Genomic DNA, 111,964 nt, shown 5'->3' with positions numbered 1-111,964 from the left:
ACCACTGGCGACCGGCGGATGATGAATGCCATGCCCTGTGGTCGGTACCTGACGGGTGAGTGCCTGCTCCGGGCAGCGGCGTCGGGTCCGGTGCTAGAGCGTGGGGGTGTCCGGGTCGGTGCCCGGTGCACGCGGCGCACTACCGGGCGCCGCCGGGCGTGGTCGGCTTGTCCGCGGGGGTCGTTCCTGGGCGTAGAGGCGACTGCCGATGGCGACGTCTGCCTGGTCCTTGAGGACGTCGCCGAGGTCGACGCTGAAGTCTCCGTCGATCGGGGCCACGGTCGTCAGGCCGGGTTCGATCGGGTCGGGTACGACGTTGCCCAGCATGGCCCAGGGCGCGATGGCATAGCAGTTGTTGACGAGCATGTCCGGGACACCGTGGACGTGCATAGGACTGCGGCCGACGAACTCCAGACCGTCGGGCGGGTGGCCGGGTTCGCGGCGGCGCAGCAGCAGCAGCAGGTCGACGGGGCTGTCCAGCAGAGGGGCTCTGCGCAGCGCGGAGGCCGGCAGGCGGGCAGCCGCGATGAGGTCGGCCTGCCGGGAGATGGAGCGGCGTGGCTGGGTGTCGCTACCTTCCAGCAGCTGGCGGTGCGCCAGGGCGACCAGGAGCCCGCTGGGTCGTAGCCAGCTCAGGGTGTCCTGGATGAGGCCGTGGTGCAGCAGGGCGATGTCGGTCTGGTTGTCCCGCTTCATTGTCCGGATATCGGCGAAGGGGAGGTTGGCGATCACGACGTCTACTTCGTTCAGGTCGGGCTTGTCCGCTGGGCGCAGGTTCAGATCGAGGTGGGGCCACTGGTTTGCCGGGGGAAGGTCGGCGGCCAGCAGGACACGGTCCTCGATGTCGTCGAGGTTTTCGACGGGGATGCCGTCCAGGGCGCTCGGCGTGCCCGGCGGGGCGCCAGCGAGAAGTTCGGCGTCCGCTCCGACGACAACGAGGCTTCCGTTCGTGTACTCGAGGGCCTTGAGGTGGCCCCACAGCTGGGTGGCGATCGCGTGGTGCGCGTCGCTGCCCGACGTGGCCTTATGGATGTGCTGGGCCATCGTGTCCAGGACCGTGGGTGTGTCGCCGATCAACATCTCCATGACGTTGTTCCTTTCCTGACGTCGTTCCTGATGTCGTGCTGTTCGTCGAGGCAGGTGTCGTGAGTCGAGCGGGCTCTGTGCTCACAGTCCGAGGTCGGGTGCTTCGTCCGGGCGCCGCGGTGTACTGCGTCGGGGAGTTAGCGAGGGCGGCGTCGAGCCCGCGCCTGGTGGGCTGGCGGTGCGAGGGCCGTGCTGGCGCGCGATCTCGGCGAACACGGCTTCCAGGCGTCCGGGCCAGGTGCGGTCGGGGTCGTGAACGGCCAGCTGCTTCATCCCCCAGTAGTCGGTGCCCACTTTTCGGGTGCCGAGCACCCGGTCTGGGTGGGTGGTGAAGTGAGTGGTTTCGTGCAGACCGTCCTGGGATGACCACTGCACGCCGGGGAACCGCAGCTCCGTATCCGGGTGCGGGCTCTGGCGGCGCCGCAGGACCAGGACGTCCACCGGCGCGTCGCAGGCTCGTGCTGCGCGCAGGGCGCTGGAGGGCAGCCGGACCGCACCGAGGAAGTCGGCTATCCCTGCCAGGGGCGCCCAACGCCCGGGGTCGGGGAAGTCCAGGACGGAGTGGTTGACCAGGAACACGGCATGTCCGCCAGGCGCCAGATCTTTCAGGGTCCCGGCGGCCTGAAGGTGAAAACGGTGGTGCCGTATCGCACGGGCTTCGGCGCTGCGTAGGCGGACGTCGTTGTTCGGCATCGATGCGATCGCGACGTCGAACGGGCGGGTGGTGGCGAGGTTGAGGGGGTAGCGCGTGACCGGGAACGTCTCCCAGGCGGCCTGCGGCCCACGGACGCCGAGGGTTCCCTGCCACCGGTCGTAAACGGGAAAGCCGTTGGCGTCTCGGGGTTCGGGGCGCAGCGGGTCGCCGGTCAGGAGGATCTGCGGGTCGGCCCCGAAGGCGAGAACACGGCCGCCGGCCCGGGCGCCCAGGCCCTGGAGCAGCCGCCAGATACTCTCGGCGAGCCGTGCGTGCGATCCGGTGGCGTCGGCGTACGCGTGTGCTTTCATCGCTGCGACGTCGGCCTGCTCCAAGGCCTTCTGCCGGTCAATTTCGCGGTTCATGAGGTGCCTTCCTGCTCCGTGGTGTCCGGCTCCTGCTGGTCGCCGTCCTGCCCGGTGTCGTCCGAGTGGGTTCCGGGGAGGTGCCAGGCTTCGCGCAGGCGTTCGATCCGGCGGGCGCGGGCCTGCTCGATCTCGGCCTGGGCCTGAACCTCGATCTGGCGGCGGCGGGCGACGTCGTCGGTGACGAACACGGCGAAGTCCGCGGCCCGGTCGGTCACCGCCACCGGGGCCGGGCTCTTCGAGGCCTCCTCGCCGGGCCAGGTCGTGCGGCGGGTGGGCCGGTCCTCGGTCAGGGTGGTGCCGCACCGCTGGACCCAGTCGCGCAGCCGGCGCCGGGAGTCACCCAGGTCGCGCAGCCACATCAGCGGGGAGCCGGGGTGGGCGTCCTCGGTGTGCGCTGCCAACCAGGCTGTGCGTAGCGCGGACAGCTCCCAGACCAGCTCGGTGTGCCGGTGCCACAGCGGCGGGAGCTCCTGCGGTGTGAGCCCGAAGTCGTCGCGCAGCCAGTACACGAACCCGTCCAGCTGCCACCACTCCTGCTCAGCCCGGTCCGCGTCCAGGGTGTTCCAGTTGACCGGCACCACCGGCTCCGCCTCAGCCTCCGGCAGCAAGCCCGGATCCGAGGCCCCGCCAGTCACGTCAGGCACTGCCTCCCGTGCCCAAGGATCGGGGGCCGGCTGTGCGGTGGAGAGGTCTGTCCCGTCCGGCTCGTCGTCCGCATCGCCTGCCGGTGGAACGTCGCCGTCGTCCGGGAGGGGGTCGCCGGGTCGCCAGCCCAGCAGCCGCAGCAGCGACTCCTGTGACGAGCTGCCCAGTGCTGCCTCCTGCACTGCCCGGAGCTCCTCGGAGTCACCTGCACCATCCGGCCGCGTCGGCGATCCGTTGGTGGGCGTCGTGCCGTCGATTTCGGGTTCGTCGCGGCCGGGCAGGTTGTCCGGGCCGGGATCGGCGTCGTTGGTGTCGGGCTCGGATGTCTGGTCCGGGCTGGTCATGACGCTTGCCCTGCGCCGGTCCGCGGAGCACGCGTACCTGATCCCGCCAGTGCGGCAGCGGGGCTCGTCGGGCGTAGCCGGCGGCGGGTGCGGGTGACCTTGTACCGGGTTCGTGCCGCGTCGTGCCCGATCCGGCGCGCGACGAACTCGTGACACTGCACCGTCTTCCCGTCACGCTGAGCGTCGTAGGTGTTGACGTGCCCGGACGCGACGAACGCGTCACCGGGACGAAACCGGGTCCGGGCTCGCTGGGTGCCTTCGTGGAAGACGACCAGGTCGCAGGTGACGGGCTCCTGGGCGGTGAACGTCTCGTCCTGCTCGTGGCGCCACCGCTGGACCCGCACCGTGGCACGCAGCACCGGGATACCAGTGCGTGTGGTGCCGGGCCGCAGCCCGGTCAGGAACACGCCTTCCAGGCTCTGTCGGATGGGGATCGTCATGATCGCTCCCTGCCCCCCTTTGAGGTTCCAGACACCCGGTGGGTGTCCGTGGTCAGCGACCAGGTGCACACCGAGCACCACCTCCACGAGCAGGTCCGTGCCGGCCGAAAACGGCGCGAGCGATGGTCACCTGCACGGTGCCCGCCCACCGCGTATCATCGAACGTATGTTCGAGTCCGACAGTGGTGTGTCACTGCTGGAGACGGCGCGCACCGCTCTGCGCTCGGCGGAGCGGCGTGTCGGGGTGCGCCACCGGTCCGAAGTTCTCGCACCGGTTCCGCAGCACCCGGAGCCCCTGACCGGCCTGCTGCCCGGCGGTGTGCTCCCGGTCGGCGCTGCCGCGGTCGTCCGTGACTCGGCGGGCCTGCTGGGCTGGCTGGTGGGTGCTACACAGCACGGCAAGTGGCTGGCGATCGTCGGGTGGCCCGCGCTCGGCATGGTCGCGTTGGCCGAGGCCGGCGTCGACCTGGAGCGCACGTTCCTGGTCCCGGACGCCGGCGGTCAGGCCGCCGCCGTCCTGGCCGCTCTCCTTGGCGGTATCGACGTCGTTGTCGTCGGTCCAGGCGCGCAGCTGACCGAGGCGGAGCAGCGCCGGCTGCTGACCCGCGCCCGCCAGCACGGCAGCACCATCCTCAGCCCGCAAGCCTGGCCGGGCGCGACCCTGCGACTGCACGTCGAGCACGCCACCCGGGCCGGTATGGACCAGGGGAACGGCTATCTGCGCGAGGCACAGCTGTCGGTCGTGCGCAGCTCGGCCGCGGACGGACCCGGCCGCCGGTTCACCATCGACCGCGACCGAGACCGTGTGATCGCTGTTCAGGCGCATACCTGGGCGTCGGCCGCGCGAACAGCGGTCGGGTAGCGCCTGCGGCGCCGAGAGCGCAGGCAGTCAGAGGTGCAGATCGTTGCCCGGGCCTGGACGCTCGACGCGGTCGATGGACCAGGGCGCGGCAGGGCTTCGAGGATGGTCAGGTGTCGGCGGGCGCAGGAAGCCGGGCGCAGTCAGCCCCCGCTGAGTAGCGGCACCGCCGATCCGCTTGAACGCTTCCTCCATCCGCTCACCCAGGCGGGTCCGGTCCGCGACCGGGACCAGCAGCGGCGAACTACCAGGGCCTGGCAGCACCCGGCTCAGGACATGTTCGGGGTGATTGGCGAAGTACTCGTTGATCGTCACGGATCGCTCGCCGAGCTGGATCATCGACAGGTCGGTGAACGGGTGGCCAGTGCTGCGGACCCCGGTGGGTCGGCGACGCAGCAGGACGACGTCGAACGGCGTGCCCGGTCCGTTGGGTGAGGGGCGTGGCGGTAGCCGGAGCGCGCCGACCAGGTCGGCCTGGCGGGCGAGCTTCTTGCGCCCGCTGGGGTCGGGACTATCCAGGACCTGCGGGTGCACGAGCGAGACGCTGATCCCACCTCGGGTCGACAAGATGACCCCCTCGGTGAGGAACTTGGCCCCGTACTCGGCCAGGGCTCGCTCCTGACCTGGTTTGTAGGACGACTGCCGGAACGGGATGTCCTGCAGCACGACACCGAGCTGTCCGCGGTACTCGGGGAGGCGGGGCAGGTCAGCTCCCAGGTGATGCAGCCGGACGCGGTCGTGCCCGGGCGCGTCAGGGATCATCGCGACGAACGCGAGGTACCCAGTGGTCGTGCCTGCACGCTGCAGGTGGGGTGCCCGGCCGGCCAGGGCGTCGCTGTTGGCTCCCCGCCCGCCCATATACCCACTCTCGTAGCCCAGTGCCCGCAGCACCGGCCACAGGTGCCGGCCCACCTGCCAGGCATCGGCGAGGGCGTCCGGATCGCCTGCGCCCGTGGCGCGGCGCAGCTCGGCTACTGCCGGGGTGGGGGCGGTATTCGTCGTGGTTTTCATCGGGCTCCTCCTACTCTCTTGACGGTGTCGATCACGTGGCCTCGACCAGCACGTCCTCGCAGGACCTGGGCGGTCAAGGCTGGCGGCTTCCGACCCGCCGGTCTCGCCTCGGCGAGGCAGGCTCACAGAGGCGGTACGGAGTCCGCGGCCCGCGATGACCGGTCGGCCTCGACACCGGTCCGCGGTATGACGCGGGAGGCCGCCCGGGGCGCGCGCTGAGCGTCGACGCTTGCTGTCGTTCCCGGCAGTGCGGGCGGCGTATGGGCACGGGTGATCTGGTCCAGGACTTGGGGAAGTCGGGTGAGCCAGGTCTGCTCGGTGTCCAGCACGGTGAGGTGGTCCATGTCCCACCGGTCAGTGCGGACCATCGGTAGACCGAGCACGTGACCGCGGTGGGACCGGTAGTACTCGCTGACCGGGATCTCGCCGCTCTGCATCAAGACCGTGCCCGGCACCACCAGCTCCGGGCCCTGCCCGGGTGCGTGGACGACGGCGTGGTGCCCATGCCTGCGGAAGATCAACAGGTCGAACGGGGCGTCGCACCTCGCGTCGGTGCGTAGCGCATGGGAGGGCAGCCGTGCCGCACCGAGGAAGTCCGCGACCTCACCGGCTTCTTCCCACCGGTCGCGGCGGGGCGTGTCCAGGATCGTGTGGCTGGCCAGCGCGACCACGAGCCCGTCCGGTGCAGCGCTGGTCAGTGCGCCAGCCAGATCCTCGTGGAACAGGCGCTGCTGGTTGCTCCATGCGGTCATGCTGCGCGCCCGCACGTCCAGACCGACCTGGGAGACGATCTGTACGGCGAAGAGGCCACGGGCCCGGGCTCCGGCTGGTTCGGGCGCGGGGTCGACGGTGAATGCGGGGTAGGGCCACCTCGGCGGGGTCATCGCCCGCCACGTGGCCGCTGCGTCCCACAGGCTCGTCGCCCGCCCATGTTCCTCGGGTGCGGTCGTGCCGACCAGGACCGCGGCGTCCAGCCCGGTGGCCAGGACGTGCGAACTGGTTGGTACGCCGAGGGCCTGGGCGGTGTGCCAGATCTGCTGCGCCAGGAACCGGTGCCCGGAGCTGGCATCTGCTTTGAGGTGAGCGGTGATCGCGCGCTGGTCGTCCATGACCAGCTGCTCTTCTTGCCTTTCGACCCAGCGGTTCATCGCGCACCACCAGCAAGGGCGGTTCCGGCGCAGACGCCGCCTGTGCACCGGGCGGGAGCGGCGAGGGGTCGTGGGCTGGCCGCGTGCGGGTCGTTCCTGGTCATGGTGTCCTCCCTGCTCTGATCCCGGGCCGCGTGTTCTGGCCGGCTCGGTAGCGGCTGGGTCTGGCTGCCGCAGGTCAGGTGGATTGCCGCCCCCAAGGGGGCTCAGGCGAGGCGTCTCACAGGCTCGGGGGCGGGCCGTCGGGCTGAGCGTTAAGACCCGGTCTGGGATCGTGCGAGCGTTCCGGTCCGGGACCTGGCTCCGGGCGCTTGTTCGGGGTGTCCTGGGGCCCGGGGCGTGGTCATGACCGCGATGAGGTCGGGGCGGGGTGGTCGGTGGGGCCCTGTGTTCACAGCTGCGGGCCCGGATGGTCAGGCCCAGGCATCTCGCGTGGGGATGGCGGCCTGGCTGGGGCCCGGCCCCGGTCACTGCCTGACCAGCTCGCCGGTGGGCCTGGCGTGCTGCCGGGTCCCCGCCCTCGTGCTTGAGTCGGGGACTGAGCGTCGCGACCGTCGCCTGGCATGTTGGGCCGAGCGGTCAGGCCCCAGCCGATGGCGTTGCGCACGATCTGGGAGAGCGTGGTGCGCAGGTCCTGGTCCAGCGGGACCATGTCGGGCTGGATCGTCAGGCGTGGGGGTCCCCAGGGCATCGGTTTGGTGACCGGGCGGCCGAGCATGTCACCGGGCCGGTCCTGGAAATACTCGCTGTGCCGGACCGGCACCGAGTCGAGCAGGAACTGGACGCTGGTCTCGAACCTGGCTCCACCCCGGGGCTGCCCGTCAGGGCGGCGGCGCAGCAGCAGGAGGTCGACCGGGCTGTCGCACCCGGCCACTTTCCGCAGGGAGCCGCCCGGAAGACGGGCGGCACCGAGCAGGTCGGCCAGTACCGCCATCGCCCGCCGAGGCCCGGGATCGGGGGCGTCCAGCACGTCGGCGCTGACCAGGGCAGCGGTCAGCCCTCCGGGGGCGGTGTAGGACAGGGAGCTGAGCACGGCCTGGTTGTGCTCCTGCCACCTGCTCTCCCGCAGTGTCCCGTCGTGATGGACGACGTCGGCGTAGGACGCGTTGAGGACCACGACGTCGAACTGCCCGGGCATGTAGTCAGGCACGAACGCGGCCAGGTCCACGCCGAGGTGCCGCTTCCCGCGGCGGGGGATGTCCGCCTGCAACTGGTCGCCTTGACCCGGTCGAGAGGCCCGCAGGGCCTCCGGCATCCCGGCCAGGGCCTCGGGGTCTGTCCCGCGCAGTAGCATCCGCCCACCGGTCATGCCCAGCGCACGTATCGCGGTCCAGATGTGCCCGGCCACCAGGGAGTGCGCCGTCGTCGCGCTGGTGTGACGGTGGTCGTGCATGGCCACCATGTCGGCCTCGATCGCCGGGTGGTCCATCGGGAACGACCTGTCGGGGAAAGCGGGGCTGGTCACCGGGGGCCTCCTTCCGCACGGTCGGCGGGGTAGGGCAGGTGCACGTCCGGTGCCACGCGCCGATCCAGGTGCGGGTCAGGCACGCCAAGGGCGCTGCGGTGGTTGACCTGTTCCCAGAGGGATCACAGGTCGATGCTGGGCCCCTGAGCCTCGGGACGGTCATGCCCGTGGGGGCTGAGCGGCAGTGGCTTCTGCTCGGTCGCCGTGCGGTGTCCGGGTCCGGCCATCAGTCCCCGTTGGCGTGCGGAACGCACGACCTGGTCGAGCGCGCTGGTCAGGTCGTCAGAAAGCGCACGCCCGCTGGGCTGCAACGAGAAGCGAGGGTTTCCCCAGGGCATGACGCGGGTGTCGATCGTGCCGAGCAGATGCCCCATCGGGGGGTGGAGGAAGGAGCTGTTGAGGTACTCCACGACCTCGGGGACCGGATCGTTGGTCATGCCCGCGGCGGTATGGATGAATGCGGACTGATCCGAGGCCGGCTCGTCATCCAGACGACGGCGGACCAGGAGCAGGTCCGTGGGGTTGTCACAGCCGGCGACATTACGGAGCGCACCGTCCGGCAGACGCACGACGCCGAGGACGTCGCCGAGCGCGGCGACCGCCTCGCGTATGGCCGACTGAGGGTCGTCCAAGACGTCTCGACTCATCAGCGCGGCCAGGAATCCGCCGGGGACCGTGCGGGCGAGGTGGATCAGCAGGTTCACGCCCTGGTCCTGCTGCAAGTCGGCCCGGCGATCCGGCCTGTGGAAGGTGACGTCGGAGAGCGCCGCGTTGTAGATCACGACGTCGAACAAGGAGACCACACCGTCTGACCTCGCACGCTCGCCTGCGAAGGTGTTCGCGTCCGTGGTTGTGTCGGGGTCGTCGGTAGGGGCGGACCTGATGCCTTCCTGGGGTATGTCGGCCCGCAGGATCCCGGAGTTTTCACTGTCCCAGGTCTGGACGCGGTCGCGGGGCAGCCGGGCAAAGACGTGGGGGTCGACACCCGTCACGGTCATCCGGCCGTGGCCCGCGCCCAGAGTGCGCAGTGCCCGCCAGATCTGCACGGCCAGCACGGCGTGAACACCGGAGGCATCAGCCCTGTGGTGGTCGCGTTCTGCAAGGGCGTCAGCCTGCAGCATGTGCACCAGGTCCTCGTAGTCGATGTCGTCGTGGTCCGTCATGAGCTCTCCTTCGAGAAGGCCTGGCCAGGGGTGCTCTGGTTTGCGTCGAGGCCGGCCGGATGCGTGGGGTCGCCCTGCAGCTCGGCCGGGTGCTCGGCCGGGTGGTCGTGACCTCTGCCGGCTGCAGCGCGCCCGGTCTGTCGTGCGGTGGTCTGCAGGAGGGCCTCGACCTCCGTGCGGTCCGTCGCGAGCTGGTCGGCGTCGGGCCGGGCGGTCCAGGTGCGCAGGTCGGCGATGATCGGTGGTGCGGCCCTCAGCAGGATCAAGCTGGTACCGAACGGGAGCATGCGGATGGCCTGGGGCGGCATGATCGCCACCCTGCGCACTGACCGCTGCACGGACCGGGAGCCTTGGTCGCCGCGGGTGTGGGTGTCGGTGAACTCGTCCCGCTCACCGATCAGACTGCTGAAGTCGGCCAGGTCCTTGGGGGAGGCGGACCCGCCCAGGAGGACCTTGACGATCGCGGCGTCCCAGATCGCGTTGGCGGCGTGGTCGCCCCATTTGTCCCGCGCCTGGGACAGGGACTGCAGCACTGGCATCGTGGTCAGTCCGGTGCCGCCGCCCTCGGCCATCAATGTCGGAAGTGACGGCAGGGGCGCGAGGTTCCCGATCTCGTCCAACGCGAGCAGCAGCGGCGGGTCCAGGCGGGCGCCGGGGGAGGCGGCGGCGAGGTGGCGGGCGGTCTCGACCAGGTCCTCGATGAACGCCGCGACCAGCGGCCCCGACGTGACCGACCCGGATCCGGTGGCCAGCAGGTACAGCGTGCCGTTGTCCCGTAGGAACGTCTCCGGGTCGAACGACTCGTCCGGGCCGGGGGAGACGGTGTCCAGGACGCGGGGGTCGGCTAGGCAGGACAGAGCCTGCTTGACGCCCATCCAGGCGCTGTCGCGGGTGCGGGGGTCGGCCTGGATGATCGACTCCAGCGACTGCCCCCACCCCGTGGCTGCCTCCGGGTGGGAGGCCAGGATCGCTGCGGCGTCCTCGGCGGCGGACGGCGAGTTGGACCAGGCGAACAGGTCCCGTGCGTTGCGCCCGTCCAGTGCGGCGGCGTGCAGCATGGCCTGCAGCGCGCTACGGGTCATGCCTTCCCAGAACCCGCCGTTTTCGGTCCCGCCTCCACCCAGTCCGGTCGCGGAGGCCAGTCCGGTGGCGCGGATCATCGCGGTGAGCGGGTCTTCGCAGCCGCGCACGATCGACCACCGCAGCCCGGCCGGTAGGCCCTTGGCCAGGTGCTGCGGGTCGAACACCGCCACCGGCCCTACCCGCTCGCGCTGCTTGAGGGTGACGGTCAGCGCGTCGGGCCGGGTCGAGGTGGTCACCACAGGGCCGGGGGCGTCGAGGATGGCGTTGACGACCAGGTGCAGGCCCTTGCCGGAGCGGGGTGGGCCCAGGACGAGCAGGGAGTCCTCGACCGAGGCCCACACCCCGTGTCCGTGCGCGGCCCCGAGCTGGTACCCGACCTCTGGTGCGGTCGGTTTGCGCAGCGACGGGCGCAGGGTGCGTGAGCGTTTGAGCAGGGTGCGGGCTGAGGCGGCGTGCGCGACGTCGCGACGGGTGGCGGTTCCCGGGGTGTGGTGTGGGGTGCGGGCCTGCCGGTGCGTCATCCCGGTCACGGCCTGGGCCACCAGCCAGACCACCACGCCCAGGACGCTCAGGAGCAGGACGGTGGTGGACCAGTAGGCGACGGGGTGCAGGTCGGGGGACCCGAGCGCGGTGCCGGGGTCGGCCGGGTCGGCTAGCGCACCCAGCCCTGTCAGCGCGCCCCCGGTCGGCGAGCTCGCCCTCGTGACCCAGGCTGCGAGGCTGCCCGCGGCACGCAGGACTGTGGACAGGCCGAGCAGGACACCCAGGCCGATCAGGGCGAGGTCGGTCAGGTCGTCACCCATCGCCCGCGCCGGCGCCCTCACAACGCCCCCCACCCGACATCCGGAACATCCGGAGCCGCTGGCGCAGGACGGATGGCGGGTGCCGGAGCGATCCGCCGGCCAGGCTTGCGACGCCCGTCGTGGTTACCGGATCGGACGGCCGGGCGTGCGAGGTCGGGCGCTCTGGAGCTGCCCGATGCCTGTGTGATGCCGACGGGAGCGGCGTGCCCGGACGGTTGGGCCAGGTCGTCGTAGGGGACGGTCGTGCCGGAGACCTGGCCTTGGACCAGCAGGGCACGTGTCCGGTCACCCAGAGCGGCAGGTAGCCGGAAGCGCACCGCGCCGTGCTCGTCGGCGACGGTGCGGCCCACCACCTGCACCAGCGTGACCGGCTCGCCCGGTGCGAACCCGCCCCCGCCACCAGGAGCGGCCCCGAGCCCAGGCTCCAGGACCGTCCCTGCGTCGCCGACCGGGGTACCGGTCGGGCTGTTGGGCTCGAGGGGCTGGTAGCTGTCCGGTACGACGAAGTAGGGCTCGTAGGTCTGCCCGCTGTCGACCAGGTGGACCAGCACCGGGGTGTCCAGCTCCTCGGCGATCCGCTCCTGAGCCCACTTGAGGTCGCTACGGCCCAGTGGCGGCACCCCATCCGCGTGGGGCGGAGCGGTAGCGCCCGTCGGCGCCGGATGTCGCCACGGCTGGCCGTCGATCGTGACGGCCAGGTGCCCGTCCTGATCGACCACGACGCGGGCGCGCGGCAACGTCATCGGCACGGGCCGAGGCATCACAGCCCCAGCTCCTCAGTCGGGGCCGTGCTCGGCCGGACCTGGGTCTGACGCGCGGACCCGTCCACAGGCGTCGGTGTTCGCCGCGATTTCGCCGTGCGGCTCGAAGCACGCAGCGCGTCACGATCCAGCCCGGGCGGGGTCCCGTCGGGAATCTGGTGGGTGTCGAGGCCGTCCAGGATCTTGATCGCCGCGTCGCGGACGCGTGTCGCGGTGGACTGCACGGTCTCGGCGATGCTCGTGCCGGGAACGGTGGAGGCCCAGTCGGCGATGTAGGGGATGGTCGAGGAGTCGGTGGTCAGGCCGTGGGAGGCGTTGACCATGTAGGCCACAGAGTCGGCCTCGACCTCGCGGATCCCTCGGTGCTGCGACACCGTTGCGGGTTCGCTGGTCAGGGTGCCGTCGCTGGGGGCTCGGTCGCGTCCGGGTGCGTGCAGGTCGATGTGCGCAAGCTCGTGGGTCAGGACGGCGGTCTTGGCGGCGTCATCGAGGCTGTCGCAGATCTCGACCAGCTTGGTGGGGTAGGTGGTGCGCCCGAGCGCTCCACCCAGCGCCGTCGGGTCGGGGACGATCTGCAGGTCGTAGCCGCGCTCGGCGACAAGTGCCGCCAGGCCGTCCCACAGACCGGCAGGTGCTTGCCCGGCGGGCATCTGGACCGAAGGCGGTGGTTCCGGCACAGGCTTCCCGTCGGTCTGGCTGACGTCCCAGACGTAGGCGGGCCGCAGACCGACGATGCGTGAGCGGACGATCTCACCGGGTTCCGGCTTCTCACCGCGTCCCAGGCGCCGCCACGGCCCGGATTCGGGGCTGAAGGTTGCCATGCGCGCGGTGACTGGCGCGTAGATCTGGTAGCCGGGTTGTCCCTTGCGGACGCTGCGGTCCAAGGCCTTCCACTGCTTGAATCCAGCAACGTAGGTCGGGTCCGCGCTCGGGACCAGGCCCTCGGCATGGGCGATGGCGTGCTGCATCGCGATCAGCAGCGTGTTGTTGAAGGAACGGGCGCGGAACCGAGCGGCGAAGGCGAGGGCTCGTAACCAGTCCTCGCCGGTGACGAGCTGTTCGACGGCGCCGGACAGCTTCTCGTGCAGAGCATCGAGCTTCGCGTTGCGGTCCGCGGTCTTCTCTTCGAGCGTGCGGGTGTCGTCGCGCATCGAGGCCTCCTATCGGTCTGGGAGACAGGTGCGCGGAACACGCCACCGGCGACGAACGACAGTCAGCCTGTTTGGGAATGGCCGGCGGGACCTGGTGGTGAGAATCCGGTGCTCGCCGGCCTGCTGCCAGAAGTACCCGGAGCTCCGAGGACGCCGAGCCCGTAGATCGCACCACCGGAGGCGTCCGCACCGGAGTCGGAGTCGCTCATGACACATCACGTTGCCCCGCGTGGCCAGTTCGTGAGGGGGAGGTCTCCAGCGCGCCGAGCCGCACGTCAACTTGGGTCCGTTGCCTCGAGACGGTCAGTCATGTCGAGGTGTCCGTCAGGTGCAGGGCCGCGGTCATAGGCCCAGGTCGTGTCCCGGTGCGTCGGTGCGTCGGATGGGACGGTGTGCCTCGCGTGCTGGTCGTGTCTCGATCGGTGACCACGTGGCGGAGACGGCTGTCAGGTTCCTGGCGCGGGCTTTGGCGACGATGTTCGACAGCGTGTGGTCCAGGGTCATGTCGAGGGCGACGTCGCCGTCGCCGACGGTGTAGCGCAGTCCGCTGGGCTTGTCGGGGTCGGCGACGACGCCGGTGGACCCGGCCACGTGCTCGGGGTAGAACATCGAGAAGTACTCGTTCACATAGGCGACGCCGCCCGGGACGGTGACGGGCGCGACGTCGAGGAAGAAGGCCGAGTGGACCGCGTCGCCGGGGATACGGCGGCGCAGGAGCAGCAGGTCGATGGGTGCGGCGTTGTCGTCGGACAGCTGCGGCCGCAGCGCGGTGGCGGGTAGGCGGACGGCGCCCAGGAGGTCGGCGTTGTCCAGGAGCAGCTCGCGGACGGCCGGGTCCGGGTTGTCCAGGACGCGGTGGGTGGTGACGGCGGCGAGGATCCCGCCGGGGAACGTGTTCGCGACGGCGTTGGTGAGGAACTTCTGGTGTATCTCGAGGGATCGGTCCCGGCCGTACTGACTACGGAAGTGCAGGTCGGTGTACGGCAGGGATGCGAGAACGAGGTCGTGCACCACGGGTTCGGCCTCTGAGTGGGCGCGTAGTTTCAGGCCGTCGTGCGGCCAGGCGAGGTGGGCGGCGTGGGTGGCCGGTGGGATGTCGGCTACCCACTCCTGGAAGTTGGTGCGGGTGTCGGGGTCGGGAGCACCGGTGAGGGTGGCGGCGTGGTCGCCGAACGCGTACATCCGCCCGCGCTCCACGCCGAGGTCGCGCAGAGATGTCCAGATCTTCTGGGCCAGCAGGGCGTACCCGGCGTCGGCGTCAAGCATGGAGTGCTGTTCCCCTACTGCTGTGTCGGCGTGGTCCAGCTCTTCTTCGTTCGCCGAGGCTGATGCTCCTGGTCCGAGGTCCCCGGGTGGGGCCGTCTGTGCGGGAGGTTCGCCCGTGCTGCTGGCCACCGGGCGGCCGTTACGCGTGACGGAGACGGTGTGCGGCCAGTCAGGGAACTGGTCGCCGCCGTCCGTGGCCGCCATGAACCAGGCCTCCGGGTCCGGGCCGTCCGGCAGCTGTGCGGGGTCAAGGGCTAGCAGTCGTGCCCGCGCAGCTTCGAGGTCTTGTGGCGTCGGCGCGGGCTCGCGTCCGCGGCTCCTGTCTTCCCGGCCTGGGCGCGAGGGACCGCCGGCCCTGCTCGTGGGCCGTCGCCCGGAGTCGCCGGGGGAGGTGGGTGTGTCGTTCATGCGCTTCAGGTGCGCGGCGAGTACCGGTGGTCTCGTAGTTGCGGTGTTGGTACTGGTGATCACAGGTCGGGGCCGGGCGACGCGTCGGTGCTCGCTCGGGTGGAGAACGGCCAGGGCTGCGAGGTTCCGACCGTCGGGGTGGGGTGTCCCGCGCCCTGCTGTGCCGGGGTGTTGGCCTGGTTGTAGATCCGCAGCGACTCGGTCAGCGACTGCTTGAGCAGTGTGATCGCCCGGTCGGCGCTGGCCGTCGGGACGTGGAGGAGATCGGCGACACCGCTGGTCGTCAGCGGTTGCCTGTCGCGTCCTTGCACGGTGTAGGTGGTGCCCTGGACCGCGAAACGCACGGTGTAAGGGACGCTGATCACTGGCTGGTAGGCGTGGATCACAGCCGTGTACATGGGGCCGCTTGGTGCTTCGCCGTGGAGGTGGAGCTCATCGAACCCGACATGGAGGGCTTCCAGGCCGTGCAAGAGCCTGATCGCGTCCAGCCCTCGCACCACCGGCAGGTCCCACGGCTTGGGCGGCTTGTGGTGATCGTTCATCGCTTGCTCCAGAGTCTCGGCGTGCGCGTCCGGGTTCGTCCTTGGGCGGAGGTCAGAGCGGGATCATGGCTGGTGAGATGGGCGGGCCGGGCTCGGGTGGCCGGGGCCTCGACGGGTCGCGCCGGGAGGAGACGTTTCCCGCTGCGACTGGTGGGGTGGCTGGGCGTGGGGCGGTGATCAGGTCCATCGCGTCGCTCGCGTGGGTGATCACCCGTGCCGTGTGCTGGCGCAGCAACTCGTTGCTACCGGCGCTGCTGGGGATGGTGATCTCGCCCGGAACCGCCCCGACGGGGCGACCCAAGCGGACCGCCTCGTGAGCGATCTTCAGCGCGGAGGTGTGGTGGCCGGCCTCGGTGACTACGACGGCATCGGACAGGGCGGCCACGAGCCGGCCACGCAGCACCTGCCGGGTACGGCCCGTCCGCTGCCCCGGAGGCTCGGCACTGACCAGCACCCCGCCGTCGCCGGTGATCCAGTGGAACAGGCCGGCGTTGCTGCTGGGGTACGGGCGGTCCAGGCCTCCGGGCAGTACCGCGATGCTGCGTCCGTCACCGGCTGCTGTCCCGATGGCGGCGGCGGTGTCGATGCCATGGCCGCCGGTGGTGACAACGGTGACACCGAGCTGGGCAAGACCAGCGGCCAGGTCGCGGGTGACTCTCTGGCCGTAGTCGGTCGCTACCCGTGCCCCGACCATTGCGACCCTCGGCTCACGGTCGACCAGCACCGAGGAGTCCCCGAGCGTCCACAGGACCAGCGGATGCGCCGTGGCGTCCCCGGCCAGAGCAGGCCAGCCGGGGTCCGACGGGATCAGGGTGCCCAGCCCGAGATCCCGCGTCTGCGACAGGACATCGTTCACACCGGCCAGGTCCAGGCGCTGGGCGATGCCGCCACGCCACTGGGCCATGCGCTGGTTGGGGCCGGTCGCGCCGGCGATCTGGTGCACGGTGCTGAGCGCGCCCTGCTCGGCGACCAGCCGGGCGGCGAGCCCGTCGCCCGGCTCGCAGCCCAGCGTCAGGATGATCCGCGCCGTGCGCTCATCGGTGGCCATGTCTGCGATCTCGTCGATGTCCTGGTTCATGCTGTGCCCCCGTCGGTGGTGCGTTCTGGTAGCAACCAGGTGCATCCGCAACGTCACGCCCTGATCTCCGTGGCCAGCTGGTGTGCGACGGGGGTGCGCGGGTCGACCGGATCGGCGGGTCAGAGCGTGGGCTCGGCGGGCCGGCCCGGTGGGCTGTTGTCTACGTGTCCGGGCCGTGACGGTGCGCGGCTGTGTGCGGGATGGGACGAGGCTGTGGTCCGGGTTCCGGCCGTGAGCAGCGCGATGGCGTCGCCGGAGTGGATGATCACGTGCGCGGCGCGTTCGCGTAGCAGGCTGTTGACTCCGTCGCTGGCAGCGCTGGTTATCTCTGGTGCCGTGGTGCTGTTCACGACTGTCAGGTGCGCTGGGTGCGTCTCCTGACATGGACAGTGCCGCCGGAGTGTCAGTGACAGATGCTCGTCAGGCTGATGTTCACTGCGAGGGTGTACGGATTCCGCCGTGTCCGTTCGGCGTCGGGTGGCGAGCTGCCCGTCGTGTTCGACCGCGCAAGCGGCCTCATCCATCCGGCGGCGTGTGACTGGCTGCGGTCGCTGGACGAGTCCGGGGCATCGCCGAACACGGTGCGCAGTGTGGTCTCGAGTCGTTCGGTGCCGAGGCCTACGGGCTCGGCACAGCGATCTACCTGAACCTCATTCTGCCCTGGGTGTACCGAAATACTGTTGACGAGAACTCGCATTTCGGTAGGTTATGCACCACTTGGATACCGGAGTCGACTGCGGGGGCGGCAAATGGGCGAGGAACGGGAAGGCGACGACCGATCGGCCGATGTGCCCATCCACCCTGGCGAACTCGACCTTGAGAATACCTCGGACCACGAGCTCGTGGAGACAGCCGCCACGATACTGAGCACTGCGGTCCTTGATCTACAAGCGGGCCGACTCGACGATGCTGCCAAGCGGGCACAGTTGAACAAGGAGCTCCTGGACGAGAAGGAGCGGCGAGGATTTTCGCCTGATGTCCTCTTCTGGGACCTCTTCCACCTTCAGTACCTCAGCGCGCAGATTCACGCCTCATTCGGCAACTTCCCAGCCGCACTTGATGCCGCCAGGAGCGCACGTGCGATCGCAGCAGATCCTGAGGTCCCGGAGGGCGCCAACCCCAGGGGTGAGCTCTACTTCATGTCGTCCCAGCTCGTCGAGAAGATCGAGCGCGCAATGCGACCTCCAACGGAGGAAGAGTGAGTAACGTCGCACAGAGCCCTGTGACCATCCAGATCTGGTCCTCCGACGAACAGATAACTGACAGGCTACGCGAAGAACTACGCTACGACGCCCGCATCGACGTACGGTCACACACACTGCCACCCGAGGAAGGCGCACTCGGCACCGCCGAGATCATCCAGATCTTGGGTGATCCAACCATCATCATCGCGATCATCGGGGCAATCCCAGCAACGCTCGCGGCGCTGCGCAAGCACGTGAAGGTGAAGGTTCAGAAGGGCGACCGGATCATCGAGGTCGACGCCTCAGGATTCAACCTCGACGAACTCAAGGATCTTCTGAACTCGAACGACTGCACAACTAAATGACCCGGTCGACATCACGGGCAGTCCTTGCTGGAACATGGAACTACGACGACGAGTTCCTTGCCAATCTGCCCGCCGCGGAAAACAGCCTCCAGAGGATGTACGACTTCTTATCCCACCCGCAAGGTGGCTCGTGGCCTGACAAACGTGTCACGCCGATTCTTGAAGAGAGAAATTTCGGGAACGCAGCCGAAAAGATCCAGAACGCACTCCAGGACGTCACCCACACAGCACTGTTCTACTACGTGGGGCACGGCCTCCTGGACGATCGCAAGCAGTTGTACCTTGGCCTACAAGGGTCCAAACTAGGAAATGTCAGGACGACGAGCCTTGAATGGGAAATGGTCCGGCACCTGATCGAGAACTGCAAAGCACGACGCAAGATCGTGATCCTGGACTGCTGTTTTGCCGGGGCCGCGGCGACTGCATCTAGCCGTGTCGCGTCGCGGGACGATATCTTGCACGGCAACGCGGTCATCTCGTTGATGGCTTCAGGCACGCGGTCCCTCGCGTGGTACGAAACCAACGTGACCAAGCCGCAGACGTACTTCACGAGAAGCTTGCTTGACGTGCTCTGGTCTGGGTCCCAAGGGTTCGGGCCGGAGCTCGGCTTTGCCTTCTCGCTGGCCGCCGACAAGATGCACGCGCAGGGGCTTCCGCGTCCGCTCGTCGAGAGCTACAACATGGGGACGTGGATCCGGCTGTCCGCTGATTCTTTCGATGAGTCTGACACGACGCGTATCCCGTAAGAGCAAATCGACCGCACAGAACGAGGACGGTTAATTGATGAGCGCTGAGCAAAAGTTCGAGAAGTTCCGACCGATACCGACTCCGGCGCTCCGCGTGCTGCTGGATTCCAATCGTGTGATCGGCGGCAAGCTTGGGATCTACGATCCGAGGGGGATGGACGCTCTTGAAGATGTGGCCGTCATCTCCGACATTCTGCGCGAGCGAGGCGTCGACCCTGACCTTCGGTAGGAGGCGCGGCCTTGCGTCTTTAGGCCCGGGCGTTCTCAACCTGCGTTCTGTTGACCAACTCCCAGGACTGTTACTGACGTCATTGACATCTCGAATCCGGTCGGAGACAGGCAGGCAATGCCGCGGACCGCAGATAACGCTGGTGACCGGGCCGGGCACGGCTCCCACAGGGCGGCCCATCCGGGTGGCGTGGCGGGCGACGCCCAGGACGAGCGAGTGCTGGCTCGCCTCGGTCGGTGACGACCACCGCCCCGGACAGGGCCGCGATGAGTCGGTTGCGCATCAAGAACCGGGTCCGTCCGGCGCGCAGGCCAGGTGGGTCGGCACTGACCAGGACCCCACCCTCGCGGGCGACCCGTTCGAACCTTGCGGCATTGCCGGCAGGGAAGAACTGGTCGAGGCCCCCGGCCAGGCCCACCACGACGCGCCCGCCATAGGCCGATGCCGCTCGAAGCGCTGCAGTGCCGATCGCGTGCGACCCGCCGCTGACGACGGTGACACCCTGCTGGGCGAGTCCGGCGACCAGGTCGTGGGTGACCTTGACCCCGTAGTCGGTCCCGGCCCGAGACCCGACGACCGCGCACCGCGACGTGTGCGGCCCGGCCAGGAGCGTGGCGTCCCCCTGCGTCCACAGCGCCAACGGCACAGGTGTTGTGTCGGTTCGCGGGATCGGCCAGCCTGGATCGGACGGGATCACCACCTCCAGCCCGAGCTCCTGCGCCTGCTCCAGGACCGTCTCCAGCTTGTCGGGATCCAGGCGGTGGGCAATCGCCTCGCGCCAGTCCCGGATAGGTAGCGTCTCGCCGGGCTTGGGCCCGGTGAGGACGTAGTGCAGCGTCTCGATCGCGCCGTGCTGTGCCACGGCCAGAGCGGCGAGATCGTCGCCCGCCTGGCAGCCCAGCGTCAGGGCGATCCGCGCGGTCCGGTCGTCGGCGGCGAGCTCGGCGATCCTGTCCAGCGTGTCCATGGTGGTCCTCCGATCGATACGGTGGGTGCGTGGTCAGACGGGGCCGCCCTCTGCCGGCGACCGCTACCGTCGGTATATGCCTAGAGGTCTGTCTCTATTGCCGTGAGTTCGATCCGGGCTCTGCTGTCGGTCACGGCCTGCGATGCAGGTGGGTGACACGTTCTAGGGTGTACGAGAATTCCGGCGTGTCGTCAGAAATTCTGAACAGTTGTCGGTAATGATGTCGATATGACTCGTTCGAGTGAACTGGCGGCGGAGTGAGCCTCGCCGTGGTGCGCAACATCGGCTCACCGCGCGCGCTGCGTGGTGAGCAGGACGTCGAGGACTTCGAGCAGGAGCTGGTCGACCAGTACGCCCTGGCGATGTGTGCTGCGGGGCTGACCGACGCGCACGTGGCGTCGTCGCGCGCGGTCGTCTTCGAGTTCCGGCAGTGCTTGACCGGCGCGTTGTGGTCGGCGACGACGGACGATGCTGACCGGTACCTGGTCGGCCAGCGACGTGCGGGCCGGGCAGCGAGCACGCGTGCGGGCAAGGCGGGGATGTTGGCGCAGTTCTACGACTTCGTGATCGCCCGCTACCAGGGTGACCTGCACGCGATCACGGGGTTCGTCGTCGGGCAGCCGATCGACGAGTTCAACCGGCAGTCAGGCTCGGCGCTGAGCCGGGTTCGGGTCCCGCCGTCGGACCTTGAGGTCGAGGAGCTGTTCACCGGGTGGCGGCTGTCGATTGCGCAGGCACGTAAGTACCTGCCAGCGGCGCGGGACTACTTCGCGGCTTCGCTGTGGCGGCGCCTGGGTTTGCGCATCGGTGAGACGGTCGGACTGGACATCCGGGACTGGCGTCCGGACCTCGGCGTGGCGGGCAAGCTGCACGTTCGGTTCGGCAAGGGCAGCCGTGGCCGGGGGCCGAAGCAGCGGCTGGTCCCGGCGATCAACGGCGCGGACAAGCTGATCGACTGGTGGCTCGCGGAGGTGCGTCACCAGTTCGGCGAGGATTGGTCGGACCCTGATGCACCGATGCTGCCCTCGGAGCGACGTGACCGGGCGACAGGGCGGTGCTGTCGGGCGAGCGACGACGTGTTGCGCCACGGGCTGAAGACGAGCACCGTGCAGTTCTTGCCAGCGTGGGCCGACCGGATGGGGCCGCACGTGCTGCGCCATTACTGTGCCTCGTCGCTGTACGGGGCGGGCATGGACCTCAAGGCGATCCAGGACGTGCTGGGTCATGAGTGGCTCTCGACCACGACGCGTTACATCCATGTCTCCAGCGATCACGTCGAGCAGGCGTGGGCCAGCGCGAACCGCCGGCTGGAGACTCGATTCGGAGGGACGGTGTGAGCCTGTGAAGTGGAACCTGAGGATGAAGGCCGCCGAGCGTGGCATCTGGAAGTCGAACGAGCTGCGGCGGCTGTTGGCCGAGGCGGGCCTGGAGATCAGCGCGGGCAAGATGTCAGGGCTGTGGACCGGAACCCCGACCACGGTGCGCTTGGACGATCTCGACGTGATCTGCCTGGTCCTGGACTGCGACCCGGCGGAGCTCCTCATCCCGGAGCCGGACAAGGCTGCTGCCCGACGGCGTCCCGAAGAAGTAGAGAAGGCCGTCGGTGGGTCGGCGTCGGTGGTCACGCCCCGGTTCGGCAGGCCACGTTCTGACCCGCCGTTGTGAGCCCGGCCGCCGGGCCGTCGGCCGCGCTGCGACCGCCGCCGACATGCATCGCGTGCGCGACCAACCGCGTCGCGTGGAGCAAGCCGCGGGTCGACTACTGCTACGACTGCCTGCCCGGCGGGCCGTTCGCTGCTCCACCGTGCCGCGGATGCGGCTCGGACCGGTATTTCAGTCAGGGCCTGTGCGACCGCTGCCATCCCGGGGCGCCGCTGTTCCTGTCCTCGTGCAAGGACTGCCTGGCCTGGGGCGTCTACCGCCACCACAACTGGCTGTGCTGGACCTGCCGCTGGTGGCGTCAGCACTTCCCCGAAGGCCGGTGCGACTACTGCGGGCGCACCTCCCGTCTGGGCGATTCCGGGGCGTGCCGGTTGTGCTACGAACAGGCCCGCATGCTCCAGGAGCCGGGACGTGCCCTGGACCTGGTCGGGGCGAACAAGCACGGCCAGCAGATGTTCTTCGCGAACATGCACTTCCATCGGCGTAAGACACCGCGGCTGCGCGCACCGTCCAGGCGTCGCCCCAGCCCGCCAACCAGCCCGTTCAGACCGGCGCCGGGGGAGCAGCTCGCACTGTTCGAGATGGCACCCGACCCGAAGGTCGTGCGGCGCCTGGCCGACTGGGAGAACAGCGAATTGACCCGGTACTGCCACCAGGTCGTGCTCGAGCACACGGAGAAGTTCGGCTGGAGAGCCAATCAGCGCAACGACGTCATCCGGTCCCTGAAGCTGCTGCAGACCCTGCGCGACACTCCCGAGGCGAAGATCCGCGCGAGCGACGTGCTCGTGCTGCCCGCCTACGACGGCAACATCGCCTCGACCCTGGACGTGCTGGCCGCCGCCGGCCTGCTCATCGACGACCGGCCCCGTCGGGTCGAGGTCTACTTCGCGTCCAAGACCGCCAGCCTGCCCGAACCGATGCGCACCGAGCTGGAGACCTGGCTGCTCGTTCTGCTAGACGGGTCGAAACGCGCTCCCCGGCAACGGCAGCGTGACCCGGCTACCGCCCGGGTCAGGATCCTGGCGATCACCCCGATCGTGACCGCCTGGGCGCAGGCCGGCGTCACGACGCTGGCCGAGATCACCAGCCAGGACGTCTACGATGCGCTGCCGACCGTCCCGACGAAGCGAGTACCGGCGCTGACAGGGCTGCGATCGCTGTTTACGGTCCTTCGGGGCCGCCGGCTGATATTCACCGACCCGACCCGCGGTGTGAAGACGGAGCCGGCACCGCGCAACATCCCGCTGCCGCTGGACACCGCCGCGATCCGCAATGCCCTGGCCTCACCCGATCCGGCTACCGCGTTGGCCGTGGCCCTGATCGCGTTCCATGCCCTGACCGCCCACCAGGCCCGGCACCTGCTGGTCACCGACATCGTCGACGGACGACTATCCCTGGATGGACGCAGCCTCCCGCTGGCCGCCCCGGTCAGGGTGCGGCTGACCGCGTGGCTCGACTACCGCGAGCGACGCTGGCCCCACACGATCAACCCGCACCTGTTCCTGACCCAGTTCACCGCGGGCCGCCTGACCGCGCCCAGCCACGTCTTCCCGTGGAAGAAGACCACACTGCGCCCTCAGGCTCTGCGCGAGGATCGCATCCTGGCCGAGGCCCACGCCAACGGCGGTGACATGCGGGCACTGTGCGACCTGTTCGGCATCAGTATCGAGACCGCCCTGCGCTACACAGCCACGGCCGCCCCACCACCGGCGCCCGCGCGGTCCCGCAGCCAGCCTTGACGCCCTCAGGCCTCACGGCAGCCTGCCTGAGGGGCCATGGACTAGAAAGTGTGTCGCGGCCTTCGGGTTCGGCCGTTCGGCAGGTGGTAGTTCAGCGGGCTCAGAAGAACGTCGGATCGCGGGGGGTGTACGGAGCCTCGAGCGCAGTCACCTCCTCGTCGCTCAGTGTGAGCTCGAGCGCTGCCACGGCGTCCGTGATGTGCTTCGCCTTCGTCGCTCCGATGATCGGGGAGTCGACCACGGGGTTCTTCAGGACCCACGCCAGTCCCACCGTCGCCATCGAGACACCGCGATCGGCGGCGATGCGCTCGACCGCGTCGACGATGGCCTTGTCGGAGTCGAGGAACATGGGCCGGCCGAACTGGTCCGTGCCGGGCGTCGAAGCGCCTCTCGTGGTGCTCTTGTCGCCCCACGGACGCGCGACGATGCCACCGTTGAGCGGGCTCCAGATCATGTTGCCGACACCCTGGTCGGTGAGCAGCCCCTGCATCTCGCGCTCTTCCTCGCGCTGGAGCAGGTTGTACTGGTCCTGCATCGAGATGAACTTCGTCCACCCGTTGCGCTCGGCGGCATGCTGCATCTTGGCGAACTGCCATGCCCACATCGATGAGGCGCCGATGTAGCGGACCTTGCCGGCCCTGATCACGTCGTGGAAGGCCTCCATGGTTTCTTCGACGGGAACTTCAGGGTCGAAACGGTGGATCTGCATGAGATCTATGTAGTCGGTGCCCAGCCGAGCGAGGGATCCGTCGACCTGCTCGAGGATCGCCTTACGGCTCAAACCCCCGCCGCCGGCGTTCTGGCTCATCGGCCAGTAGATCTTCGTCGCCAGGACGATCTCCTCACGGCTCGCGTATTCGCGGATGGCACGGCCGGTGATCTCCTCCGAGGTGCCGCCGCCATAGACGTTCGCGGTGTCCCAGAACGTGATGCCTAGTTCCACGGCCTGGCGAAACAGGGGGCCGGCCTTCTCGTCGCCGAGCGACCATGGCTGGAAGTCGTTGGGGGTGCCGAAGCTCATGCACCCCAGGGTCAGGCGGCTGACCTTGAGCCCGGACGTGCCCAGTCGGGTGTATTCCATGATGTGTGTCCTGTCAGTGGATCGGGTTGAGTGCGTCAGTCGTGCGGGAGCACGACAAGGGTGGAGCGCAGAACGTCGGCGCCGGTGATGGCTCCGACAGGGCCGGGGCCGAAGTGGTCGTACTTTGCGTGCAGGGCGGCATCCAGCTGCTCGCGAATCTCTGGCGGTGCGAGCTGGAAGGTGACCGTTCTGGTGACACCGCCCGCCTCGACGCGTCCCTGCCTGGCGTCCAGTGCTCGACGGAACCAGCCGTTCTCCGGGCCTCGCGCCGACCGGATGTAGAGCGCGTCGCCGACGACGGTGTGCCAGATGGTGACGGGCGCTCGAAGAGTCCCGTCAGGGCGTTGCGAGGCGATGCGCAGCTCCGTGGCGCTGTCTATTCGTCGCAGCTCCTCATCGGTCCAGGTGGACATGGTGTTTCCTTCTCTCACAGGGGTCTCACGGGGGTGGGGTTCTCTCGGTTTGATCGACTCAGAGCCCGATGCGACGGAGCCACGCTTCGACGTCGGGCCTGGCCTGTTGGGCTGTCTCGCCGAGGACGGCGAGACTCTCGCCGAACACGGTGTCGGGGCACAGCCGCGCGTAGTCGGACTCGACGCGCCCGATGCCGCTGACGGCGTAGGTGACGAACGGATGCAGGGTCTTGCCCTCCAGATCGACCGCCTCGACGAACGTACGCATGATCATCGGTGTCTGGACGTTCCAGACCGGGCAACCCAGCAGGACCACGTCGTACCGTGCTACGTCCGGGAGCGGGTGGGCGATCGCGGGTCGAGCGTCGTCGTTCTCTTCCTGCACGTTGCGGGCGACGGTCTTCTCGTAGTCCGCCGGGTAGGGATCGGCGGCTTCGATCTGGTACACGTCCACGCTGGTGGTCGCGGTGATCAGGTCGGCCACCCGCTGGGTGTTGCCGACCTCCAGAGTGATCCGGTCGCCGTAGTAGTAGTTCTCACCAGGGCGAGAGAAGTACGCCAGCAGCACCCGCCCTGGCGCCTGGTCCGTGGACCTTGGTGTCCCCGCCTGGTCTGGTTGGCCTGTTGGAGTCATCGAGTCCTCTGGTCTCGGTGCGCAAGAAGTCAGGGCGCCGCTCACCAGGCCGCAGCCCAACAAGGCGCTGGCTCGGAGTAGAGCGCGGCGGTCGAGCGAGATGCCTCGTGTCGTGGGGATCAGGCTTCGGGGATCGGGAACGCGTGGTCCTCAAGGGTGATGAAGCCGGGCTGGGGGCCGCCGCGGACACCGGTGTCGAGGGCGTCGATGGCAGCGAGCTGGTCGGCGGTGAGCTCGAAGTCGAAGACGTCGAAGTTCTCCGCGATCCGGGTGGCCTTGGTCGACTTCGGGATCGCCGAACGGCCCTCCTGGACGTGCCAGCGGAGCATCACCTGAGCCGGGGACTTGCCGTGCTCGCGGGCGATCTCCTGCAGGGTCTCGTTCTCGAGCACGCTCTTCTGTCCCGGCGTGTAGGTGGTGATCCCGCCGATCGGGGACCACGCCTGGGTCAGGATCCCGTGCTTCGCGTTCAGGGCCTGGACGTCCTTCTGCTGGAAGTAGGGGTGCAGCTCGATCTGGTTGACGGCCGGTACGACGGTCGTCGCGGCGAGCAGCTGCTCGAGGTTCTCAGGCGTGAAGTTGCTGACCCCGATCGCGCGGACCTTGCCGTCGGCAAGGAGCCGCTCCAGCGCGCGGTAGGCGTCGATCGTGAGGTTGAACGCGGAGGGCAGCGCCTGGTGCAGGAGGAGCAGGTCGATGCGGTCCACGCCGAGCTTCGCCGCGCTCTTCTCGAACCCGTGCAGGCTAGCGTCGGTGCCGTAGTCGCTGATCCACAGCTTCGTCTCGACGAAGACCTCATCGCGGGCAAGCCCGGAACTGCGGATGGCCTCACCGACCTGCGCCTCGTTGCCGTACGCGGCGGCGGTGTCGATGTGGCGGTAGCCGACGCGCAGCGCCTCTTCGACCGCCGCGGTGGTGTCCTCGGGCGACGCCTGGAAGACGCCGAGCCCGATGGCGGGAATTTCGATCCCGTTGTTCAGGGTGATGCGATTGGTTGTCATGCCGCCACGTTAAGCACGTATCAGTCCGGGATGAGAGTCACTGGCATTAGCCCCCAGGCGGCACATCTGCGGCATATCTGGGGGTGAATGCCAGTAGCTCCCACCACCTGCGGGGCCTCGGTTAGTGTCGTTGGTTATGAGCACCCCGAACGACGTGCAGCAGTTTCTCACTGCTCTGCGCGCACGCCTGACACCGGAGAAGGCCGGCCTCACCGTCTTCGGCGGGGAGCGCCGCGTTCCGGGCCTGCGCCGTGAAGAGGTTGCCCAGCTGGCCGGCGTGAGCACCGCGTACTACACCCGCATGGAACGCGGAGACCTGAGCGGAGTCTCGGAGAGCGTGCTTTTCGCTCTGGTGCGGGCTTTACAGCTCGACGAAGCGGAATCGGCGCATTTGTTCGACCTGTCCCGTGCGGCTACAGGGCCGCGGCGGGAGTTGCGGACCAAGCCGGAGCCCCGCCTTTCGCCGCTGGTGGCCCAGCTCCTGGACACCATGCGTGACGTGCCCGCACTCGCGATGAACCGCATCACCAACGTCGCCGGTTCGAACGCGCTCGGGCGCGCACTGTTCCCAGACCTGTTCCCGCCCCACGCTCCACCACTGAACAGCGCCCGCTACCTGTTCCTGGACGAACGCTCGCACAGCTTCTACCCGGACTGGGAGACGACCGCACGCGAAGCCGTCTCGGCGCTGCGCCTCCTGGCCGGTCAGGACCCCACCGACCGCGCGCTCATGGCCCTGGTCGGGGAGCTCGCCACCCGTAGTGCGGACTTCCGCACCTGGTGGGGCGGGCACGCTGTCCGCACCCACAACACCGGCAACAAGCGGATCAACCATCCCGTCGTCGGCGAGATGACCCTCGCCTACGAGACCCTCACCGTCCCGTCCAACAGCGGAATCGTCATCGCGACCTACCTCACGGAACCGAGCTCGCCCTCAGCGGACGCCCTGGACCTGCTCCGCAGCTGGACCGCTCCATCCCTTGGCGTCACCCGCGACACGACGCGTCAGTGACACCACATGTCCCCTCTATGGCGAGCCGGTCGACATCCAGAGCCCAGGCGGCCGCATCCTGTGCTTGTTGCTCGAACCCGCTGCACAATCGCACGCTCAGCCTGGCTACTACCGTGAGTTCGAGCCGTTGCCGCCCTCAGAATTCCTGAACTCCCGGGAGACCCCTCTGGCTCGGACGCCGGTCTCGAAGAGCCTGGCTTCGTCGTGGTGGAGCTGGGCCTGGACCAGGAACGACCTGTTACGGATGCGCCACAGGCCTTGGCCGAGGCCGAGGGTGGGCAGGAGTGTGGTCTCGGTGCCGGTCAGGCCGAGGGCGTGGGCGATGGTTCCGAGCTGGTCGGCTTCCTGCCGGTAGATGACCCGGGTCTCGGCGTTGGCCAGGAGCGCGGCGGCCAGGGAGCGTTGCGCGGAGCCGGCGTCGCCGACGTTGTCCAGGTCGGTCATGCGATGGAAGATGAGCATGTTCGCGATGCCGTAGTGCCTGGCCAGCCGCCAATGCGCGTCCATCCGGCGCAGCAGCGCCGGGTGGGCCATGAGCCGCCATGCTTCGTCGTAGATGACCCAGCGCTGCCCGCCGTCGGGGTCGGCCAGCGCGGCTTCCAGCCATGCGGAGGCGCAGGTCATCAGGACGCTCAAGGCGCTGTTGTTCTCCGCTACTCGGGACAGGTCCAGGGACAGCATCGGCAGTGACGGATCGAAGCGGACGGTGGACGGCCCGTCGAACAGGCCCGCGAGATCACCGCGCACCAGGCGCCGTAGCGCGTGCGCGACGTGGCGTCCGTCCTCGGTCAGTCGCCCGTCGAAGTCGTCGCCCCGGTCGGGGGCCAGGAGGTGGTCGACGACGCGGGGAAGGACTGGGACGTCGCTGGTGCGGACGGTGGTGTCCAGGGCGACGTCGAGCGCGGTGTGCTCCACGGGGTGCAGTGGCCGGTCGAGCATGGTCTCGGTCAGCGCGGCGACCAGGGTGCGCCGTCGTGCGGTGACCTCGGCGTGCCAGGTGGCGTCGTCGGTCCCGGCGGAGCGGTGGCCTTCGTCGAGCGGGTTGAGCCGGGCCGGCATGCCCGGCCCGAGGGCGATGGCCTTGCCGCCTACTGCTTCGGCGATCGGGGTGTGCTCGCCCTTGGGGTCGCATGCGATGTAGACGCGCCTGCCGAAGGCCATGGAGCGGGTATAGAGGGCCTTGGCCAGGGCGCTCTTTCCTGCCCCGACGATCCCGGCGACGACCATGTTGGGTGCGGTGACCAGTCCCCGCTGGTACAGCACCCACGGGTCGTACACGAAGCTGCTGCCCGAGTGCAGGTCCCGGCCGACGAACACGCCGTCGGCCCCGAGCCCTCCTTCGGCGAGGAACGGGTAGGCCGCTCCCCAGACCGCGGAGGTGTCCTGATGCTTCGGGACTCGGAACCGGATCGGCGTGCGCAGTGCCGCCGGGCCGGGCTCGCCCGAGCGGGGCAGGTACCGCACGGAGCGCGCCTGCGTGCGTTCGGTGGCCGTCCGCTGGCGGGCAGCGTCCATGCGGTCGTGTCGCGCCCGGGCCAGGACCGCGGCCGCGGCGCGGCGCCGAGTCCGGCGTACTGTCCAGGGTTCGCGCCCGGGGGTCAGGGTGGTGGCATGCACCCGGTCGCGGTCCGGGCTCATAGCGACGGACTGTCGTCCGGTCGGTCCACGGTCCCAGGATGAGCCGGTCCGGGGTCCGGGGTCCGGTCTCGGTTCGTGGGCGACGGCGTGGTCTGAGGCGAGCTGGAGGACAGGTCGGCCATCAGGGACGTGTCGTCCTGTGCCTGAGCCAGTGCGCTCGAGGCCTGGTAGAGCAGCTCGACGGCTTCGACGAACTTTCTGGTCGCGCTGGCCCCTGTCACCCGGGCTTGGGTGCGCAGATCGTTCTGGTCGGCCTCGATCCCGCCCGAGTCGAGGCTGTACCGCTGGCTGAACAGCTTCAGATCTTGGGCGACGTCGCCCAGCAGCAACGCAAGGGTCTGCACCTCCCGGGTGACTGTCGGGAGGCTGGCGGGCTCCAGCGGACCAGTGGTCGCGATATGCAGATCCAGGACGGCGGCCACTGCCTTACGGGCGACATCCTCGGGCGTGCCCTCGTCCTGCGAAGACGGCGACGGGGTGGGACGGACGTTGGAGGTCATCGCGGCTGCCCTCCAGCCTCGCCGGCGGGCCGGGAACCGTCGCCGACCTGCCGTGTCCGACCGCCGGGTCGCTCGACCGTCAGCGCGGTGCTGGCACCCGTGGCGGTCAGGGTGGTGGAGGTGGGGTCGTACCACGCGATGGCGCCGGAGTGGCTCAGGGCCAGGTCCAGGCTGACGTGCGCGAGACCGACCAGCTGGACGACCTTGCGCAGGTGCCCGGCCGCGGTCAGGGCCTGGACATGCCCGGCGGCGGCCTGGCCGTGGTGGTCGTGCGCGAGGTGGGCGTTGTCGCTGTGCGCGGCTGCGACCTGGGTCGTGACCTGCTCCAGGCGACGGACCATAGCCGCCAGGTCGTTCAGCACCCAGTAGGTGTCGGAGAGGTCAGCGAAGGTGCGGGTCGAGTGGCTCAGGCGACGCAGCGCTTCGGCGGCGTCCTCTGCGTCGTGCTGCGGGCTGGTCGTGGTCGACATGACGGGCTCCTGGGCGTCGGCGAACCGGGACGCACAGGAGGTGTGCAACAGGGCCCGTCACAGGGACACGCCGTCGTCGAACGATGCAGTCGCCCGGGCTGATGGTGCAGAGCGCTGGGGCATGGACCGGTCCGCCTCAGCGGTCGACGTGGGTGCGGTGGGGGTGCCTTGGCTTGTCGGGATGCCGGTGTACCGCTCGGGCCACGACGCCGGGCGCTCCAGGCTGGCGGGCAGCTCGCGTAGCAGGTGCACACTTCCCAGGCCGGGGTGGTACGTCAGGACGTACGGACCGCTCTCGACCACCCGGGTGCCCGGATACACCGGAACCTCGGAGTAGACCTCGGTGTTGAACAACGCCGCGTCCAGGGTATCGGACCCGAAGTCCCGCTGGGTCAGGTGCTTGATGACGGCGTCGGTGCCTTTCTGCTCCAGCAGATCCACGACCGCGTGTCCCTCCTCATCCTGGAGAAACACCACGGAGTAGTAGCGGCCGGGCGGCCACGCGGGTTCATCTCCGGCGGTGTGCTCCTGCGCGGTGGGCACGGTGGGCGCGGCGGCGGTCCTGTCCGTGGCGGGCGTCGTCGTCCCGGGTTCCTCGGGGGCTGAAGGGTTCTCGAGTTCGATCGCGAGCATCGTCAGCTCGTCAGAGTTCAGGTACGCGGCCTCGGGCACCCAGCCGGGGAACAGGCCCAGGTTCTCCGAGCCGCCCGGGTGGTCCATGTCGTACCGGTACGCCTCGCCCGCCGCCGACAGGAGGCTGACCAGGGTCCCCATCGACCTGGTGGTGTCGACGTCGTCGCCGACACCGGAGTGAATGTCCCGCCCGTCAACCGGCGGGATCCCGGGGCCGGCGGTGCTGGCGATCCGGTAGGCGTACCGGTGGCGGTACCCGCCGAGCGCGTCAGGTTCGGCGCCGTCGTGCCACAGGGCCAGACTCAGCGAACCCGCCTGCCGTGCGACCATCGCTCGCGTGCTGGGGGAGGTGTTGTTGTCCATGCCTGGTAGGTGTGACCCCCAGCGCCGTCGGCCGTGCGCTGTGCTTGTAGCTTGCGCACATGTCGGCCCTGCGGGGCGACTGCTCCGCAGGGCCGGCACAGGACCCCTTGCTATCCGGCTGCTGTGGCGCCGCGAGACTCTGCGTTCTTCTTCCAGCGCCAGGCTTCGAGCATCGCCTCGCCCAGAGCCTGGGTCAGGTCCTGTACCCGTGCCTGCAGGTGCTCCTCGTGGGCGGAGGCATGGGCGGCGCCGCCGGGCAGGAGCGCGGCGTTCCCGGCTTTGAGGAAGTCGGCCTTCCACCGGTAGATGGAGTTGTCGGCGATGTGCTCCTGGCGCGCTGCCGCTGCGATGCTCAGCTCGCCGGACAGCACGGCCAGCACGATCCTCTGCTTGGTCTCTGCGGGGATCACCGGTGGTCTGCTCATGGTCGTGCTCCTCACGGGGTCAGGCTCAATCGGATTCGTGTGGGGGCGGTTTCGGTCGTGGATGCCGCGTTGTCGCACTTGCCGCCGGCACCGGTCCGTGGCGCAGGCCGCCGCGGCACCAGTGGTCACAGCGCGTGCGTGTGCGCGGGCTCCGATGGGTGTGGGTGACCTGTGTGGTGCGGGTCCGGGCGGTGTGACCGGCCCGGACCGTTGCCCGCAGGGACGGAGGCAGCGTCGGTCGCTGCCGCCGTGATGTCGGGGGGTGTCTGGTCGAGCAAGCGGGTGGTCGCGTTCTTCGCGCTGGCCAGGGGCTGGCAAGCGAGGTAGATACGCGCGCTGGCGTCGTTGAAGCTGTTGACCGCTCGCGGCTTGTCCGACCGATCACCGAACACGTCCGGGTCGCTGTCGGCCGGCGGTGCGGGCATCGGGTGCTCGAACGTCAACTGGGACAGACGAGTGGTGACCTCCGCGACCTCGCGGAGCACGTCCAGGAGCTCCTTGGTGATCTGCGGTGCTTGGTCCAGGTCGGTCAGCTGGTTGGTCTCGGCGACGAGGCGCCGCATCGTTGTCGCGACGGCCGCTGCGGTCTCGACGGGATCCGCATCAGGGATTGTGGGTGACATCTGGGTGGTCTTCATCGTCGCTCCATCTCGCGTGCAGGTGCGGTTCGGATCAGTGAGGTGTTGTCCAGCGCTCGGTCAGGTCTCGGGGTCGTCCAAGTCGAACGTCAGATCGGTCGGTCCGCTGAGCAGCTCTTCGTGCATCTCCATGTGCGCCAGGAGGTCGTCGACGTGCGCGGCGGTCGTCTGCTGGAGCCATTCGGGGAGAAGGCCCATAGAGTTGTCGTCCGGGTCTGGTGTGTAGTCCTGGACGGTCCTGCCGATCGCGTACAGGTGCCCGATCAGGTAGCAGATGGCGGCGTCGGCATCGACGACACCCCGGTTGTGCAGGTCCCTCGCCTTGTATCGCTGGCTGGTGGACTGCTGGTTCATCACGAGGTACTCGTACCGGTGACGGGTGCTGCCGTCCGGGTCCTGGTCGTCGCCGACGTGCTGCACGGACAGGTAGAACGGGCCGGCCTGGCAGATGACCGACCCGGTAGTGATCTGTGGTGTGCGGGATGCGTTCATGCCCAGCAGGTGCACGACCCCGCCCGTGCTCGTCGTCGATGCTGCTCACCGAGCCCGTCGAGCACACGCTGTGACCACCTGCCGCGGCCCGGGACCCGTTCAGGTGGGCAGGACAGAGCGGGCGAACGCCTGGGCCTGCTGCCCCCAGAGCCGGCGGGTCTCCACGGACGCTTGGATCGCGGCCTGCTCGACGGCGGCGACGTCGTGCGCGAGCCGTGCGAGGTCGGGGGCGCTGATGGTGATCAGTCCCGTGGCGGTCAGGAGGCTGTGCCCGGCGGCGAGGTCGGCCTCTTGCTGCAGGACGTCGGACAGCTCGGCCCGGTCGGTCGCGTCCGTGGTCTGCCCCATGCGTGCCCGTTGGGCGGCGTCGGACAGGTGCCCGGTCCGACGGCGGCGCAGCTCACGCACGGCGACATCGGCACGCACCGGCCGGTACGTCAATGACACGGTGCGCTGCACCCCCGAGGACAGCAGCAGCGGTGCCAGGAACCCGGGGTAGGTCTGGGACTGGGGCCACTGGGAAATCCACAGCACGCAGTGGTAGCCAGCGTCGGCGCGCAGATTGCCCCAGGTCTCGGTGACCGCGATCGGCCCCGCTGCGGCCAGCTCCCGCCCGAGCGTCGGGTGGCGCTCCAAGGCAGGCCCGATTGCGGGGTCGTACGCGGTGCGCAGGTGCACCGCGAGCCGCCCTGCGTCGTACGGGTCGCCCGGGGTGAGGTCGGCGGCGCGCAGCGCGATCGTCAGGGTCTCGACCTCCTGCCGCAGCACAGCTGCCGCCCCGCGCAGCCCGCCACCGGCCGCCCGGGCGGACCGGGCTGCGGCGCTCATGTCCAGGGACAGGGCGATGGTGGTGGCGTGCTGCTCCCCGGCGGGCCCGGCCCGGTCAATCAGGTCCGCGTAAGTCCGGCTCGCGAAGGATCCGTCGTCGATCCCGTGCGCCTTCCACCAGTCCACGAGGGAGGCCCCGGAGCCGGGCAGGGTCCGTTCGGTGACCTGCAGGGCAGCGATGTGCCCCGACCGGGACACCGTCGCCAGCACCCGGCCCCACGCGGTGACCCGGCGTTGCTGCTCCCCGGGGTCGAGCAGCACGAACGCGGGGTGGGTCACGGGCAGGATGGCGGTGAGGGTGTTGGCGTGCGAGTCGTGCACGAGTACGGCACCGGTGACGGGGTCGGTGTACTGGCGTAGCGCTGCGGTGTCGCCGGGCAGGGCCAGGGTCCCGGCCGGGCGCGGGCGGGACCTCCGTCCGGTGAGGCGGGCGCGGTAGTGGAGCTGGCCGGTCGTGGTGCGCCAGGTCCACGAGGCGGCGATCGGGATCCAGTCGATCACGTGCCGCCCACCCAGCCGCACCACTGCGGCAGCCGTGGCCAGGACCAGGACTGGTATCGCGAGGAGGGTTCCGGAGCCCGAGTAGAGCGCGACGACCAGAGGCAGGGCGCCCAGGCCGATGGTGACCAGCTGGGTTGCGGTCAGGCCCAGGATCAGGGCCCGCTTGGACAGGCGGGAGAACTTCACCGAGCCGAGGCGCCCGGTGGCCGGGGCGCTCATGGCTGGTCCCCGTCGCGGAACAGGATCCCGGGCTGCTCCGGCGCCGCCGTCGACGGCGCGCCCGGGTCAGCGTCAGGCGAGCTCGCCTGACCCGCACCCGCACCCGCACCCGCACCCGCATGGGGCGGGGTGCCCGAGGCGCCCTGGGTTGTGCCGGGCTGGGTCGCGCCGTCGCCGGCCTTGGTGGCTTCGCCGCCGACGGCCTGGCCGGTGTGGTGACCGGCGTCGAAAGCGCCCTTGGCCAGAGCCACCCCAGCAAGGGCGGGCGCCGCCGCACCGGCCACCGCACCACCGCCCGCAGCACCGACCCCTGCCGTGCCGGATCCAGCCGTTGCCGCGCCGGTTCCAGTGCCGGTTCCGGTGCCGCTCACGGCACCGGCCTTGGCGGGGGCGTCACCGACGCTCGTGCCACCCGGGGTGGTCACCGTGCTGGCAGCGCTTGGTCCCTCACCCCCCGAGCCCGGCCCATCACCGGAGCCGGTGCTGTCCTCGGAGTCCACCACCTTGGGCACGGGCGGGCGGGACCAACCGCCGGGCAGGTAGGGCATGGGCCGGTTCAAGGATTCCTTGGCGTCGGACTCGGTCGTCATCGTCGCCCAGAGGTCGAGCCCGACGAAGCCGATCAGCTTGTACGTCAGGTACGGCGCGAAGGCGCCGACCAGGAGGAGCACGATCCCGGTCAGCGGCTCGGCCACTGAAGCGATGTCGGCCTCGATCGGTGCGGACATCTGCTCGGTCGCGATCAGGAAGATCACGATCATGACGAGCTTCGACAACACCAGAGCGACGACGAAGGTGGCCCATTTGCTCACCCAGCCGCGGGTGGCGTCCCAGGTCGCTCCGGCCAGGGCCAGCGGGCCGAGGGCGATCGCGACCAGGATCAGCGCGGACCGCACCAGCAGGCTGATCCACACCGCGAACGCGGCACTGAATGCGATGCCGGCCAGGAACAGGCCGAGCAACGGGCCGACGCCGATCACGTTGGTGGAGATCGTGATGCCGGTGACCATGAGGACCAGGCGGTGCCCGACCTGCTCCATGGTGGTCCCGGCGGCTTGTACGAGCCCGAGGCAGAGCTGGTCGGTGATCTCTAGCAGCAGCGCGGTCAGCATGACTACGACGAAGCTGCCCAGGACGGACTTGCCCAGCCCGAGCACACCCCGGCCCAGGGCGCCGGGGTCGCGGCGGATCATGCCGGTGATGACCTGCAGCAGGAAGAAGAGCAGCATGACCAGGACCGCGATCCCGAACACCAGGGCGTAGACCCGGGTGTACGAGTCGCTGGTGATGTCGACCATGGTGGTGGTCACCATCAGGGCCCACATGCCCTCCAGCACCCACGCGGCCATGCCTCCGACCCAGTCCGCCAGGCCCTGGATCGGGGAGGAGGACGCACCGGCAGTCACGTCACCGGATCCGGCGCAGATCTGCGCCACGATCGGCAGGGAGCAGACGTCCATCAGATCTGCTGCCCGAGGTCCCAGCCGAAGTTGACCAGGGCGACAGCGGCCCCGCACACGACGCCGGCGGCGGCGGCGACCAGGATCCCGGTCTTGCCCCGACCGGCCAGGTGCGGGTTGGAGCTGTTGGCGCCGAAGGCCCAGACGATCGCGGCGATGATCAGGGCGACCACGGCCAGGATCAGGCCGATGTTCATGATCGCGCCGACGATCACCTTGAGCTGGTCGATCCCGGGCAGCCCCTCGGTATTCGGGGTGATGTCGATGTCCGGGTCGCGCCGGGTCGCGAGGCCGGCTGCGACCATGGTGGCGCGTTCGGCGGCGTGGGTGGCGGCCACGGTGGTGGTCTGGAGGATGGGCAGCATGGCGGTTCTCCCTCAGCGCGGTGATGCTTGCGCTGGGGAGGTGTGCCGCCCGGACCATCGCTGAGGGCGCGGGCGTGCTGCGAGGTTTTAGAAGGTGTAGCCGAGGTCGATGAGCCAGTTGAGCCAGGCCAGTGCCCCGCCGGCCAGCACGGCACCCGCGACGGCGAGCAGCACCCCGATGCGGGCCTTGCTGGTGACCTGCCAGCTGCCGACGGCGGTGGCCACGGCCCAGACGAACGCGCAGATGGCGAGCATCGCGATGGCGATGACCAGGGTGATGGTCAGGAAGGCCCCGGCGATCGGGTACAGGCCGCTACCGGTCACCGCACCGAAGTCGGGCCCGACCCCCGCGAACAGAACTGCGACGGCGGCGATGGCTGATGTGCTGGTGGTCATGGCGTTGCCCCCGTCAGGCACGCACCGCCGCTGGTGGCGGGCAGGACGGCGTCGCCGTCCACCGTGGTGGGGGAGTGCGCTGTCAGCCACGGCTCGGGGTCGATGGCAGCGGCGTGCGGGCCGCCGGGCCTGACTTCCAGGTGAAGGTGTGGCCCGGTCGAGCGTCCGGTCGATCCAACCTGCGCGATCTGGGCCCCGGCCGTGACGGTGTCGCCCTCGGCCACGGTGGTGGAGCCGTCGCGCAGGTGCAGGTACGCGGAGCCTGCACGCCGCGCCCCGTCCGGGCCCGCGATGGTGTGGTCCAGGACGATCATGTTGCCGCCGGTCGGGCTGGTCTCCACGGAGGCGACCACGCCGTCGGCCAGCGCAAGTACCGGGGTGCCGGCCGGTGCGGCGTAGTCCACCCCGGCATGCAGCCGGTAGCCCCGCTGGCCGAATCCCGAGGTGCGGGTCCAGGAGTCGGCAGGCAGCGGGAACACGACCCGCGACGAGAGCGCGGGCCCGCTCGCCGGTCCGTCGCTCTGGCCTGCTGTCGGAGAGGTGGTGAGCTTCTCGAGGATGGCCCGAGCGACGGGTTCGTACTGGGCGTACCGATCGGGGTATGCGGAGACCTCGACGGCCTGCGCCGCGGCGCCCTTGGGCAGCTGCTGCCAGTCGGGGATGTCGAGCAGGCCACGGGGCGACCCGTGGTTAGGCCCGGTTGGCCCACCGAAGAACGCGCTCGCTTGGTAGGCCGGGTCCATGAGCTGGGCGACGGTTCCCCACCCGGCCGCCGGGCGCATCTGGAACATCCCGAGGCTGTCGTGGTCCTGCCCGGTCCCGTCGTGCGGGTGGGTGGTCGAGTCGGGGTACGCGCCGGGGTTGGCCAGCATCCGCAAGTGCGACTCGGTCAACGCCGCCATCAGCGCGATCAAGATCCCGTCTCTTCCGACGCCCTGCGTGCGGGACCCGGTGGAGATGATGGTCGCGGCGTGGCGCAGCTGGGTCCGGTCCAGGGACACCGGGGTCCCGCCGGTGGTGGTCGCAGTCAGCTCCACCGGCACCGCCCCGACCGGCCCGACGGCCGTGTCGCCGGGCTCGCACCCGGCGGCGTAGGCGGGGGCCAGGAGGGCGTACGCGGTCAGAGCGGTGGCCGGGCCGAACAGCATCACCAGGGTGGCGGCGATCATCAGGATGCGCATCGGGGGCACCAGGTCTCTCAGTGCAGGGCCCGGCCGGGCGTGGACAGCCGCAGCAGATAGCACTGGTCAGCGCTCGGAGAGCACACCAGGAACACCGTGAACTGCACCGGCTCCTGGACGCTGACTGGTTCGCCGTCCCAGACCCCGGCCCGGTGCCGCACCCCGGTCACTGTGCGCGCCGTCGTCCCCGCCGCGAGGGCGCCCTCGGGGGCCTGCTCGACCGCTTGGTCCCACGCGTCCGGTTCGACGACGTCGGTGATCTCGATCCACTGCCGCGTGCGGTACTGGACCAGGTGCGTCCAGGCCTGGTCGTTGGGCAGGTAGGTCCGCAGGTCGACCAGCAGTCCCGGGGTCTCCTCGCCGGTGGGGTCGGCCACCACCAGGAGCCGCTCAGACAGGTCCGGAAGGCTGGTGCTGCCTGTGTCCCAGGTGAATACAGTCTCGGCTACCGCTCGGGCGAAGGCGTCCGGGTCTGAGATCTGCGCGAGAAGTGCGTCGGGCGGCAGGATCGGGGTGGCTGCCACACTCGGGTGCGTGTCGGGGTCGGGCGCGGCGGCGGTCGGCGAGGGCGCCACGACCGGCGGCTGGCCTGCGGGGTCCGTCGTCAGAAGGCGCAGGGCCGCGATGAGCGCGACGACGCCCAGGAGCGCGATGACCAGGCTCAGCACCCGGTTCCGGGCGATCCAGTACCGCACAAGCATCAGTGCGCCCCGAGGGCCTCTACCCGACAGGTTCGATCCCATCGGTGTCGAGGTGTTGGTGGTGGGCATCTCAGGTCTCCGTCCGGTCGCGGCGTGCTGCCTCTGCTTGGTCGCGTGCGGCGCGCGCCGCGGCGGCGAATCGGGAGGTCTGGTCCAGGACCCTCTCGAACACCGCCCAGTCCGTGTCGTCGGCGCCGGCGCCGACATCGGCTGGGTCGTAGTGCTCCCACCACCCGTCCATGCCCTGCCACAGCAGGGCCCACGCGCGCAGCGAGTGCCGCCCCTTCACGGGGTGCCCGCCGCTCTCGTCGGTCCGGTTTGTCTCTGGCGCGGGCCGGGTCAGGCGCTCGACGGCGGCGGCCACGACCTCGGCGACCTCGTCCTGGCCTACCGGCTCGACCGCCTGTGCCCTCGGGTCGACGGCCGCCAGCTCGGCCCGGACGCGGTCGTACAGGGGAAACACCGACGCGCCCTGGCGGACCTGCTCCAGTGCGTCGGCGGCCATGATCCGGATCCGGTCGGGACGCGTGGTGTCGTCGGCGATGTCCGACAGGGCAGCGATCCGGTCCAGGCGCGTGTAGGACGCCTTCCCGGTGACCATCCGCGCTGCCTGGGCCCTGGTGCGTTCGCGCAGGTCACGCGGTGGTGCCAAATTGGCACCACCGTCGATGTCCACTTCGTCCCCCTGCCCCGGGGTGTTGTTCGTGGTGGTGCGGGCGTCGCCGTTGGCGCCGAAGCGGCCGGTGGCCTGGCGGCGGGCGGCGTCCTCGGCCAGGAGCTCTTTGATCTCCCGGTAGAGCTGCGCTGCTTCGACGTCATCCAGCGGCTTGCGCAGCTGCTCTTCGTCGCGTTCGGCCAGCACCTCCTGCAGTCGGCTGGAGATCCCGCGGCGTACCCAGGGGCGGGTGGTGGCCCATCCCAGGCGCTGGATCGCGATCAGGCGCCGGTACCCACACACCAGCAGCATGTCCGGGGTGACAGTGATCGGCTGCAGCAGCCCGAGCTGCTCGATCGAGGTGGCCAGGGCGTCGATGTCGCCCAGGTCCTGGCGGTGCCGGTCCCCGACGACGATCGAGTCGACCGCGACGTCCAGACGCAGCAGCCCCTCGGCGGAATCCTGCTTCTGGGTCTCAGGCATCGCACTCCACCTCCAGATCAGGCTGTGTCGAACCGGCCGAGCCCGCCGGGTGAGCCGGGCTAGCGGCCAGGACCGCGCGGACTAGGCGGTCGTCGGCCAGGAGCTCGGTCGTGCGCTGCCCTCGCATAAGCCGGGCCAGCAGTCCGTCGCGCACCGCGAGGGCGGGGTGGTGGGGGTGGCCGAGCACGACGGCGCACAGCGCGGTCCACTGCCGCAGCTCCAGGTCGAACCGGCCCAATGCGTTCTTGTCCCGGCGCAGGTACTCGAACGCGCGGGCCGTGTCCCCGGTGATGGTCAGCCGCTCGGTGATGTAGGCCAGGCATGCCCGCGCGTCGGTGGGTTCCCAGCCGAAACCGGCCAGGACCTTCGCCGCGATGTCAAGGGCGGTGCGGGCCTCGACCGGCGCGATCTGCGATGGTCGCGACGAGGTGACGTCGACGACGTCGAGATGGTCCAGCACGGCTGGGTCGAGCGAGACCGTGTCCACTGGGTCCGCGGTGGTCGGGAGGGTGTCGAGGCTGCGGGCGCCGTCCAGCTCGTAGTCCGTGAACCGGGTGGCCTCGTGCTGGTCGGAGGTCAGCAGCCGGCGGGCGCGGGACTGGTCGCACAGCAGGCCGTTGGCGCGGTCCTCGGCCATCAGCGAGAGCTGCACGGCGCGGGTCACCACACCCCACGGGTCCTGAGCCTCCAGGGTGGCCGGTGCCCGTAGGACCTCGAACGCCGCGACGGCGGCGTCCTGCTGGGTCTGCCGGTACCGGGCTGCCAGCGCCCCGTACTTGGCCATGCAGAATTCCAGGAGCTCTGTCGCGTCCGGGTCTTTGGCCCAGGCGTCGCGGCCGTCGATGTGCAGACGGATCAGCAGGACCCGCAGCCCCTCGCTGGTCGCGAACAACGGTCGCCCCGCGTCGGGAGTGCTCGTCTCGGGAGCGGTGGAGGTGGGGAGCGTGGTCGTGGTCATCAGATGCCCATCCCTTCGGTGCCTTGCTGCGGTCTCGACTCCCGGACACTTCCCCGGGCTCGCGCCGGGGCTGGTGTCTCGGAGGCGTTTGGTGTGCGGTCCGGGGTGACCAGACGCTTCGCCGCGCCAGCCGCTCTCTTGGCCGCGGCGGTGGGTCGGCGCAGGGCTCGACGCATGAGGGCGGCGTGCAGGTCCACGCCCCGTGCCAGGACCCGCCCAGTCAGCACGGTTGGCAGATCCCCGACACGGATCCACGTCACCTGCGGATCCTTCTTGGACCGGCCCGGGGTCTTGGCCTGCCGGGTCTTGGGGCGGGTCGGGTCGCCGAACGCGCCGGGGTTCGTGCTCGGCGACGACGCCGGGCTCTTGGGCTGGGCCGGTCCGGAGCGCGGGCCACGACCATGCTGCGGGCCATGCTGCGCGTAGGGGCTTTGCGGGTTCACAGGCTCACCACCTCGGGAGGCCGGCGGCCAGGGCTGCCGGGATCGGGACGAGACAGGGACCGCACACCAGGCGCGGCGGGACGTGAGGCCACCGCGGGTACAGGCACCTGGGCGGCCCGGGTGGCAGGTCCGGCCGCTCCAAGTACAGGCGCCGTGAGCTCCTCCGAGGAGGGGGTTAGGTAGCGGCGCAGGGCGACGGCATCGACTGGCCCCGTTAGGGGGTTGCTGGACCCGATCAGCTGGTATCGGCCCACCGTGCCGTCGGGTCGCTGGACCAGCGAGGGCGGCAGCACGACGTAGCCGCGATCGCCGTGGAACTCCACACCGGACCCCGGTGCGGTCCAGGACCGCTGGGTGGTCTCGGGCGAGCGGAGGAAGATGAGGTGCAGCCCACCGGACGGGGTGGCCACCGCCAGACCCGGCCGGGGCATCAGACCCGTATGTATGGCCCGCTGGATCCCGTCGAGGCCTGACCGGGCGTCGCGGTCGGGGTGGACCTCGACGACGTCTAGCCCTGAGGTGGTCCCCGTCGGGATCGCGAGGTTGGCTGACGGGTAGCGCGACCACCACCACGCCACCTGGTCCGGATCCGCCGACGCGGCACGAGGGCCACGTCCGGTCAGAGGACGGGTGCTGCTCTGGCTGCAGGGGAAGACTGGCACGCCCGCAACTGCGAGCATCTGTGCCGCCTCGGCGGTACCGGTGGCCGTGGCGGCGCGGCGCATCACCGCCAGCGGCGCCAGGTCGAGTCCGTGCGTGGTGTCCATGGGATCGACCATGACGACCCGACGCACCCTTTTGCGCTCACCTTTGCGGCCGCACACCACGGGTGTGCGCGGCGTTTGTGCAGGTCAGCATGTGCACACCAAGTCGTCCAGGATTGGTTTGGCAAGTGGGCGGACTTCTGGGCGCGACCACGACAGAGAGCCGTTGGCAACGTCGTCCGACGGGTGAACCTGCTCCGTCCTTCCGGCGTCGTGTCGTGATCGCTCATAGGCTCATTGCCATGGACGCCGTGCAACTGTGAGTCGAGTCTCCGCCTCTGCTCTCGGGGGCTGCGCTGAGAGTGCTTCCGGGAGCCCTCATCCGCACGTGCGCTCTTCTTGCGTCGGGGATGCTCGTCCTTGAGACATCGGAACTCGTCGAGGCTGACGATGCTGCTGAAGGGATGGTTCTTGTCGGGCCATCCCGCCTCACGCACGCATTGCGCGAATCGAGCCGGCGCCATGGTGTCGGTCAGGTCTGGCAACCTTGGCTCTACCCCTCTAGCCTGTTTCGCCCGGCGAGCGGGGCTCTTTACCAGGCGACGTACGAGCCGATCGCAATGTCCGCTTGGAGCTGCCACGCGAGGTCGAGTCCGAGATGGTCGCGGTTCGCAACCTGCGTTACGGCAGCCCGATGAAGGTCGTCGTCGAGATCATCGGCGTCTTGGGTCTGCCCGGCCAGGTTGCAACCGGCATGGGCGCGGCGGCGGTGTTCGTGAAGGCTCTCAAGACCGTGCTTGAAAGTGATGCTCTCCTGCACCCCTTCCTTGCCTATCGGGCAAGTGCTTCACGCCTGCGAGTCGATACGGCGCGAGACGAACGTGAGACCCATGAACTTGAGCAAGGCGGTGGGCAGGAGAGGCGCCAGGAGCTTGAGCGAGTGGCAAGCGTGCCGCTCCCCGAGCCCGAGGCATCCCAAGGTGCGACGGCCGCGCTCGACGCGGGCCTGAAGAGCATGTACCCAGGCCACGAACGCGCGGGGCAAGTCGCGCGGGTCCTCGTCGCGAGCTCACCGTAAAATGCTGGTGCGTTGGCGCGATCGGCCTGGATGGATGCCACGGTTGGTGTTGTTGCCAGCACGAATCTGGTCTACCCGGGCGACTAGGACCGTCATCCGTCAGCGCGGAGGGCAGGACCGTGTAGGCGGGTCGGCACGATGACGGCAGTGAAGCTTCACTCCTTGCGGGGGTCTGGACGCGGCGTGATGATCCCGTGGCGCGAGGCGATCTCACGGGTGCGGTCGGGCGGGTCGGGTGGTGGCCATCCGTCGTCGGTGCGGTCGTAGATCTCCTCGGCGAGCCGTTTGCGGGCCAGCTCGGCGTGCCCGGTGACGAACTGGATGGTGATGTCGTCCAGGCGTGAGGTCTCGTCGTCGGGGTTGGCTTGCCTGCCGACCTGCGCGGCCCACCGGGCTTGGTCGTAGTTGTTCTCGGCCATGGCTCGGGTGCAGACCAGGTGGGCGACGTCGCCGATGGCGGCAGTCATGGTGTGGTCGAGGCGGTCGCCTTCGAACAGCCACGTCCAGCCCCGGGTGCGGGTCTTGTCGAACGGTCGGCCGCGCACCAGCCTGAGCGCGGTGATCAGGTCGTCGATCCCGTCGGAACCCAGCGCCTGCCCTCGCGCGTACAGGCGCTGGAACAGGTCGACGTCGACCAGGAGCCCGTCGACCTGATAGGCAGGCCGGCCCGTGGCAGCGAACGCGGCGCTCTGGTTCGCGTCGGGCAGGTACAGGCGTCCGGTGCGGGGGTCGGTCCCGAGCCAGGCCCTCACCCCGGTGACCAGGGACCGGGCCCGGCCCGGTTTGACGGCGAAGTCCTCGGCGAACTGCGCGCCGCTGGTGCCGTTGGGGTGCAGCGCGAGATAGGCGAGCGCCTCGACGTGCAGTGCTTTGAGCCGGGCCACCTCGGTGAACTCGCCGTACGCGGTCGCGGTGACCGGTCCCAGCAGCATCAGCCGGGCCCGGTGGTACCGGTCCGGGTCGAACCACGCGGCCACATCGTCATCCAGACCGGGGTCCGCGTCTTGCACGGCTCGTGCCTCCTCCGGGGACATCACGGGTGCCAGGGCGTCGACGTCGGCGGCTGTCGTGGCGGCGTTCTCGACGTAGCGGGTGGTCGGTGCGGGCAGGAGCGACCAGGGGCCCGCAGGTGCCTGAGGATCAGCGGGGCGTGGCTCGGTCGGTTGGGCCGTGTCTTGGCCGGGGTCAGCCGGCGCAGACTCAGCAGCGCCCGGAGCGCTCGGGCCGGGCTCGCTGACGCCCGCTGTCGCATTGGGCGTCTCGCCGGGCGCCGTCTGGTCGGCTGGCTCAACCGTCGTTATTTGGGGAAGCGGGTTGGTTGTCTCGCGGGTTACCTCGACGATGGCGACGGAGGCGGCCAGCTCGTGTTCGGTGAGCCCGACGGCTGCCAGGTCCCAGCCGAGCTCTGGCACGCGCAGCCGCCCGTCGTCCCGGACCTCGAGGACGAGCCCTGTCGGTGTGGCCTGCGCGGCGTCCGCGGACGTGGTGGCGGTATCCGGGGCGAGGTCGACGACCACGGCCCCGGTGCGTTCGTCGGCGGCACGCAGCGCCGAGATCAGGTCGCTCAGGGCGGACCTGGTGGTCGGGCCGATGCCGGTGGTGGCGATGACGGCGTGGTTCCAGTCCCATTCCTGGGCCGGTATGTGCAGGGCGCTCTGGACGGCGTCGTCGACTTCCGTCACGCAAGCGAGGGTGTCGGAGTCGTCGGCGTGGTCGTGGTGGTGACCGGCCTCGGACAGCCCGGAGACCTGCCATCCGGTGGCCAGGGTGTGGAGGGTGGTGTTCTCCGCCCAGGGGTGCAGCAGAAGCTCGGCGGTGACGTACCTCCCGAACGCTGCCACCGCCTCCGGGTCGCCGGTCACGGTCACGGCCCGGGCCTGCTCGAGGTCGAGCAGCCAGGTGTGCCCGTGGGCGTCCATGCCGACGCTGACCAAGAGCGGGTACGGCGCCAGCAAGTCATCGGTCGCCGGCGGTGCTGCCGCCAAGGGCGCGGTCCAGCGGGTACCGGAACCGACCCACGGCAACGGCAGGTCTGCGGGCCGGGCCAGGTGTGCGACGGCGCCGGTGTTGGTGAGCTCGATGGCGACCAGCTCCGGCCGGGTCACGGCCGGGTCGTCCAGGCGCGGTCCGGCCAGGGCGCGCAGCAGCCGGTCGAGCGCGTCGATATCGCCGTCCCGGGTTGGCCCGGTCACGTGGACGGTCCGCTCGGTCGCCACGGTCTGCCGGGGTGCGGGTGTGATGGTGCGGCCGGGCCGCCGGTAACGCCACTGGGCAGCGCGGCGTCGGCGCACTGCCACCAGGAGCCCGGCGGCCAGCATCGCTCCGGCACCGGCCAGTCCCGGCAGCAGCCACGCCGGCCCTACGATGTCGACCTCGTCCTCCCGGTCCGCATCGCCCGGGGCAGGGCTGGTGGTCTGTGGCTCGGGTGTGCGCCGCGGGGCGGGTGAGGCTGGGGTGCCGGGAGCCCAGGGATTGGTGTGCGGCGTGGCCTGCTCGGTGTGCGATGCCTGCCCGGTCGGTCCCGGGGAGGGCACACCACCGTGCACACCCTGGTGTGCGCCAGACCCACCGAGGGCCGGCTCGGTCACGGGGTGCGGGGACTTCTCGGCATCTTCGGCAGGCGCCTGATCCGGTCTGCCGCTCCGGTTCGGCTGCGGGGCCGGGTCGTGCTCGGAGCTCGCGCGCTGCTCCTCGTCTGCCGCTGCCCCGCCACGGTCGGCGGCGTCGCGTCCCGAACTGTCGCGGTCGGACGGAACGGGCGTGCCGACCTCCGGTGCGGTGTCACCCTCCGGCGTCGCCTGCGGCAGGTCGCGATCACGGTCGGCGGATGGTGCCGACGAAGACGAAGGCTGTGCATTGTCCGCCTCGGGCAGGGTCTCTTTCCGGGGCGGCGCAGGTGTGACGGCCGGGATGGTCAGGCGCCAGCCGGGCTTGATGTGGTCGGGATCGGTGAGCCGGTTGCCGTCGGGTTGCACGGTGTGGGCCGAGGCGCGGGCGACGTCGGCGTAGCGGCCGGCGTCGCCGAGCTCGTCCAGGGCGATCTGGGACAGGGTGTCGCCCTCGTCGACCACAACGGTGGTGGCACCGGAGCTGCCGGCCGGTGACGCCTGGAGTGCGGCTGGCTCAGCGTTGTCCGCAGGAGCTGCCGCAGCGTCGGGTCCGTCGTCGTGGTCGGGTGCTGCGGGCAGGCGCAGGACGGTGCCGGGGATCAGGAAGTCGGGCCTGCCGGCCAGGACGTCCCGGTTGAGGTCCCGGATCTCGGTGAACCGCATCGCGTCACCGAGCTGCTCTTGCGCGATGCTCCAGAGACTCTCGTCCTCGACCACTGTGTGCGGCACGGTCCGCGGCCGGGCCGCCTCTCGCCCAGGCGCCGAGGGTCGCTCGCCCGGGCTGTCCGGTGCGGTGTGCGTAGGCGTGCGGGCTCCGCCAGCCCTCTGACTGGTGGTGTGCGGCACGACAGTGTCGGTGTGCGACGCTGCTGCGTCGGCAGCCGGCACGTCGGCCAGGGCCGGCGGAACGGACACGACGAACAGCAATGACGCCGTGGTCACCAGGCGCCGCGCGAGCCCCCGCGGCAGCCCGAACAGGCGCGGCCGGTGGACACGGCCGGTCACTGCGGCCACCTCCAGGGCAACGGTGAGCGTGAGGTAGGCCCAGGCGGCCCAGGTCACGCAGCCCAGGACGATCAAGGCCAGGGTGCCGCTGGCGGGGCTAGTCAGGATCAGCCCCAGGTCGTCCCAGCCGAACCCCGCCGGCAGCAGGCGGTGGCGTGCCAGCTCCAGGACGATCGGGAGCCCGAGCACGAGCAGCAGCAGCCCGGTCGTGGCTGCCAGGCCCCGCATCCGGTCGCCGGTGGCGGGTCGCGCACCGGGGTGTGCGGCCCGGGTGGTGGGTGGCGTCGTCATGGGCTTCCTCCCTACTCGGTCGGGTACTCGGTTCCTGCCACGGTGCGCACCAGGCGCGCGGTGGCGGTGCCGGACACCTGCATCGGCCCGGCGATCGATCCGACGATCGGCGACCGGTAGGTGTCGGCCACAGTCACGGTGATCTCGGCGTCGGCGACGGTGACCGTCCCCGACACCCCCGCAGAGGTCAGGTAAGCCTGCGCGGCGGCGCGCGCCGCATACGGATCGACCGTCAGGATCTGGGCGCCAGCCGTCGCACCGGGTGGGCTGATGGTGACTTGCTGCCCGCCGGTGCGCGCAGCCTGGGCGGCGAGGTCGTTGGCGCGTTGCTGGGCGTGCAGGGTCCCGCCGAACTCGACCAGGAACGCTGCGCACGCCAGCAGGGCCAGGACCATGACGACCAGGAACGGCAGCATCGAGCCCGCCTCAGCGTCCGCCGCCGGGGTGTCGCCGGGGGAGGAAGGGTGCGGGGTCACTGTGACCTCCAGGTGTCGACGGGCGAGGACATGGACGCGGTAATCGCCATCGGTCGACCGATCGGTGCGCCCAGCCGGCGCGGATCCAGGTGGCAGGTGACCGTGGCGGACACAGTGGCCGCCTGCCCAGGCGGGGCCTGTAGCCCGGTGGTCTCCACGGTGACGTCCGTGGCCGCGCAGCGCAGGTCCTGGCTGGTCAGGGTCATGCTCGCCGCCGCGTACGCGTCGGCCTGTGCCACGGGTGCGGTGCGCGCCAGGGAGGCGGTACGGGCGGCGTCGGCCGCCGCGGCCTGCACGGACTGCTGCGCCAGCGCGAACAGGGCACCGACGACAATGGCCCAACCCAGGAGCAGGATGGGCACGATCGTGATGGCGACCTCGATCGCCACGACCCCGGACTCGCCTCGGACGGTTGTGGCCCGCTTCGTGTCGCCCCGGTGAGAGCGGTCAGACCAGCGGCCCACTGGACGGAAAGCGTCCGGTGACAGCATTGCTCGCGTAGTCAGTGAGGTGGTCATGGCGTTCTCGTGCCGGTGGGTGCGGTCAGGCGCTCGACGGGCATGGACGCGCTCTGGGTGATGGTCCAGTCCCCACCGCCCACCAAGGACTGGGTGCTGCCGGTCAGGGTGACGGTCGCAGTGGTGTCGGTGAGGGTGACCGTTGCGCGCGGGAAGAGCAGGAAGCCGCGCCCGGTGGTGTTCGCGAACTCGACGGCGGCGGCCTGGCCGGACTGGGTGGTGCCGCCCTCGGCGCTGGCCACGCGGGCTCCTTCGCTGGCGGCAGCGATCGCGACCTGTCGCCCGGCGAACCACAACATCCCCTGGATGCAGCCGATGATCAGGGCGAGCACCACCGAGAACAGGATCGCGGTCTGGATCGCGGCCTGTCCGGCCTCCCGCCGCCCGGCTGAGCCACGTGCCCACCCGAGCGCCCTGGGTCGGTTCGGGGACGGGTGGGGGACCGGCGCGACGGCGCGACGGGGCCGGACCCGGGCAGCGGTCCGGTCCTGGCGAGTGCAGGGTGTCGCGGTCGGGGTGGGCACAGGGGTCCTTTCTCGTCGCCGGAGGGTCTGGTCGGTAGGTGTGCGGGCTAGACCGGGGTGAGCAGGCGCATGACCGAGGGCGCCAGGAGCAGGAGGAGGAACGTGAGTGCCATGAAGGCACCGGAGGCGCTCATGCGGACCGCGATGGCGTTGGCGGCGGCCAGGTCCTGGTTGCGCAGGGCGTTGCGCTGGGCCTTGGCGCTGTTGCGGAGGTTGTCGTAGATGGCGGTGTTCTCGGTGGCCGCCTGCTCCAGGGTCTCGGCCAGCTCACGCAGCTCGGGCACGCCGACTTGGTCGGCCAAGTCCTTGAGCGCGTCCCAGGGCCGCACACCGGATGTCCGCGTCTTGTCCAGGGTCGCGGCGATGCGGTTCAGGACCCAGGAGCCCGTGCCTGTTGCGGCGTTCTCCATGGCCTGGGGGACGCCGGAACCGCTGATGCGTCGTTGGGCGAGCAGCCCGGTGTACAGGGACAGGCCGCGTCGGAACTCGGTGCGCGCCTTGGTCGCCTTGTCGGCCACCGTGTAGTGCGGGATGTGGAACATCGCGGCGGCCAGCAGCAGGGTCGCGGCGGCCGGCACGGTGAACGGCACTGCGATTCCCAGCAGACCGAGTGCCGCAGCCAGCAGGGGTGCGGTGGCAAGCCCGGCCAGGGCGCAGCTGACCTGTTCGCCGTAGAACCGGGTGGGCAGGATGCCCAGCAGCGCAAGGTCCCGCGCAGGTGTGCGCAGCCAGAGCCGTGCCGGCAAGGTGTTCTGGGCCCACCGCCCCAGGCGGTCCGTGCTGCCCAGCGTCGCGGGCTGCTCGCGCGGGTGGGTGCGGGACGGGTGGGTGACCGGTGCCAGGCGGGTCAGGGCGTCGGCAAGGTCGACGTGCCTCGGCCAGAACCATGCCACCAGCAACGCGAGGGTCAGCGCGAACGATCCGCCGGCCAACGCCGCCCAGCCCATCCCGGTCATGACGTGCCCCCCGGCCCGGCCGATAGGCGACCCGAGGACAGGCCTGCCGCATCCTGCGGCCGGCTCCCCGGCGTGGCGGGTGCACCTGCCGGAGTTGGGCGTGCGGGTGTGAAAAGGCGGCCGGGGCCGGGGCCGTTTGACATCCGGTTGAACCAGAACAGGGTCAAGGCGAACAAGCTGGCCAGGACAAGGAACACCAGCTGGCCCAGCGGGGTGCGGTAGGGCTCGATGTAGGTCCCGTTCAGGAGCATCACGATCACTACTCCGACAGTGATCACGGTCAGCCAGGTCGCGGTGACGCGGTAGGTGGCGCGGTTGGCCTCGACCTCGCGGCGGGCGCGGACCTGGTCGGCGACGTCGTCGGCCAGGTCGTCCAGTACCTTGACCACCGGGCCGCGCAGCTCCATGGCGGTGGCCAGGGACTGGGCCACCATGTCGCCGGTGGGGTCGGCCAGGTCGTCGGCGAACGCGAGCAGTGCCCCACGAGGATCCCCTCGGGACTCCAGCCGTGCCGCCAGAAGGCGCACCTGCGGTGCGATCGGTGCGGGCGCGGAGGACGCCGTGGCCTTCAGGGCATCTTCTAGGCCTTTGCCGGTCGAGAGCGACCCGGCCAATGACCGGGTCCAGTCCTGGATCGCTTCCAGGCGAGCGATCCGCTCAGCCGGGACCCGGTTGGACAGCAGCGCCGGTACCCCCAGCGTGGTGACCGGTCCGACGATCATCAGCAGCGGCCATCCGGTGAGCAGCCAGGCGGCAAGCCCCGCAGTGGTCCCGATCCCGAGCAGGATCCGGGTTCGGCGCGGCATCCGCACGAACGCCGCCCTAGCCCGACGGGCCAGGCCCGCACGGGGTGGCCGGGCGATCTCGGGTGCGGGCCGGGGTGCTGGCAGCAGCGCGTAGACCAGACCCACCAGGCCCCCCGCGATCAGCGCGCCCGAGGCGGCCGCGATGATCATGACCGCACCCCCGCACGGGGTCGGGCAGCAGCCGGGTTCAGTTCCTCGGCAAATCCCTGCAGGTCGAACCCATCCAGCTGCTGGTACTCCAGGTCGGGCATGATCGTCGCGACGGCGGCGCCGCCGGGCCCGGGGCCGAAGATCTGCGTGGCGGCGTACCCGGTCTCGCGCTCACCGGGGGTGACCGCGATGATCTCGGCGACCTGGCGCCGTGCCTGACTGTCGTGGTCGTAGGACAGGTCGATGTGCACTATCAAGTCGATCGCGTGGGCCAGCTTGGACGTCGCCAGCTCCTGGGTGACCTGCACCTCACCCTCCATCGCGCACGTCACCAGCTTCCGGATCGCGGCGATCGCACTGGTGGCGTGAGTGGTGGACAGGCTCCCGGTGCCCGACTCCATCGCCTTGATCATGGGCCACACTTCCGCGCCGCGGACCTCGCCCACGATCAGCCGCGACCGGTTGTACCGGAAGGAGCGCCACAGGGCCTCGCTGATAGTCGACTCCCCGGCCTGTTTCCCGTCCGGGCTGACCTCACCGGACCCGGGGCGGGCCTCCCACGCGATCACGTTCGGCCGCAGGTCCTGCAGCCCGAGCTCGTACTCGGTCTCGAACGTCGCGATCCGCTCGGTCTGCGGGATCTGGTCGCACAGCGCCCGCGCGAGCGTGGTCTTGCCCGCGTTGGCGGCCCCGGACACCACGATGGACTTGCGCGCCCTGACCGCCGCGGCCAGGAACGAGGCCGCCACCGGCGACAACATCTTGAGCTCCACCAGGCGGTCGAGCGTGACCTGGACCAGCCGGTGGCGGCGGATCACGACGACGGGCCGATCGGTCACCCAGGCGGAAGCGGCCAGGCGTGCACCGCTCCTGGGCAGGCGGATGTCCAGGAAGGGGTTCCTCTCCGAGAACGGTCGGGCACCTGACTCGGATCGGGAGGCGATGTCCTGCACCAGGTTGATCAGTTCCTGGTCGGACTCGGCGACCGGGGGACCGGGCACCCAGGAGCCGTCCGCCAGCTGCAGCTGGACGTCGCCGTGACCGTAGATCTCGACGTTCTCGACCTGGTCGTTGTCCAGCAGTGGCTGCAACCGCCCCATCCGGAACAGGCTGTTGAACACGGCCTCCTTCAACGCCGCCCGCACGGCGACGGTGAACTCGCCCTTGCCGTCGTTGTGCCGGTCGGTGGATGCCTGCTTCACGAGCCGGTTGATGGCTGCCTCACCGGCTGCCTCCCGCACCAGGCCGTCAGTACCGGGCGCGAAGCTCTCGGCCTGCTCGTCGGAGACCTGCTTGCGCAAGTCGTCGACCAAAGTCCACCAGTCGTTCGGCGCCCCGACCGGCGCCGACCGAGGCACCTCGAACGACCGGTCGATCGCCCGCCCGTTGTGCCCATGCGCGGCGGATGCCCCGGGCGAGAACGTGCGATCCGTGCCGTCGGCATCTGGGTGTCCTGCTCCGACCCAGGGGTTGGCCGGGCGACGCAGGTTGGGCGGCAGGCCGGAGGGTACCTGGCGTGTGAACAAGGGCAGCGCCGCCGGGTCGGCCGCTCCCTGCGGGCTGGTACGAGGTTCGGCCGTCATGCCTGCCCCCGTCGTCGATCAGCAGCAGCGGTCCAGACCGCCGCGGGATCCGAGGTCCGATCCGGTTCTCGATCCACGGCCCGAGCCGGCACTTGGTTCGGTGCAGCGGGAACTGCTGGGACCAGTGCGGCTGGTGGTGTTCCGGTGGCAACACGGGCGTGCAGGTCCCGCGCGGTGGCGCGCAGGGAGCGGGCGAAGGCGCCCATGCGGAACCAGGGACCGGGTGCTGCGCCCTGGTGATACACGGCCGCGTCCTTGGGTGCGAAGGGGATGGTCCCGGCCAGTGGAGGCCCGAGTAGCTTCGCGGCCCCTCGCGCGGAGTAGGGGCGGCCGGGACCGACGACCAGGAGCCCGGCCCGCCGCCACAGGCCCGTGCGCGCGATCAGGTCGGCATGCGACCGTGTCGCGGCCAGCGCCGGCAGATCGGTCCGGGTTACCAGCAGCGTCAGGTCCGCCCGTTGCAGCAACAGCTCAGGAGACTCGGCCATCCCGAGGCGCCCGGCATCCACGATCACGTCCTGCCCGACCGCGTCCAATCCGGCTAGCACATCGGCCAACGGCTCCCACAAGCCACCCAGTTCCCGTGCCTCGATATGAGACCGCGCCCCTGGCACGAACCGGACCGTGTCGCTGATCTGGACCGCCACACGGTTCAGCACCTCATCGACGGGTTCGGCGGAGAACGCGACCTCCAGCAGACCGGTGTCGTGGTCGCGAGCGCCCTGGAACCAGCCCGCCAGGATCGCTGATCCGCCTACCGGGTCGGCCTCGACCAGCAGTATCGGGCGTGGCCAGGCCACTGCGAGCCCGAAGGCCGTCGTGGTGACCCCGGGAGATCCGGATGCCGAGCACAACACGATGACCGCCATCAGCCCTCCTCAGTTTCGGGTGAGCCGCTGGGCTCACCGGACTCATCAGTCGGGTCGGTCTCCTCGTCGGTGGAGGTACTGGTGTTCGCGTCGGTGTCGAGCTCGCGAGAGTCCAGGACGAGCGTGACCTTCCCGGCGGCCGCTTCGGCGGCCAGGGTGATCGCCTCCTCGTGGGTGACCAGGACGTCGACGACGGTCTGTCCGTCTGGTGCGGGCGGGTTGACCGCGACGACCTCGGCCTCGTGGAACGTCGGGGTCTGCTCACTGGCCGGGTCGGTGGCCGTGACCACGGCCCGCACCCGGTCTCCAGGCAGCAGGGCAAGCCCGGGCGATGCGGGGGGCGGCAGCACGATCCCGAGCACCGACATGCCCGACGGGGGCACCAGTTGCTCGGTCATGGCACCAGTGGTGAGGGCCGTTCCGGCCGCGACATCCCATGCGGCCCGCTGACCGACCACGTCAGCCCGCGCCCCGGCGCTCACCAGGTCCAGGGCGACGTCGGCCCCTACCTGCGCCTCGGTCAGGTCCTCGGCCTGGATCACCGAGCCCCTCACGATCGTGTCGCGCGCTACCAGCACCGTGCGGGTATCGGTCAGCGTTGCCCACCCAGTCACCGCGGCCAGCACACCGACGCCGATCGCCGCCACCATCACCACAGCTAGCACGGGACGACGCCTTAGCTTCGGTGGCGCGAGCCTGGTTCCTGCGGGCGGCACACCAGGCGACGCTGGTCCTTGCGTGGTCGTGCTCGTCATCTCCACTACCCCCTTGACTGCCCGTCAGTTCACGAGCACCTGTGCCTCACCCACCGAGACCTGGACGCTGCGCGAGAGCCCGTCCAGGTCCAAGGACCCGGACTGCCCGACACCCGTCCAGTCCACGACCCACTCACTTGTGGCCGTGACCGTGTACCGCCGCCCGGGCACGTATCCCGACTCACGGGTGTAGGTGTGCCCGCAATCCGGCGACGCCGACCTGCCCTGGCTCGCCGTGTACGGAGTGCCGGGGCCTGCGCACACCACCTGGGTGCCGTCGCCCATGTCCCACACGATCCGCTCCACCCGCGCTGTCGCGGACACCGTCACCGACCCCGCCGTCGCTGTCCGCGTGATCGGCCCGAACGTCTGCTCACCCGGATCCTGAACCCACAACCACGTCGGCAGGCCCACAATCCCGGCACCATCCGGCGCCGGCGACATCCCGATATCGATCGCCCGCAAGTTCATCCGCTCCACCGCGATCTGCGCCACCTCACCCGGCGACGGACCGACATCGGCCGCGCTCGGCGGCTCGGCCAACCAGATCGTTCCTCGCAAACTGCCTGCGACGGTGTAGCAGCCATAGATCGCGCCCTCACCCGGCGCATGCCCGTCCCACTCGGGAGCCGTGGCTGGTGGTTGGGGATCAACTGGAGTGGGACCCACATAGCAGTTCGCCATGTTGCTCCAGACGCCATGCTCTGAGGTACACGGCACGGGATCGGAGTTGCCGTCGGTATACCAGGCCTCCGACCTCCAGATGCATGGCGAGCCCGGCCCGGAATTGCTGGCCGGTTCCGAGTCAGAGGCCGGGAGCGGCTGCCCAGGTAGCGACGGTGTCTCCGGATCTGTTGCCTTGATCATGCACCTACCGGTGTCGCGATTGATCTGACAGTGCGGTTTAGCTCCGGATGCGGGTGCTGCCCAGGCCAGCATCAAGGCAGCGGCGAGGGCGGTGATCATGAGCCGGCGCATGGCGCCTTCTCCAATGTCTCCAGGGCCGCGACCCGCCATCCACCGTCCGGGTCGTCGTCATAGTCGTAGTTGGCAACGTGAAGACGCTCCCACGCTCGGTCGGCCCGGTCTGGGCTGACCACGGATGCTCCAGCGGAGTCGAGGACGTCGACGTCGCTGACGTCGTAGCAGACGTCCACTTGGACCGTGGGGACCAGGCCCGCTTTCGGGTCGGAGTTGTCAAGAATCACCGACTGCACCACGACGTCGGTGACCTGAGTACGCCCTGTCTTGCGCCACCCGTCTTTGCGCCACTGCTCAAGGTCCGCTTGTCGCACCTCGAGCTCGACGCTCGTGGCCACACGCTCGAGCCGGGAGGCTGGCGTGTTCGGATCGGATCCGACTTCGTCTACCAGCGCGTAGTAGGAACGGACTGCGTCTTCGGCGTTGGCGCGGGCGAGCACCCTCGGGTCAGCCGAGGTCGGCGATGGCGACGCAGAAACACTGGGCGACGTCGACTCGGTCGGCGTCGGCGTCTGAGACGAAGCGTCGGGGCTCGTGGTGCACCCGGCGGCGAGGGCGAGGAGTAATGCTGCCGTGAGTAAAGCTGGTGTGGTGCGCATGCTCGGGGGCCTGCCTCCCTCCATGCACCGCTGGGGCGATACACGGTGGTCTCCGACGAGGTCAAATAAGTCACGCGGGTGAAAACTGCGGGCAACCATTACCGCCGATCGTCTGTCGTTGCGCAAGGCAATTGGCTCGTCTGTTACACCCGTGAAACACGGCTTCCAGGGCCTGGGCATGAATCTCGTCAAGGTCGTCACGTTCGGAACCCTTGCAGGCGGGTGCACCATTTTGCGCACGCCTCTGGCCCCGCACACCATGGTGTGCGCTGGTGTTTACGCAGGTCAGGATGCGCACACCAAGTCGCCTGGAAACAGCCGAGGAGCGACGCGGGTCCCGGCCTGGGTGATGCCTGCGCGACTATTGGACAATCGTTCAAGTGTGCGCACACCGCTGGTGTGCGATGTCGTTTACGCGCAGAAGCACCAATTCATAATGCGAAATCATGGGTTGCGGGGAGGCGGCAGTACTGGCGGTGTGGGTGCGACTGGCGTGCGCCCGCCCCGACCTGGCGCCCCTCGCGGCCGTCGGGTCGCAACTACGATCGAGCGCGAGCGGCGGGGTGGGCTCGCTGGCTGGATGGTGTGCGCCAACGGAACGGAGACGGCGTTATGGGCCAGGAGCCCCTGGTGAGGATGACGGGCAGCGAGGTCCAGTGTGCGCGTGAGGGCCTGCGGCAAGAGCGTGCCGACTTGGCCCGGCTGCTGGGAAATGATGCTGACACCGTGCGCGACTGGGAGCGCGGCAAGACGTTCGTCCCGTACAGGGTCGCCGATCAGATCGGTGAGCTCGAGGCGCTCACCGAGCGCGCGGTCGTACAGCTCGTCGCGGAGCTGAGGGCGATGCCCCAACCCCGGGCGGTCGTGTACAGGGAGAACGAGATGCCCCCACGCGGGGACATCGCGAGGCTCGGCGGTCGGTGGTGGCGTCGCATCGCAAGACGGGCGGCAGCCGAAGTTCCCGGGACAAGGATAGGCACTCGTGCCGAATTCGATGCCATGGACCGTGAAGCGCAACCAAATGGAAACTAGTCGGAACTATTCGTAGAAATTAGCGCTGTTTCAAGTGGCAATGGGCAACTTGGTGGAATAGAATGGTGGTACAGGCCCGGGGAATAGCCCCAGGTCAGGACGGCAGAAGGAGCCGACCATGTCTGTAACGCTGGAGAACAAGAACGTCGAGAAGTGGGCTGGAAACAGCCCCGACACCAAGGTCGAATTCGGGTTCCTCGACCCCCGCACACTGTTGGTCGAGACGAACGTGCGCGCCGACGCGAACCTCACGCCCCGGTTCCTCAAGAGCATCCGCGACAACGGGGTGCTGATGCCGATCCTGGTCCAGCGCACCGAGCAGGGCCTGCGAGTCCGTGCCGGACAGCGCCGCACGCTGGCCGCCATCGAGGAAGGCCTCCAGACCATCCCGGCGATGATTGTCCGGGGCGACGAGGACCAGATCCGTCGACTGCGCGAGCAGATGGCGGAGAACCGCGACCGCCAGGACCTGCGGCACGCCGACTTCGTGGCAGCGTTCGAGCAGATGTCCCTGCTCGGCGTCTCCGCCGTGGAGATCGCCAACACGACGGGGCACAGCACGAGCGACGTGAAGGCTGCGCTCAAGGTCTCCAAGGCGAAGAAGGCCAAGGCCGTGCAGGCTAAGTACGACCTCACCCTGGACCAGGCCGCCGTCCTGGCCGAGTTCGAGAACGACACCGAGGCCGTCAAGGCCCTGACCGAGATCGCGATCAAGAACCCTGACAGGTTCGCCCACGCCGCCCAGCAGCGTCGCGACGAGCGCGACGCCGCCGCCCGGCTGACCGAGGCGACCAAGGCCCTGGCCGACGCGGGGATCAAGCAGGTCACCAACTGGAACACCGAGGTCAAGGACAACAAGGCCGCCAGGGAACTGCACAAGCTGCAGAGCGGCGAGGGCAACACCCTTACCCCCGAGGCGCACGCGATCTGCCCGCAGCGTGCCGCCTACATCAGCACGTCCTGGAACGGCGAGATCCACACCCGGCACGTGTGCCTGGACTACAAGGCGGCCGGGCACAAGCTGAACCACGCCAACCCCAACGACACCCGCACCGAGCAGGAGAAGCAGGCTGCCAGCGCCGAGCGGGCCGAGATGATCACGAACAACAAGGCCTGGAAGTCCGCCGAGACCGTCCGTCGCGAGTGGCTCGCGCAGTTCGCCAAGCGCAAGACCGCCCCGAAGGACGCAGCCACCTTCCTCGCCGGGTCACTGACCGGCGACACGCACAGCATCGAGAAGGCCAGCCTCGGTGCCCACGGTCTGGCATGCGAGTGGCTCGGTCTGAAGACCACCGGCGGATGGGGCAGCAGGCAAGCCCTGACCGACCTGATCGCCAAGGCAACCCCGGCGCACGCCCTGCACATCGCACTGGTCCTGGCCCTGGCGGCCATCGAGGAACGCACCGGGCTGCACACCTGGCGCAAGCCCGGCAACGAGTCCCGCTACCTGCGTGCCCTGGAGGCATGGGGGTACAACCTGTCGGACGTCGAGCAGATCGCACGCGGCCCCCAGAACAACCCTGCGGCCCGCACCGAGAAGAAGGCGGATGCCCCGAAGCCGACGGCCACCACGCAGCAGCCGGAGGTTGCCGCGTCGTCTTCGGCTGCAGCCGGGGTCCGGACCCCGGAGCAGGCGGAGCCCCAGGCCGCCAGCCGGGACAAGAACCCCGTCATGGCCGGTGTCGGCACCAACGTCGCACCGGCCAAGGGACGGCCCGCGCCCAACCCGGCCAAGGGCAAGCCCCAGGCTGCAGGCAGCGCCACGGGAGCCAAGCCGCAACCCGCGAAGCGGCAGCCGGTCAAGCCGCAGGCCGAGAAGGCAGCCAGCGAGCGGCAGCCCGCCAAGGTCTGAGCCCGGTAGTGCTCGCCACGTAGCACCAGCGCCAAGAGGCCGTCATCCCCGTTGGGCGGGGGTGGCGGCCTCTTCGCATGCCCTGGGGGAGGGGGCGGTCGTGTTTCGCCGTGGGGACTCATCCCCGCGTCTCTTCCCGCCCCCGGCCCACCCAGCCCGTTCCCCGTCACCTGCTCGCATCCCGCCGCCGAACGCACGCGACCCGACCCCGCCCGCCGCGCACTCGCGTCGTGCTCGCCGCGTCTCGCCGACGCGCGCGACCGGACCGGCGCCGGGCAGCCGGCCCTGGGTCCTCCCTTGGCGAAGGGAACACACCTCTTGCACAAGCTGTGAGCGGTGTCCCGAGTCAACTTTAAGTTGACACGCTCCGGCCCTGACCTGGGAGGGGGGTGGGGGGACGTGATGACGGTCCACGTGCTGAGCGCGGGAAGCGGGTACACGTACCTCACCCAGCAGGTCGCCTCGGGGGATGTCCCGCGTGAGCGGGGCATGTCGTTGACGGACTACTACATGCAGCACGGCAACCCGCCCGGCCGGTGGGTCGGGTCCGGGCTGGAACAGCTCGGGGTCTCCGGCCACGTCGCGGAGAAGCAGATGCAGTCCCTCTACGGCCTGGGCCGCCATCCGGACGCGGACCGGCTGGAGGTCGAGGCCCTGGCCCGCGGTGCGACGAAGCACGAGGCGGAGCGGGAGGGCTGGATCGGGCGCGCGTTCCCGACTTTCGAGGCCAGGCCCGATGACGGGTTCAAGTCCTCGCTGGAGGCCGCGCACGCTCAGTTCGCGCGGGAGAACGACCGGCAGCCGGAAGCGGGGATCGAGCGGGACCTGATCCGGTGGAACGTCGCGCGCTCTCTCGCGCAGCGGGAGCGGAACGAGAAGGGCTCGGGTAGGCCGGTCACGGACGCGGAGGTCGCGCGGTGGCTGGCCAAGCGCGGTCACCAGCCGCGGCGTGCGGTGGCGGGGTATGACCTGGTGTTCACGCCGTCGAAGTCGATCAGTGTCCTGTGGGGGCTGGGGGATCCGGACACTCGGGAGGCGATCACGAAGGCGCATACCGATGCCTGGCAGGACACGTTGGCGTGGATCGAGGCTGAGGGCGCGCTGACTCGAGAGGGTGCTGGTGGTGTGCGGCAGATCGACACCCACGGGCTGACGGCGGTGGCGTTCGACCATCTGGACTCCCGCACGGGGGACCCGAACCTTCACACCCATGTCGCGATCTCGGCCAAGGTCCCCGGCGTCGACGGGACGTGGCGGGCACTGGACGGCCGGGTCCTGCTCTCCTTGGCTGTCGCGGCCAGCGAGCGGTACAACACCAGGATCGAGCAGCTCCTGGTCGACCGGCTCGGCGTCGCGTTCCACACCGAGACGCGGGGTCGGGGCAAGCAGGGTGTGCGGGAGATCGTGGGGATCCCGAAGAAGCTCCGGGAGGCGTTCTCGCGGCGGCGGGCAGCGATTCAGGAGTCCTACGAGACCCTCAGGGCCGAGTATCGGGCGAAGTACGGGCACGAGCCGGAGTCGAAGATCGCGTACGCGCTGGCGCAGCAGGCCAACCTCGATACCCGTCAGGCCAAGGGCACCCCGGTCGGGCTGCGTGACCGGCTCCCGCAGTGGCACCGCGTCGCCGCCACGGTCCTGGGTAGTAGCAGCGCGGTCGCGCGGATGCTGGTCGGCGCATTGCACCCGCGACCCGGCACTGGCCGGGTGGTGGTCGACGAGCTGGAGGACGTGTGGCCCGCCGTCGCCCAAGACCTCGCGGGCCGCGGCATCGCCCGGTGGACGGCCCAGGACGTCACCGTGGCGGTGGAGCGGCTCGCGTACACCTGGCCGCGAGCACAGGTCTTCCGTTCCCTGCGCTGGCGCACGGCTGCTGGACGCCAGGCGGTGTTCGCGGACCTGGCCGCGCAGGTGCTAGCCGACGGTGATCTGGTGGACGCTTGCCTGACCGGTGTCGCGGACAAGCGCGCGACCTGGTCGACGTATCACCTGCAGGCCGAGGCCACGCGCCTCGCGAGGGAGCACGCCCCGACCGGGACCGGCCTGCTCGCGCTGTCTGCGACGATCGCGGGGCACGCGGTGGCCGGGAGTCTGCAGGTCACCCCGCCGGATCTGAACGAGCCCCCGGATGTGATGCGCCGCGCCGATGGCGAGAGCGTCTACTTCGTGCATGGCTCGACCCGGTACACCTCCCTGGCTGTCCTGGAAGCCGAGGACCACCTCCTGGCCGGCGCCCGCGCCCGCGGGGGCCTGATTACCGACCGGGCCACGGTGGGAGGTGCGGTGGCGCGGGTGGAGGCGGAGATCGGGTACAGGCTGAACGCTGGGCAGCGGGAGCTGGTGGCGCACTTCGCGACCAGTGGGGCACGGTTGGCGGCGGGGATCGGCCCGGCAGGGACCGGGAAGACCACCGCGATGCACGCCTTCGCGACCGCCGTGGACGACGCAGGTGGCCGGTTGATCGCGCTCGCGCCGTCGGCCGCCGCCGCCGAGGTTCTCAGCGTGGACCTCGGCGACCCGGACATCACCGCGGAGACGTTGGACATGTTCCTCCTGGCCAACGCCGGCCACGGCGGCGAACGGCTCCGGGAACGCCTCACCGTCGAGGAAGGCACAGTGGTGCTGATCGACGAGGCCAGCCTGGCCGGTACCCTCGCGCTGTCCCAGGTCCTGGCCATCGCCCAGGCGGCTGGGGGCAGCGTCCGGTTGCTCGGTGACCCGGCCCAGCTCGGTGCGGTTGCTGCCGGCGGCGCCCTGCGGTTGATCGCGGAGCAGGCCGGCGCTGTCGAGCTGACCCAGATCCACCGGTTCAACACCGGCGGCGAGGCCGAGGCCTCACTCCTGATCCGGGAAGGAAACCACTCCGGACTCGATTTCTACGTCACGCAGAACCGGACGCAGGGCGGGTCGGCGGCGCAGATGGCCGAGGAGATGTTCGCGAACTGGCAGACCGACTCCGACCGGGGGCTCTCCACGCTGATGATGGCGGCGACCAACGACCTGGTCACCGAGCTGTCCGTGCGTGCCCGCTTGCACCGCGTGGCCCGCGGCGAGGTCGAAGAAGATGGGGTGGTTCTGCACGATGACACCCGCGCCGGAGTCGGGGACGTGATCGTGACCCGTCTCAACAACCGGTACCTGCGCACCGAGCAGGCCGACGACGTCGACGTCGACGCCGGTGGGGGTGACGGGGGATGGGTGAAGAATGGTCACCTGTGGCGCGTTCAGGCCCGGGGCAAGAACGGTGATCTGCAGGTCCGGCACCTGGAAACCGGTGCCACCGTCGTGCTTCCAGCCGACTACGTCGCCGAGTACGTCGAGTTGGGGTACGCGACCACGATTCACCGTGAGCAGGGCACCACCGTGGACACCGCCCATGCCATGGTCGGGGTCGGCATGACCCGCAACGAGCTCTACACGGCGATCACCCGCGGTGCCGACTCGAACCGGGTGTACGTGGAGACCGACGACGTCCTGGACCTCGATCCCCACCGCCAGCCCAACCTGGAACGCGCCGTCCTGAACGCCTTGAAGGCGGTCCTGGATCGTGACGGCGAGGAGAAGTCCGCCTCGGCTGTGATCGAGGCGGAGTGGGACTACGCGCACTCGCTGGCCCGGTTGGTGCCGGAGTACGAGGACGCCTACCTGGCCTTCCTCGAGCCCGACCGCACCGGCCGCCTGGCCGAAGTCCTCCGGTCTGTTCTGCCCGAGCGCGTGGCGGACCAGGTCCTGGCCGACGAGGCCTGGCCCGCGCTGGCCAAGCGGCTGTCCCAGCACGAGGCCGCCGGCGCCGACGTTCAGAGCGTGGTGCAGCGCGCGACGGAGCAGGGGTTTCAGGGTGCGCGATCGATCGCGAAGGTCCTGCACTACCGCATCGGCCTGCCCCGACCCCGCACCACCGACGCGCGCGGGCTGCCGGCCTGGATCACGACGTCACCGGACACGACCGAGAACCTGGCCTGGAACGATGCATTGCCTTTCATACTCCCCGAGACCGGCCAGACCCACGACGCCCTGCCCGCCGATGCCCCGGAGCGACCGGAGCCCGCGGTGGATACTGCAGCCGACGACGTGGCTCGCACAATGCCCGAGGAACCGACGACGGAAACAGCACGGCCGGTCGATGCGGGGGAGCGGGCGCTGGTCGTGGAGATCACCGGCCACGCGTGGGCCTGGTGGACCCAGCAACGCGCCCACGTGTCCTGGGCTACCCGGTACATGACCGGGCGTGGCCTGGCCGACGCGGAATGGGGCACCGCACCCGCGACCTGGACCGGGCTGTCCGACCACCTGCAGACCCTCGGGTACACCCCCGAGCAGCTCGTCACCGCCGGGGTAGCGATCCGGACCCGGGCCGGGCGGCTGATCGATAAGTTCCGCAACCGGATCGTCTTCCCCTACCGCGACCAGAGCGGGACCGTCGTCGGCGTCACCGCCCGCATCAACCCCACCGCGGCCGACGAGCGCACGCCGAAGTACCTCAACACCCCCGAGACTGCCGCGTACCGCAAGCGTGAGCTCCTGCTCGGACTGGACCCGACCGCTGTCGCCCGCCTGGCTGCCGGGGCACGCCCGGTCCTGGTGGAGGGCCCGACCGACCACGCGGCCCTGCACCTGGCCGCCGCCGACCTCGCCGCGCGCACCGGTATCGAGATCGTGCCGCTAGCAGCGGGCGGCACCGGCATCACCGAGGCGCACATCCAAGCCCTGCGCGAGGCCACCGGCCGCGACCTGAGTGACCTGATCGTGGCCCTGGACCCGGACAACGCCGGCCGCACCGCTGCCGCCCGGGTCTGGGAGATGCTCACAGCGCACGAGGCCGCCCACGCCCAGGGCCTGGACCTGCCAGGCGGGACCGACCCCGCCCAAGCCGCTCTCGAAGATCCCGAGGCACTGGCCGCCGCGCTGGGCGAGACGGTTCCGCTGGCGTGGTTCGCGATGGAACCCAACCTCCAGCACATCCGATCCATCGACCACTCCGACCGGCAGACCTCCCTCCTGCGCGCCCTGGTCGACCACCTCTACGACCGGGTCGAGCTGACCCAGTGGTGGGACCTGGTCGACCACGTCGCCCGGACCGTCGGGGACTCTCCTGGCGCCGTCACGCACGTGCAGCTCGACATGGCATCTGTGCGGAAGATCATGACTGACTACGTCGCCGACCGGATCCTTGCCCAGGCACATGCCGACGCTGGCCCCGAAATCGACCTCACGGGCAACGCCGCTGCCGGGCAGGCGCAGATGATGACCGACCCGGTGGTGCAGGCATGGTTGGTTCGGCACGCGGATCTCATCGCCACCCGCCTGAACACCCTGGTCCTGGACGCTGTCACGGACCCGCAGCTGTGGATGGAGAGGATCACGCCACCGCCCTCGGCCGGTCCTGCCCGTCGAACGTGGAGCACGGCGATGCGGCAGGTTCTGGCCTACCGCGACCGGTTCCAGGTCACGCACCCCACTGACCCACTCGGGCCAGGCGGGTACGAGGGCGAGCGTGGCGACGCGTACACGGTTGCTGCCCGGGCGCTGCGGAGCATCACTACCGCCGGGGACACCGAGGCCAGGCTGGTGAATGAGCCCGGTCCGCGGCCGATGAAGCGCGTCCCGGTGGTCCTGGCGGAGGCACGAGCCCGCGCCCGGCAGATGCGTCGCGAGGCTGACGAACGCACCCGACGTGAATACGTCGAGCGGCAACGCGAGCGGGTGATCGGGTGAGCTTGGTAGCCCAGATGGCTCGGGGGCCGCACGATGGTGTCGTCCGGATGAGGTCGGTCAGTCGTCGAGGCGACGGGCAGCGGGCCGACCTCGGCGCGAGGTGGAGATCGGCATCGTCGTGAGCCCAGCGGCGCGGCGTGCTGCTGCGACGAACGCGTCGCGTGCCTGGCCCTCGGCGGCGCGTATCCGGTACCACGCGTCCACGTCCATATCGGCCAGGTCCAGCGCGGTGTACTCCAGCTCGCGGGCCGCGCGCCACAACTGGTACCCGGCCTGCACCGTGTTGCCGTCGGCGACGAGACACAACGTGTACCAGATGGTCGCATGCGACCGTTCCGAGGTTCCGAGTTGTTCGCGTGCAGTTTCTACGTGCAGGGGCGCTGACCGTGCCCCAGGCCGGTGCGGTGCGGAGAGCCGGTCCAGCACGTGGATGTGGGCATCGATCACTGCCAGGTACTCCGCACACAGGTCCAGACGCCGCGCATCCCAGCGCACGGCCTGCTCGCGCCGCCACTTATCGCTGTCTGCAACCCGCGTCGTGATCAACGTCCCGACCACGCCAATGACCACACCCAGCAACGCCAGTCCGTCCGCGAATGCACCACCCATGCCACCGAATCGTGCCAGGAGACCACCGCTGTCGACAGATTGCGTCAGAACCGAGTCGACCGAGCGCGTCCTCCCGCGCGTGGCTCTCGGATCCGCAGACTCAAGATCCTCGTGCCGCGCGGTGCTCGATCACAGTCCTGGCGGGACCCGAATGCAGGCCCGACGGCCCACCCGGACGGGTCAGCTCGCACAGCCGGGCGTGGATCTGCTCGACGCGGTCCGCGCAGTCTGGACAGGCGGGCGTGTTGTCACATGTCTCGCCGGTTTCGATCAGGTCGGCGGCTTCCCATACCAGGCGGTGGATCTCGGCCGGGCGAGCCGGGTCAAGGGCTCGCAGAGGTTCGAGCAGTTCGACGAGACCGGGAGGCACCGCACGCCGGGCAGGACGGGCCGCGAAGCAGGCGAGCGCACCCAGGAGCAGGCCAGCGGCTAGGGTCCAGGGCCGATCGTGCGGTTGGGAACGCTGCAGGATCACCAGACCGGCCACCGACATCAGGACCGCTCCGGCGAGCAGGTAGCGCTCGCGGGCGAGGTTGTGTGTCCGGGCGCGCTCGCCTGGGCCGGGGTCGAGCACGATCGTGGTGGCCGACGGCCAAGCCAGGCGGATACCCGCGACAGGGGCGTGCAGGGTGTGGTGGCGGGTCATGACGCCTCCTGGGGCATCCCTACGGGGGCGGTCACGCGCACCAGGACGGGGCGGTGCGCGGAGATCTCGGAGACCCATCCGGTCCAGGTCTGCCAGGCCAGGGCTGGATCGGAAGGTGCCGCCGGGAGGCCAAGAAGGACGGCCAGGGCCTGGGCATCACGGGTCGTGCTCACCGTGAGGATGATCTCGGTGACCACGATGGTGTCGGGCCCGAAGACGCGGACTGTGTTCTCGGCGGCCACGTCGAGGACGTTGACGCCGCACCAGTGGGTGATCACAGCCTTCTCCCACCCGTAGTCCTGTACCGCCGTACCGGCCGAGGCCGGCGTCATGGTGCGGGTCGCTATGGCGGTCTTGGGGTTCATCGGGGGCTGCCGACGGGGCAGATGGGTCCGGTCGGGTGGGCCGGGGCGTCGACGACAAGGTGCTGGTGGGCGGCCCGCCCGGCTCGGCACGGCCACGCACGTCGCCACCACGCCCACTGAGGTGCCCACCCGGGGGTGCAGCGGTGACAGCGACCGCTGGTGTCGGGTGCGTGGTCGGCCAGGATCGCGCGGAGTGCGCGGATCGTGCGTTCCAGCTCGGTGGGGGCCATGACGGCCACGGATGCGGTGTCGGCGTGCTGGAGCAGGTGCTCCACGTCGTCGAGGTAGTCGTGCACGATCTGGTCTGTCGTGATCTGTCCTGTCGTGTCGTGCATCGTGGGCCTCCCGGTCGGGTGGGTCGGGGCTTGGTGGGTTGGTGTCCGGGCCTTGGTCGGTCGGGGCGGGTGTGTGCACCAGTGGCGGCGGTCAGTGGCGCCAGGCGACGACGGCCGACACCAGTAGGGCCGCTATGACCAGCAGGTAGCCGACCAGCAGCAGGAGCTCGATCATCGGGATCCTCGCCTTCGATGTGGTGTCCGGGGTCTCGCGGTCAGCCGTTGACGTCGGTCGTCGACATCAGTCGTCGAGACGGACGCGGTAGGAATCGCCGTACCGCAGGACGACGGCGTCGAGCTCGTGTGTGGCGCGCGAGCCCTCTGCCCGCCAGTCGTCCATCAGGTCGAGGAACCGTGCCCAGGTCGGTGAGCCTTGCGGGTGTGCCACGAGGTGTGTGGGCGTGATCATCACGGCCTCGGGCGAGCCGCCGTGCCGGGCGGCCAGGCCGAAGCTGGTGGCGGCTTTGTCACCGATGCCGATGCCCTCGCCGTGCTCGGTGCGCGCCGTGAACAGGCCGCGTGGCCGCCGTGCCAGCAGCCAGTGCTTGAGGTCGAGGAACTCGCCGGGGGCGCCGGGCCACGGCGCCGGGGTACCGGCGCGCAGGAGCGTGAGGAACTCGGTCGCGGCCTCGTAGTCGTCGCTGGCCGATGCCAGGTAGTGCCTGGGGTAGTCCGGGTCCGCCACGACCGTGACGTTGGACGGGACGACCGGAGGGCCCATCTGCCGGTATCGGCTTGCGTGGACGGTGGCGTGCAGGTCGTCGGTTGGGGTCTTGACGATGTGCGCGACGGCGTACGCACCGGGCAGGTCCGAGACCGTGCACCCGGTGACCAGGACCCCGCCCCGGGACAGCTGGTCGATCCACGCACCGGGGATCGCCGGGGGCGTGGCCGCGACGGAGATCCGGTCGTAGGGCGCCCGGCCGGGGAAACCGACCAGGCCGTTGCCGGTCGCGGCTATGGCGCGGTGGCCGTGCTCGACGAACAGTCGCCGGGTACGTGCGGACAGCGCTGCGTCGGAGTCGATCGTCAGGACGTGTCCGCCCTGCCCGACGATGTGGCCCATGATTGCTGCCGAGTAGCCGGACCCGGTGCCGACCTCCAGGACCCGCATGTTGGGCCGCAGGTCCAGGGTCCGCAGGTGCTGCCAGGTGGTGGTGCGGGAGATGAAGGGCTCGACGGCTTCGCCGTCGGGTCCGAGGTAGATCTCGTGGTGGATGGCCCGGGCGGCGTCCGCCACGGCGTCGGTGCCCACGATGGTGCTGCGCGTGCTGATCATCGTGTAGAGCTCCAGTGCGTGCTCAGGCGGTCGGATCGTTCAGGCGCGGACCGTGGTGCGCGGGTCGCCCCGTCACGCAGCATCCGGCAGCCGGCCAGCAACAAGTCGCGGGTGGTCATCATCGCTCCCCTCAGTCGATTTGCTCTAGGAACAAGATCAACATGTAGAGCAAGATTCCGGGAGGGGTTCGCTGTCCACATCAGGAGTGCCGGGACATCGCCACAGGACAGGCCGCTGCCCTATTCCCTGCCCCCGCGAGATGGTGGGGTGGTGCCGGGGCTCTGGTTCTCGGGACTCTGGGGCGGCTATCCTGGTGGAAGTGTCCTGGTGTGCTCCACATGCCAAGACTGGACCAAACGTAGAGCAAGATGCGACGGGTAGAGCACCCGGCGGAGAGATGAGGGATCGGCGACATGACGCAAGCTGGTGGATACGCTGCAATCGCCGAGCACTTCCGTGGACTGATCCGGGAGGGGGCCCTGCGTCCTGGGGACCGGATGCCCACGATCCGGAAGGTCATGGAGGACTGGGAGGTGTCCAACGCGACCGCCGTGCGGGCGTACACGACGCTCAAGCAGGAGGGTCTGACTAGCGCCAGCACGGGCGCCGGGACGGTCGTCACGGGCTACGGAAGCGACAACATCGCCACGCGGGTGCGCACTCACACAGCCACGGGTACGGCTCTGGCCACGGGGGAGACCTCCACCATCGTGGAGATCGGTACGGTCGGCGCCGAGGAAGCGATCGCTTCGCGGCTCGACGTCGAACCAGGCTCTCCCGTCCATGTGCGGCGCCGCCTCGTCGCACGCGGCGGGTTCCCCGTCCACCTCTCCTCGTCCTACTACCCCGCCTACGTCGTAGAGGCTGCCCCGGAACTGGCCGAGCCGGTGTCCACAGGCGGCTCACGGGAGCTGGCTAGTGAACGGCTCGGCGTCGCGCAGGACCGGGTGCTGGAGGAGGTGACCTCCCGGCTTGCCACCGAGCCGGAGAGCACTGCCCTCGGGCTCACGGGTTCGGTGATCGTGACCCAGGTGCTGCGGACGGTGTTCCTGGCCGACGGTCGTGTCGTCGAGGTGGCGCTCAAGGTCTGCAACGGGTCGACCGTCCTGAAGTGGTCAACGCCTCTGACCGACGACCATTGAGCGCACCGTTCCAGATCTGTACTGGACGTGTCGTGGACCACAGCCACACCAGCCCATCAGTGCCGCCGGAGCGCTTCTGATCTTGTCGCCCCAGGGGCTGCTCAGGCCCGAGCCTCCGCGGTCTCCAGAGCGCCGCGGTACTGCGCTGTCCACGGTGTCTCGCGCTGCTCGTCCGGCAGGCTTTCCAGCCCGACGCGAAGGTTGTCTGCCGCGTCCCGGGCCCGGCCCAGCTCGAGGTGGGCCAGGCCGAGCGGGAACCGCAGCCACGCGCTGGTGAGCCAGTAAGCGAACGGGTCCGGCCTTGCGCCGTCGGCCGCGGTGGTCAGGTCGTCCGCGGCGTGGAGCGCGCGCAGAGCCCCAGCACGGTCGCCGAGCAGCGCGAGACCGTGCGCGTGCCGCAGCTCGGCGTCGATCCGGTGCAGGATCCCAGCATCCGGGGTCTGAGCAGCGTGCTGGTAGTGCTGCACCATCCGCGTTGGCTGGCCCTGTTCCCACGCGAGGGATCCCCGGAACCGGCTCGACTGCGACGCGAGCCCGCCGGCGCCCAGCTCCTCGGCCCGGTCCGCGGACTGCGCGTACATCCGGTCGGCTGCCTCGTGCCGCCCGAGCTGCGCGCTCAACCACCCGACGAACTGCAGCGACTCCGCCACCACGAGATGGAGCGACGGCACGTGCGGGCCGCGCGCGTCGCGGGCCAGGCGCACCAGCGTCTGGTGATGGGCGTTCGCGATCGGCCACAGCACTTCGGCGGGGATCGTGTCGTCCAGGCGGCGGTGCGCGGCAAGCACATCACCCAGCGACGCGATGGCACCAGCATCCAGCGCGCGAGGAGCCCGCTCGGCGTGAGCGACTCGCTCGGCCTGCTCTATCTCCAGGTCGCTCGGCACTGCGTCGCTGCCCAGCATCGGGTCGGGCCTCAGGGACGCCAGCCGCCCGCCGGCGTCCAGCAGCCGGTCGAGATGGGCGGCGTTCTCGGGTGACGGGTCCCGGCCGCCGTTCTCGCACAGAGACAGGAGCGACTTGGAGAGGTTCGACGCGGCGGAGAGCTCACGCAGCGATATCGCACGTGCCTCACGGAGCCTGCGCAGCTCGGTCCCGAACCGCGGATCGACGGGCGGCTTCATGCGGCGTTCTCGGCTTGTGTCAGGGCGTCGCGGTATTCGGCGGCCCATTCCGCTCGCTGCCAGTCGGCGGGCAACGCGCCCAGTCCCGCGCGCAGGTTCTCGGCCGCGTCACCAGCACGGTCCAGCCCGAGATACGCCATGCCCATCGGGATCCGCAGCCACGTCGGCGTCAGCCAGTAGGACACCGGGTCGACCTCGTCCGCACCCGCGCTCGTGGTCAGGTCGTTGGCTTGCCCCAGCAGATCCAGTGCCTGACGCTTCTCGCCCATCAGGCCCAGCCCGTGGACCGTGTTGAGCATCGCATCGACACGGTGCAGACGCGAAGCTCCGGGAACCTCGGTGGCGGTCTGGAACGCTCTGGTGATCCGGGCCGGCACACCGCGCTGTCGTTCGAGGAAGCCGCGGAAACCCCAGGCTTGGCAGGCTAGGTTCGGCACGCCGAGCTGGACGGCCTGGTCGGCGGACTCGGTCAGCAAGCGCACGGCCTCGCCGTCGTGCCGGGCCTGGGCGTGCAACCACCCGGTGAACTGGGTCCACTCAGCGGCCACAACCCGCAGCGCGTGCGTGTGCGGGCCACGCGCTGCGGACGCCAGACGCTGCATCTGGGCGTGTCCGGCGCTGACCGCCGGAAGCAGCATCGCGGGGTCGGCATCGTCGTCTGCCCGCCGGTGCGCGGCCAGTGCGCGGGCGAGCGCGTCGACCGTCCGGGCGTCGATCCTCCGCGGGGCGTTCACCGCGTGCGCGACCCGGTCGGATGCTTCTTCGGCTTCCTCGACGGTTCCCGTGCGGGGCGTCTCGACCACCATCGCGGCCAGCCGCCCGCCGGCATCCAGTGCAAGATCGAGGGTCCGGGCCATCTCAGCCGACGGGCGCCGCCGCCCGGTCTCGTACTCCGACAGGGACGACACCGACACGTGCGCGATCCGGTACAGGCCCTTCAAGGACAGCCCGCGGGCACGCCGGAGCATGCGCATCCGCTCTGGGAACCGCGGGTCCACGTACCGTGCCACGAAGCTCACCCCCCCCGTCGACGACCACCCCTGCCGATGACCATCCTGCCTATGATCGCTCGAACTCCGAACGACGTCACGCCCCCGCGCTGTCCGACTCCCCGTACGGCGTCCCGGCTGTCCGGGTCTCAGCAGCGATCCACGCAAGGTAGCGGTCCGACCCCGACAGCACCGGTATCGCCAGCACTTCCGGCAGGTCGTACAGGTGGTGCTCCTTGTCGTTGATTAGGGCCTCAATCTCGTCGTAGCGGTCCATGGTGGTCTTGCAGGTCACTCGCCACTCCTCGACGGTCTGGACACCGCCGTCCCACCAGAACCGAGCGGTGACGGGGCCTTCGACGTGCACGCTCGCCGCCAGCCGCCGAGCCACCAGCAGCTCGGCCAACGCGTCGGCCAGGTCACGCTCCTGGTACATCGTCACGACCTGGCAGAACTCCACATCAGCAGTCATGAACAGGACCCTACGGTTGACCTGCGTCTGTTGACGACGATGGACGGCGCGATCTGCGGCGCGCTGAAGTCGATGCGGAGGCTTTCAGGTCGGCACCTGGCCAGTTGCGCGCCGGGCGCCCGGTGGTTAAGGAGGTGAGAACGCGGAGGGCGGGGTCCGGCCAACGTCGCAATACGACTGTGTTCCAAGAAGCATTGCGAGCCTCTCAGCAGGACGGTCGGACAGAATGGCCTGGCTTGGCGAGCGCACGGCCCTAGCCGTCTGGCCAGTCTCCCGGTACGCCTCGCTGGTGTAGTACGCCGCCTTGCCGCTGGCGAACCCGAACACCCCCGGCTGGTCGAGCGACTCCTCCCGGCTGGCGGTGTCGGCCGCGATCAGCGCCCGGACCATCCCCGCCTCGTCGCCGCGCGCGGCCGCGATCCGTGCCTGCTGGCTGCGCATCCGGAGCATCGAGGTCCCCGACGTCGCGTCGTCGAACACCGACTCCACCAGCCGGGCCGCCTCGCTGTAGCGCGTCTGCCAGAAGCGTTCGTCGGCGCGGGTGCGTCCGTTCTCGATATGGGTCCTGTCGAGCGGTCGCGGAAGGTGGCGTTGGCGAGTTGTCCTTGGGTCAGGTTGGCGGCCCTGCGGAACGTGGCGAGCATTTCGCCCAGGGCGCGTCGCTGCTGGTCGATGCTCTCGGGCCATGCCGATCACTCTTCCAACCATCCAGGGGCAACTGGTCAGAGCAGCGTAACGGGTCGTGGTTGGGCAGTTGTCGCACGAGGTCACACAACGCATCCTCGGTCGGGATCTGGTTGCGCTGTGACCTACTTCGGGGTCGTGGGAGCAAGTTCGTCCAGGCGTCGCGCGATGGCCTGCCAGTCTGCGGTGACCGTCCCATCCTCGCGTCGGATCGTGACCGCGTCCGGATCCATGATGTGTGCGCTGGCATTACGAAGTGCGGCGGTGCTTGCCGAGTAGGCGGGATGTGCTCTGAGTGCGGCCTTGATCACGGGCGCTGCCAGGACCGGCATGTCGAGCCCGATGGCCTCGTTCAGCAGCCCGAGCGCCAGGGTGTCACTGATCCCTGCGGCCCACTTGTTGAGCGTGTTGAACGTGACGGGCGCGGCAAGCACAGCATCAGCGCGCGGCAGGGGATCGGGTTCTTGTGGGGTTCGGGGCTCGATCCTCAGTAACCCCCTCACACGCGCGGAAAGCGCATCGACGTCGACCCAGGTCGCCGCCGTCGGGGTGAGGATCAGACATGGTTGCCATCCGTCGTCGAGGACGTCGAGGAGTCGGTCGAGGTGTTGGACTGGCGGCGCGGCCGAAGCGATGATGTAGAGGCTCCTGGTGCTCACGCGGCGACGCCCACACGTCGCGCCAGGCTCCGCAGTCCGGGAGTGTCCTTGCGACGGTCGAGCAGCTCTGTCACCAGGCTGCCCACTCTCGGGCTGTGGCGCACGGTCTGGGGTGCGAATCGCTCTGCTTCGAGCAGGTTGATCACGGCCTCGGGATCGTTCCCGGTCCGGGTATACGCCCAGGCACTGTCGATGTGAAGCTGGCCGCGTCGACTCCTCAGCCCACGGGGGAGCAGGTCGGTGTCCACGGGCGCCGCGAGCTTGATCGCGCGCTCGGGCTGGTCAAGGTCGGCGGCAACGGATACCTCGTGTATGCGGACGTTGGTTGGACCGAACGCGGTCCAGGCTAGGTTCGCGTCTGTGCCCAGGGCGTCAGCCAGGTCCCTTGCCCGGTCGAGCCAGTCCCGCGCAACAGCCGGATCGCCTCGGCGTGCCGACGCTACCGCGCTGATCAATGCGAGCGCGCCCTTCGTAGAAGTCTGTGTGGGGCTCGACGCGCCGGCTCGCTCGAACGCTGCCGTGCTGAACTCCTCGGCCGCAGCGGCACCGCGGGTCTTCAGCACCGTGCAGGCAACCTGGTATGCGGTGGCGGAAGCAAGTTCGGGGTGTCCGGACTGCAGCGCCGCCTGGAGGGCTCGGTCGGCAGCCAGGTGTGCGAGGTGTGGGTCACCGATCTTGGTCAGCAGCTTGGCTGTGACTAGGTAGACGTGGCTGCGGGCAGTCTGCCCGGTGCGGCCTGTTCCGACGTCGGCCACCGCTGCGATGAGACCAGGCAGTTCTCGTGCGAGGCCGAGGTATTGCGCGCCTTGATAGGCGTCGTGAGCAGCCGTCACCGTCCGCAGCAGGGCCGCAGGAGGAACACTGTCCGCCGGCACGGGAAACGTCATGAGCGCCTGCCCGATCGCGGCAAGACCGCTTTCAAGGCTCGCCTTGCCCGCTGACCCAGCAGGCGGGACATCGACCGTGACCTGTGGGACGCCTCCAGTGAGGTGGCCAGCCTCGTCGACCACGGCTCCTCGCGCCGCCTCGACCGGGTTCATCACGGCGTTGTAGGTAGCCGCCGCCCACGAGGCGCCAGGAGCGATCTCGAGCGTGGGGGACCTATTCGTGCTCAACGAGTTCGCGCGCGTTCGAGCTTGTGCGAGTCGCGCTTGCTGTTCGTGCCACTGGTCGGCCTGTTTGGCGGCGGCCAGCTCGTGGAAGGCGGTCAACAGGACGCCGTTTGCCCTGACTGCGTCGTCGCATGCCTGCCAGAACCGTTCGTCAGCGCGGCCGCGCCCCTTTTCGATGTGGGTCACTGTCGAGCGGTCGCGGAACGTGGCGTTGGCGAGTTGTTCTTGGGTTAGGTTGGCGGCCTTGCGGAACTCGGCGAGCATTTCGCCCAGGGCGCGCCGCTGCTGGTCGATGCTCTCGGGTTCACGGGCCATGCCGATCACTCTTCCGGTCGTCCCAAGGGGAGCTGGCTGGTTCAGCGTAACGGCTGGTGGCTGCCGGTGCGGCGGTCGTACACACGCATCCCGACGGACGGCGGTGGGGGCCTCTGTGCCTGGTTCACAACGAGCTCTTGACGGCCGCGATCGCTGGGGTGACTTTGGCCGCGCAGTCGTCCCCATCTTCGAGCAATTGGAGATCGCCATGCGTGCACGCTTCCTCGGCAAGGACCCGCAGTCGGACATCGACAACCGCCCCACCCTGTTCGCGACCGACCGGACCGACCGTCAGACGTTCCTCGTCCAGGGCTGGAAGGTGACCGACCGCGACGCACTGGCCGACGTCGGCCAGGTCCCGGGCCACGAGGACATCGTCGAGGTACCGGTCGAGATTCTGGAGATGTACCTGGCCCACAAGGAGCAGGAGGCGAAGTCCTGACCACCTGATCCCGATTGGGCGCGACGCTGTCGCGTCCAATCTGAAAGGACCGCGGCGAGCTGCCGGCCTCGACGGGGCCAGCAGCTCGCCGATGCTCTGTCCGGGCCGCGCCGATCGGAGAGTGGGCGCGGGGGAAGCGGCCGGGCACGGTACTTCCTCAATGGCCGAGACAACATGTGGCCGCGATCACATTCAACCCTTGACGGGGCACGCCTGACGCCTGACCATTGCAGGGCCGTTTCACCTGATTTCGAGTGAGGGAGACCGTCATGCGCGTGGAGTTCCTGGGCAAGGACCCCGAGTCGAGCGACGTCAACTCGCCGACCCTGTTCGCCACCGACCGGCAGGACCGGACGTCGTACCTGGTCCAGGGGTGGCGCGTCACGGACGCCGAGGCGCTGGAGGGCGTCGGCGACATTCCGGCGCACGAGACGATCGTCGAGATCCCCGTCGAGATCATCGACCTCGCCATCCGCCACCGCCAGGAGCAAGAGGGCCGGTCCTGACTTCGCTGATCCCCTCGAGCGACCCGTCGTGGGGCGAGCTGTTCAAGACCTTCGAGCACTCGGCCTTCCGCCTCGAGGTGCGGGACACCTACAACTCGCCGGCTGAGCAGGAGCCACTGCGGCGGTACCTCGAGAACGGTGACCTGGACCAGGGGTGGCGCTCCGGCTGGTTCGAGCAGCTCGCCGAGTGGAAGCGAGCCGGCAAGCGGTTCCATCGTGTCCGCCTCGTGTCCGTCCCGCTCACCCCGTACAGCAAGTGGGGAATGCTGATCGCCGCTCGCTCGAACGAGGAGGGCGACGACATCCGCTACCTTGACCGGGCGGACGCGGGGGCTCTGCCCGACTACGACTACTGGTTGTTCGACTCCAAGCTGGTGGCCAAGATGCACTTTGGGGACGGCGACGCGTTCGTCAGCTTCGAGCTCATCGAGGACCCTGCCGTGGTGGTCGAGCATAATTACTGGCGTGACGCCGCCTGGCATCACGCCGTCACGAGAGACGAATTTGCCGCGGAACACGGTCAACAGCGCTGACGTCCGGGACGCTCGCAACGAACTGGGTGTCCGGCTGCGGGGACTACGGCGAGCTGCTGGCCTCACGGGCCGGCAGCTCGCCGCGTCACTCTCGTGGCCGCCGTCGAAGATCTCCAAGCTCGAGAACGGGCAGCAGACGCCGTCGGACGCGGACGTGCGAGCCTGGACGCTCGCGGTCGGTGCTGGACGCGAGACGGACAGCGTGCTGGCGGAGCTGCACACCCTGGAGACGCGCTACGCCGAGCTCCAGCGGCTGCTGCGTGGCGGCCAGGTCCAGGTCCAGCAGGCGGCCGCACGTCGCGAGTCCAAGACCGCACTCTTGCGGATGTTCGAGTCGACCTTCGTCCCTGGCCTCCTGCAGACCGCGGACTATGCCCGGTACCGGTTCGCCCAGAGTGCCCGGGTGTTCGGGCGACGCGTGCCGATCGAGGACGCGGTCGGTGAGCGCATGAAGCGCCAGGAGATCCTGTACGACCGCACCCGGGCCTTCCACGTCGTGATCACCGAGCCGGTCCTGCACTACGCGCTCAGCCCGCCCGACGTGATGCTGGGTCAGCTCGACCGGATCATGTCACTGGCGACGCTGCCGAACGTTCGGCTCGGCGTCATCCCGGTCGACGCGGAGTGGGCCATTGCCCCCGCGCACGGTTTCTGGGTGTACGACGATCGCCTGGTGGTCGTCGAGACCTTCGCCGCCGAGCTGAACCTCAGCCAGGCCGCCGAGATCGAGCTGTACACCAAGATCTTCGAGACGCTCGCACTTGATGCGGTATATGACCGGCGTGCGCGAACCCTTATCGCCAAAGCCGCCGACGCCGTCGAAGACCGGCTCCGCGGCAACCCAGAGACACCGGACGAGAAACTTTGAGAAACACCCTCGCCTCGACCGAACTGTGTCAATAATCTCCACGGCATGACCTCAGCGACGCAGCAGCAGACTGCGCGGCACATCGACTTAGCGGGGCCGGCGTTCGTCGTGCGGGTGAGCGACGGCACCGCGAATCTCAAGCCGAGGTTGGCACTGTCCGTGCTAGAGGCCTACCGGCTCGTGCCCCCTTCCGATCGTTCAGGGGAACTGGCCTGATCCGCCTGACGGCTGGTGGCTGCCGGTGTGGCTGTTGCACGCACATGGTGACGCACATCCGGCCCCATCCGGTTTCCTGACACCAGGCGGCAAGGGAGATTCCTGCCGCATTCAGATTCTCGAACTTCGATCGACCGGAGCACGAAATGCTGACGCCTACCCCGTACGAGTCCACACCGCGCCCGGCAGAGGTGGCGTTCCACGACGCCGCGGCCAATGAACGCCAAGCGGGCGATGCCGGCGGGTGGATGGTCGCGTTGGACGTCGACGGCACCCTCACCCATGACGGGCGGCGTGACGTGCCGGAACAGACGGCGCGTGCTGTCGCGGCGGCACGCACGGCGGGGCACAAGGTGGTTCTTGCCACGGGCAGGTCCCTGGTGGGTGTCTTGCCGATTGCGGGGAAGCTGGATCTGGCCGGGTGGGTTGTCGCGTCCAACGGTGCCGTGACCGCCCGTCTGGACCCGGCGGCTCCCGGCGGGTACACGCTCGCTGCTCGGGACGTGCAGGCTCTGGACGTCGGGCCGGTGCTCACCGCGGCTTTGACCGCGCGGCTGCACAGCCTGCAGGTCGCCGTCGAGGAGATCGGGTGGGGCTACCACGTGACCTCAGAGTTCGAGCCCGGGCTACTCAGCGGCCAGCAGGATGTGGTTCTGGCCGGCGAACTCATGGAACTTGCCTCGCCGCGGGTCGTGCTCCGTGCACTGGGCGTGAGCGCCCTCGTCGGCCCACTGCGTGCCGTGGGCCTGACCGTGACGCCGGTGGACGCGAGCTGGCTCGATGTCACCCCTGGTGGGGTGTCCAAGGCGACCGCGCTCGAGACGGTCCGCACGCGGCTAGGAATCCCGACGCAGCGCACGATCGCGGTGGGGGACGGCGCCAATGACATCGAGGCGCTGGTCTGGGCGGCTCGTGGTGTGGCGATGGGTCACGCCAGCCAGGCCGTGCGCGAGGCCGCCGACGAGATCACCGGGACCATCACCGAGCGCGGCGTGATCGCCGTCCTCGAGTCGCTCCCGGCACCCCGGTCCTTGTCGACGGGTGAGCTGGCCACCGAGCCGATCACGGTGGGGCCAGCGTGATGAGCACAGGGATCCCAGCTGGGCTGGTGGACCAGATCCGCGCCCGGGTCGGGGAGTGGATCAGCCCCACCGGTCGCGCCTCCGTCCGGGGCACGATGGCCGAGACCGGGCCGGTACTGGCCACGTGCGAGGTCTGGGCCACCGTCCCGGGCGGCCCCTGGGGGTTTGTCATGGACCTGCCCGCAGGTGTGGGCGTCACGCTGCTTGACATGGAGCGCGCGATCATCACCGCCGGATACACCTACCCGCTCACGCCCGAAGACCAGCCCGTCTGGCACGTGGAGCACAGCCGCACCACCACCTACACCCTCGACGTGAACCGGCCCAGCGCATGACCAGCCACACCTGCGAACTGAGCGGACGGACGCGTCGTTGCAGGCCCCAGACGTCCAATGCTCTGTGGTCACACCAGGGCTGGCTGTGCCGAGGCGGCGTCGTTCGCCGCTGAGGCAGCCTCCATCGCCCGGCCGGTGACGTGCGGAGAAACCGTCACCGGCCGGGTCCCAGAAGTCATGCAAGAAGTCATCAAGGAGGCCCGAGATGGGCGCGCTATCTGGACGAGAGTCCGACCAGCCGATGGAGAACCCGGTGCCTGCCGCTGCGACGCCGGTTGGTGCTGTGGCTGACCTGGACTTGCGCGTGGACGAGGTCTTGACGAAGATCCTGGACCGGTTGGGTCCGGGACGGATCGAGCAGGCCACGGTCACGGGCTCGCTGCTTCTGTTTCCGTGTCGATTGGAGCTGGGGGAGCAGATCGCGCGGGAGCTCGGGCTGGACCTCCCGCTGGATCATCCTCGGTCGATTCCTGGGTACACGATCTGGTCGGGCCAGTACCTGGGTGTGGACGTGCAGGTGCGGGCCAGTCTGCGCGCGCCGGTGGGGAGTGGATCGTGATCGCCACGCACCACCGCCCTGAACACCCCGACCCCGGGCCCCGTTTGTCGACGCGCAGGCCGGTGCAGGCGGCACAGTCGCTAGCCGACGGCGAGATCGCCCGTTTGCTGCTGGAAGTCGAACTGACGCTGACCGGCAAGAGTTCCTGGGACCAGGTCGCCAAGCTGTTGAAGGCAACCGGCGAGCTGGCGGACCGGTCGGCGAGTGCTGGCTTGTTCTATGGTGCGCCGGCGCTGAGCTTTGCTCTGGACAGCACTGGTGCGCAGGGCCGTGTGCGATGGGCGCAGGAGCTGGACGGTCTCGACCAGGTCCTGGTGGAGCTGACCGACGAGCGGCTGGACGCGGCGGACGCGCGGGCCGAGACCGGTGCCCCGCTGTGGGGTAGCGAGTTTGATCTGATGACCGGGCTGACCGGGCTCGGGGTGGTGCTGCTGCGCCGGACCGTGCACGCCAGCGCCGAGCACGCCAGGCACCGCCAGGAGTTGGCGGGCGCGCTGTCGCGAGTCTTGAAATATCTTGTGGCCTGCGCGCGCAACGCGATGGTGGGGGAGGTACCGGTCCCGGGGTGGTGGAGCGCCGAGACACCGGGGCCGGGCATGCCGGTCGGTCACCCGTTAGGTGGGCACGTGGATCTCGGGATGGCCCGGGGCGGTGCGGGTGTGCTCGCGCTGCTGGCCGCCGCCTACCGCGCCCGGCACAGGGTGCCCGACCACAAGGCCGCGATCGGGCAGATCATCGCGTGGTATGCCGTGTGGCGGCAGGAGACCCGGGACCGGGTGGTGTGGTGGCCTGCCCGGTTGACGCTGGAAGAGGTGCGGGCCCGGCGGGTGCATCAGGCGGGGCCGGGGGAGCCGACCTGGGCTTTCGGCACGGTGGGGATTGCCCGGGCGTTGCAGATGGCCGCGATCGCGGTGGGCGACGCTGAGGGGCAGGTCGCGGCTGAAGATGCGATCGCGTCGTTCCTGACCGCGCGGGAGCTGGACCGGATGAAGGAGCCGGACCTGTATGCGGGGACCGGGGGCATGTACCTGACGGTGCTGCGCGCCGCCGAGGACGCCGAAGACTTTCGTCCGCGGGGCGTCCCGGGAGTCTCGATGCTGTTCGACCGGCTGGGGATGCCCGCCGACGCGGTGTCCCGGACCAGCCGTGTCCTGCCCGACCCGCAGGACACGGAGTTCCTGTACGGGCGGTTCGGCACCAAGCTGGTATTCGAGTCCCTGCAGCGCCGGGCGACCCCGGTCGGTGGGGCCGACGGTGTGCTCGGCATCGGATGGGCCGAGCCATGACCACGACCGGTCGTCGACGCGCCCTCCCTGGGCCAGGGGGACGCGATGGCCGTCCATCAACCGGTCGAGGTCGGGCTGTTGGAAGGCGTCGTAGAGCGACCCGGGTTGGGCGGTGGCGGGTTGACCGGCGAGGTGCTGACGAGTTGTGGGACGCGGTCGAGGCGGCCCGCGACCACTCGGATCGGAGCCCTGGATCGAATCCGTGCTGAGTCCGGCGCGCGGAGCGCGGCTGACTGCGGTGGTGTCTCGGCGTATGAAGCCTGGTGATGAGGGGAGAGACCTGGTGGTGAACGAGGCGTTTCGGCGGCGGCGTGCAGCGCTCGTCTCGCGGGAGGGTACCGGAGTTGCGATGTCCCGGTCCGAGCTGGCCGCCGCCGTCAACGAGTACCTGGCACGCACGGGGCGGGGCGCTCCTGTGGATGCCAAGACGATCGGCCGGTACGAGCGCGGGACGATCCGCTGGCCGCGGGCGGAGCGTCGTCGGGCCTTGCGCACAGTGATGATGGTCGACACGGATGCTGAGCTCGGGTTTTCCCGGCCCTGGCCGGAGCAGCAGACCGGATTCGGGCTGTCCTCCTCCGAAAGGACAAGCGCTACTGCTGGTCAACGACCGGACCCTGGGCAGGCCATCGGCCGTGGCACCGGCCCGGTCGTCGGCGAGGTAGTCGGGAACATCGTGATCACCCTTGACACTCCCGGGGTGGATGGCGCACGGCCAGGCATGGGTGCCCGCCCCGTGGTCCGGGCCCATTTGGTGGGTCCCGCCGAACAGGCGACCGGCCCTTCTGCGGGTGGTGAGCTGGTCACGATTCGGCTCGAAGTCGTTATGCCAAACCGCCTCGGACTCGACCACATTGGGTCTGGTCGCACGGAACCTGGTCCTACCGGGTCGGATCGCGGTGAGGTTCCCCCGACCTGATGTTCTTCCAGAGCGCGCGGATCGTCCGCACGGCTCCCCGGACGTCCTGGTCGGGAACCACCACCGGACGGAGGTCCGCGTCGAGCACGTCGAGCGCCCAAGTCTCGACGTTCACCCGTCCGTCCGTTCCGGGGACAACTGAGATCACCACCCAGGGGACATCCGGGTCCACGTAGGTCAGGAGCGCGCCCCGGTAGGTGTGCGCGAGCACGCCGCCTCGCTGACGCCGTGCGATCTTCTCGATCTTCCTGTTGGAGGGGCTGTGGAGTTGTCCTTGCGGTTCCTGATCACATTCAGCTCCTCACGCCCGGTCAGACCGGCGAAGACGCATGGTCGATCGCGTGCTGGTACCGGACGGGTAGACGGTCGGCGTTGCTAGCCCACAAGGACAGCCCGGTGCCCAGGTCGTCAGCAGGGACGGTGAGCTGCATTCCGGGCAGCCGGTTCACGGCCCGGTCGACGGCGGCCTCCACCACGATCCGGGAGAAGCGGTGGGCTGGGCAGCGGTGTGGCCCGGCGCCGAACGCGAGGGACGCGCGGGAGGTGCTGGACCAGATCGGGTCGATGCCCACACTGGTGTACGGGTCAAAGGTGTCGGTGTGTTTGTCGAGGGTGGCGTGGGCTACCGCGGTCACGATCGCGTCGCCTTTGCGCAGCAGCCGGCCGCCTAGGACGACGTCAGCCGTGACATACCGGGGCGGTGTGAAGCGCACCGGCGACTTGCGCACCAGTACCCAGTCCAGGGTCTCGGGGATGTCCAGGCGCCCCCTGCGCACCCATGTGGCCAGGCCGCGGTCGCTGAGGATCTTTTCCAGGGTGGTCGTGGTGTAGGCGACGGCCATCTCGAATCCGGCGGACAGGATCATCTGCGCCGTGTCGCGCAGCTCGTCGCGGTCCAGGTACCGGTAGTCGTGGTCCGGGTACGTGCCTGGACCTCGCCCGGGCACCGGGTCCTGCCAGTGCATCAGGCCGGTGAGCATGTCCTGATCCGCGGGAGCGTCCCGGCGGGCCTCGATGTGGAAGTAGAGCATGTCGTACAGCTCGTCGAACGCCGGTCCCGCGGCCTCGGTGTAGGAGAAGATGGCCTTGGCCAGGTCCCCGAGCTTCAGGGCATCCTCGTCGTCGAACTCGTACATGTAGGCCACGGCCAGGGCGGGGACGAACGCTGTGTAGTTGGCGACCAGGTCTGTCTCAGTGCCGCGCTTGACGATGCGGTCGAGCATGCGGTCGCACATCTGCCGGACGTAGCGGCCCAGCGCTTTCTCGTCGACCTCGGCGAACACGTGGTCGACCGCCGCGCGCAGCCGCTCGTGATGCCACCCGTCGGTGTAGTACGCGTTGGCGCGTGGGGAGCAGAACGCCGCCAGGCCCGAATACGGTGGCACGCGCCCGTCGAAGAACGCGGGCCAGTTCGGCTCTTCGGGTGTGCCGACGTCCCGGGTGAAGGTCGCTGGGCTGCGCAGGATGTCCATGACGTCGTCCCAGTCCATCGCGAGCCAGGCAGGCACGCCAGGGATCAGGTCGACCGCAGCGATCGGGCCCCACTCGGCCCGCAGTTGGGGGTAGATGTCCTGCTTGGACATGATGGCCGTGACCAGGTCGGTCAGGCCGGCCGCGTCGTCCAGGCGCACGTGAGGATCCCGGACAGGTGACTCGGTTGGCATCGGTGGTCGCTCTCGTGAGGTTCTCTCGTGAAGTGGGTCGCCGCCCCTCGCATCGCGTGCAAGGGGCGGCGCATAGCTGGTGACACCGAGCCCCGCGGGCTCAGTTCTTCGGGGCGATCGACACCAGCACCCGCTTGTAGCCGTTGGTGATGAAGCCGTCGTTCTTCGGGATGGCTGCCGGGTTTTCCTCCAGCTCCATCCGGAACCGGTTGAACAGCATGGGCAGCACGGTCTCGGCCTCCAGGAGCGCCAGAGCGGCCCCGGGGCAGCGGTGCGGCCCGTACCCGAACCCGAGATGCGCCTTGTTGTTGGCGCGGCTCGGGTCGAACTCGTCCGGCCGGTCGAACACCGACGGGTCGCGGCCGGTGCCGGCGAAGGACAGCAGGATGGCCTCGCCCTTCTTGATCATGACGCCGGCGATCATGACGTCCTCGTCAGCCACGAATCGCAATGGGACGTTCGCCGCTGGCGACGCGTAGCGCATGACCTCGTCCAGGACGGCGCGCCAGGTGATCTTTCCTGCCAGGACGTCGGCCAGCACCTGGGGGTGGCTGAGCAGGAGAACGATGGCCTGGTCCAGCAGGTTCACCGTGGTCTCAAAGCCCGCCACGATCGTGATCCGCACTGTCTGGGCGACCTCCGCCGCGGTGTACGTGTCGCCGTCGATGTTCGCGTGGACCAGGTCGCTGATGAGGCGTCCGTCCGGGTTGGCGCGCTTGCGCTCGATGAGTGTGTCGATCGCGACGAGCAGTCCGACAAACAGTTGGCCGAGCTCGTCGGGGTCGATGTCGGTGTCGAACAAGGCGTCAGCCCCTGCCTTGATGGCCGGGAACAGGTCGTCGTCGACGCCGAGCAGTTCTCCGATCACGGCGATCGGTATCGGCAGGGAGAACAGCTCGTGCAGGTCCACGTTCCTGAGCTGGCGCCGCCTGAGCACGCGCCGCAGCAGCCTTCGGAGCCAGCGGTACCCGCGTCCGTTGATTGAGCGGCCCAGCGAGACGTCACCCAGGGCGTCGGCCGTGATCTTCTCGATGCTCGGTGCGAGCGCGGAGATGCGGCGCGCCCTGAAGCCGGGGGCCATGAGCTTGCGCAGGCGCTGGTGCTCGGCCCCGAACGCACTGAACATCGCGGCGTCGACGACCCACGGGAGAACCGGCGAGTCCGGCGGCACGTTCCCCGCGCGCAGGTCGCCCCAGTGCGCGGCGCCGTCTCGGGATATCTGCTTGTGCCTACCGACTTCCGTGACCGCGTCGTGGCCGGTGACCATCCAGGCCAGCAGGCCACCAGGCAGCCGCACATGCGTCACCGGACCCTGGGCCCTCACGACCTCCAGGTCGGCGTAGATATCCGGACCCAGCTCGTGGGCATCGGGCTCGATCGTGTCGGTCGGTGTCGCCATGTTTCAGCACCCTTCGGTCGCCGAATAGTCACTCGATAATGCAGATCTGACGCATATGAAAGCGGACGGCCATCATGAGCGAAAGGGCATATCCACAAATGCCCCGGGGCATATTCGAATATGCCCCCGTGCGCGTCCGACAGGCATCAGGTGATTGAGCGAGACAACCAACGGCGTCCGGGCGACGCGACCGATCGAGCATCGAGTACGGAGAAGTGCGCCGTGAGAACCGGAACGGCACGACCCAGGCGGTCCAGGTCACGCCCCCTGGGGGACTCCCTCGGCCAGCACGTCGAGAAAACGCCCCAGAAATTCCCCTGAAATGCCCATCGATATGCCCTGTGCAGAGAGTCGCTTATCGGGTGAGATAGAGCCCGCGTCCCTGACGGGGCTCTGTGTAGTCGTTTTCGCTGCAAGGGTGTGCCGGGGGCACAGCACTCGGCCGATCAGCTTCAGACCCCTCCGGGCAAGGCCCACACCAAGCCCTGTTGCGTTCGGCCGTTGTCTCGACCCCCGGCCCAGACAGGTCCGACCTGCACCACGCGAGCGCCGACCGCGCCGCCGCCATGCTCCAGGACACCCTGCCCGGACCAGAGGAGTAACGCTGATGCCCGAGACCGGGACCCACGACGTCGCACCGAGAAGGCCCAAGGCGATCAAGGCCGCCGCGCCCAGCCCAACCCATCGCGGCCAACAAAAGGGGCCCAGGGCATGCGAGTAAGCATCGTCGTCGCGGTACGAGGCAACAACGACGCCCTGAAAGGGTTGTCGCAGGCGATCGGTGCACAGGACTGGCCGACCACCGACCTTGAGGTGATCGTCGTGGACAACCACCCCACGCCGGTCTTGCCGCCCGCGCACAACCGCCCGGGGCAGCCGACCTATCGAGTAGTCCACGAGCGTCGAGCGGGACTGTCGCGAGCACGGAACACCGGGATCGCCCATGCGAACGGCCAGGTCATCCTGATCACCGATCCCGACGCTCGCCCCGAACCGTCCTGGATATCCAGGATGGTCCGCGCCCTGGAAAACACCGGAGCCTACTGCGCCGGCGGACGAGTCGAGGCGCACTTTACCGACGACAGCACCAGCACGGACGTACCACCCGACGTACTCCAGCTCTTCGTGCCCCCGACGTGGCCGCAAACCACCACCAAACTCGTCGCGCCCTACTGGGTCGTCGGCTGCAACCTCGCCATCCGCCGCGACCCGCCACCTCGGTTCGACACCCACCTCGGCGTCACCGGCAACCGGCACCTCAGCTGCGAAGAACTCGAGCTCACCGTGCGCGCCCAGCAGGACGGCCACCTGGTCGTCGTGGTCCCGGACGCCGTCGTCCACCGCGCGATCCACCCGACCGACCTGACCCCCGCCGCGATCCGTTCCCGCGCGTACTGGCACGGCGTCTCGGTGGCACGGCTACTCGCGATCCACCCCGACGCCGACATCTACGACAGCTACCGCCTGCGCGACGCCCTGACTCCCGCACGGCTGCGCACCCGCGCCGGGCGGACCAGCGCAGTCGCCGACATCGCACGGGTCCTTGGACTACAGGCCGAACGACTACTCCTGGCCACCGCAAGGCTCACGAGCAAGACGACCGACGAGGCCACGAAGGAGAAAGCGCTCCATGGGTGACGCACCGACCACGCTAGGAATCAACCTCGGTCACGACGGCGGCGCCGCCCTCATCGCCGGCGACCAGATCATCGCTATCGCCGAAGAACGCCTCAACCGCACCCGCTACAGCCGCGGCTGGCACGCCTCCTGACGCACTCTCCTGACTGAGTACACCGATGAGACCGCGCGAGCCAGCAAGTTCATCGCCAGGACCTGTATCCCGAGGCCCATCACGAGCGAGGGCGAGGCGGTAAGGGCCGAGAAGGTTCGGCGCACGCTGTGGCATCGTCGCGATCGACCGCGCACAGGACGGCATCCTGGTGCAAGAACCGGAGGTCACCAACCTGGTCACCAGCGACCAGCGCGCGCTCCACGGCGTCGAGAAGGCGAACTCCTCCGCGGAGGCGGGATCCGGCGTCAACCCTACTCAGGCGGCGGGCTGACTCGAACGGCTCGCTGGCGGTCGACGAGACCCTCGCCGACCGCCAGGACCGCGGTCAACCCACAGCGGGGAGCGGGGCGACCTTGCCGACAACGAGTTGGTTGACGGACCGTAGGACCAGCGGACCTACGAGGGCCGCCGGGTCGAGCGGCTCCGGCGACGTGACGTGGAACGTGACGCTCTCGCCAGGGAGAAGGTCGACGAGCATGTCGTCGACGACGGCACCGGGGTGGACCTTGTCGGCGAGCAGCGCCAGCCCGCGCACGAGGGCACCCGCTGTGACGTGCACGCGCGCACCGTCGTCGGTCGTCGTGACCTCCACCTGCAGATCGGGGTCGGCCAGGGCGCTGTCGCGTGGCTCGGCGTAGTACCAGACGGCGGTGGCATCACCGAGGGTCGCAATGAGGATCTCCGACGCCGGGTCGACGGCCTCCGCGACGTCGTCGGGCACCGTGACCGTGCTGGTGCCGCGCGGGCCGACCTTGACCGAGAGGGTCGTCTGCGCGAGCTGGGTGCCGTCATACCTGGAGCGACGGACCACGAGGCCACCAGCCCAGGCATCCGGCGAGTCGTTGACCACCGCCACGACCAGGCTCCGCCCGTCCTCCTCGATCCCGTCCTGCGCCCCGGTCCCCACGGTCCGGGGCTGCACCGTCAGGAGGCGGTCGGCATACGCGTGACGCAGTGCGTAGAGCAGCGGCTTGGCCCGCCCGCCGCCGTCCACTGCCGCCCACGAGGTGACCGGCCAGCAGTCGTTGAGCTGCCAGACGATCGACCCCGAGCACATGGGGCTCCAGGAACGGAGGTGCTCGACGCCCACCTGGACGGCCGTGGCCTGGTTCCACGACATGGCCCAGTGCCAGTCGTCCATGTCGTCGGGGAGCGGCAGATGCGCCACGAGACCGTCCGTGAGCTTGTCGTTTCCATTGGCGGCCTTCTGGTGCACGAGCATGCCGGGCGACTCGGGCGTCAGCGGGTCGTCGCTGATCGCGCGGGTCAGCGTGGACCAGGTCGGTGGCCCCTGCCAACCGAACTCCGCCATGAATCGCGGCACGGTATCGCGATAGCGCGTCCAGTCCTCGCGGTTCCACACCTCCCACGAGTGCATCGACCCGTGGTCAGGATCGTTCGCGGGTACGCGGAGGCTGCCCGACCACGGGCTCGACGGCGTGTATGGCCGCGTCTCGTTCAGCTCGGCGAGAACACTGGGCAGCAGCTCGGTGTAGTAGCCGAGGCCCCAGTTCTTGCCGTCGAGCCGCTTCTCCCAGCCCCACGCCTTGATGCCCCAGATGTTCTCGTTGCTGCCGTTCCACAGCACGAGGCTGGGGTGAGCAGCAAGCCGCGCGACATTGTCCCGCGCCTCGGCATCGACCTCGGAACGGAGCGCTTCGTCCTCGGAGTAGGCCGCGCACGCGAACGCGAAGTCCTGCCACGTGAGGATGCCTCGCTCGTCGCACAGGTCGAAGAAGTCGTTGGACTCGTAGATCCCGCCTCCCCACACGCGTAGGAGGTTGATGTTCGCCTGCTCGGCCTGGGCGATCCGCTGCGCGTACCGCGCGCGATCGACGCGGTGGAAGAACACGTCGTCGGGGATCCAGTTGGCGCCCTTGACCCACACGGGTTGGTCGTTGACAACGATCGTGAAGGACGTGCCGTGCTCGTCGGGGACCATGTCGAGGCGCACCGAGCGGAAGCCGGTCCGGCCGGCCCACTGGTCGAGCGGCTCCCCGCCCGGCGCAGCGATCGTCACTTCGACGTCGTAGAGCGGCTGGTCGCCGTGTCCGCGCGGCCACCACAGCGCGGCGTCGTGCACCTCGAGGTGCACGACCGCGGTGCTCGCCCCAGGCTCCAGACTCGCGGTCGCCCTGTGCTCGGTGCCGTGCCCGCGCAGTAGCACCGTGGCCTCGAGCGGGCCTGTGGCGGCGTGGCGCTCGATGTCGAGGTGGACCGCGAGCCGGCCGGTCGACGCCGCCCCGCCGTCCGCCGTCGTACCGCCGGCCAGATCCGCCGTCGCGAGCGGGCGAACCGACGCCAGCCGCGCGGTGTGCCACGACTCGAGCCGCACGGGTCGCCAGATACCGACCGTCGCCGCGTCGATGCCCCAGTCCCAGCCGAAGTTGCACGCGGCCTTGCGGATCGCGTTGAACGGGTGCTTGTTGACATGCGGCAGGTAGCTGAGCGCAAGGGACTCGCGGTCCGCATATCGCACGGGCGACGCGAACGACACGACGAGCTCGTTGTCGCCCTCTTCCAGCAGGTCTGCGACCGGGACGCGGTACGTGCGGTGCTGGTTGCGGGTCTGCGCCACCTCGGTGCCGTTGAGCAGCACCGTCGCGACGGTGTCGAGGCCGTCGAACACGAGATCGTGATGGTCCGCGCCGGGTGTGTCCTGCGCGGACCACGGGAACGTCGTGCGGTACTCCCAGTCGCAGCGACTGACCCAGGCGACCAGACTCTCGTGGTCGTCGAGATAGGGGTCGGGGATGAGACCGGCGCCGAGCAGGTCCGTGTGGATGCTCCCGGGCACTGATGCGGGGACCTCGACCACCCTGACGTGCTCCGCGACCGGCCCGCCCACGGCACGCACGGTCCATCCTTCATGCAGCTCGCGTCGCGCGATCGTCGCCGGCAGCCCGGCAAGGAGAGTAGGCGTCACTTGGTGGCTCCTGAAACTAGTCCGTTGTAGATGTGGCGTTGCAGCAGCAGGAAGGCGACAAGGGTGGGGATGATGACGAGCACCGTTCCCGCAGAGATCACTTCCCACTGAGCGCCGAAAGGGCCCTTGAAGCGAAACAGCGACGTGGAGATCACCCCGAGGTCGCGTTTCGGCATGTAGAGCCAGGGCAGGTAGAACTCGTTGTAGATCGCGATTCCCTTGATGATGACGACGGTCGCGATGGCTGGTCTTAGCAGCGGGAACACGATCCGCGCGTAGATCGTCAGGCGGTTCGCGCCATCGAGCATCGCCGCCTCGTCGAGCGATCGCGGGATCGCCTTCATGAACTGCAGGAAGATGTAGATCGAGATGATGTCGGTCCCCATGAAGAGGACGATCGCGGCCCAGCGAGTGTTGAACAGGCCGAGCCCGCTGACGATCTGGAACGTGGCGACCTGCGTCGTCACGCCGGGCACGAGTGTCGCGAGGAGGAATGCCCCGACCACGAGCCTGCGCCCGCGGAAGTCGAACCGGTCGATTGCGTAGGCCGTCATGGTCCCGATGAGGATCGTCCCGACGAGCGAGAGCACGAGGATGATCGTCGTGTTCACGAAGCCCTGGATCATGCCACCTCGCGTGAACGCGGTGACGAAGTTCTCGAGGTTGAGCCAGTTCGTCGGGGGGTCGAGGGGCCCGCTCTCGCGGAACTCGGCCTGCGTCTTGAACGAGGCCATGAACACGGTCACCAGCGGCAGGACGGCGACGAGGCACGCGGCCATGAGCGATGCGTACTTCAGTGCCTTGCCGAGCGGACCGAGCAGGTGAGGCATCAGGGGTGGGGTACGGCTGGGGGTCGTGCTCATGTGAGCTCACCTCCGTTGTCGGGCAGGAGTCTGCGCTGGAGCCACGCGATGACGAGCACGATGATCAGCAGGACCACGGCCATTGCCGACGCCAGGCCTACCTGGGAGAACGTGAAGGCCGTGTTGATCGTCTGGATGACGAAGGTCGAGGACCCGTTCGACCCACCGGTCATGATGAACGGCATCTCGAACACGGAGAGCGCTCCGGAGACGGCGAGAACCGTCGACAGCCCGATGATCCGTTGGATGCCGGGCGCGATGATGTACCGGAACTTCTGCCAGGAGTTCGCGCCGTCGAGGTCGGCCGCCTCGTACTGCTCGTTCGGGATCGACTGGATCGCGCCGAGGAACAGCACGAAGTTCAAGCCCATGTACCGCCACACGCTCGTCGCTGCCAGCGAGACGTTGACGAGCGATGGGTCACCGAGCCACAGCGGCGGATCGGCGAGGCCGAACGTCGCCAGTACGGCGTCGAGCGTGCCGCCGGGCCGGAAGAAGTAGAGGAAGACCAGCCCGATCGCGACGCCGTTGATGAGGTAGGGGAAGAAGATGATCCCCTTGAACCACGTCCGGAACCGGGTGTTGAAGCTGAGGACCGTCGCGAAGTACAGCGCGAGCACAAGCTGGATGAACGCCCCGCCGAGGTAGTACAGGCTGACCAGGAACACCCGGAAGATCTCCGGACGCGTGAAGATCTCCACGTAGTTCTGCCAGCCCACGGGTTCCTTGACCGGGTCCAGCCCGTCCCACGACGTGAAGCTGTACCAGACCATGTTCGCCATGGGAACGTAGGTGAACAGGGCGAGCAGCCCCACCGGGGCCAGCAGGAACAGCCAGGGCGTGATCCGCCAGCCGCCCTTACCCAGCCCGCCGGTGGCCCGTGGTCTCGCTTGCGAGCGTGCCGCGCGCACCACGTCGAGCGCTTCGGCATCATTAATGACCGCGGCCATCGCAGTCGCCTCCTTCAATGCATCGGGGATCGGCTCGTCGTGGCCGGCCGGCCCGTTCGACAGGCCGGCCCCGCGTGGGCTGCGTCAGCCGACGACCTCGGCGCGGGCAGTGGCCCAGCGGTCGTTGAGGTCTGCGAAGGCGGACGCCTTGTCCCCGTCCGCCGCACCACGGGCGACGTCGACGAACGCGCGGCGATACTGGTCGCCGCTGAGATCGATCTCGGCTGCGGTGTAGATGTCCGAGAGCAGGCTTTCCTCACCTTCAGGGGCCGGGGCGAGCTCGACCTCCTCGACGCCGAACTCCTCGAAGTCCTGGAGTGTCGCCGGCGACTGGCCATCGACCTGCGGGGCGAGGCCGCCTTGGCTGTCGGCGAAGCCGGACTCGTCGAGGAACCAGTACAGCCATGCCTCCGCGGCCTCCTTGTTCTCGGAGTTCTTGCTGATCCCGATGCTGTAGTCGCCCCCGACGGTCGAGTGGAACTTCCCGTCGGTCTGCCATGGCATGGGCCAGAACCCGATGTCTTCGCGCGGCTTGCCTGCCGCCTCCGCGGCGTCCTGCAACTGCGTGACCGACCAGGATCCGAGCACCATCGTGCCGACCTGACCGGTGCCGATGAGGTTCTTCGACTCCTCCCAGTTGGTGGTGGTCGGGTCGGGCTCCGACAGACCCGCCTCGACGATGTCGAACAGCAGCGAGTCGATCGCGTACTGCTCCATCCCCTCGGTCCATGGCGCGTTCTGCTCGGTGCGCAGGTTGACCCCTTCCGGGCCGTCGATCGTGCCCTGGTTCGACTGCCAGCTGGAGAGCGGCCAGCCGTCGGCGTAGTTCGTGTAGTAGGGGATCGCCTCGGGTGAGGTCTCCTTGATCGCGCTGAGCGCGTCGAGGAACTCCTCGGGCGTCGCGGGCGGCTCAGTGATCCCCGCCTTCTCCCAGACGGGCTTGTTGAGCACGTAACCCATCGCCGTACCGAACGTGGCGATCCCGTAGGCGTCCCCCTCGAAGGCGCGCTGGTGGATGAAGCGGTACTTCTCCCCGAGCTCGTCAACCGACCCGAGCGGCTCGAAGAAGGTCGCCAGCTGGTCGGGGTCGACGGCGTTGGGGATCAGCAGGACGTCGCCGTAGTCGCCTGAGTTGAGGCGGACGGTCACGTCGCCCTCGTAGTCGGTTAGTGCCTCGAACTCGACGTCCACGGCGGGGTACGTCTTCTGGAACTCGGCGACGTAGTCCTCAAGCACCGTATCGACGATGTCGGTGCGATTGGTCAGGACGGTGATCGTCCCGGACGGGCCGTCACCTTCGCCGCCCCCGTCGTCGGAGCCGCCTGAACAGGCCCCGAGCACGAGCGCCGCCACGGCGGCGGCGCTCGTGGCACCAAGAATGTGCCTCTTTGTCATCTCGATCTCTCGCTCTCGTCGTCCTTGACTGCTGCGATGTTCAGCACCGGGTCGTCCTGCGCACGACGGCGCCACATGCAGCGCTTGAGCCATCTGACCGCTCCAGCCCGTCAGAATCCTTTGCAGGGGCCGATTCCATTTAGTGAAGCGCTTAAGTTTGTGTAAGTCAACGCCCCGTCGTCGCGGTTAGATCCGGTCAGGGACCGACGTAGCGCGCCGTCGTCCCGCGCGGCCGTAGCGTGGGCGTCGAGTCGAGGAAGCTGCCGCCCTTTGCACCCTCGATGCGGTCGAAGAGCCGACGAGCGACGTGCGCACCGAAACTCGTCACGTCATGACTCAGCGCAGACAGGCGTGGGTAGGTCGCGACACACAAGGGCGAGTCGTCCCAGGCGATGATCGACAGCTCCGCTGGGACCAGGATGCCGAGCTCGTTGGCGACACCGAGGCCCGCCAGCGCCATGACGTCGTTGTCATAGATGATCGCTGTCGGGCGGTCCGCTCGGGTCAGGAGCGTGCGCGTGGCACCAGCGCCCTGGTCCGGGGTGTAGTCGGTCCGGCCGATCTGTCCTTCCTCCCCCAAGCGTGCCGTCTCGTCGCGAAAGGCGTCGTCCCGGATCTGGGTGTGGCCAAAGCTCTTGACCCCTGACACCCGGGCGATCCGTCGGTGCCCCATGGCGTGCAGATAGCGCACGGACTCACGCATCGCGGACGCGTCGTCGGTCCATACGCTCGTGAGGCCGCCGGCAAGCACGGGATCGCCCACCAGGACCGCCGGGATGGAGTCGGGCTCGGTCAGCCAGGGCACGCGCGGGTCGTCTAGCCGCAGGTCGACCGTGACGACTCCGTCGACGCGCCGGGCCGCGCGCCACTTGCGGTACGCGCGCATCTCGGCTTCGAGGTCGGGCACGACCTGAAGGAGCAGGCCGTAGGACCGCTTGGCGAGCTCGGACTCGATCCCCGCGATGAACTGCATGTAGAACGACTCGAAGCCGAGAGTGTTGGGATCGCGGGCGAGAACGAGCCCGACGGTCTCCGTCCGTGCACCGGAGAGCGACCGTGCGGCTGAGCTGGGCTCCCAGCCGAGCTCGCCGGCGATCGCCAGGATTCGCGCCCGGGTATCGGCTGACACGCCGGGCCGGTCGTTGAGTGCGTAGGACACCGCGCCGGTGGACACGCCTGCGCGCTGCGCGATGTCCGCGATGGTGATTCGTCGCAAGTGCAGCCCCTTCGAGAGTCGTGAGGCAAACAGCCTACTGAAGCGCTTTATCGATCGAGCACCGGCACGCCCACGCGCCGCTCTGGCTCGCTGCCTTCCGAAGCTCGCCCGGCCTGTCAGAGCGGCCATGCCTGGTCCTGCCGGACGGTACTTTCCAGATTTTCCAACACATTAAGCGGTTCAGGCCAAACGGTAGACAGGGCCGTTTCGCACGGTCTAGCCTGCCGACGGCACGCACCATCCAAGCAATGACGCGGAGGACAGATGAGTGACCATGACCACGCACGCCACGTCGCGCGTTCCTCGCCAGCCTGGCGCCGCCGTCGGCTCCGGGCCCAGTTGGGAGCCGTGGCCTCAGTGGCGGCTCTCACAGCGGCCCTCGTCGTGACGCCGGCTGCGCCGCCCACGGCACAGGCCTTTCCGCCCGGCAGCAAGCAGGCGGTGATCGACTACCTGCACTCCATCACCGGCTCGTCGGTCGTCTCGGGCCAGCACAACAAGGAGCCGGCGACCCTGCCGGGGCAGTACACGCAGCAGGTCAAGGACATCACGGGGCAGTACCCGGGGTTGTGGGGCGGCGACCTGATGTTCCGTGCCGACGATGCAGCGAACCGGCAGCGCGTCGTGGACAAGGCGAAGACTGAGTGGGCGAACGGCTCGCTCGTCGCGCTCACCTGGCATGCCTGCTCCCCGACTGTCGGGTCGACCTGCGAGTTCGACGGCGGCGTGAAGAAGCAGATCAGCCAGGGCGACTTCGATCAGATCGTCACAGGCGGCACGGGGCTCAACCAGACGTGGCGCCAGCGAATGGCGGAGGTCGTGCCCTACCTCCGTCAGCTGCGCGACGCCGGCGTCCCCGTGCTGTGGCGGCCCTTCCACGAGATGAACGAGACCTGGAACTGGTGGGGCGCACGTCCCGGCGGGAACGGCGGCGCGAAGATCTACCAGCAGATGAAGGACTACTTCGACGCGCAGGGCCTCGACAACCTCATCTGGGTGTGGAACGTCCAGGACAACCCCGCAGGGAACTGGGCGTCCTACTACCCCGGCCACGCGTACGTCGACGTGGTCAGTCTCGACGTCTGGTACAAGGGCCATCCGAGCCAGTCGGACTACCAGCAGATCCAGTCCATAGCCGGCGGCAAGCCCATCGCGATCGGGGAGATGGGCAAGGTGCCGAACGACGCGCTCCTGACGAGCCAGCCGCGCTGGAGCTACTTCATGATCTGGTCCGAGCAGCTGCGCGGCAGCAACTCGGACGCCGAGATCCGGTCCGCGTACTTCCACCCACGCGTACTCAACCAGGGCGAGGTCCACGTCGAGTCGGGCGGAGGCCCACCGGACCCAGCCTCGCGCACCGGTCCGATCGTCGGGCTCGCCGGAAAGTGCGTGGACGTCGCAGCATCGGGCACGGCAAACGGAACCGTCGTGCAGCTGTACACCTGCGCACCGGGCGTCGCCCAGACATGGGAGGTCAGGCCAGACGGCACGATCCGCAACCCGAACTCGAACAGGTGCCTCGACGTCGCCGGCGGTGGCACGGCGAACGGGACCCAGGTCCAGCTCTGGGACTGCAACGGCACCGGCGCCCAGCAGTGGGTGTACTCGTCCATGACGCAGTCGCTGCGAAACCCCCAGGCCAGTAGGTGCCTCGACGTCACCGGGGGATCCACTGCGAACGGGACGCGCCTGCAGATCTGGGACTGCAACGGGAGGGCGAACCAACGCTGGATTCTGCCGGTCTGATCTCGCACGGAGCTTCCGCTCGCCATCGGGCGTGCGGAAGCTCCGTGCGCGCCTCGCGCCGCGGGCGCTTGGTCGGGGTTGACCCCGCAGTCGCTGCCGCTGCCGGGGCGTCGCGGGTCGGGCGCCGATCATCCGGGAGCTTGCGGTGGCGCCACTTCGGACCGAGGGCAGGGCTTGTCCTTGACACCAGTGTCAGGGCCTACCTTCCGGGTGACCCAATGTCGCATCCCTGGGTCGAGCTCGGTGCTGCAGCCGCATTCCAGGCCGACCGCGCGCTCGTCTTGGCGCGCGACGGCCGGTGCGGGAAGCGGCCCGTTGCGCGACGACTGGATGCATGACCGGAAGGAACACAACGACCATGTCAACACTCGATTCGAAGGTTGCCCTCGTCACCGGCGGTTCTCGTGGCATCGGTGAGGCGATCGTGCGCCGCCTGTCTGCCGACGGTGCGGCGGTGGCGTTCAGCTACAGCTCCTCGTCGACGGCGGCTGATGTACTGGTCGATGAGCTGCGGGCCGCGGGCGGGACGGTGAGCGCATATCGAGCCGATCAGGGCAGTCCGTCGGACGTCGAGGGTCTGGTTCGGCAAGCCGTGGATGATTTCGGGCAGCTGGACATCTTGGTCAACAACGCAGGCACTGCTGTCTTCGGCAGTCTGACCCACCCGGACACCGACATGGACTCCCTGGACCGGCAGCTGGCAGTGAACGTGGCCGGTGTCATCCGCACCGTGCGGGCCGTGTCTAAGGTCATCAGCCGGGGCGGCAGGATCGTGTCGATCGGTTCGACCGCGGCCTCCTATATCGGGAACCCAGGTATCGCGGACTACGCGGGTACGAAAGCGGCGGTCTCCGCGCTGAGCCGAGGCTGGGCCCACGACCTGGGTGACAAGCAAGTCACGGTGAACACCATCCACCCCGGCCCGACCGATGTCGGACAGGGGCCGGCCGAGGAGGTCGCCGCGAACATCATCCTGGGTCGGCTCGGCAAGCCCTCGGAGGTCGCCGGACTGGTCGCCTATCTCGTCGGCCCGGAGGCCGGGTACATCACCGGAGCGGACATCACGATCGACGGCGGATACAGCGTCTAGCAACGGACGACAGCACCAAGTTAGAAAAGGACACTCCCGGTTCCTCTGGGGCTGACCTTATGGCGAGTGGACCGTGCGACGGGAGGGTCCGGGCGGCTGGCGCCGTCCGGACCCTCCCGTCGTTCACGCCGAGACGTCGGCTGCTCCGTGCGGTTGATCAAGTACCGGGGAGGCGGGAATCTCGCGTCGGATCTGTGGGAGGACTTCGGTGCCGAGCAGCTCGATGGCGTTCATGACGTCGCGGTGCGGCACGCCTGCCCAGTCCAGCTGGAGTGCGTATCGGTCTGGCTGCACGACGGCTGCGATCTGGATGAGGCGGTCGGCCACCTCGCTGGGGCTGCCGACGAGCAAGGAGCCCGCGCCGTCGGTGTACTGGTCGTAGTCGGCTCGGGTCGGCAGCGGCCAGCCCCGTGCTTGCGCGCCGTAGGACATCATCTGGTGCCAGTACGGGAAGTAGAGGTCCTTGGCCTGTTGCGAGGTGGGTGCCACGAACGCCGGGCCGGCCATCGTGACGTGCAGGTCCTGGGTCCGGTCGGCCGCGGCTCCGGCCCGCCGGTACAGGTCGGCAAGCGGGGCGAACCGTTCGGGCCGCCCTCCGACCACGGCGTACACGACCGGCAGGCCAAGCGTGCCAGCCCGCACGGAGGACTGCGGGTTTCCGCCGGTCCCGATGGAGATGCGCAGGTGGTCGCGGTACGGGCGGGGGAAGACCTCGGCGTCGCTCAGCGGCGCCCGGAATCTCCCCGACCACGTGATCGGGTTGTGGTCATCGAGCTCCAGGAGCAGCCCCAGCTTCTCCTCGAAGAGCTCGTCGTAGTCCTCCAGGCGTGCCCCGAACAGTGGGAACGACTCCGTGAAGGATCCACGGCCGACCAGGAGCTCGGCTCGCCCGCGACTTAGCTGGTCGAGGGTGGTGAACTGCTGGTAGACCCGCACCGGGTCATCCGTGCTGAGGATCGTCACGGCGGACCCGAGTGTGATCGTCGATGTCACGCTCGCCGCCGCGGCGAGCACGGTCCCCGGGCTGGAGATGGCGTAGATGTCGAGGTGATGCTCGCCGAGCCCGTAGAACGAAAACCCAGCCTCCTCGGCCAGGCGGATACGTTCGAGAGCGTTGGCGAGCTGATCGGCGACGGTGATCTGCTTGCCGGTGTGCGGGTCCGGGTAGCGGTCCGCGAAGCTGATGAGTCCGAGTTCCATGGGAGTGCCTTCTTGGGAATGTCGGGTGCAACTGTGGGCGTTGACCGTAAGACCTGACACCCATGTCAGGGACAAGCGGGTGACGGGAGGCGCAGCGTGCGTATCGGTGAGCTTGCGGAGCGCAGTGGTGTGAGCGTGCGGTCGCTGCGGTACTACGAGCAGCAGGGTCTGCTGAGCAGCACGCGGACAGAGGGCGGCCAGCGGCGTTACGAGGAGGGCGCGATCGATCGCGTGATCCGGATCCAGGAGCTCTTCGCCGCCGGCCTGTCGAGCAAGCGGATCGCCGTGGTGCTGCCTTGCATCGAGGCCCGGGCGGAGAACCGCACGCCCGCACTGCTGGATGAGCTGGCAGTAGAGCGTCAGCGAATCAACGCGCAGATCACCGATCTGCTGCGCACCCGGGACACGCTCGACGAGGTGATCAGCACTGCAGCTGATGTGCTGACCGCGAGCCAGCCGGCTTAATCCTCATCGGGTAGCAGCTTCTCTCGCCCGGTCTGGGTGAGGGGAAGCACATCGAGTGCGGTGATGGCTGCGGCTGACAGCTTCGCACGACCGACTCCCGCTGCCCCGATGGTCTCCAGGCCTCGCGTGAAGGCGAGATAGAACGCCGCCAGGGGCGCGGGATCTGCGTCCGGATCTACCTCACCACACGTTTGCGCGTCCACGATGCATCCCAGGTAGACCTGCTCCAGCTCGCTGAACGCCTCGAGCGCGGAGCTGGCCACGTCGGGGTCATGGTCGGAGAGCTCGGCGTTCCCCTTGAGGAACAGGGACACCCGGGGCTGCTCCGCGCTGAACTCGATCGCCAGCCGCAGCAGGTGCGCCCGGATGCGCTCGATCGGTGACGCGTCGCTCTCGGCGAGGGCTTGGTCGAGAGCTGCGACGGCGTCGGCCGCGTCGCTCTTGAACGCGCGGATGAACAGCTCTCTCTTGCCGCCGAACGCGTTGTAGATGCTCTGCTTTCCCAGGCCCGTCGCCTCGACGAGGTCGCCGAGCGAGGTGCCGCCGTAGCCACCGGCGGAGAACGCGGTGCTGGCCGAGGCCACGACGTCGTCTTCGGTAAACTTCCGCGGCCTAGCCATGCCCCGGAGTGTAATCGTCGTCAGACGTCCGCAAGCAGCCCTCCATCGACGACCAGGGACGAGCCGTGGACGGCCGCGGACTCGTCGGAGGCAAGCCACAGGACAGCGCGCGCGATGGCCGCAGGATCTGGCTGAGCACTCGGGCCGGCCATCTCGAGGGAGTTGACCCGGATATTGTCGTCGGCGGTCTCCAGAGCGGCGGCCTTCGTCAGGCCGATGACGCCGTACTTGGCCGCGACGTAGGGGCCGTGGTTCGGCAGCGAGAACGGTCCGATGACGGAGGCGGTGTTGATGATCGATCCGCCTCCCGATTCCCGCATCGCGGGGATCTGCGCGTGCAGGCCGTTGAAGACTCCGCCGAGGTTGACGCCCACGACCCTGGTCCATTCCTCGAAGGAGACCTCGTCGAGCTGGGCGGTCCTGCCCAGGACGTCGGCGTGGTTGTGGGCGATGTCCAGGCGCCTGAAGCGCTCGACCGTGGCGGCGACGAGTCGTGCGACCGATTCGGGGTCACTGACGTCGGTCTGGACGAAGTGTGCGTCGCCGGAGCCGATGAGGGCGACGGTTTCCTGGGCTTCTTCGACGAGGAGGTCGGCGACGACGACGCGGGCGCCCGCCTCGGCGAGGGCCAGCGCGGATGCTCGTCCGACGTCGCTCCCTGCTCCGGTGACGATGGCAACTTTTCCGCTGAGGTTGGCAGACATCTCACACGCTCCTGGTGATCCGGCTTTGAGAGTGAACTCGTTCATCGTGAGACACCCCGGCTGGTGACGCAGGCCGAGCCTGCAGGTGTGGCGCGTGCCGCCGCGGCCGGCAGCGCGTCAGGTGACGATCTTCCGGCCCACCCGCGCGGCGATCTCGATGACCCGGCGGCGGGATGCGAGCCGGGGCAGGAGAGCTTGCTGGCGGGCGGCGTTGCCATCCAGGATCGAGGGGACATCACGGTCGACCCCGTCGAACGCGGTCGCGGTGACCTGCTGCACGGTGCGCTGGTTCTTGAAGTCCCGCTGGGTCCCGTTGTCGAACGGCCCGGGGGCCAGTGCCAGGATCCTGACGCCTGACTCGCGGTTCTCGGCCCAGATCGCTTCGGTCAGATGCAGGACGAATGCCTTGGACGCGCCGTACGCAGCGCCGAACGGCACGGGCAGGTACCCAGTGCTGCTGGCCATGTTGATAATCACGCCGTCCCGGTTGGCCAGCATGGGCGGAAGAAGCGCCCGCGTCAGCTCCAGGACCGTCATCACGTTCAGCTGCGTGTGATCGCGCAGGACGTCAGGGTCGATGCCGGTGAAGGAGTCGAAGATCCCGCCGCCGGCATTGTTGATCAGCACATCGACGCGCTTGGACGACTCGTCCAAGCCGCGGAGCAGGCCTTGCGCCCCACCTGGAGCGCCGAGGTCGTGCTGCTCGACATCGACGACCACGCCATGCCCGTCCACGAGCTCGGCGGCAAGGGCTTGCATCTTCTCGACGTTCCGGGCTACGAGGATCAGGTTCGACCCCCGTGCTGCCAGCCGCCGCGCGAAGGCGGCCCCGATCGCCGACGAAGCGCCCGTCACGAGGGCCGTCTTGCCGCTGTAGTCGTACCGCTCACGCCTTGACATAGTTCGACGCTACTAATTTTGGACGGATTGGTCAATTACTCTTGACCCTGACACCAATGTCAGGTCTTACCTTGCGGGCATGACGAACGACACGCAGAAGGCAGGCGGTGGTTCAGCGGGCACGCGCAGCCCTGCCGGCCCGATCAAGGTGGACATCTGGGCGGACGTGGCGTGCCCGTGGTGCTACGTCGGCAAGCGGAAGTTCGAGGCCGCCGCGAAGGCGTTCGCGGCGGACGGCCTCGGCGAGGGCCGTCAGGTCGAGGTGGAGTTCCACAGCTTCGAGCTCGCGCCTAACCTGCCCCTCGACCGCACCGAGACCGCCAAGGAGTACCACCTCAACCACATGGGGATGAATGAGCAGCAGGCCGACGCCGCGCTCGCCCGGATGGCCCGTGTGGCCCGGAAGGTGGACGTGGAGCTGAACTACGACACGAACATCGTCGCGAACACGGTCCTGGCCCACCAGCTGATCCACTACGCGAAGGCTCGCGGAAAGCAGCTGGAGACCGAGGAGGCCCTGTTCCAAGCCTTCTTCACCGACGGTCGCGACGTATCGGACATCGCCCAGCTCGCCGAGATTGCCGAAGGCCTCGGCCTGGACCGCGGCGACGTCATCCGGTCGCTCGAAGGCAACGAGTTCCTCGATGCCGTGCGCGCGGACGAGTCCCTCGCCCGGTCCTACGGGATCGGCGGCGTGCCGTTCCTGCTCGTGGGCGGCAAGTACGGCCTGTCCGGCGCCCAGGAAGCCACGACGATCCAACGCGCCCTGGAGCAGGCGTGGTCCGACAGGAAGGACAGCTGATGCCCGCACACCGCGCCTCAGCAGACACCACAGCAGACCTCGCAACACGATCCGCAGACCGGAGCGAAAAGACCGGGGAGGCGTCCGGGGAGGCGCCTGCGTCGTTCACCCCGTTCGGCGACCTCGCTGCGGCGTTCTGCGACGACGACCACTGCGAGATCCCCACCCACTGAACCCCATGCCACGCAGGACGACACACACCCAAACGTAAGGAAGCACGGATCCATGACGTACACCGTCGGCTACTTTGTTGGCAGCCTCTCCAGCGCCTCGATCAACCGCAAGCTCGCCAACGCCCTGACGCGGTTGGCTCCCCAGGCCGACCTGCGGCTCGTCGAGATCCCGATCGCGGAACTCCCGTTCTACAACCCGGACCACGACGCCGACTACCCGGCCGAAGGCCGTGCTCTGAAGCAGGCCATCAAGCTGGTCGACGCCGTCCTGATCGTCACCCCGGAGTACAACCGGTCCATCCCCGGGTACCTGAAGAACGCGATCGACTGGGCGACCCGCCCGTGGGGCGACAACTCGCTCGCCGGCAAGCCGTCCGCGGTCATCGGCGCATCGATCGGCGCCATCGGTACAGCTGTCGCCCAGCAGCACCTGCGGAGCATCCTGTCGTTCGCGGCTTCGCCAGAGCTTGCCCAGCCCGAGGCCTACCTCACGTTCACCGAGGGACTGATCACCGACGACGGCGAAGTCACCAACGATGCTACTGCTCAGTTCCTGATCGACTGGCTTAAGGCGTTCAACGGCCACATCCAGAAGACCCTCGGCCCGGCCAGCGCAGCCTGAGCACCAACGGCGACCAGCTCGCTCGACGGGGCGCGCCCGGGACGCTGTAGGCGGCGGAGCTCCTGGTAGGACCGGCTGCCGTCGGTCCTACCAGGAGTACGCCAACGCGGACCGGTTCGGCACTGGTCAGGTGACAGGTTCGAGGACGACCACGGGCAGGATGCGGGTCGTCCCGCTCTGGTACTCCGCGTAGGTCGGAAAGACGTCCACCATGAGCGGCCAGAGACGCTCTCGTTCGTCGTCGCGCGCAGTCCGGGCGTCCACGACGAACTTGTCGGCGCCGACCTGGACCTCGACGCGTGCATGAGCCAAGAGGTTGAGATACCAGGCGGGATGGGTGTCCTTTCCTCCACGCGAGGCGACCAGCACATAGTCCGCGCCGACCTTGCGATAGATGGCCGCGAACTTCCGCTCCCGGCCGGTCTTGCGCCCGATCGTCGTCAGCACGAGCGTGTGCACGCCGGGCAGCCATTCGTGCCCCACGCGACCGTCGGTCTCTTCGTAGGCGCGGATGTGTTCTTCCTGGAACAGCACGGTGTCCTCCTGGTCGTGTTCAGCAATCGGTCTCGTAGGGCGACTCGCCACGCAGTGCGGTGCAGCCCGGCCAGTGGCCGGACTCAGGGCACAGCGAGCACGCCCTGCAGGACCTCGTCGAGGGTGGTCTCGGCAAGCTCTCGGCGGACGGCATCCTCGGCGCGGTCGTAGATCCCCTGGAGCGTCGGCCGGATGCCGTGACCCACGGGGCACTGCTGGTTGGGCGTAGAGCGATGCAGGCCGAGGAGCGGCCCGGTCTCCACGGCGTCGTACACGTCCAGCATCGTTGTCTCGCCGAGCGGGTGGGCAAGGACCCAGCCCGCCCCGGCACCACGGCGTGAGGTGACGAGTCCGGCCTTGCGCAGGTCGCTGAGCAGGCGGCGGATCACCACCGGGTTGGTATTCACGCTTCCGGCGATCTGCTCGGACGTGGCCACCTCGTGCCCGTCGCGCTGATGCAGCTCCATCCAGGCCAGTGCATGCGCTGCAATGGCGAGCCTGCTGTTCGCGCTCATCGTTCTCCCGAGTCCATAGCCATCAGTTGTAACTAACTATATTACGACTGGCTGGATGGAGTGCTCCTGTCCCAGCCCGCCGTGAGGTGAGCCAGGACAGGAGCGCGGGTCACGTGTCGGGGTTCTCGAAGCCCTTGACGCCGGCGAACTCCCGGTCGCGGACGTTGTAGATGTGGGCGACGCGGTTGACGACGTTGAGCTTGCCGACCTCGGCGATCGTGGCCAGGAACACGTCGCTGGAGGTGTGGGCGTCCAGGTGAGCCCGGGTCTCCCAGCCCTCGGTCAGACGGAAGACGTTGGGGTCGACGACGCTCTCGGCCATGTCGTACCAGACGCAGCCGTCCTTCTTGCGGGTGTGTGCGATGTCGTTGCGTACGTGCTGGAGAAACTTCTCCCGGTCGTCCGGGTGTATCTCGTAGAGCGCCGCGACAACAACGGATGGGGCAGTCATGACAGATGAATCCTTCGCGAGATCTGAGTTCACGGTGAGGGCGCGGCGTGGCTCACCGCCCCTCGGTTCAACGTAGGAAACCCCACCACCTGAACGCAAAGACCAATCTCATGTGCACGCCATAGGCAACGCCTATGCGCTGTTCGGGATTCGCCAGAGGAATTCCCAACGGGCACTCCAGTGATTGGCTATTTGATGTACAAGGACTTCAGCTGGTGACCTTGTCCTTCGGCGCGGTGTGAGGCCCGAGCCCCGGCTCGCCGCCCTGGATGCCTGGCACGGGGCCTGCTGGCCACTGCTGCTGGCGTAGCAGGTCGATCAGAACGCTCTCCGCGGGTCCAGGTTCCGGTCGCGCTGCAAGGAGCACGGGCTCCCACATCATGGGCGCAATCGGGCGAGCCAGAGCTACGTACCCCTCCGGGACGCCGGAGTTGGGCACGATGGTCACTCCCAGTCCATCGGCGACGAGGCGAAGCGTTGCCCCGATCTGCGAGGCGCGTGCGACGGGGCTCACTCGTAGCCCGCGCGCGTTCAGGTGCTCGGCGGTGCGCGCGTTCAGGGCGCTGTCCTCGGTGAAACCGACCCAAGGCTGCGCCACCAGCTCGTCGAGGGTCACGCCATCCGAGTCCAGCAGCGGATGATCTCGGGGAAGCACGGCGGCATAGGGCTCCTGGCCCAGGACGTGAGCGTCGTACCCGCAACCCGGAGGTACATGGTCGACCAGTGCCAGGTCCAGCGCGCCCAGCCGAACCAGACGTTCGAGATCGGCGAGCGTGGGGTCCTCGTACAGGGTGACCCGCAGGAGCGGATGACTGCGTCGCAGCGTCGCCAGGGCGCGCGCCAGCTGAGGCACCCCGAGCCCGAGCTGGGTCGCGACGAGGAGCTCTCCGGTCAGGTCTTGACTGCCCGCTTGAGCCATCACCCGCGCTCGGCGGGCCGCAGCAACAGCGACCTCGGCCTCCTTCAGGAACGCCCGCCCTGCCACCGTCGGCGCCAGACCTCGCGGGGTCCGCGCGAACAGCCGGACCCCCAGGTCTCGCTCGAGCGACTTGATCTGCTGCGACACCGACGGCTGGGCGACCAGTAGCCGGTCAGCCGCGGCCGTCACTGACCCCTCCTGCGCCACGATCAGTGCGTACTCGTACTGCCGCAAGCTCATCGCGATCTCCCACACGACTCGACAATGATGTAACAATAGTAGTTGCTTCTATCCTGACCAACCCGGCACTGAGGAACGGCACAAGCCCATGAACGCACCGAACGGCAAGACCGCCCTGGCTTCCAGCGGGTCGCGGAGTACCGGCGCCGCCATCGTCGGCCGGCCCAGGTCCAGATCACCACGCCTCGTGAAGGTCCTGACATGGCTAGGCCTGGCGAACGGTCTGGTCGCGCTCATCCTGCTGTTCTCGGTCTTCTTCCCTCAGGCACTGACGGGCACGGACGCGGCGAACAATGGCGTCGGCACGTCCGGCATCGTCCGCCCCTGGCCGCTCGCGCTGCTGTTCTACTTCTCGTTCCTGACGCAGCTGAGCAACATCGGGCTCGTGCTCACCTACACCGCAGACCTCACCTCATGGCGCTGGCTCGGCTGGTTCCGCAAGCCCCGCACGCAGGCGCAGTTCGTCTCCCTCATCTTCCTCGTCGGCGCCTTCTTCAACATCGTCCTCGCACCGCTGGTGAACTTCGAAGGCAGCTTCGGAGCCGCCAACGTCATGCTGCACACCATCGCTCCGCTGCTCTACTTCGCCTGGTGGGGCTTGCGCGCCGGCCTGCACCCGCTGCGGTGGATCGACACGCTCTGGATGCTTGTCCCACTGACGATCTACGGGGTCTACATGATGGTCCGCGGTGCGATCCTCGACGACTGGCCATACGAAGCGTTCGACGCCGACGCGGTCGGGTGGCCGACGGCAATCGTCTCGCTGATCGCCACGCTCGTTGCGACCGGCCTGGTCGCGCTCGTCGTCGTCCTGATCAACAAGGCGGCCTGGGCGCGATCACTCGCTCCCCGGAACTGATCCGCACAGACCGGCAGGAGCAGCAGCCGCGGAGCAACTGGCTCGGGGTGTCTCCAACGGTGCCGGCGCGCTGGACGGCAAGCGGGCGCTGTTGACCGGGCGATTCGAAGGGGAGCGGCGCGGCGTGGGTTACCCGCGCGTCCTGGGAAGGGAGCGCACGCCACGGCGGGGGAGTTCCGCGGTGTTGTTGGTCACCCCGGTAGCCATTCCGTAACGTACGGTCCATAATGGGAAGGCAGGCCGGAGCGGCCTGGCGAAAGGGAAAGAAGGCAAGAGATGCGCCGCATTGTGCATGACTTCCACGGTGAGCCAGGCGAAGTGCTGAGGCTGGATGAAGCCGCGGCGGGAGATGACCCCGCAGCCGGTCAGGTGCGGATCAGGGTGCTCGTCCGGCCCATTCACCCTGGCGACTTGCTCGGCATCATCGGCCAGGCGAACGAGCCGACCGGCGGCCGCGTGCCAGGCCATGAGGGCATGGGCGTGGTCGACGCGCTGGGTAACGACGTCGGCACGCTCGCCATTGGTCAGCGCGTCGCCTTCTATCCCGTCCAGGGAGCATGGGGAGAGTTCGTCCTCGCCGATGCACGGTTCGTGGTGCCGCTGCCCGATGATGTCGAGGACACTGCCGCGAGCTTGATGCTGGTCAACCCGCTGACCATGCGCATGATCATGCGGGCCGTGTTCGAAGGCGGTGGTGGGCAGGCGGGAGTCGACGGGCCGATCATCCAAACGGCGGCTGGATCGTCGGTCGGCAAACTGATCACCTCGGCGATCCGAACTCACGACGCCGAAGTGATCAGCCTCGTACGCAGCGAGGCGGGCGCGCTCGACTTCGCCGAGCGGTTCCCGGGCACTCCAGTGGTCTCCACCTCCGATACCGACTGGCGTGAGGTGGTCCGCAAGCAAGTGGATGATCGGCCGGTGCGGGCAGTAGTCGACGCCGTCGGTGGGGAATTGCCCATGGAGCTCCTCGGGCTGCTGACGCCGGGAGGCTCGTTGATCGAGTACGGCTCCTTGTCGGGGCAGGCGATGACCGTGCCGACGCTTGACCTCGTGGGACGCGAGATCGTCGTGCGGGGCGTCAGCGTCGGTCGCTGGGCCGGTCTTCCCGACCCGGTCCGAGCGGCCGATACGGAGTTCGCGCTGGAACTGGCGCGATCACAACCCGAGCTGCTGGAAGTGGCAGCCGAGTTCGACCTGGCCGACTTCCGGCAAGCCTTGGAGCATGCCCAGCGACCGGGAAGGGTGGGCACGGTGCTGCTCACAAGCCGCGAACACGCCGGAAACTGACCTTACGTAGCTATACGACGTCAGGAAGCTGTGGTGGTACGGCGTCCTCGTCCGGGAGGAAGTGTCCTGAGTGCTGTCTCGGCGGTCCTCATCAGAGAATCTCGGGGTACGCCCGCCTTGCCCAGTGCCTCCATTCCGCGCAGTACCGCAAGCAGGAGGCCGCCAAGTTCACGGGCGTCGGCGGTGGGGTCGATGTCCCGGTCCGCCTGCGCCTCCTGCACGGCTTGGGTGAGGAGGTCTTCGAGAACGACGAAGGTCCTGAGTGCGCGGCTCGCGACCGCGGCGTCCCGATTGGCCAGTTCGGCGGTGCTCCTGGCGAGCAAGCATCCTCGGTGCGTCGTGTCGGCGACGATGTCCTTGGCGGTGCCGATGACGTGGGCCCGGATCCGGTGGATGGCTTTGCCCGGTGATTCCAGCAGCTCATAACGCACGTTCGCTTCGGCATCGTCGCAGTAGCTTTCGAACGCGAGCACGAAAAGCTGGTGCTTGTCACCGAAAGCGCCGTACAGGCTGCCCTTGCCGAGGCCGGTCGCCGTGGTCAGATCCACGACGGACGTCCCGCCGTAGCCGGTCTCGGCGAACTGGTTTCGTGCCGCACGCACAACATCCGCCTCGACAAAGTCCCGTGGTCTCGCCATCAACCCACGGTAACAGTTTCTGGACCGGACGGTACGTTCTGAGGCGCGCGCCACTGGCGTCTGGCTACGGGGGCCAGCTGGCGCCACAGCCGGTCCGCTTTCAGCCCAGATTAGCCTCTGATGCTGGGCCTGTTGAGTCTCGTCCTCCTGCCTCGCACGCTCCAACAGGGGGCCGGGCCCCATCAACTGTGAAGGCCGGCGCGCACCTCGGCGAGTTGCGATCCGTAGGCGGACAGCAGCTGCTCGCGGGAGCGTTCGGCCTGGGTGTTGATGTCTGGCAGGTCGAATCCGACCAGTTCACCGGCCCATTTCTTGACGCGTCCGTCGATGAAGACGGCCTCCACGTTGGCGGCGGACGAGAAGTTCACGACGGTGCCGTGCACCGATCCCCACGGGGACGTGCTGACGGTGTTCGTCGTCAGGACGACGAAGTCGGCCTTCTTGCCCGGCGTCAGCGTCCCGATGGTGTGGGCGAGATTCGCGTTGAGGGCACCACCGACAGTCGCTGCGCGCAGCACGTCCAGGACCCCGTACGGTACGGGCCCAGGATCACCCGCTGCGGCCCGTGCGAAGGCGAGCCCGCGCTGGACGGTGAGCAGCACCCGCATCTCGGTGAACATGTCGTGGGCGTAGCTCAGTTCGTTGTCGGAGCTGATCCCCACCTGGACGTCTGCTGCGCCTGCGTCCATGACAGGTACCGAGGCGCCGAGCCCGTAGTGCGGGTCAGACCGGGGTGCGAGGTTTACCGCTGCCCCGGCGTCCGCGATACGGCGCCACATGTCCGTGGTCAGCCCCGCGCAATGGTTGAGCGTGTGGGCCGGCCCCAGCAGGTCGGATGCCAGGGCGTCCTCGAGCCCTGGCATGCCCATGGCCACCTCGGAGGAGACGTCGAGGCTGTGCTCGGCGGCGAACCGCCAAGTCTCCAGTGACGGCGCGACGTCGAAGAGACGCACCGTCACACGGCCGTGCCCGCGTCCGGCGAGGCTGTCACGCAGGCGGAGCACGTCAGCAGGCAATGCTGACGGCGAAGTAACGGTCGGTGAGCCAGCCGCGTGGACCGCACGGATGCCGGAGGCGAGGAGTGCATCGATGGCGGCGTCCGAGTGTTCCGAGGTCCGGGAGTTGTGGCTGTTGTCGACGATCGTCGTCGTACCGCCGTTGATCGCCTGCATCGCCGTCACGGTCTGCCCGATCGCGATGTCCTGCGGCGTGTAGTGCGGCGCCAGGCCGCCGTGGGCGATCGCCATGTACGACTGGAACGGCACGTCCGGCGCGATCCCCCGCAGCTGCCCTTCCCAGGCGTGCACGTGCGAGTCGATCAAGCCGGGGATGACGATGCGATCGGTCGCGTCGATGACGAGCCCGCCGTCGACGTGCCCGATGCTGCCCGGCACAACATCCTCGATCACGCCACCACGCACCAGGAGATCACCGACGAACGTGCCGCGGTCATCCATCGTCACGATGTGCGCCCCGCGCAGGACGATGCGCCGTTCTGGGTCAGTCTCGCGCGCGAGGATCCGGTCGAGCTGAGCGTCAACTTCGGTCGGTGACATTGCGGAGTCCTTTGTTCTTTCGAAGATCAACGGCCGTCAGGACGACGCATCCTGGCGTAGGTCGAGTGCGCTCGTGCGGGTCGCGGCCAGCGTCATGCGGGATAGCGGCCGGATCGCCATCGTCATCGTCGGCTCGGCTGTCGGCGCGGTGCCGAACCTCCGCTGTGGGAGCGAAGCTGGCTGAGTCAGCCGCGGGCGACGATGCGAGCCTTCAGAAGGTTTGGGTCCCGCTGGATGACGAACGCTGCGCTGGTGACCCACAGCGTGCTGCCGTGTATCGCGACCGAAGTGGGACCGGTGAGGCCGTCAGCGGCTGTGAGTACAACCTGGTGCGTGCCGTCCGGATCGACAAGAGCCACCTGATTTGCTCCATTCAGGGCTGCGACCACGGTCTGGGATCGGCCGACGAAGGCGAAGTCGTCGATCCCGTCGAGCCCGCTGGCCCGGATTTCCGGTACTCCCGCCGTGCCGCCCCGCTGGAACGGGATTCGGACGAGCGTGCCATGGTCCATATTGGTCACCCACAGGCTGCCCTGGTGGACTCGGAGCCCGTTGGCTCCCAGGAATCCTGAGGGCTTCAGTTCTGGTGCGTCCAGCCACTTGGTCGGAGCGTTGCCGGACAAGGGAATTCGCCAGATTACGCCGAGCGCCGAGTCGGCGACGAACAAGGTCTTTCCGTTCTCGTCGGCTGCCATGCCATTGGGGAAGCTGGCTGCCGGGAGCGCCGCTATCCGCACTGGCGGCGCACCGTCGCGGATCCTCCAGATGCCGGTGTGTGTCGGAGATCCGGCGGCGTAGCCAACGTAGGAATCACCGTTTCCCATGTGCACGAGACCGGTGGCGATGGCCGTCCCGAGCACGGGGGTGCTTGTGCCGCCATCCGGTGGCAAAGGCAGAGTGCCGCGCAGAGTTAGAGATCCGTCGGGGCGGATCCGGGCGACCTGCCTGCTGCCGGCGAAGCTCAGCTCCACTTCCTCACCAGGCAGCGCCACGATGTTCTCGGGCTGTTGTCCGGTGCTCAGGTCGAAGTAACTGTGCACTCGTGGGTGGATGACCGGCCAGGTCGCTGCCTGTGCCAGTGGAGCTGTGGTCAGGAGGGTGGCCATGGCAGTGGCCAGGACGGCTCGGAGTGCTGAGGTGCCGTTGCGCATAAGAATCTCCTCAACGTTGTGGCAGTACCTCTCGGTGGCATGCCCCCGAGAGGTACTGTACCGAACGTTACGAATAAGACGCGACCAGATGCTGCACCGTTGCGAGCCGCCCAGCCTTAATTGGAACGAACGGTACAGATTGCGTAGCGTCACGCCCCGTGACAGAACAGGTGGGGCGGCGGGGCGCCAACAACGAGAAGAGCACACGCAGCGCGTGGGGCGCCGTCGGTGCCATCGGGGCGGGATCGCTGACCCTGGTCATCTCCGAGTTCCCAGTTCTTCGCCCTTCCGAAGATTCCGGTGAAGGAGCCGGTGACCGTGCGGTCCCTGCTGAAGGTGTTCAGCAACAGTCACGCACGAGTCGGCGTGCTCGCCTCGATGCCGGTCTTCTTCGGACAGTTCGTCGGCTATACCTACCTCGTGCCGTATCTGCGCGATGTCGCCCAGGTCCAGGACAGTGGGATTACCGGCGTGCTTCTGGTGTTCGGCGTCGCCGGAGTCATCGGCAACTTCGCCACCGGTTTCACCGGGCAGCTGAGCGTACGTGGCGTCGTCACCGTGGCCATCGTGCTCCTCGCCGCGTCGGTGGGTCTTGCCCCAGTGGTCGGAACGTCACCGGCGGGAGCCATCACACTGATCGCAGTGTCGACGCCTACCGGAATGGCACCCGGCCAAGGTATCCCGCGCCTGACCCTCCGCCGCCGGAGCCCATGTGCGTGGTCGTATGTCGGATGTGCTGGCGGTGCCGCCGTCACCGGACTTATCGGTGGCGGGAGTTTGCGCGACAACCACCTCGACGAGCATGCCCACAGATGCGGTTCGCTGTATCGTTCCGAATTCGCAACAGGCGTGCTGTGGGAAGGTGCGAGCAAATCCGATGCGATGCGGGTCATGTTCGAATGCACGGCCCGGGTCCCAGCCTTCCTAGTGCGCGAGCGTCACTCGCCGAGAGCGTGGGGTTCTCAGGAGTCCATCTGCAGCCTTGCGCGGCAACAGCGTCCGGCACCGGGTGACACAGCGCATCGGCGTGGGGATCGAGCGTGCTCCCGACGTTACGGGGTCACGCTCGCACGGTGGTGAGCTCGGCCCAGTGGGTCGTTGCGCGGGGCGTGAGCATGGTGCGTTTCATCTGCCATGACGGACCGGGCCGGAAGCCGCCGTATCCGAGCCCGAGCGAGTTCTTGCCGGTCTTCTTCTGCACGCGGTCGATGAGGGTGGCGATGCCGGCGTCCTCGTGTGGGGAGCGGAAGATCTCGAAGGGGAGTTGTGCTCCGGCGGGGGTGAGGTCGGTGAGGAGGAGGCCGGCCCGTGCGTACCGGGCGCCCTCGACGATCTGGGGCAGGAGCCGGTGGGCTGCCCGGGTCAGCTGGACGGGGTCGGCGGTCGGGAACGGGAGGCGGACCGTGATCGTGGGGTGGTGCTTGTCCTGAGCCCAGTGACTGGTGCCGGCAAAAGTGGTCAGGGTGTGGGCGACCTGGGAGTGCTTGACCAGGCGGGTGGCGGCCTGCTGGGCGTAGATGCTCAGCGCCTGGCGCATGGTGGCGGTGGTGGTGACCTTCTCGGAGAACGAGCGGGACACGATGATCTGCTGCTTCTTCCCGGTGTGATCCTCCTCGGGCCCGATGCACGCGATCCCGCGCAGCTCCAGCGCGGTGCGCATGACCACGACGTTGAACAGCGCGCGGATGTGCGCCGGGTCGACGGTGGCCAGGTCCCAGACGGTCAGGACGCCGTGCCCGCCCAGGCGGCGCTCCAGGCGTGAGGCGATGCCCCAGACCTCGGAGACCGGCAGCGCCCTCATGAGCTTCTCGCGCCAGCCGGGGTCGATGGCCGGCCAGACGCATACCCCGTTGAGGTCGTCGATCTTCTTCGCGGCCCGATTGGAGAGTTTCGCCAGTGTGCGGGTCTGGGCGATCCCGACGCACACCGGCACGCCGAGCAGACGGCGGAGCGCGTCCTTGATGTCGTGCCCGAGCCGGGTCATCGCTTCCGGGTCGGCGGAGGTGCGCCGGTCGACGGTGAGGAAGGCTTCGTCGATCGAGTAGACGTCCAGGTCGTGGGTGAACCGCTCGAGGACCTCCATTACGCGGCGGGACATGTCGCCGTAGAGCTCGTAGTTGCTCGACACTGCCACGACGCCGGACCGGGCGGCGGTGGGCCGCAGCTCGAACCAGGGCTTGCCCAGGTCCAGGCCGAGCGCCTTCGCCTCGCGGGAGGCGGCGACGACCATGCCGTCGTTGTTCGACAGCACGACCAGGGGCACGGTCTCCAGGGCAGGGTTGAAGACCCGCTCGAAGGACGCGTAAGCGCTGTTGACGTCGACGTGTGCGATCACCGGCGGCCCCGCAGATGATGGATGCAGTAGGTGACCACGCCCCAGACTTGCAGGTCGGACAGCTCGGGCACGGTGATGTCGGGGTGGTGGGCGTTCTCGGCGCGCAGCACGACGCCGTGCGGGCCGAGCTCGAGGCGCTTGACGGTCAGCTCGCCGTCCAGGACGGCGACGACGACGTCGCCGTGGCGGGGTGTCTTGGACCGGTCGACCAGGAGCTCGTCGCCGTCGCTGATGCCGGCCTCAGTCATGGAGTCGCCCGCGGCGCGCACGATGAACGTGGCCGCGTGGTCGTGCACGAGCATCTCGGTCAGGTCGATCGCGCCGTCGTAGTAGTCCTGCGCGGGGGAGGGGAACCCTGCGGCGACCGAGACGGGAGCGACCCGAAGCGCGTTGGTGCTGGTGGGGCTGATGGTGGCGGTGCTGGCGGGGCGTGGTGACAGGGCGAGCATTACGCCTCCCAGACCGCACGGCGGTAGTACATGCGTTCGAGTCTATGTCCGGAATGCCGCGAGGTAGCAACGATGCAGGTCAGCGGCGACATGCGGTGTGAGCGTCGGCGGGTGACTGTTGGACTATGGCGGCAACGTTGCCTGCGGGGCTTACTGGCCCGGTCCAGGTGGCCCTGGCGCGCGCCGTCGAGCAGATTCCCCACGCGGGCGCGCTGCCCGGCGGGTGCAGGTACGAGCCCAAGTGGGACGGCTTCCGCGTTATCGTCACGCTGGACGAGGGCGGCGCGAATCTGTGGTCACGCCGCGGTACCAACCTGTCGACGACGTTCCCCGAGATCGCGGCAGCATGCGTCGACCAGCTCACGCCCGGGACAGTGCTCGACGGCGAGGCGGTGATCTGGTCCTCCGGCCGCCTCGACTTCGGGGCTCTGCAGACGCGCATGGGCCGCGGTCCTCGTAGTGCCGCCGCGCACGCCGTCGGCCACCCCGCCTCCTACGCCGCGTTCGACGTCCTAGCCCACGTGGGCCAGGACCTCCGGCCGTTGGCGTTCGACGACCGCCGCGGGCTCCTGGAGCAACTCGCCGCTACCTGGCGCCCGCCATTGAACCTCTCACCAGTCACGACCGATCGCGATGTCGCCACCGAGTGGTTCCAGACCTACTCGACGGTCGGCATCGAAGGCCTCGTGATCAAAGGTGGAGCCCAGTCCTACCCGACGGGTCAGCGGGGCTGGTGAGTTATCTGCACCATCGGCGTGGTGTCGGTACCCACGACGCCGCACGTTGATAAGCCGGTAGTGCAGTTCCTGACTGGCGACCTGCGAGG

Annotated in this window: 114 protein-coding genes; 37 read left to right on the top strand and 77 right to left on the bottom strand. The window is 69.1% G+C overall.

Translation table 11 applies throughout. The annotated features are described in order from the left end of the window. Positions 1-93 precede the first annotated feature (93 nt). The 4 genes from C8K30_RS28670 to C8K30_RS28655 form a co-directional block, all read right to left on the bottom strand. Positions 94-1,086: a hypothetical protein gene (locus C8K30_RS28670; protein ID WP_108496310.1), complete on the bottom strand. Its 993-nt coding sequence runs from the start codon at positions 1,084-1,086 to the stop codon at positions 94-96. Between the two features lie 81 nt (positions 1,087-1,167). After that, the gene (locus C8K30_RS28665) at positions 1,168-2,145 is read right to left on the bottom strand and encodes a hypothetical protein (protein ID WP_108496309.1); all 978 of its coding nucleotides are present in this window, start codon (positions 2,143-2,145) and stop codon (positions 1,168-1,170) included. Beyond that, on the bottom strand, positions 2,142-3,137 hold the full coding sequence (locus C8K30_RS28660) for a hypothetical protein (protein WP_108496308.1): 996 nt from the start codon (positions 3,135-3,137) through the stop codon (positions 2,142-2,144). The genes C8K30_RS28665 and C8K30_RS28660 overlap by 4 nt, the downstream gene beginning before the upstream one ends. Next, positions 3,134-3,577 carry a single-stranded DNA-binding protein gene (locus C8K30_RS28655; protein ID WP_146197632.1) on the bottom strand — a complete coding sequence of 148 codons (444 nt, stop codon included), beginning with the start codon at positions 3,575-3,577 and terminating at the stop codon, positions 3,134-3,136. The genes C8K30_RS28660 and C8K30_RS28655 overlap by 4 nt, the downstream gene beginning before the upstream one ends. Positions 3,578-3,743: 166 nt before the next feature. Between C8K30_RS28655 and C8K30_RS28650 the strand changes: the two genes are divergently transcribed. Further along, the gene (locus tag C8K30_RS28650) at positions 3,744-4,439 is read left to right on the top strand and encodes a hypothetical protein (protein ID WP_108496306.1); all 696 of its coding nucleotides are present in this window, start codon (positions 3,744-3,746) and stop codon (positions 4,437-4,439) included. A 27-nt stretch (positions 4,440-4,466) separates the two neighbouring features. Here C8K30_RS28650 and C8K30_RS28645 read toward each other — a convergent pair whose 3' ends face one another. The 10 genes from C8K30_RS28645 to C8K30_RS28600 form a co-directional block, all read right to left on the bottom strand. After that, positions 4,467-5,447: a hypothetical protein gene (locus C8K30_RS28645; RefSeq protein WP_108496305.1), complete on the bottom strand. Its 981-nt coding sequence runs from the start codon at positions 5,445-5,447 to the stop codon at positions 4,467-4,469. 122 nt (positions 5,448-5,569) lie between these two features. Next, positions 5,570-6,556 (bottom strand): hypothetical protein, encoded by a 987-nt coding sequence (locus tag C8K30_RS28640; RefSeq protein WP_146197631.1) that lies wholly within the window; start codon positions 6,554-6,556, stop codon positions 5,570-5,572. A 430-nt stretch (positions 6,557-6,986) separates the two neighbouring features. Continuing rightward, positions 6,987-8,060, bottom strand: coding sequence for a hypothetical protein (locus tag C8K30_RS28635; protein WP_108496303.1), 1,074 nt, complete (start codon positions 8,058-8,060; stop codon positions 6,987-6,989). 122 nt (positions 8,061-8,182) lie between these two features. Further along, the gene (locus C8K30_RS28630) at positions 8,183-9,223 is read right to left on the bottom strand and encodes a hypothetical protein (protein WP_108496302.1); all 1,041 of its coding nucleotides are present in this window, start codon (positions 9,221-9,223) and stop codon (positions 8,183-8,185) included. Continuing rightward, positions 9,220-11,109: a type IV secretory system conjugative DNA transfer family protein gene (locus tag C8K30_RS28625; protein ID WP_108496301.1), complete on the bottom strand. Its 1,890-nt coding sequence runs from the start codon at positions 11,107-11,109 to the stop codon at positions 9,220-9,222. Before C8K30_RS28625 ends, C8K30_RS28630 begins: the two co-directional genes overlap by 4 nt. Before the next feature lie 17 nt (positions 11,110-11,126). Next, on the bottom strand, positions 11,127-11,870 hold the full coding sequence (locus C8K30_RS28620) for a hypothetical protein (protein WP_146197630.1): 744 nt from the start codon (positions 11,868-11,870) through the stop codon (positions 11,127-11,129). After that, positions 11,870-13,021: an ArdC family protein gene (locus C8K30_RS28615; protein WP_199230748.1), complete on the bottom strand. Its 1,152-nt coding sequence runs from the start codon at positions 13,019-13,021 to the stop codon at positions 11,870-11,872. Before C8K30_RS28615 ends, C8K30_RS28620 begins: the two co-directional genes overlap by 1 nt. Before the next feature lie 342 nt (positions 13,022-13,363). Then, positions 13,364-14,491, bottom strand: a complete 1,128-nt coding sequence (locus C8K30_RS28610; protein WP_146197629.1) for a hypothetical protein — start codon at positions 14,489-14,491, stop codon at positions 13,364-13,366. A 263-nt stretch (positions 14,492-14,754) separates the two neighbouring features. Beyond that, positions 14,755-15,237, bottom strand: a complete 483-nt coding sequence (locus C8K30_RS28605) for a hypothetical protein (RefSeq protein ID WP_108496298.1) — start codon at positions 15,235-15,237, stop codon at positions 14,755-14,757. 52 nt (positions 15,238-15,289) lie between these two features. Beyond that, positions 15,290-16,315, bottom strand: a complete 1,026-nt coding sequence (locus C8K30_RS28600; RefSeq protein WP_158281157.1) for a DNA-processing protein DprA — start codon at positions 16,313-16,315, stop codon at positions 15,290-15,292. Between the two features lie 749 nt (positions 16,316-17,064). Between C8K30_RS28600 and C8K30_RS28595 the strand changes: the two genes are divergently transcribed. From C8K30_RS28595 to C8K30_RS28580, 4 genes are read left to right on the top strand one after another with little or no spacing between them, the layout of a single operon-like run. Continuing rightward, positions 17,065-17,517 (top strand): hypothetical protein, encoded by a 453-nt coding sequence (locus C8K30_RS28595; protein WP_108496296.1) that lies wholly within the window; start codon positions 17,065-17,067, stop codon positions 17,515-17,517. Between the two features lie 20 nt (positions 17,518-17,537). Next, complete coding sequence (locus tag C8K30_RS28590) at positions 17,538-17,864, top strand: hypothetical protein (protein ID WP_108496295.1); 327 nt, start codon at positions 17,538-17,540, stop codon at positions 17,862-17,864. Beyond that, complete coding sequence (locus C8K30_RS28585) at positions 17,861-18,610, top strand: caspase family protein (protein WP_108496294.1); 750 nt, start codon at positions 17,861-17,863, stop codon at positions 18,608-18,610. The genes C8K30_RS28590 and C8K30_RS28585 overlap by 4 nt, the downstream gene beginning before the upstream one ends. A gap of 37 nt (positions 18,611-18,647) precedes the next feature. Continuing rightward, positions 18,648-18,839, top strand: a complete 192-nt coding sequence (locus C8K30_RS28580; RefSeq protein WP_108496293.1) for a hypothetical protein — start codon at positions 18,648-18,650, stop codon at positions 18,837-18,839. A 79-nt stretch (positions 18,840-18,918) separates the two neighbouring features. Here C8K30_RS28580 and C8K30_RS28575 read toward each other — a convergent pair whose 3' ends face one another. Further along, positions 18,919-19,806 carry a DNA-processing protein DprA gene (locus C8K30_RS28575; protein WP_108496292.1) on the bottom strand — a complete coding sequence of 296 codons (888 nt, stop codon included), beginning with the start codon at positions 19,804-19,806 and terminating at the stop codon, positions 18,919-18,921. Positions 19,807-20,063: 257 nt separating this feature from the next. Here C8K30_RS28575 and C8K30_RS28570 point away from each other — a divergent pair, with 257 nt between their 5' ends. The 3 genes from C8K30_RS28570 (at position 20,064) to C8K30_RS28560 (ending at position 23,207) form a co-directional block, all read left to right on the top strand. Next, positions 20,064-21,143, top strand: coding sequence for a tyrosine-type recombinase/integrase (locus C8K30_RS28570; protein ID WP_108496291.1), 1,080 nt, complete (start codon positions 20,064-20,066; stop codon positions 21,141-21,143). A gap of 4 nt (positions 21,144-21,147) precedes the next feature. Continuing rightward, positions 21,148-21,471, top strand: a complete 324-nt coding sequence (locus C8K30_RS28565) for a helix-turn-helix transcriptional regulator (protein ID WP_108496290.1) — start codon at positions 21,148-21,150, stop codon at positions 21,469-21,471. Between the two features lie 389 nt (positions 21,472-21,860). Next, a complete protein-coding gene (locus C8K30_RS28560; protein ID WP_233257545.1) occupies positions 21,861-23,207 on the top strand; it encodes a hypothetical protein in 1,347 nt (448 codons plus the stop codon). A 100-nt stretch (positions 23,208-23,307) separates the two neighbouring features. Here C8K30_RS28560 and C8K30_RS28555 read toward each other — a convergent pair whose 3' ends face one another. From C8K30_RS28555 to C8K30_RS28540, 4 genes are all read right to left on the bottom strand, one after another. Further along, positions 23,308-24,288, bottom strand: a complete 981-nt coding sequence (locus C8K30_RS28555) for an aldo/keto reductase (RefSeq protein WP_108496289.1) — start codon at positions 24,286-24,288, stop codon at positions 23,308-23,310. Positions 24,289-24,323: 35 nt separating this feature from the next. Then, complete coding sequence (locus C8K30_RS28550; protein WP_108496288.1) at positions 24,324-24,701, bottom strand: DUF2255 family protein; 378 nt, start codon at positions 24,699-24,701, stop codon at positions 24,324-24,326. Positions 24,702-24,759: 58 nt separating this feature from the next. Further along, positions 24,760-25,335, bottom strand: a complete 576-nt coding sequence (locus C8K30_RS28545; RefSeq protein WP_108496287.1) for a flavodoxin — start codon at positions 25,333-25,335, stop codon at positions 24,760-24,762. Positions 25,336-25,454: 119 nt separating this feature from the next. After that, the gene (locus C8K30_RS28540) at positions 25,455-26,336 is read right to left on the bottom strand and encodes an aldo/keto reductase (RefSeq protein ID WP_108496286.1); all 882 of its coding nucleotides are present in this window, start codon (positions 26,334-26,336) and stop codon (positions 25,455-25,457) included. A gap of 136 nt (positions 26,337-26,472) precedes the next feature. On the opposite strand from C8K30_RS28540, the gene C8K30_RS28535 reads away from it, so the two are divergent. Then, a complete protein-coding gene (locus tag C8K30_RS28535) occupies positions 26,473-27,348 on the top strand; it encodes a helix-turn-helix transcriptional regulator (RefSeq protein ID WP_199230747.1) in 876 nt (291 codons plus the stop codon). A 108-nt stretch (positions 27,349-27,456) separates the two neighbouring features. Here C8K30_RS28535 and C8K30_RS28530 read toward each other — a convergent pair whose 3' ends face one another. The 16 genes from C8K30_RS28530 to C8K30_RS28455 form a co-directional block, all read right to left on the bottom strand. After that, complete coding sequence (locus C8K30_RS28530; protein ID WP_108496285.1) at positions 27,457-28,986, bottom strand: ATP-binding protein; 1,530 nt, start codon at positions 28,984-28,986, stop codon at positions 27,457-27,459. Further along, complete coding sequence (locus C8K30_RS28525; protein WP_108496284.1) at positions 28,983-29,486, bottom strand: hypothetical protein; 504 nt, start codon at positions 29,484-29,486, stop codon at positions 28,983-28,985. The genes C8K30_RS28530 and C8K30_RS28525 overlap by 4 nt, the downstream gene beginning before the upstream one ends. After that, complete coding sequence (locus C8K30_RS28520; RefSeq protein WP_108496283.1) at positions 29,483-29,956, bottom strand: hypothetical protein; 474 nt, start codon at positions 29,954-29,956, stop codon at positions 29,483-29,485. The genes C8K30_RS28525 and C8K30_RS28520 overlap by 4 nt, the downstream gene beginning before the upstream one ends. Before the next feature lie 57 nt (positions 29,957-30,013). Next, positions 30,014-30,952 carry a hypothetical protein gene (locus C8K30_RS28515; protein ID WP_146197628.1) on the bottom strand — a complete coding sequence of 313 codons (939 nt, stop codon included), beginning with the start codon at positions 30,950-30,952 and terminating at the stop codon, positions 30,014-30,016. A gap of 110 nt (positions 30,953-31,062) precedes the next feature. Continuing rightward, positions 31,063-31,377 (bottom strand): helix-turn-helix domain-containing protein, encoded by a 315-nt coding sequence (locus C8K30_RS28510; RefSeq protein ID WP_199230746.1) that lies wholly within the window; start codon positions 31,375-31,377, stop codon positions 31,063-31,065. A gap of 125 nt (positions 31,378-31,502) precedes the next feature. Beyond that, positions 31,503-32,015, bottom strand: coding sequence for a hypothetical protein (locus tag C8K30_RS28505; RefSeq protein ID WP_108496281.1), 513 nt, complete (start codon positions 32,013-32,015; stop codon positions 31,503-31,505). Positions 32,016-32,075: 60 nt separating this feature from the next. Then, positions 32,076-32,507 (bottom strand): hypothetical protein, encoded by a 432-nt coding sequence (locus C8K30_RS28500; protein ID WP_146197627.1) that lies wholly within the window; start codon positions 32,505-32,507, stop codon positions 32,076-32,078. Between the two features lie 99 nt (positions 32,508-32,606). Then, complete coding sequence (locus tag C8K30_RS28495; RefSeq protein WP_108496279.1) at positions 32,607-34,055, bottom strand: SCO6880 family protein; 1,449 nt, start codon at positions 34,053-34,055, stop codon at positions 32,607-32,609. Next, entirely contained in the window at positions 34,052-35,515 is a 1,464-nt protein-coding gene (locus tag C8K30_RS28490; RefSeq protein ID WP_108496278.1) for a conjugal transfer protein TrbL, read from the bottom strand. The genes C8K30_RS28495 and C8K30_RS28490 overlap by 4 nt, the downstream gene beginning before the upstream one ends. Then, on the bottom strand, positions 35,515-35,820 hold the full coding sequence (locus tag C8K30_RS28485) for a DUF6112 family protein (protein WP_108496356.1): 306 nt from the start codon (positions 35,818-35,820) through the stop codon (positions 35,515-35,517). The genes C8K30_RS28490 and C8K30_RS28485 overlap by 1 nt, the downstream gene beginning before the upstream one ends. A gap of 147 nt (positions 35,821-35,967) precedes the next feature. Further along, positions 35,968-36,276, bottom strand: a complete 309-nt coding sequence (locus tag C8K30_RS28480) for a DUF6112 family protein (RefSeq protein WP_108496355.1) — start codon at positions 36,274-36,276, stop codon at positions 35,968-35,970. Next, complete coding sequence (locus tag C8K30_RS28475; RefSeq protein ID WP_108496277.1) at positions 36,273-37,457, bottom strand: M23 family metallopeptidase; 1,185 nt, start codon at positions 37,455-37,457, stop codon at positions 36,273-36,275. Before C8K30_RS28475 ends, C8K30_RS28480 begins: the two co-directional genes overlap by 4 nt. A gap of 17 nt (positions 37,458-37,474) precedes the next feature. Next, the gene (locus C8K30_RS28470) at positions 37,475-38,227 is read right to left on the bottom strand and encodes a hypothetical protein (protein WP_233257544.1); all 753 of its coding nucleotides are present in this window, start codon (positions 38,225-38,227) and stop codon (positions 37,475-37,477) included. 1 nt (position 38,228) lies between these two features. Next, positions 38,229-39,296, bottom strand: coding sequence for a ParB N-terminal domain-containing protein (locus tag C8K30_RS28465; RefSeq protein ID WP_108496275.1), 1,068 nt, complete (start codon positions 39,294-39,296; stop codon positions 38,229-38,231). Then, on the bottom strand, positions 39,289-40,254 hold the full coding sequence (locus C8K30_RS28460; RefSeq protein ID WP_108496274.1) for a hypothetical protein: 966 nt from the start codon (positions 40,252-40,254) through the stop codon (positions 39,289-39,291). Before C8K30_RS28460 ends, C8K30_RS28465 begins: the two co-directional genes overlap by 8 nt. Before the next feature lie 439 nt (positions 40,255-40,693). Continuing rightward, positions 40,694-41,464 (bottom strand): bifunctional DNA primase/polymerase, encoded by a 771-nt coding sequence (locus tag C8K30_RS28455; RefSeq protein ID WP_158281156.1) that lies wholly within the window; start codon positions 41,462-41,464, stop codon positions 40,694-40,696. A 565-nt stretch (positions 41,465-42,029) separates the two neighbouring features. Between C8K30_RS28455 and C8K30_RS30545 the strand changes: the two genes are divergently transcribed. Then, positions 42,030-42,479, top strand: coding sequence for a hypothetical protein (locus tag C8K30_RS30545; RefSeq protein ID WP_146197625.1), 450 nt, complete (start codon positions 42,030-42,032; stop codon positions 42,477-42,479). Positions 42,480-42,634: 155 nt separating this feature from the next. On the opposite strand, the gene C8K30_RS28440 is transcribed toward C8K30_RS30545, so the two are convergent. The 11 genes from C8K30_RS28440 to C8K30_RS30540 form a co-directional block, all read right to left on the bottom strand. After that, the gene (locus tag C8K30_RS28440) at positions 42,635-46,384 is read right to left on the bottom strand and encodes a LysM peptidoglycan-binding domain-containing protein (protein ID WP_108496270.1); all 3,750 of its coding nucleotides are present in this window, start codon (positions 46,382-46,384) and stop codon (positions 42,635-42,637) included. 11 nt (positions 46,385-46,395) lie between these two features. Continuing rightward, positions 46,396-46,860 carry a pilus assembly protein TadG-related protein gene (locus C8K30_RS28435; RefSeq protein WP_108496269.1) on the bottom strand — a complete coding sequence of 155 codons (465 nt, stop codon included), beginning with the start codon at positions 46,858-46,860 and terminating at the stop codon, positions 46,396-46,398. Continuing rightward, the gene (locus C8K30_RS28430) at positions 46,857-47,249 is read right to left on the bottom strand and encodes a TadE/TadG family type IV pilus assembly protein (RefSeq protein WP_158281155.1); all 393 of its coding nucleotides are present in this window, start codon (positions 47,247-47,249) and stop codon (positions 46,857-46,859) included. The genes C8K30_RS28435 and C8K30_RS28430 overlap by 4 nt, the downstream gene beginning before the upstream one ends. 125 nt (positions 47,250-47,374) lie before the next feature. Then, complete coding sequence (locus C8K30_RS28425) at positions 47,375-47,902, bottom strand: TadE/TadG family type IV pilus assembly protein (protein WP_108496267.1); 528 nt, start codon at positions 47,900-47,902, stop codon at positions 47,375-47,377. A 47-nt stretch (positions 47,903-47,949) separates the two neighbouring features. After that, a complete protein-coding gene (locus C8K30_RS28420; protein WP_108496266.1) occupies positions 47,950-48,858 on the bottom strand; it encodes a type II secretion system F family protein in 909 nt (302 codons plus the stop codon). Continuing rightward, complete coding sequence (locus C8K30_RS28415) at positions 48,855-49,814, bottom strand: type II secretion system F family protein (RefSeq protein ID WP_108496265.1); 960 nt, start codon at positions 49,812-49,814, stop codon at positions 48,855-48,857. Before C8K30_RS28415 ends, C8K30_RS28420 begins: the two co-directional genes overlap by 4 nt. Beyond that, positions 49,811-51,397 carry a CpaF family protein gene (locus C8K30_RS28410; protein WP_108496264.1) on the bottom strand — a complete coding sequence of 529 codons (1,587 nt, stop codon included), beginning with the start codon at positions 51,395-51,397 and terminating at the stop codon, positions 49,811-49,813. The genes C8K30_RS28415 and C8K30_RS28410 overlap by 4 nt, the downstream gene beginning before the upstream one ends. Then, positions 51,394-52,266: a hypothetical protein gene (locus C8K30_RS28405; protein ID WP_108496263.1), complete on the bottom strand. Its 873-nt coding sequence runs from the start codon at positions 52,264-52,266 to the stop codon at positions 51,394-51,396. Before C8K30_RS28405 ends, C8K30_RS28410 begins: the two co-directional genes overlap by 4 nt. Next, positions 52,266-52,931: an SAF domain-containing protein gene (locus tag C8K30_RS28400; protein ID WP_158281154.1), complete on the bottom strand. Its 666-nt coding sequence runs from the start codon at positions 52,929-52,931 to the stop codon at positions 52,266-52,268. The genes C8K30_RS28405 and C8K30_RS28400 overlap by 1 nt, the downstream gene beginning before the upstream one ends. A 114-nt stretch (positions 52,932-53,045) precedes the next feature. After that, positions 53,046-53,564 carry a hypothetical protein gene (locus C8K30_RS31520; protein WP_233257543.1) on the bottom strand — a complete coding sequence of 173 codons (519 nt, stop codon included), beginning with the start codon at positions 53,562-53,564 and terminating at the stop codon, positions 53,046-53,048. A 419-nt stretch (positions 53,565-53,983) separates the two neighbouring features. Then, entirely contained in the window at positions 53,984-54,601 is a 618-nt protein-coding gene (locus C8K30_RS30540) for a hypothetical protein (protein ID WP_146197623.1), read from the bottom strand. Between the two features lie 630 nt (positions 54,602-55,231). Between C8K30_RS30540 and C8K30_RS28385 the strand changes: the two genes are divergently transcribed. The 3 genes from C8K30_RS28385 (at position 55,232) to mobF (ending at position 63,197) form a co-directional block, all read left to right on the top strand. Further along, positions 55,232-55,633, top strand: a complete 402-nt coding sequence (locus C8K30_RS28385) for a hypothetical protein (protein ID WP_146197622.1) — start codon at positions 55,232-55,234, stop codon at positions 55,631-55,633. A gap of 118 nt (positions 55,634-55,751) precedes the next feature. Beyond that, positions 55,752-57,485, top strand: coding sequence for a ParB N-terminal domain-containing protein (locus C8K30_RS28380; RefSeq protein WP_108496258.1), 1,734 nt, complete (start codon positions 55,752-55,754; stop codon positions 57,483-57,485). A gap of 402 nt (positions 57,486-57,887) precedes the next feature. Beyond that, entirely contained in the window at positions 57,888-63,197 is a 5,310-nt protein-coding gene (mobF, locus tag C8K30_RS28375) for a MobF family relaxase (RefSeq protein WP_108496257.1), read from the top strand. Between the two features lie 57 nt (positions 63,198-63,254). Here mobF and C8K30_RS28370 read toward each other — a convergent pair whose 3' ends face one another. From C8K30_RS28370 to C8K30_RS28350, 5 genes are all read right to left on the bottom strand, one after another. Further along, the gene (locus C8K30_RS28370; RefSeq protein ID WP_108496256.1) at positions 63,255-63,806 is read right to left on the bottom strand and encodes a hypothetical protein; all 552 of its coding nucleotides are present in this window, start codon (positions 63,804-63,806) and stop codon (positions 63,255-63,257) included. 100 nt (positions 63,807-63,906) lie between these two features. Beyond that, positions 63,907-64,452 carry a hypothetical protein gene (locus C8K30_RS30535; protein ID WP_146197621.1) on the bottom strand — a complete coding sequence of 182 codons (546 nt, stop codon included), beginning with the start codon at positions 64,450-64,452 and terminating at the stop codon, positions 63,907-63,909. Further along, positions 64,449-64,817: a hypothetical protein gene (locus C8K30_RS28360; protein ID WP_108496254.1), complete on the bottom strand. Its 369-nt coding sequence runs from the start codon at positions 64,815-64,817 to the stop codon at positions 64,449-64,451. Before C8K30_RS28360 ends, C8K30_RS30535 begins: the two co-directional genes overlap by 4 nt. Further along, on the bottom strand, positions 64,814-65,152 hold the full coding sequence (locus tag C8K30_RS28355) for a hypothetical protein (protein ID WP_108496253.1): 339 nt from the start codon (positions 65,150-65,152) through the stop codon (positions 64,814-64,816). The genes C8K30_RS28360 and C8K30_RS28355 overlap by 4 nt, the downstream gene beginning before the upstream one ends. A gap of 241 nt (positions 65,153-65,393) precedes the next feature. Then, positions 65,394-66,431: a protein-L-isoaspartate O-methyltransferase gene (locus tag C8K30_RS28350; protein ID WP_108496252.1), complete on the bottom strand. Its 1,038-nt coding sequence runs from the start codon at positions 66,429-66,431 to the stop codon at positions 65,394-65,396. Positions 66,432-66,844: 413 nt separating this feature from the next. Between C8K30_RS28350 and C8K30_RS28345 the strand changes: the two genes are divergently transcribed. Further along, on the top strand, positions 66,845-67,573 hold the full coding sequence (locus C8K30_RS28345; protein ID WP_108496251.1) for a GntR family transcriptional regulator: 729 nt from the start codon (positions 66,845-66,847) through the stop codon (positions 67,571-67,573). Between the two features lie 101 nt (positions 67,574-67,674). Here C8K30_RS28345 and C8K30_RS28340 read toward each other — a convergent pair whose 3' ends face one another. The 3 genes from C8K30_RS28340 to cutA all read right to left on the bottom strand — a co-directional run bounded on the left by C8K30_RS28340 (position 67,675) and on the right by cutA (position 70,158). Continuing rightward, complete coding sequence (locus C8K30_RS28340; protein WP_158281153.1) at positions 67,675-68,697, bottom strand: helix-turn-helix domain-containing protein; 1,023 nt, start codon at positions 68,695-68,697, stop codon at positions 67,675-67,677. Then, on the bottom strand, positions 68,694-69,707 hold the full coding sequence (locus tag C8K30_RS28335) for a helix-turn-helix transcriptional regulator (protein ID WP_233257542.1): 1,014 nt from the start codon (positions 69,705-69,707) through the stop codon (positions 68,694-68,696). Before C8K30_RS28335 ends, C8K30_RS28340 begins: the two co-directional genes overlap by 4 nt. Positions 69,708-69,783: 76 nt before the next feature. Continuing rightward, entirely contained in the window at positions 69,784-70,158 is a 375-nt protein-coding gene (gene cutA, locus C8K30_RS28330; protein ID WP_108496250.1) for a divalent-cation tolerance protein CutA, read from the bottom strand. Between the two features lie 304 nt (positions 70,159-70,462). Between cutA and C8K30_RS30530 the strand changes: the two genes are divergently transcribed. Continuing rightward, entirely contained in the window at positions 70,463-70,669 is a 207-nt protein-coding gene (locus tag C8K30_RS30530) for a hypothetical protein (RefSeq protein WP_146197620.1), read from the top strand. Between the two features lie 298 nt (positions 70,670-70,967). On the opposite strand, the gene C8K30_RS28320 is transcribed toward C8K30_RS30530, so the two are convergent. Beyond that, the gene (locus C8K30_RS28320; RefSeq protein WP_108496248.1) at positions 70,968-71,501 is read right to left on the bottom strand and encodes a flavoprotein; all 534 of its coding nucleotides are present in this window, start codon (positions 71,499-71,501) and stop codon (positions 70,968-70,970) included. Next, positions 71,498-72,928 (bottom strand): helix-turn-helix domain-containing protein, encoded by a 1,431-nt coding sequence (locus C8K30_RS28315; RefSeq protein WP_108496352.1) that lies wholly within the window; start codon positions 72,926-72,928, stop codon positions 71,498-71,500. The genes C8K30_RS28320 and C8K30_RS28315 overlap by 4 nt, the downstream gene beginning before the upstream one ends. 208 nt (positions 72,929-73,136) lie before the next feature. On the opposite strand from C8K30_RS28315, the gene C8K30_RS28310 reads away from it, so the two are divergent. From C8K30_RS28310 to C8K30_RS28280, 9 genes are all read left to right on the top strand, one after another. Continuing rightward, complete coding sequence (locus tag C8K30_RS28310; RefSeq protein ID WP_108496247.1) at positions 73,137-73,370, top strand: hypothetical protein; 234 nt, start codon at positions 73,137-73,139, stop codon at positions 73,368-73,370. 269 nt (positions 73,371-73,639) lie between these two features. Continuing rightward, positions 73,640-73,876, top strand: coding sequence for a hypothetical protein (locus C8K30_RS28305; protein WP_108496351.1), 237 nt, complete (start codon positions 73,640-73,642; stop codon positions 73,874-73,876). 77 nt (positions 73,877-73,953) lie between these two features. Then, positions 73,954-74,409: a DUF6879 family protein gene (locus tag C8K30_RS28300; protein WP_199230745.1), complete on the top strand. Its 456-nt coding sequence runs from the start codon at positions 73,954-73,956 to the stop codon at positions 74,407-74,409. Beyond that, positions 74,342-75,277 carry a helix-turn-helix transcriptional regulator gene (locus C8K30_RS28295; RefSeq protein WP_233257541.1) on the top strand — a complete coding sequence of 312 codons (936 nt, stop codon included), beginning with the start codon at positions 74,342-74,344 and terminating at the stop codon, positions 75,275-75,277. The genes C8K30_RS28300 and C8K30_RS28295 overlap by 68 nt, the downstream gene beginning before the upstream one ends. A gap of 45 nt (positions 75,278-75,322) precedes the next feature. Next, positions 75,323-75,493, top strand: a complete 171-nt coding sequence (locus C8K30_RS30840) for a hypothetical protein (RefSeq protein ID WP_158281152.1) — start codon at positions 75,323-75,325, stop codon at positions 75,491-75,493. Between the two features lie 146 nt (positions 75,494-75,639). After that, a complete protein-coding gene (locus C8K30_RS28290) occupies positions 75,640-76,575 on the top strand; it encodes an HAD family hydrolase (RefSeq protein ID WP_233257540.1) in 936 nt (311 codons plus the stop codon). After that, positions 76,575-76,910: a hypothetical protein gene (locus C8K30_RS28285; RefSeq protein WP_146197619.1), complete on the top strand. Its 336-nt coding sequence runs from the start codon at positions 76,575-76,577 to the stop codon at positions 76,908-76,910. Before C8K30_RS28290 ends, C8K30_RS28285 begins: the two co-directional genes overlap by 1 nt. A 253-nt stretch (positions 76,911-77,163) precedes the next feature. Further along, complete coding sequence (locus C8K30_RS30835; RefSeq protein ID WP_158281151.1) at positions 77,164-77,469, top strand: hypothetical protein; 306 nt, start codon at positions 77,164-77,166, stop codon at positions 77,467-77,469. Next, positions 77,466-78,755 carry a lanthionine synthetase LanC family protein gene (locus C8K30_RS28280; RefSeq protein ID WP_158281150.1) on the top strand — a complete coding sequence of 430 codons (1,290 nt, stop codon included), beginning with the start codon at positions 77,466-77,468 and terminating at the stop codon, positions 78,753-78,755. The genes C8K30_RS30835 and C8K30_RS28280 overlap by 4 nt, the downstream gene beginning before the upstream one ends. A gap of 881 nt (positions 78,756-79,636) precedes the next feature. On the opposite strand, the gene C8K30_RS28275 is transcribed toward C8K30_RS28280, so the two are convergent. The 3 genes from C8K30_RS28275 to C8K30_RS28265 all read right to left on the bottom strand — a co-directional run bounded on the left by C8K30_RS28275 (position 79,637) and on the right by C8K30_RS28265 (position 82,737). Beyond that, positions 79,637-79,885: a hypothetical protein gene (locus C8K30_RS28275; protein ID WP_108496243.1), complete on the bottom strand. Its 249-nt coding sequence runs from the start codon at positions 79,883-79,885 to the stop codon at positions 79,637-79,639. Between the two features lie 100 nt (positions 79,886-79,985). After that, entirely contained in the window at positions 79,986-81,305 is a 1,320-nt protein-coding gene (locus C8K30_RS28270; RefSeq protein ID WP_108496242.1) for a cytochrome P450, read from the bottom strand. A 133-nt stretch (positions 81,306-81,438) separates the two neighbouring features. Next, a complete protein-coding gene (locus tag C8K30_RS28265) occupies positions 81,439-82,737 on the bottom strand; it encodes a cytochrome P450 (protein ID WP_108496241.1) in 1,299 nt (432 codons plus the stop codon). Between the two features lie 711 nt (positions 82,738-83,448). Between C8K30_RS28265 and C8K30_RS28260 the strand changes: the two genes are divergently transcribed. The 3 genes from C8K30_RS28260 (at position 83,449) to C8K30_RS31640 (ending at position 84,800) form a co-directional block, all read left to right on the top strand. Then, a complete protein-coding gene (locus C8K30_RS28260; protein ID WP_108496240.1) occupies positions 83,449-84,375 on the top strand; it encodes a glycosyltransferase family 2 protein in 927 nt (308 codons plus the stop codon). After that, a complete protein-coding gene (locus C8K30_RS30830) occupies positions 84,368-84,508 on the top strand; it encodes a hypothetical protein (RefSeq protein ID WP_158281149.1) in 141 nt (46 codons plus the stop codon). The genes C8K30_RS28260 and C8K30_RS30830 overlap by 8 nt, the downstream gene beginning before the upstream one ends. 169 nt (positions 84,509-84,677) lie before the next feature. Next, a complete protein-coding gene (locus tag C8K30_RS31640) occupies positions 84,678-84,800 on the top strand; it encodes a hypothetical protein (RefSeq protein ID WP_255415795.1) in 123 nt (40 codons plus the stop codon). A gap of 54 nt (positions 84,801-84,854) precedes the next feature. On the opposite strand, the gene C8K30_RS28255 is transcribed toward C8K30_RS31640, so the two are convergent. From C8K30_RS28255 to C8K30_RS28235, 5 genes are all read right to left on the bottom strand, one after another. After that, positions 84,855-87,455, bottom strand: a complete 2,601-nt coding sequence (locus C8K30_RS28255) for a glycoside hydrolase family 2 protein (RefSeq protein ID WP_233257539.1) — start codon at positions 87,453-87,455, stop codon at positions 84,855-84,857. Beyond that, positions 87,452-88,285 carry a carbohydrate ABC transporter permease gene (locus C8K30_RS28250; RefSeq protein ID WP_233257551.1) on the bottom strand — a complete coding sequence of 278 codons (834 nt, stop codon included), beginning with the start codon at positions 88,283-88,285 and terminating at the stop codon, positions 87,452-87,454. The genes C8K30_RS28255 and C8K30_RS28250 overlap by 4 nt, the downstream gene beginning before the upstream one ends. 29 nt (positions 88,286-88,314) lie before the next feature. Next, positions 88,315-89,268, bottom strand: coding sequence for a carbohydrate ABC transporter permease (locus C8K30_RS28245; RefSeq protein WP_108496238.1), 954 nt, complete (start codon positions 89,266-89,268; stop codon positions 88,315-88,317). An 84-nt stretch (positions 89,269-89,352) separates the two neighbouring features. Continuing rightward, positions 89,353-90,663 carry an ABC transporter substrate-binding protein gene (locus C8K30_RS28240; protein WP_108496237.1) on the bottom strand — a complete coding sequence of 437 codons (1,311 nt, stop codon included), beginning with the start codon at positions 90,661-90,663 and terminating at the stop codon, positions 89,353-89,355. Between the two features lie 196 nt (positions 90,664-90,859). After that, positions 90,860-91,879 (bottom strand): LacI family DNA-binding transcriptional regulator, encoded by a 1,020-nt coding sequence (locus C8K30_RS28235; protein WP_108496236.1) that lies wholly within the window; start codon positions 91,877-91,879, stop codon positions 90,860-90,862. A 357-nt stretch (positions 91,880-92,236) separates the two neighbouring features. Here C8K30_RS28235 and C8K30_RS28230 point away from each other — a divergent pair, with 357 nt between their 5' ends. Both C8K30_RS28230 and C8K30_RS28225 read left to right on the top strand, forming a co-directional pair. Continuing rightward, complete coding sequence (locus C8K30_RS28230; RefSeq protein WP_199230744.1) at positions 92,237-93,625, top strand: glycosyl hydrolase; 1,389 nt, start codon at positions 92,237-92,239, stop codon at positions 93,623-93,625. Between the two features lie 298 nt (positions 93,626-93,923). Then, a complete protein-coding gene (locus C8K30_RS28225; RefSeq protein ID WP_199230743.1) occupies positions 93,924-94,715 on the top strand; it encodes an SDR family NAD(P)-dependent oxidoreductase in 792 nt (263 codons plus the stop codon). A gap of 123 nt (positions 94,716-94,838) precedes the next feature. On the opposite strand, the gene C8K30_RS28220 is transcribed toward C8K30_RS28225, so the two are convergent. Next, entirely contained in the window at positions 94,839-95,915 is a 1,077-nt protein-coding gene (locus C8K30_RS28220; protein ID WP_108496233.1) for an LLM class flavin-dependent oxidoreductase, read from the bottom strand. A gap of 96 nt (positions 95,916-96,011) precedes the next feature. Between C8K30_RS28220 and C8K30_RS28215 the strand changes: the two genes are divergently transcribed. After that, complete coding sequence (locus C8K30_RS28215) at positions 96,012-96,380, top strand: MerR family transcriptional regulator (protein WP_108496232.1); 369 nt, start codon at positions 96,012-96,014, stop codon at positions 96,378-96,380. Here the strand turns inward: C8K30_RS28215 and C8K30_RS28210 are convergent. The 3 genes from C8K30_RS28210 to C8K30_RS28200 form a co-directional block, all read right to left on the bottom strand. After that, positions 96,377-97,000, bottom strand: a complete 624-nt coding sequence (locus C8K30_RS28210) for a TetR/AcrR family transcriptional regulator (protein ID WP_108496231.1) — start codon at positions 96,998-97,000, stop codon at positions 96,377-96,379. The two genes, C8K30_RS28215 and C8K30_RS28210, sit on opposite strands and share 4 nt — an antisense overlap. 20 nt (positions 97,001-97,020) lie before the next feature. Then, positions 97,021-97,704, bottom strand: coding sequence for an SDR family NAD(P)-dependent oxidoreductase (locus C8K30_RS28205; protein ID WP_108496230.1), 684 nt, complete (start codon positions 97,702-97,704; stop codon positions 97,021-97,023). A gap of 117 nt (positions 97,705-97,821) precedes the next feature. Continuing rightward, positions 97,822-98,604, bottom strand: coding sequence for an SDR family oxidoreductase (locus tag C8K30_RS28200; protein WP_108496229.1), 783 nt, complete (start codon positions 98,602-98,604; stop codon positions 97,822-97,824). Between the two features lie 79 nt (positions 98,605-98,683). On the opposite strand from C8K30_RS28200, the gene C8K30_RS28195 reads away from it, so the two are divergent. The 3 genes from C8K30_RS28195 to C8K30_RS28190 are packed head-to-tail and all read left to right on the top strand — an operon-like array spanning position 98,684 to position 100,201. Further along, the gene (locus tag C8K30_RS28195) at positions 98,684-99,406 is read left to right on the top strand and encodes a DsbA family protein (protein WP_108496228.1); all 723 of its coding nucleotides are present in this window, start codon (positions 98,684-98,686) and stop codon (positions 99,404-99,406) included. Further along, positions 99,406-99,579, top strand: coding sequence for a hypothetical protein (locus tag C8K30_RS30825; RefSeq protein WP_158281148.1), 174 nt, complete (start codon positions 99,406-99,408; stop codon positions 99,577-99,579). The genes C8K30_RS28195 and C8K30_RS30825 overlap by 1 nt, the downstream gene beginning before the upstream one ends. 52 nt (positions 99,580-99,631) lie before the next feature. Next, positions 99,632-100,201, top strand: a complete 570-nt coding sequence (locus C8K30_RS28190; RefSeq protein ID WP_108496227.1) for an NADPH-dependent FMN reductase — start codon at positions 99,632-99,634, stop codon at positions 100,199-100,201. Between the two features lie 126 nt (positions 100,202-100,327). Here C8K30_RS28190 and C8K30_RS28185 read toward each other — a convergent pair whose 3' ends face one another. The 4 genes from C8K30_RS28185 to C8K30_RS28170 form a co-directional block, all read right to left on the bottom strand. Beyond that, positions 100,328-100,735, bottom strand: a complete 408-nt coding sequence (locus tag C8K30_RS28185) for a nitroreductase family deazaflavin-dependent oxidoreductase (RefSeq protein ID WP_108496226.1) — start codon at positions 100,733-100,735, stop codon at positions 100,328-100,330. 83 nt (positions 100,736-100,818) lie between these two features. Next, complete coding sequence (locus C8K30_RS28180; protein ID WP_108496225.1) at positions 100,819-101,250, bottom strand: Rrf2 family transcriptional regulator; 432 nt, start codon at positions 101,248-101,250, stop codon at positions 100,819-100,821. A gap of 109 nt (positions 101,251-101,359) precedes the next feature. Next, a complete protein-coding gene (locus tag C8K30_RS28175; RefSeq protein ID WP_108496224.1) occupies positions 101,360-101,701 on the bottom strand; it encodes a putative quinol monooxygenase in 342 nt (113 codons plus the stop codon). Positions 101,702-101,909: 208 nt separating this feature from the next. Beyond that, positions 101,910-102,860, bottom strand: a complete 951-nt coding sequence (locus C8K30_RS28170; protein WP_108496347.1) for a LysR family transcriptional regulator — start codon at positions 102,858-102,860, stop codon at positions 101,910-101,912. An 88-nt stretch (positions 102,861-102,948) separates the two neighbouring features. Here C8K30_RS28170 and C8K30_RS28165 point away from each other — a divergent pair, with 88 nt between their 5' ends. Both C8K30_RS28165 and C8K30_RS28160 read left to right on the top strand, forming a co-directional pair. Beyond that, positions 102,949-103,719, top strand: a complete 771-nt coding sequence (locus C8K30_RS28165) for a Pr6Pr family membrane protein (protein WP_108496223.1) — start codon at positions 102,949-102,951, stop codon at positions 103,717-103,719. Positions 103,720-103,995: 276 nt separating this feature from the next. Beyond that, on the top strand, positions 103,996-105,009 hold the full coding sequence (locus C8K30_RS28160; RefSeq protein ID WP_108496222.1) for a zinc-binding dehydrogenase: 1,014 nt from the start codon (positions 103,996-103,998) through the stop codon (positions 105,007-105,009). Positions 105,010-105,029: 20 nt separating this feature from the next. Here the strand turns inward: C8K30_RS28160 and C8K30_RS28155 are convergent, their stop codons facing one another. The 3 genes from C8K30_RS28155 to C8K30_RS28145 form a co-directional block, all read right to left on the bottom strand. Next, positions 105,030-105,647, bottom strand: a complete 618-nt coding sequence (locus C8K30_RS28155) for a TetR/AcrR family transcriptional regulator (protein WP_108496221.1) — start codon at positions 105,645-105,647, stop codon at positions 105,030-105,032. Between the two features lie 182 nt (positions 105,648-105,829). Beyond that, on the bottom strand, positions 105,830-107,203 hold the full coding sequence (locus tag C8K30_RS28150) for an amidohydrolase family protein (RefSeq protein ID WP_108496220.1): 1,374 nt from the start codon (positions 107,201-107,203) through the stop codon (positions 105,830-105,832). A gap of 185 nt (positions 107,204-107,388) precedes the next feature. Next, entirely contained in the window at positions 107,389-108,354 is a 966-nt protein-coding gene (locus C8K30_RS28145; RefSeq protein WP_108496219.1) for a hypothetical protein, read from the bottom strand. A 312-nt stretch (positions 108,355-108,666) separates the two neighbouring features. Between C8K30_RS28145 and C8K30_RS30525 the strand changes: the two genes are divergently transcribed. Next, the gene (locus C8K30_RS30525) at positions 108,667-109,434 is read left to right on the top strand and encodes an MFS transporter (protein ID WP_146197618.1); all 768 of its coding nucleotides are present in this window, start codon (positions 108,667-108,669) and stop codon (positions 109,432-109,434) included. On the opposite strand, the gene C8K30_RS28140 is transcribed toward C8K30_RS30525, so the two are convergent. Beyond that, the gene (locus tag C8K30_RS28140; RefSeq protein ID WP_108496218.1) at positions 109,415-110,689 is read right to left on the bottom strand and encodes a Y-family DNA polymerase; all 1,275 of its coding nucleotides are present in this window, start codon (positions 110,687-110,689) and stop codon (positions 109,415-109,417) included. The genes C8K30_RS30525 and C8K30_RS28140 overlap by 20 nt on opposite strands. Next, positions 110,686-111,138 carry a LexA family transcriptional regulator gene (locus C8K30_RS28135; protein WP_108496217.1) on the bottom strand — a complete coding sequence of 151 codons (453 nt, stop codon included), beginning with the start codon at positions 111,136-111,138 and terminating at the stop codon, positions 110,686-110,688. Before C8K30_RS28135 ends, C8K30_RS28140 begins: the two co-directional genes overlap by 4 nt. Positions 111,139-111,263: 125 nt before the next feature. Between C8K30_RS28135 and C8K30_RS28130 the strand changes: the two genes are divergently transcribed. Beyond that, entirely contained in the window at positions 111,264-111,875 is a 612-nt protein-coding gene (locus tag C8K30_RS28130) for an ATP-dependent DNA ligase (protein WP_108496216.1), read from the top strand. Positions 111,876-111,964 lie beyond the last annotated feature (89 nt).

This window comes from Promicromonospora sp. AC04, from assembly GCF_003058225.1.
Taxonomy (GTDB): domain Bacteria; phylum Actinomycetota; class Actinomycetes; order Actinomycetales; family Cellulomonadaceae; genus Promicromonospora.
The sequence above is the reverse complement of the archived record's forward strand: the minus strand, read 5'-3'. Positions and strand labels throughout refer to the sequence as shown.

Coding starts and splice junctions, on each gene's coding strand:
- C8K30_RS28670 (WP_108496310.1), bottom strand. CDS start 1,086: ATGGAGATGTTGATCGGCGACACACCCACGGTCCTGGACACGATGGCC.
- C8K30_RS28665 (WP_108496309.1), bottom strand. CDS start 2,145: ATGAACCGCGAAATTGACCGGCAGAAGGCCTTGGAGCAGGCCGACGTC.
- C8K30_RS28660 (WP_108496308.1), bottom strand. CDS start 3,137: ATGACCAGCCCGGACCAGACATCCGAGCCCGACACCAACGACGCCGAT.
- C8K30_RS28655 (WP_146197632.1), bottom strand. CDS start 3,577: ATGACGATCCCCATCCGACAGAGCCTGGAAGGCGTGTTCCTGACCGGG.
- C8K30_RS28650 (WP_108496306.1), top strand. CDS start 3,744: ATGTTCGAGTCCGACAGTGGTGTGTCACTGCTGGAGACGGCGCGCACC.
- C8K30_RS28645 (WP_108496305.1), bottom strand. CDS start 5,447: ATGAAAACCACGACGAATACCGCCCCCACCCCGGCAGTAGCCGAGCTG.
- C8K30_RS28640 (WP_146197631.1), bottom strand. CDS start 6,556: ATGGACGACCAGCGCGCGATCACCGCTCACCTCAAAGCAGATGCCAGC.
- C8K30_RS28630 (WP_108496302.1), bottom strand. CDS start 9,223: ATGACGGACCACGACGACATCGACTACGAGGACCTGGTGCACATGCTG.
- C8K30_RS28625 (WP_108496301.1), bottom strand. CDS start 11,109: ATGGGTGACGACCTGACCGACCTCGCCCTGATCGGCCTGGGTGTCCTG.
- C8K30_RS28620 (WP_146197630.1), bottom strand. CDS start 11,870: ATGCCTCGGCCCGTGCCGATGACGTTGCCGCGCGCCCGCGTCGTGGTC.
- C8K30_RS28615 (WP_199230748.1), bottom strand. CDS start 13,021: ATGCGCGACGACACCCGCACGCTCGAAGAGAAGACCGCGGACCGCAAC.
- C8K30_RS28610 (WP_146197629.1), bottom strand. CDS start 14,491: ATGGCGGCCACGGACGGCGGCGACCAGTTCCCTGACTGGCCGCACACC.
- C8K30_RS28605 (WP_108496298.1), bottom strand. CDS start 15,237: ATGAACGATCACCACAAGCCGCCCAAGCCGTGGGACCTGCCGGTGGTG.
- C8K30_RS28600 (WP_158281157.1), bottom strand. CDS start 16,315: ATGAACCAGGACATCGACGAGATCGCAGACATGGCCACCGATGAGCGC.
- C8K30_RS28595 (WP_108496296.1), top strand. CDS start 17,065: ATGGGCGAGGAACGGGAAGGCGACGACCGATCGGCCGATGTGCCCATC.
- C8K30_RS28585 (WP_108496294.1), top strand. CDS start 17,861: ATGACCCGGTCGACATCACGGGCAGTCCTTGCTGGAACATGGAACTAC.
- C8K30_RS28580 (WP_108496293.1), top strand. CDS start 18,648: ATGAGCGCTGAGCAAAAGTTCGAGAAGTTCCGACCGATACCGACTCCG.
- C8K30_RS28575 (WP_108496292.1), bottom strand. CDS start 19,806: ATGGACACGCTGGACAGGATCGCCGAGCTCGCCGCCGACGACCGGACC.
- C8K30_RS28560 (WP_233257545.1), top strand. CDS start 21,861: ATGCTCCAGGAGCCGGGACGTGCCCTGGACCTGGTCGGGGCGAACAAG.
- C8K30_RS28555 (WP_108496289.1), bottom strand. CDS start 24,288: ATGGAATACACCCGACTGGGCACGTCCGGGCTCAAGGTCAGCCGCCTG.
- C8K30_RS28550 (WP_108496288.1), bottom strand. CDS start 24,701: ATGTCCACCTGGACCGATGAGGAGCTGCGACGAATAGACAGCGCCACG.
- C8K30_RS28545 (WP_108496287.1), bottom strand. CDS start 25,335: ATGACTCCAACAGGCCAACCAGACCAGGCGGGGACACCAAGGTCCACG.
- C8K30_RS28540 (WP_108496286.1), bottom strand. CDS start 26,336: ATGACAACCAATCGCATCACCCTGAACAACGGGATCGAAATTCCCGCC.
- C8K30_RS28535 (WP_199230747.1), top strand. CDS start 26,473: ATGAGCACCCCGAACGACGTGCAGCAGTTTCTCACTGCTCTGCGCGCA.
- C8K30_RS28530 (WP_108496285.1), bottom strand. CDS start 28,986: ATGAGCCCGGACCGCGACCGGGTGCATGCCACCACCCTGACCCCCGGG.
- C8K30_RS28525 (WP_108496284.1), bottom strand. CDS start 29,486: ATGACCTCCAACGTCCGTCCCACCCCGTCGCCGTCTTCGCAGGACGAG.
- C8K30_RS28520 (WP_108496283.1), bottom strand. CDS start 29,956: ATGTCGACCACGACCAGCCCGCAGCACGACGCAGAGGACGCCGCCGAA.
- C8K30_RS28515 (WP_146197628.1), bottom strand. CDS start 30,952: ATGGACAACAACACCTCCCCCAGCACGCGAGCGATGGTCGCACGGCAG.
- C8K30_RS28510 (WP_199230746.1), bottom strand. CDS start 31,377: ATGAGCAGACCACCGGTGATCCCCGCAGAGACCAAGCAGAGGATCGTG.
- C8K30_RS28505 (WP_108496281.1), bottom strand. CDS start 32,015: ATGAAGACCACCCAGATGTCACCCACAATCCCTGATGCGGATCCCGTC.
- C8K30_RS28500 (WP_146197627.1), bottom strand. CDS start 32,507: ATGAACGCATCCCGCACACCACAGATCACTACCGGGTCGGTCATCTGC.
- C8K30_RS28495 (WP_108496279.1), bottom strand. CDS start 34,055: ATGAGCGCCCCGGCCACCGGGCGCCTCGGCTCGGTGAAGTTCTCCCGC.
- C8K30_RS28490 (WP_108496278.1), bottom strand. CDS start 35,515: ATGGACGTCTGCTCCCTGCCGATCGTGGCGCAGATCTGCGCCGGATCC.
- C8K30_RS28485 (WP_108496356.1), bottom strand. CDS start 35,820: ATGGTCGCAGCCGGCCTCGCGACCCGGCGCGACCCGGACATCGACATC.
- C8K30_RS28480 (WP_108496355.1), bottom strand. CDS start 36,276: ATGACCACCAGCACATCAGCCATCGCCGCCGTCGCAGTTCTGTTCGCG.
- C8K30_RS28475 (WP_108496277.1), bottom strand. CDS start 37,457: ATGCGCATCCTGATGATCGCCGCCACCCTGGTGATGCTGTTCGGCCCG.
- C8K30_RS28470 (WP_233257544.1), bottom strand. CDS start 38,227: ATGCCCACCACCAACACCTCGACACCGATGGGATCGAACCTGTCGGGT.
- C8K30_RS28465 (WP_108496275.1), bottom strand. CDS start 39,296: ATGCCTGAGACCCAGAAGCAGGATTCCGCCGAGGGGCTGCTGCGTCTG.
- C8K30_RS28460 (WP_108496274.1), bottom strand. CDS start 40,254: ATGACCACGACCACGCTCCCCACCTCCACCGCTCCCGAGACGAGCACT.
- C8K30_RS28455 (WP_158281156.1), bottom strand. CDS start 41,464: ATGGACACCACGCACGGACTCGACCTGGCGCCGCTGGCGGTGATGCGC.
- C8K30_RS28440 (WP_108496270.1), bottom strand. CDS start 46,384: ATGACGACGCCACCCACCACCCGGGCCGCACACCCCGGTGCGCGACCC.
- C8K30_RS28420 (WP_108496266.1), bottom strand. CDS start 48,858: ATGACCGGGATGGGCTGGGCGGCGTTGGCCGGCGGATCGTTCGCGCTG.
- C8K30_RS28415 (WP_108496265.1), bottom strand. CDS start 49,814: ATGATCATCGCGGCCGCCTCGGGCGCGCTGATCGCGGGGGGCCTGGTG.
- C8K30_RS28410 (WP_108496264.1), bottom strand. CDS start 51,397: ATGACGGCCGAACCTCGTACCAGCCCGCAGGGAGCGGCCGACCCGGCG.
- C8K30_RS28405 (WP_108496263.1), bottom strand. CDS start 52,266: ATGGCGGTCATCGTGTTGTGCTCGGCATCCGGATCTCCCGGGGTCACC.
- C8K30_RS30540 (WP_146197623.1), bottom strand. CDS start 54,601: ATGCGCACCACACCAGCTTTACTCACGGCAGCATTACTCCTCGCCCTC.
- C8K30_RS28380 (WP_108496258.1), top strand. CDS start 55,752: ATGTCTGTAACGCTGGAGAACAAGAACGTCGAGAAGTGGGCTGGAAAC.
- mobF (WP_108496257.1), top strand. CDS start 57,888: ATGACGGTCCACGTGCTGAGCGCGGGAAGCGGGTACACGTACCTCACC.
- C8K30_RS28370 (WP_108496256.1), bottom strand. CDS start 63,806: ATGGGTGGTGCATTCGCGGACGGACTGGCGTTGCTGGGTGTGGTCATT.
- C8K30_RS30535 (WP_146197621.1), bottom strand. CDS start 64,452: ATGACCCGCCACCACACCCTGCACGCCCCTGTCGCGGGTATCCGCCTG.
- C8K30_RS28360 (WP_108496254.1), bottom strand. CDS start 64,817: ATGAACCCCAAGACCGCCATAGCGACCCGCACCATGACGCCGGCCTCG.
- C8K30_RS28355 (WP_108496253.1), bottom strand. CDS start 65,152: ATGCACGACACGACAGGACAGATCACGACAGACCAGATCGTGCACGAC.
- C8K30_RS28350 (WP_108496252.1), bottom strand. CDS start 66,431: ATGATCAGCACGCGCAGCACCATCGTGGGCACCGACGCCGTGGCGGAC.
- C8K30_RS28345 (WP_108496251.1), top strand. CDS start 66,845: ATGACGCAAGCTGGTGGATACGCTGCAATCGCCGAGCACTTCCGTGGA.
- C8K30_RS28340 (WP_158281153.1), bottom strand. CDS start 68,697: ATGAAGCCGCCCGTCGATCCGCGGTTCGGGACCGAGCTGCGCAGGCTC.
- cutA (WP_108496250.1), bottom strand. CDS start 70,158: ATGACTGCTGATGTGGAGTTCTGCCAGGTCGTGACGATGTACCAGGAG.
- C8K30_RS28315 (WP_108496352.1), bottom strand. CDS start 72,928: ATGGCCCGTGAACCCGAGAGCATCGACCAGCAGCGGCGCGCCCTGGGC.
- C8K30_RS28310 (WP_108496247.1), top strand. CDS start 73,137: ATGCGTGCACGCTTCCTCGGCAAGGACCCGCAGTCGGACATCGACAAC.
- C8K30_RS28305 (WP_108496351.1), top strand. CDS start 73,640: ATGCGCGTGGAGTTCCTGGGCAAGGACCCCGAGTCGAGCGACGTCAAC.
- C8K30_RS30840 (WP_158281152.1), top strand. CDS start 75,323: ATGACCTCAGCGACGCAGCAGCAGACTGCGCGGCACATCGACTTAGCG.
- C8K30_RS28290 (WP_233257540.1), top strand. CDS start 75,640: ATGCTGACGCCTACCCCGTACGAGTCCACACCGCGCCCGGCAGAGGTG.
- C8K30_RS28285 (WP_146197619.1), top strand. CDS start 76,575: ATGAGCACAGGGATCCCAGCTGGGCTGGTGGACCAGATCCGCGCCCGG.
- C8K30_RS28265 (WP_108496241.1), bottom strand. CDS start 82,737: ATGGCGACACCGACCGACACGATCGAGCCCGATGCCCACGAGCTGGGT.
- C8K30_RS28260 (WP_108496240.1), top strand. CDS start 83,449: ATGCGAGTAAGCATCGTCGTCGCGGTACGAGGCAACAACGACGCCCTG.
- C8K30_RS30830 (WP_158281149.1), top strand. CDS start 84,368: ATGGGTGACGCACCGACCACGCTAGGAATCAACCTCGGTCACGACGGC.
- C8K30_RS28250 (WP_233257551.1), bottom strand. CDS start 88,285: ATGCCTCACCTGCTCGGTCCGCTCGGCAAGGCACTGAAGTACGCATCG.
- C8K30_RS28245 (WP_108496238.1), bottom strand. CDS start 89,268: ATGGCCGCGGTCATTAATGATGCCGAAGCGCTCGACGTGGTGCGCGCG.
- C8K30_RS28240 (WP_108496237.1), bottom strand. CDS start 90,663: ATGACAAAGAGGCACATTCTTGGTGCCACGAGCGCCGCCGCCGTGGCG.
- C8K30_RS28220 (WP_108496233.1), bottom strand. CDS start 95,915: ATGGAACTCGGACTCATCAGCTTCGCGGACCGCTACCCGGACCCGCAC.
- C8K30_RS28210 (WP_108496231.1), bottom strand. CDS start 97,000: ATGGCTAGGCCGCGGAAGTTTACCGAAGACGACGTCGTGGCCTCGGCC.
- C8K30_RS28205 (WP_108496230.1), bottom strand. CDS start 97,704: ATGTCTGCCAACCTCAGCGGAAAAGTTGCCATCGTCACCGGAGCAGGG.
- C8K30_RS28200 (WP_108496229.1), bottom strand. CDS start 98,604: ATGTCAAGGCGTGAGCGGTACGACTACAGCGGCAAGACGGCCCTCGTG.
- C8K30_RS28195 (WP_108496228.1), top strand. CDS start 98,684: ATGACGAACGACACGCAGAAGGCAGGCGGTGGTTCAGCGGGCACGCGC.
- C8K30_RS30825 (WP_158281148.1), top strand. CDS start 99,406: ATGCCCGCACACCGCGCCTCAGCAGACACCACAGCAGACCTCGCAACA.
- C8K30_RS28190 (WP_108496227.1), top strand. CDS start 99,632: ATGACGTACACCGTCGGCTACTTTGTTGGCAGCCTCTCCAGCGCCTCG.
- C8K30_RS28180 (WP_108496225.1), bottom strand. CDS start 101,250: ATGAGCGCGAACAGCAGGCTCGCCATTGCAGCGCATGCACTGGCCTGG.
- C8K30_RS28175 (WP_108496224.1), bottom strand. CDS start 101,701: ATGACTGCCCCATCCGTTGTTGTCGCGGCGCTCTACGAGATACACCCG.
- C8K30_RS28170 (WP_108496347.1), bottom strand. CDS start 102,860: ATGAGCTTGCGGCAGTACGAGTACGCACTGATCGTGGCGCAGGAGGGG.
- C8K30_RS28165 (WP_108496223.1), top strand. CDS start 102,949: ATGAACGCACCGAACGGCAAGACCGCCCTGGCTTCCAGCGGGTCGCGG.
- C8K30_RS28160 (WP_108496222.1), top strand. CDS start 103,996: ATGCGCCGCATTGTGCATGACTTCCACGGTGAGCCAGGCGAAGTGCTG.
- C8K30_RS28155 (WP_108496221.1), bottom strand. CDS start 105,647: ATGGCGAGACCACGGGACTTTGTCGAGGCGGATGTTGTGCGTGCGGCA.
- C8K30_RS28150 (WP_108496220.1), bottom strand. CDS start 107,203: ATGTCACCGACCGAAGTTGACGCTCAGCTCGACCGGATCCTCGCGCGC.
- C8K30_RS28145 (WP_108496219.1), bottom strand. CDS start 108,354: ATGCGCAACGGCACCTCAGCACTCCGAGCCGTCCTGGCCACTGCCATG.
- C8K30_RS28135 (WP_108496217.1), bottom strand. CDS start 111,138: ATGCTCGCCCTGTCACCACGCCCCGCCAGCACCGCCACCATCAGCCCC.
- C8K30_RS28130 (WP_108496216.1), top strand. CDS start 111,264: ATGGCGGCAACGTTGCCTGCGGGGCTTACTGGCCCGGTCCAGGTGGCC.